The sequence below is a fragment of the Leucobacter sp. NPDC015123 genome (assembly GCF_043080205.1).
In the GTDB taxonomy this organism is placed as follows: Bacteria; Actinomycetota; Actinomycetes; order Actinomycetales; family Microbacteriaceae; genus Leucobacter; species Leucobacter aridicollis_A.
Map to the genome: position 1 here is coordinate 1 of NZ_JBIBVH010000003.1, position 115,093 is coordinate 115,093.

99 protein-coding genes and 1 pseudogene (1 of these 100 cut by a window edge) are annotated in these 115,093 nt (G+C 64.1%); 48 read left to right on the plus strand and 52 right to left on the minus strand.

Annotated elements, in window-relative coordinates; all coding sequences use genetic code 11:
* Nucleotides 1-359 precede the first annotated feature (359 nt).
* From ACF07D_RS06700 to ACF07D_RS06710, 3 genes are all read left to right on the plus strand, one after another.
* The gene (locus ACF07D_RS06700) at nt 360-845 is read left to right on the plus strand and encodes a hypothetical protein (RefSeq protein WP_391504368.1); all 486 of its coding nucleotides are present in this window, start codon (nt 360-362) and stop codon (nt 843-845) included.
* A 105-nt stretch (nt 846-950) separates the two neighbouring features.
* Nucleotides 951-2,630 (plus strand): ABC-F family ATP-binding cassette domain-containing protein, encoded by a 1,680-nt coding sequence (locus tag ACF07D_RS06705; protein ID WP_391504369.1) that lies wholly within the window; start codon nt 951-953, stop codon nt 2,628-2,630.
* Nucleotides 2,627-3,538, plus strand: a complete 912-nt coding sequence (locus tag ACF07D_RS06710) for a M23 family metallopeptidase (protein ID WP_391504370.1) — start codon at nt 2,627-2,629, stop codon at nt 3,536-3,538. The genes ACF07D_RS06705 and ACF07D_RS06710 overlap by 4 nt, the downstream gene beginning before the upstream one ends.
* Before the next feature lie 32 nt (nt 3,539-3,570).
* Here the strand turns inward: ACF07D_RS06710 and ACF07D_RS06715 are convergent, their stop codons facing one another.
* The 4 genes from ACF07D_RS06715 to ACF07D_RS06730 form a co-directional block, all read right to left on the minus strand.
* The gene (locus ACF07D_RS06715; RefSeq protein WP_391504371.1) at nt 3,571-4,338 is read right to left on the minus strand and encodes an SDR family NAD(P)-dependent oxidoreductase; all 768 of its coding nucleotides are present in this window, start codon (nt 4,336-4,338) and stop codon (nt 3,571-3,573) included.
* Between the two features lie 8 nt (nt 4,339-4,346).
* Nucleotides 4,347-5,306, minus strand: a complete 960-nt coding sequence (locus ACF07D_RS06720) for a M23 family metallopeptidase (RefSeq protein WP_391504372.1) — start codon at nt 5,304-5,306, stop codon at nt 4,347-4,349.
* 213 nt (nt 5,307-5,519) lie between these two features.
* On the minus strand, nt 5,520-7,325 hold the full coding sequence (locus ACF07D_RS06725) for an ABC-F family ATP-binding cassette domain-containing protein (RefSeq protein WP_391504373.1): 1,806 nt from the start codon (nt 7,323-7,325) through the stop codon (nt 5,520-5,522).
* Nucleotides 7,326-7,332: 7 nt separating this feature from the next.
* Nucleotides 7,333-8,289 carry a DMT family transporter gene (locus ACF07D_RS06730; protein ID WP_391504374.1) on the minus strand — a complete coding sequence of 319 codons (957 nt, stop codon included), beginning with the start codon at nt 8,287-8,289 and terminating at the stop codon, nt 7,333-7,335.
* A 100-nt stretch (nt 8,290-8,389) separates the two neighbouring features.
* On the opposite strand from ACF07D_RS06730, the gene ACF07D_RS06735 reads away from it, so the two are divergent.
* The 3 genes from ACF07D_RS06735 to mshC all read left to right on the plus strand — a co-directional run bounded on the left by ACF07D_RS06735 (nt 8,390) and on the right by mshC (nt 11,914).
* Entirely contained in the window at nt 8,390-9,700 is a 1,311-nt protein-coding gene (locus ACF07D_RS06735; RefSeq protein WP_391504375.1) for a M20/M25/M40 family metallo-hydrolase, read from the plus strand.
* Between the two features lie 73 nt (nt 9,701-9,773).
* On the plus strand, nt 9,774-10,643 hold the full coding sequence (locus tag ACF07D_RS06740) for an undecaprenyl-diphosphate phosphatase (protein WP_119279514.1): 870 nt from the start codon (nt 9,774-9,776) through the stop codon (nt 10,641-10,643).
* Nucleotides 10,640-11,914 carry a cysteine--1-D-myo-inosityl 2-amino-2-deoxy-alpha-D-glucopyranoside ligase gene (mshC, locus tag ACF07D_RS06745; RefSeq protein WP_391504376.1) on the plus strand — a complete coding sequence of 425 codons (1,275 nt, stop codon included), beginning with the start codon at nt 10,640-10,642 and terminating at the stop codon, nt 11,912-11,914. The genes ACF07D_RS06740 and mshC overlap by 4 nt, the downstream gene beginning before the upstream one ends.
* A gap of 27 nt (nt 11,915-11,941) precedes the next feature.
* Here mshC and ACF07D_RS06750 read toward each other — a convergent pair whose 3' ends face one another.
* Nucleotides 11,942-12,913 (minus strand): PAC2 family protein, encoded by a 972-nt coding sequence (locus ACF07D_RS06750; protein WP_391504377.1) that lies wholly within the window; start codon nt 12,911-12,913, stop codon nt 11,942-11,944.
* Nucleotides 12,914-13,009: 96 nt separating this feature from the next.
* Between ACF07D_RS06750 and ACF07D_RS06755 the strand changes: the two are divergent.
* The 8 genes and pseudogenes from ACF07D_RS06755 to lnt form a co-directional block, all read left to right on the plus strand.
* Nucleotides 13,010-13,567: pseudogene (locus ACF07D_RS06755) on the plus strand (HAD family hydrolase); the annotation flags it as partial.
* 219 nt (nt 13,568-13,786) lie between these two features.
* The gene (locus tag ACF07D_RS06760) at nt 13,787-14,848 is read left to right on the plus strand and encodes a tRNA (adenine-N1)-methyltransferase (RefSeq protein WP_391504680.1); all 1,062 of its coding nucleotides are present in this window, start codon (nt 13,787-13,789) and stop codon (nt 14,846-14,848) included.
* A 68-nt stretch (nt 14,849-14,916) separates the two neighbouring features.
* Complete coding sequence (locus ACF07D_RS06765; protein WP_391504378.1) at nt 14,917-15,855, plus strand: peptidylprolyl isomerase; 939 nt, start codon at nt 14,917-14,919, stop codon at nt 15,853-15,855.
* Nucleotides 15,856-15,868: 13 nt separating this feature from the next.
* Nucleotides 15,869-16,933 (plus strand): helix-turn-helix transcriptional regulator, encoded by a 1,065-nt coding sequence (locus ACF07D_RS06770; protein WP_391504379.1) that lies wholly within the window; start codon nt 15,869-15,871, stop codon nt 16,931-16,933.
* Nucleotides 16,933-17,955, plus strand: a complete 1,023-nt coding sequence (locus ACF07D_RS06775) for a helix-turn-helix transcriptional regulator (RefSeq protein WP_391504380.1) — start codon at nt 16,933-16,935, stop codon at nt 17,953-17,955. The genes ACF07D_RS06770 and ACF07D_RS06775 overlap by 1 nt, the downstream gene beginning before the upstream one ends.
* Before the next feature lie 38 nt (nt 17,956-17,993).
* Nucleotides 17,994-18,872, plus strand: coding sequence for a twin-arginine translocase subunit TatC (tatC, locus tag ACF07D_RS06780; RefSeq protein WP_391504381.1), 879 nt, complete (start codon nt 17,994-17,996; stop codon nt 18,870-18,872).
* A gap of 23 nt (nt 18,873-18,895) precedes the next feature.
* The gene (locus ACF07D_RS06785) at nt 18,896-21,175 is read left to right on the plus strand and encodes a DEAD/DEAH box helicase (protein WP_391504681.1); all 2,280 of its coding nucleotides are present in this window, start codon (nt 18,896-18,898) and stop codon (nt 21,173-21,175) included.
* Nucleotides 21,176-21,186: 11 nt separating this feature from the next.
* A complete protein-coding gene (gene lnt, locus ACF07D_RS06790) occupies nt 21,187-22,833 on the plus strand; it encodes an apolipoprotein N-acyltransferase (protein ID WP_391504382.1) in 1,647 nt (548 codons plus the stop codon).
* A 10-nt stretch (nt 22,834-22,843) separates the two neighbouring features.
* On the opposite strand, the gene ACF07D_RS06795 is transcribed toward lnt, so the two are convergent.
* Nucleotides 22,844-23,206: an RNA polymerase-binding protein RbpA gene (locus ACF07D_RS06795; protein ID WP_119279533.1), complete on the minus strand. Its 363-nt coding sequence runs from the start codon at nt 23,204-23,206 to the stop codon at nt 22,844-22,846.
* Between the two features lie 246 nt (nt 23,207-23,452).
* Here ACF07D_RS06795 and ACF07D_RS06800 point away from each other — a divergent pair, with 246 nt between their 5' ends.
* From ACF07D_RS06800 to ACF07D_RS06820, 5 genes are all read left to right on the plus strand, one after another.
* Nucleotides 23,453-24,229, plus strand: a complete 777-nt coding sequence (locus tag ACF07D_RS06800) for an SDR family oxidoreductase (protein WP_119279545.1) — start codon at nt 23,453-23,455, stop codon at nt 24,227-24,229.
* 383 nt (nt 24,230-24,612) lie between these two features.
* Nucleotides 24,613-29,232: a glutamate synthase large subunit gene (gltB, locus tag ACF07D_RS06805; RefSeq protein ID WP_391504383.1), complete on the plus strand. Its 4,620-nt coding sequence runs from the start codon at nt 24,613-24,615 to the stop codon at nt 29,230-29,232.
* Complete coding sequence (locus ACF07D_RS06810; RefSeq protein ID WP_391504384.1) at nt 29,225-30,688, plus strand: glutamate synthase subunit beta; 1,464 nt, start codon at nt 29,225-29,227, stop codon at nt 30,686-30,688. The genes gltB and ACF07D_RS06810 overlap by 8 nt, the downstream gene beginning before the upstream one ends.
* Before the next feature lie 86 nt (nt 30,689-30,774).
* Nucleotides 30,775-31,419, plus strand: coding sequence for an NAD(P)-dependent oxidoreductase (locus tag ACF07D_RS06815; RefSeq protein WP_119279550.1), 645 nt, complete (start codon nt 30,775-30,777; stop codon nt 31,417-31,419).
* A gap of 28 nt (nt 31,420-31,447) precedes the next feature.
* Nucleotides 31,448-33,040, plus strand: a complete 1,593-nt coding sequence (locus ACF07D_RS06820) for a methyltransferase (protein ID WP_391504385.1) — start codon at nt 31,448-31,450, stop codon at nt 33,038-33,040.
* Between the two features lie 13 nt (nt 33,041-33,053).
* Here ACF07D_RS06820 and ACF07D_RS06825 read toward each other — a convergent pair whose 3' ends face one another.
* Nucleotides 33,054-33,806, minus strand: a complete 753-nt coding sequence (locus ACF07D_RS06825) for a sulfite exporter TauE/SafE family protein (RefSeq protein WP_391504386.1) — start codon at nt 33,804-33,806, stop codon at nt 33,054-33,056.
* A gap of 189 nt (nt 33,807-33,995) precedes the next feature.
* On the opposite strand from ACF07D_RS06825, the gene hisD reads away from it, so the two are divergent.
* The 3 genes from hisD to ACF07D_RS06840 are packed head-to-tail and all read left to right on the plus strand — an operon-like array spanning nt 33,996 to nt 36,894.
* Nucleotides 33,996-35,309 carry a histidinol dehydrogenase gene (gene hisD / locus ACF07D_RS06830; protein ID WP_391504682.1) on the plus strand — a complete coding sequence of 438 codons (1,314 nt, stop codon included), beginning with the start codon at nt 33,996-33,998 and terminating at the stop codon, nt 35,307-35,309.
* Nucleotides 35,309-35,809 (plus strand): transcriptional regulator NrdR, encoded by a 501-nt coding sequence (gene nrdR / locus ACF07D_RS06835; RefSeq protein ID WP_119279558.1) that lies wholly within the window; start codon nt 35,309-35,311, stop codon nt 35,807-35,809. Before hisD ends, nrdR begins: the two co-directional genes overlap by 1 nt.
* Nucleotides 35,809-36,894, plus strand: coding sequence for a quinone-dependent dihydroorotate dehydrogenase (locus tag ACF07D_RS06840; protein ID WP_391504387.1), 1,086 nt, complete (start codon nt 35,809-35,811; stop codon nt 36,892-36,894). The genes nrdR and ACF07D_RS06840 overlap by 1 nt, the downstream gene beginning before the upstream one ends.
* Before the next feature lie 113 nt (nt 36,895-37,007).
* Here ACF07D_RS06840 and ACF07D_RS06845 read toward each other — a convergent pair whose 3' ends face one another.
* Nucleotides 37,008-37,583 carry a DUF3043 domain-containing protein gene (locus ACF07D_RS06845; protein WP_391504388.1) on the minus strand — a complete coding sequence of 192 codons (576 nt, stop codon included), beginning with the start codon at nt 37,581-37,583 and terminating at the stop codon, nt 37,008-37,010.
* 218 nt (nt 37,584-37,801) lie between these two features.
* On the opposite strand from ACF07D_RS06845, the gene ACF07D_RS06850 reads away from it, so the two are divergent.
* The 6 genes from ACF07D_RS06850 (at nt 37,802) to ACF07D_RS06875 (ending at nt 42,152) form a co-directional block, all read left to right on the plus strand.
* Complete coding sequence (locus tag ACF07D_RS06850; RefSeq protein WP_119279565.1) at nt 37,802-38,152, plus strand: iron-sulfur cluster assembly accessory protein; 351 nt, start codon at nt 37,802-37,804, stop codon at nt 38,150-38,152.
* 140 nt (nt 38,153-38,292) lie between these two features.
* Complete coding sequence (gene coxB, locus ACF07D_RS06855; protein WP_119279567.1) at nt 38,293-39,165, plus strand: cytochrome c oxidase subunit II; 873 nt, start codon at nt 38,293-38,295, stop codon at nt 39,163-39,165.
* Nucleotides 39,166-39,179: 14 nt separating this feature from the next.
* A complete protein-coding gene (gene ctaD, locus ACF07D_RS06860; protein ID WP_119279569.1) occupies nt 39,180-40,826 on the plus strand; it encodes a cytochrome c oxidase subunit I in 1,647 nt (548 codons plus the stop codon).
* Nucleotides 40,827-40,844: 18 nt separating this feature from the next.
* The gene (locus ACF07D_RS06865; protein ID WP_391504389.1) at nt 40,845-41,267 is read left to right on the plus strand and encodes a cytochrome c oxidase subunit 4; all 423 of its coding nucleotides are present in this window, start codon (nt 40,845-40,847) and stop codon (nt 41,265-41,267) included.
* A gap of 9 nt (nt 41,268-41,276) precedes the next feature.
* Entirely contained in the window at nt 41,277-41,720 is a 444-nt protein-coding gene (locus ACF07D_RS06870) for a GNAT family N-acetyltransferase (RefSeq protein WP_119279574.1), read from the plus strand.
* A 78-nt stretch (nt 41,721-41,798) separates the two neighbouring features.
* Nucleotides 41,799-42,152, plus strand: a complete 354-nt coding sequence (locus tag ACF07D_RS06875; RefSeq protein ID WP_391504390.1) for a helix-turn-helix domain-containing protein — start codon at nt 41,799-41,801, stop codon at nt 42,150-42,152.
* Nucleotides 42,153-42,176: 24 nt separating this feature from the next.
* On the opposite strand, the gene ACF07D_RS06880 is transcribed toward ACF07D_RS06875, so the two are convergent.
* The 7 genes from ACF07D_RS06880 to ACF07D_RS06910 all read right to left on the minus strand — a co-directional run bounded on the left by ACF07D_RS06880 (nt 42,177) and on the right by ACF07D_RS06910 (nt 52,153).
* The gene (locus ACF07D_RS06880; RefSeq protein ID WP_391504391.1) at nt 42,177-43,097 is read right to left on the minus strand and encodes a class C sortase; all 921 of its coding nucleotides are present in this window, start codon (nt 43,095-43,097) and stop codon (nt 42,177-42,179) included.
* 133 nt (nt 43,098-43,230) lie between these two features.
* Nucleotides 43,231-44,700, minus strand: a complete 1,470-nt coding sequence (locus ACF07D_RS06885) for a SpaH/EbpB family LPXTG-anchored major pilin (RefSeq protein ID WP_391504392.1) — start codon at nt 44,698-44,700, stop codon at nt 43,231-43,233.
* A 131-nt stretch (nt 44,701-44,831) separates the two neighbouring features.
* The gene (locus ACF07D_RS06890) at nt 44,832-47,678 is read right to left on the minus strand and encodes an Ig-like domain-containing protein (RefSeq protein ID WP_391504393.1); all 2,847 of its coding nucleotides are present in this window, start codon (nt 47,676-47,678) and stop codon (nt 44,832-44,834) included.
* A gap of 292 nt (nt 47,679-47,970) precedes the next feature.
* Nucleotides 47,971-49,584, minus strand: a complete 1,614-nt coding sequence (locus ACF07D_RS06895) for a ubiquinol-cytochrome c reductase cytochrome b subunit (protein ID WP_119279578.1) — start codon at nt 49,582-49,584, stop codon at nt 47,971-47,973.
* Nucleotides 49,581-50,669 (minus strand): ubiquinol-cytochrome c reductase iron-sulfur subunit, encoded by a 1,089-nt coding sequence (locus tag ACF07D_RS06900; RefSeq protein ID WP_119279581.1) that lies wholly within the window; start codon nt 50,667-50,669, stop codon nt 49,581-49,583. Before ACF07D_RS06900 ends, ACF07D_RS06895 begins: the two co-directional genes overlap by 4 nt.
* Nucleotides 50,670-50,714: 45 nt before the next feature.
* Nucleotides 50,715-51,518, minus strand: coding sequence for a c-type cytochrome (locus ACF07D_RS06905; protein ID WP_119279583.1), 804 nt, complete (start codon nt 51,516-51,518; stop codon nt 50,715-50,717).
* Between the two features lie 20 nt (nt 51,519-51,538).
* The gene (locus tag ACF07D_RS06910) at nt 51,539-52,153 is read right to left on the minus strand and encodes a heme-copper oxidase subunit III (RefSeq protein ID WP_119279585.1); all 615 of its coding nucleotides are present in this window, start codon (nt 52,151-52,153) and stop codon (nt 51,539-51,541) included.
* A gap of 167 nt (nt 52,154-52,320) precedes the next feature.
* On the opposite strand from ACF07D_RS06910, the gene trpD reads away from it, so the two are divergent.
* Complete coding sequence (trpD, locus tag ACF07D_RS06915; RefSeq protein ID WP_255809662.1) at nt 52,321-53,388, plus strand: anthranilate phosphoribosyltransferase; 1,068 nt, start codon at nt 52,321-52,323, stop codon at nt 53,386-53,388.
* Nucleotides 53,389-53,415: 27 nt separating this feature from the next.
* Here the strand turns inward: trpD and ACF07D_RS06920 are convergent, their stop codons facing one another.
* Together ACF07D_RS06920 and ACF07D_RS06925 are read right to left on the minus strand one after the other, a co-directional pair.
* Nucleotides 53,416-54,027, minus strand: coding sequence for a phosphoribosylanthranilate isomerase (locus tag ACF07D_RS06920; protein WP_391504394.1), 612 nt, complete (start codon nt 54,025-54,027; stop codon nt 53,416-53,418).
* Nucleotides 54,028-54,122: 95 nt separating this feature from the next.
* A complete protein-coding gene (locus ACF07D_RS06925) occupies nt 54,123-56,087 on the minus strand; it encodes a BCCT family transporter (RefSeq protein WP_391504395.1) in 1,965 nt (654 codons plus the stop codon).
* Between the two features lie 282 nt (nt 56,088-56,369).
* Here ACF07D_RS06925 and chrA point away from each other — a divergent pair, with 282 nt between their 5' ends.
* On the plus strand, nt 56,370-57,680 hold the full coding sequence (gene chrA, locus ACF07D_RS06930; protein ID WP_391504396.1) for a chromate efflux transporter: 1,311 nt from the start codon (nt 56,370-56,372) through the stop codon (nt 57,678-57,680).
* A 330-nt stretch (nt 57,681-58,010) separates the two neighbouring features.
* Here chrA and ACF07D_RS06935 read toward each other — a convergent pair whose 3' ends face one another.
* The 4 genes from ACF07D_RS06935 to ACF07D_RS06950 are packed head-to-tail and all read right to left on the minus strand — an operon-like array spanning nt 58,011 to nt 61,146.
* The gene (locus ACF07D_RS06935; RefSeq protein WP_391504397.1) at nt 58,011-58,544 is read right to left on the minus strand and encodes a GNAT family N-acetyltransferase; all 534 of its coding nucleotides are present in this window, start codon (nt 58,542-58,544) and stop codon (nt 58,011-58,013) included.
* A gap of 18 nt (nt 58,545-58,562) precedes the next feature.
* Nucleotides 58,563-59,381: a phosphatase PAP2 family protein gene (locus ACF07D_RS06940; RefSeq protein WP_391504398.1), complete on the minus strand. Its 819-nt coding sequence runs from the start codon at nt 59,379-59,381 to the stop codon at nt 58,563-58,565.
* On the minus strand, nt 59,378-60,262 hold the full coding sequence (locus tag ACF07D_RS06945; RefSeq protein ID WP_391504399.1) for a TrmH family RNA methyltransferase: 885 nt from the start codon (nt 60,260-60,262) through the stop codon (nt 59,378-59,380). Before ACF07D_RS06945 ends, ACF07D_RS06940 begins: the two co-directional genes overlap by 4 nt.
* Nucleotides 60,259-61,146 (minus strand): alpha/beta fold hydrolase, encoded by an 888-nt coding sequence (locus ACF07D_RS06950; RefSeq protein ID WP_391504400.1) that lies wholly within the window; start codon nt 61,144-61,146, stop codon nt 60,259-60,261. Before ACF07D_RS06950 ends, ACF07D_RS06945 begins: the two co-directional genes overlap by 4 nt.
* A gap of 148 nt (nt 61,147-61,294) precedes the next feature.
* Between ACF07D_RS06950 and ACF07D_RS06955 the strand changes: the two genes are divergently transcribed.
* Entirely contained in the window at nt 61,295-61,993 is a 699-nt protein-coding gene (locus ACF07D_RS06955) for an exonuclease domain-containing protein (RefSeq protein ID WP_391504401.1), read from the plus strand.
* A 100-nt stretch (nt 61,994-62,093) separates the two neighbouring features.
* Here the strand turns inward: ACF07D_RS06955 and ACF07D_RS06960 are convergent, their stop codons facing one another.
* A complete protein-coding gene (locus ACF07D_RS06960; RefSeq protein WP_121071938.1) occupies nt 62,094-62,342 on the minus strand; it encodes a type B 50S ribosomal protein L31 in 249 nt (82 codons plus the stop codon).
* A 158-nt stretch (nt 62,343-62,500) separates the two neighbouring features.
* The gene (locus ACF07D_RS06965) at nt 62,501-63,295 is read right to left on the minus strand and encodes an ABC transporter ATP-binding protein (RefSeq protein WP_119283757.1); all 795 of its coding nucleotides are present in this window, start codon (nt 63,293-63,295) and stop codon (nt 62,501-62,503) included.
* A 29-nt stretch (nt 63,296-63,324) separates the two neighbouring features.
* On the opposite strand from ACF07D_RS06965, the gene serB reads away from it, so the two are divergent.
* Nucleotides 63,325-63,963 carry a phosphoserine phosphatase SerB gene (gene serB / locus ACF07D_RS06970; protein WP_391504402.1) on the plus strand — a complete coding sequence of 213 codons (639 nt, stop codon included), beginning with the start codon at nt 63,325-63,327 and terminating at the stop codon, nt 63,961-63,963.
* A 17-nt stretch (nt 63,964-63,980) separates the two neighbouring features.
* Here serB and fabG read toward each other — a convergent pair whose 3' ends face one another.
* Nucleotides 63,981-64,700, minus strand: a complete 720-nt coding sequence (gene fabG / locus ACF07D_RS06975) for a 3-oxoacyl-ACP reductase FabG (protein ID WP_391504403.1) — start codon at nt 64,698-64,700, stop codon at nt 63,981-63,983.
* A gap of 112 nt (nt 64,701-64,812) precedes the next feature.
* On the opposite strand from fabG, the gene ACF07D_RS06980 reads away from it, so the two are divergent.
* Genes ACF07D_RS06980 through ACF07D_RS06995 form a run of 4 tightly spaced genes read left to right on the plus strand, consistent with a single transcriptional unit; the run spans nt 64,813 to nt 67,252 of the window.
* Nucleotides 64,813-65,223 carry a DUF3099 domain-containing protein gene (locus ACF07D_RS06980; protein WP_391504404.1) on the plus strand — a complete coding sequence of 137 codons (411 nt, stop codon included), beginning with the start codon at nt 64,813-64,815 and terminating at the stop codon, nt 65,221-65,223.
* The gene (locus ACF07D_RS06985) at nt 65,220-65,456 is read left to right on the plus strand and encodes a hypothetical protein (protein ID WP_255809671.1); all 237 of its coding nucleotides are present in this window, start codon (nt 65,220-65,222) and stop codon (nt 65,454-65,456) included. Before ACF07D_RS06980 ends, ACF07D_RS06985 begins: the two co-directional genes overlap by 4 nt.
* Entirely contained in the window at nt 65,449-66,306 is an 858-nt protein-coding gene (locus tag ACF07D_RS06990; RefSeq protein ID WP_391504405.1) for an SURF1 family protein, read from the plus strand. The genes ACF07D_RS06985 and ACF07D_RS06990 overlap by 8 nt, the downstream gene beginning before the upstream one ends.
* A complete protein-coding gene (locus tag ACF07D_RS06995; RefSeq protein WP_391504406.1) occupies nt 66,299-67,252 on the plus strand; it encodes a cutinase family protein in 954 nt (317 codons plus the stop codon). Before ACF07D_RS06990 ends, ACF07D_RS06995 begins: the two co-directional genes overlap by 8 nt.
* Here ACF07D_RS06995 and ACF07D_RS07000 read toward each other — a convergent pair.
* The 6 genes from ACF07D_RS07000 to sufB form a co-directional block, all read right to left on the minus strand.
* Nucleotides 67,249-68,847, minus strand: coding sequence for an ABC-F family ATP-binding cassette domain-containing protein (locus ACF07D_RS07000; protein ID WP_119283762.1), 1,599 nt, complete (start codon nt 68,845-68,847; stop codon nt 67,249-67,251). The two genes, ACF07D_RS06995 and ACF07D_RS07000, sit on opposite strands and share 4 nt — an antisense overlap.
* 241 nt (nt 68,848-69,088) lie before the next feature.
* A complete protein-coding gene (locus ACF07D_RS07005) occupies nt 69,089-69,475 on the minus strand; it encodes a metal-sulfur cluster assembly factor (RefSeq protein ID WP_255809673.1) in 387 nt (128 codons plus the stop codon).
* A 23-nt stretch (nt 69,476-69,498) separates the two neighbouring features.
* Entirely contained in the window at nt 69,499-70,257 is a 759-nt protein-coding gene (gene sufC / locus ACF07D_RS07010; protein ID WP_119283763.1) for a Fe-S cluster assembly ATPase SufC, read from the minus strand.
* On the minus strand, nt 70,254-70,586 hold the full coding sequence (locus ACF07D_RS07015; protein ID WP_119283764.1) for a non-heme iron oxygenase ferredoxin subunit: 333 nt from the start codon (nt 70,584-70,586) through the stop codon (nt 70,254-70,256). Before ACF07D_RS07015 ends, sufC begins: the two co-directional genes overlap by 4 nt.
* Nucleotides 70,586-71,764 carry a Fe-S cluster assembly protein SufD gene (sufD, locus tag ACF07D_RS07020; protein ID WP_391504407.1) on the minus strand — a complete coding sequence of 393 codons (1,179 nt, stop codon included), beginning with the start codon at nt 71,762-71,764 and terminating at the stop codon, nt 70,586-70,588. The genes ACF07D_RS07015 and sufD overlap by 1 nt, the downstream gene beginning before the upstream one ends.
* Before the next feature lie 2 nt (nt 71,765-71,766).
* Nucleotides 71,767-73,185, minus strand: a complete 1,419-nt coding sequence (gene sufB, locus ACF07D_RS07025) for a Fe-S cluster assembly protein SufB (RefSeq protein WP_119283766.1) — start codon at nt 73,183-73,185, stop codon at nt 71,767-71,769.
* A 231-nt stretch (nt 73,186-73,416) separates the two neighbouring features.
* On the opposite strand from sufB, the gene ACF07D_RS07030 reads away from it, so the two are divergent.
* Nucleotides 73,417-74,343 (plus strand): heme A synthase, encoded by a 927-nt coding sequence (locus tag ACF07D_RS07030; protein ID WP_255809675.1) that lies wholly within the window; start codon nt 73,417-73,419, stop codon nt 74,341-74,343.
* Nucleotides 74,344-74,503: 160 nt separating this feature from the next.
* Here ACF07D_RS07030 and ACF07D_RS07035 read toward each other — a convergent pair whose 3' ends face one another.
* Complete coding sequence (locus tag ACF07D_RS07035) at nt 74,504-75,436, minus strand: heme o synthase (protein ID WP_255809676.1); 933 nt, start codon at nt 75,434-75,436, stop codon at nt 74,504-74,506.
* A gap of 105 nt (nt 75,437-75,541) precedes the next feature.
* Between ACF07D_RS07035 and tkt the strand changes: the two genes are divergently transcribed.
* From tkt to ACF07D_RS07050, 3 genes are read left to right on the plus strand one after another with little or no spacing between them, the layout of a single operon-like run.
* Nucleotides 75,542-77,629 (plus strand): transketolase, encoded by a 2,088-nt coding sequence (gene tkt / locus ACF07D_RS07040; RefSeq protein ID WP_391504408.1) that lies wholly within the window; start codon nt 75,542-75,544, stop codon nt 77,627-77,629.
* 28 nt (nt 77,630-77,657) lie between these two features.
* Nucleotides 77,658-78,767 carry a transaldolase gene (tal, locus tag ACF07D_RS07045; protein ID WP_119283769.1) on the plus strand — a complete coding sequence of 370 codons (1,110 nt, stop codon included), beginning with the start codon at nt 77,658-77,660 and terminating at the stop codon, nt 78,765-78,767.
* Nucleotides 78,764-80,281 carry a glucose-6-phosphate isomerase gene (locus ACF07D_RS07050; RefSeq protein WP_391504409.1) on the plus strand — a complete coding sequence of 506 codons (1,518 nt, stop codon included), beginning with the start codon at nt 78,764-78,766 and terminating at the stop codon, nt 80,279-80,281. Before tal ends, ACF07D_RS07050 begins: the two co-directional genes overlap by 4 nt.
* A 66-nt stretch (nt 80,282-80,347) precedes the next feature.
* Here ACF07D_RS07050 and ACF07D_RS07055 read toward each other — a convergent pair whose 3' ends face one another.
* The 10 genes from ACF07D_RS07055 to uvrA form a co-directional block, all read right to left on the minus strand.
* A complete protein-coding gene (locus tag ACF07D_RS07055; RefSeq protein WP_391504410.1) occupies nt 80,348-82,306 on the minus strand; it encodes an acetoacetate--CoA ligase in 1,959 nt (652 codons plus the stop codon).
* Between the two features lie 134 nt (nt 82,307-82,440).
* On the minus strand, nt 82,441-82,806 hold the full coding sequence (locus ACF07D_RS07060; protein ID WP_119283772.1) for an RNA polymerase-binding protein RbpA: 366 nt from the start codon (nt 82,804-82,806) through the stop codon (nt 82,441-82,443).
* Between the two features lie 23 nt (nt 82,807-82,829).
* Nucleotides 82,830-83,078 (minus strand): preprotein translocase subunit SecG, encoded by a 249-nt coding sequence (gene secG / locus ACF07D_RS07065; RefSeq protein WP_119283773.1) that lies wholly within the window; start codon nt 83,076-83,078, stop codon nt 82,830-82,832.
* A gap of 100 nt (nt 83,079-83,178) precedes the next feature.
* Complete coding sequence (tpiA, locus tag ACF07D_RS07070; protein ID WP_391504411.1) at nt 83,179-84,009, minus strand: triose-phosphate isomerase; 831 nt, start codon at nt 84,007-84,009, stop codon at nt 83,179-83,181.
* On the minus strand, nt 84,006-85,223 hold the full coding sequence (locus ACF07D_RS07075) for a phosphoglycerate kinase (RefSeq protein ID WP_391504412.1): 1,218 nt from the start codon (nt 85,221-85,223) through the stop codon (nt 84,006-84,008). The genes tpiA and ACF07D_RS07075 overlap by 4 nt, the downstream gene beginning before the upstream one ends.
* A gap of 22 nt (nt 85,224-85,245) precedes the next feature.
* On the minus strand, nt 85,246-85,863 hold the full coding sequence (locus ACF07D_RS07080) for a superoxide dismutase (protein ID WP_119283776.1): 618 nt from the start codon (nt 85,861-85,863) through the stop codon (nt 85,246-85,248).
* A gap of 84 nt (nt 85,864-85,947) precedes the next feature.
* Nucleotides 85,948-86,922 carry a DNA-binding protein WhiA gene (whiA, locus tag ACF07D_RS07085; protein WP_119283777.1) on the minus strand — a complete coding sequence of 325 codons (975 nt, stop codon included), beginning with the start codon at nt 86,920-86,922 and terminating at the stop codon, nt 85,948-85,950.
* Between the two features lie 59 nt (nt 86,923-86,981).
* Entirely contained in the window at nt 86,982-87,860 is an 879-nt protein-coding gene (gene rapZ, locus ACF07D_RS07090) for an RNase adapter RapZ (protein WP_119283778.1), read from the minus strand.
* Nucleotides 87,853-89,826, minus strand: coding sequence for an excinuclease ABC subunit UvrC (gene uvrC, locus ACF07D_RS07095; RefSeq protein WP_391504413.1), 1,974 nt, complete (start codon nt 89,824-89,826; stop codon nt 87,853-87,855). Before uvrC ends, rapZ begins: the two co-directional genes overlap by 8 nt.
* A 10-nt stretch (nt 89,827-89,836) precedes the next feature.
* Nucleotides 89,837-92,878, minus strand: coding sequence for an excinuclease ABC subunit UvrA (gene uvrA, locus ACF07D_RS07100; protein WP_391504414.1), 3,042 nt, complete (start codon nt 92,876-92,878; stop codon nt 89,837-89,839).
* Between the two features lie 132 nt (nt 92,879-93,010).
* On the opposite strand from uvrA, the gene ACF07D_RS07105 reads away from it, so the two are divergent.
* Nucleotides 93,011-93,865, plus strand: a complete 855-nt coding sequence (locus ACF07D_RS07105) for a siderophore-interacting protein (RefSeq protein ID WP_391504415.1) — start codon at nt 93,011-93,013, stop codon at nt 93,863-93,865.
* A gap of 65 nt (nt 93,866-93,930) precedes the next feature.
* Here the strand turns inward: ACF07D_RS07105 and ACF07D_RS07110 are convergent, their stop codons facing one another.
* On the minus strand, nt 93,931-94,437 hold the full coding sequence (locus ACF07D_RS07110) for a hypothetical protein (protein WP_391504416.1): 507 nt from the start codon (nt 94,435-94,437) through the stop codon (nt 93,931-93,933).
* Between the two features lie 92 nt (nt 94,438-94,529).
* Here ACF07D_RS07110 and ACF07D_RS07115 point away from each other — a divergent pair, with 92 nt between their 5' ends.
* Nucleotides 94,530-94,928 (plus strand): VOC family protein, encoded by a 399-nt coding sequence (locus ACF07D_RS07115; protein ID WP_119283781.1) that lies wholly within the window; start codon nt 94,530-94,532, stop codon nt 94,926-94,928.
* Between the two features lie 44 nt (nt 94,929-94,972).
* Here ACF07D_RS07115 and uvrB read toward each other — a convergent pair whose 3' ends face one another.
* Nucleotides 94,973-97,060, minus strand: a complete 2,088-nt coding sequence (gene uvrB, locus ACF07D_RS07120; RefSeq protein WP_119283782.1) for an excinuclease ABC subunit UvrB — start codon at nt 97,058-97,060, stop codon at nt 94,973-94,975.
* Nucleotides 97,061-97,129: 69 nt separating this feature from the next.
* Nucleotides 97,130-98,170 (minus strand): alcohol dehydrogenase catalytic domain-containing protein, encoded by a 1,041-nt coding sequence (locus ACF07D_RS07125; protein ID WP_391504417.1) that lies wholly within the window; start codon nt 98,168-98,170, stop codon nt 97,130-97,132.
* Between the two features lie 218 nt (nt 98,171-98,388).
* Here ACF07D_RS07125 and ACF07D_RS07130 point away from each other — a divergent pair, with 218 nt between their 5' ends.
* The gene (locus tag ACF07D_RS07130) at nt 98,389-98,913 is read left to right on the plus strand and encodes a DIP1984 family protein (RefSeq protein WP_391504418.1); all 525 of its coding nucleotides are present in this window, start codon (nt 98,389-98,391) and stop codon (nt 98,911-98,913) included.
* Nucleotides 98,914-99,184: 271 nt separating this feature from the next.
* Here ACF07D_RS07130 and ACF07D_RS07135 read toward each other — a convergent pair whose 3' ends face one another.
* Both ACF07D_RS07135 and ACF07D_RS07140 read right to left on the minus strand, forming a co-directional pair.
* The gene (locus tag ACF07D_RS07135) at nt 99,185-100,384 is read right to left on the minus strand and encodes a winged helix-turn-helix domain-containing protein (RefSeq protein ID WP_391504419.1); all 1,200 of its coding nucleotides are present in this window, start codon (nt 100,382-100,384) and stop codon (nt 99,185-99,187) included.
* A gap of 9 nt (nt 100,385-100,393) precedes the next feature.
* The gene (locus tag ACF07D_RS07140; RefSeq protein ID WP_119283786.1) at nt 100,394-101,227 is read right to left on the minus strand and encodes a helix-turn-helix transcriptional regulator; all 834 of its coding nucleotides are present in this window, start codon (nt 101,225-101,227) and stop codon (nt 100,394-100,396) included.
* A gap of 73 nt (nt 101,228-101,300) precedes the next feature.
* Between ACF07D_RS07140 and ilvD the strand changes: the two genes are divergently transcribed.
* Nucleotides 101,301-103,160, plus strand: coding sequence for a dihydroxy-acid dehydratase (ilvD, locus tag ACF07D_RS07145; protein ID WP_119283787.1), 1,860 nt, complete (start codon nt 101,301-101,303; stop codon nt 103,158-103,160).
* Between the two features lie 145 nt (nt 103,161-103,305).
* On the opposite strand, the gene ndk is transcribed toward ilvD, so the two are convergent.
* From ndk to ileS, 4 genes are all read right to left on the minus strand, one after another.
* Nucleotides 103,306-103,722 carry a nucleoside-diphosphate kinase gene (gene ndk, locus ACF07D_RS07150; RefSeq protein ID WP_119283788.1) on the minus strand — a complete coding sequence of 139 codons (417 nt, stop codon included), beginning with the start codon at nt 103,720-103,722 and terminating at the stop codon, nt 103,306-103,308.
* Between the two features lie 71 nt (nt 103,723-103,793).
* The gene (locus ACF07D_RS07155; RefSeq protein ID WP_255809691.1) at nt 103,794-104,267 is read right to left on the minus strand and encodes a DUF4233 domain-containing protein; all 474 of its coding nucleotides are present in this window, start codon (nt 104,265-104,267) and stop codon (nt 103,794-103,796) included.
* A complete protein-coding gene (locus ACF07D_RS07160; protein WP_391504420.1) occupies nt 104,264-105,607 on the minus strand; it encodes a bifunctional folylpolyglutamate synthase/dihydrofolate synthase in 1,344 nt (447 codons plus the stop codon). The genes ACF07D_RS07155 and ACF07D_RS07160 overlap by 4 nt, the downstream gene beginning before the upstream one ends.
* Entirely contained in the window at nt 105,604-108,981 is a 3,378-nt protein-coding gene (gene ileS / locus ACF07D_RS07165; RefSeq protein WP_391504421.1) for an isoleucine--tRNA ligase, read from the minus strand. The genes ACF07D_RS07160 and ileS overlap by 4 nt, the downstream gene beginning before the upstream one ends.
* Before the next feature lie 494 nt (nt 108,982-109,475).
* Between ileS and ACF07D_RS07170 the strand changes: the two genes are divergently transcribed.
* Genes ACF07D_RS07170 through ACF07D_RS07180 form a run of 3 tightly spaced genes read left to right on the plus strand, consistent with a single transcriptional unit; the run spans nt 109,476 to nt 112,738 of the window.
* Nucleotides 109,476-110,831: a glycine betaine/L-proline ABC transporter ATP-binding protein gene (locus ACF07D_RS07170; protein ID WP_119283792.1), complete on the plus strand. Its 1,356-nt coding sequence runs from the start codon at nt 109,476-109,478 to the stop codon at nt 110,829-110,831.
* Complete coding sequence (locus ACF07D_RS07175) at nt 110,828-111,772, plus strand: ABC transporter permease (protein WP_391504422.1); 945 nt, start codon at nt 110,828-110,830, stop codon at nt 111,770-111,772. Before ACF07D_RS07170 ends, ACF07D_RS07175 begins: the two co-directional genes overlap by 4 nt.
* Nucleotides 111,773-111,826: 54 nt before the next feature.
* Nucleotides 111,827-112,738: a glycine betaine ABC transporter substrate-binding protein gene (locus ACF07D_RS07180; RefSeq protein WP_391504423.1), complete on the plus strand. Its 912-nt coding sequence runs from the start codon at nt 111,827-111,829 to the stop codon at nt 112,736-112,738.
* A 74-nt stretch (nt 112,739-112,812) separates the two neighbouring features.
* On the opposite strand, the gene ACF07D_RS07185 is transcribed toward ACF07D_RS07180, so the two are convergent.
* Nucleotides 112,813-113,799 carry a diaminopimelate dehydrogenase gene (locus tag ACF07D_RS07185; RefSeq protein WP_391504424.1) on the minus strand — a complete coding sequence of 329 codons (987 nt, stop codon included), beginning with the start codon at nt 113,797-113,799 and terminating at the stop codon, nt 112,813-112,815.
* A gap of 94 nt (nt 113,800-113,893) precedes the next feature.
* Nucleotides 113,894-114,367 (minus strand): MarR family winged helix-turn-helix transcriptional regulator, encoded by a 474-nt coding sequence (locus ACF07D_RS07190; RefSeq protein WP_119283795.1) that lies wholly within the window; start codon nt 114,365-114,367, stop codon nt 113,894-113,896.
* A 188-nt stretch (nt 114,368-114,555) separates the two neighbouring features.
* On the opposite strand from ACF07D_RS07190, the gene valS reads away from it, so the two are divergent.
* Nucleotides 114,556-115,093, plus strand: partial view of a valine--tRNA ligase gene (valS, locus tag ACF07D_RS07195; protein ID WP_391504425.1) — the beginning only. The gene runs 2,048 nt beyond the window's last position; the window shows 538 of its 2,586 coding nt (coding positions 1-538); the start codon lies at nt 114,556-114,558; its stop codon lies beyond the right edge, outside the window.

Below are 115,093 nucleotides of genomic sequence, written 5' to 3' on the forward strand. Positions count from 1 at the left end.
GAATGATCGTCCACGGGAAACGTTGGGGTGGGCGACGCCTCGTGAGAAACTGAACGAACTATTGGCTGGTGTTGCACTAACACCCTGAAACCGCCCGGTTTCTACGGGTTGATTTCGTGTGCACTCGCGAGAGGCGTGTACATCGGGAGGCGGCAGGTGGCAGGTGGCAGGTGGCAGGTGGCAGGTGGCAGGTGGCAGGTGGCAGGTGGCAGGTGGCAGGCGGCAGACGGTAGGCTGCAGGCGCGGCGCTGGCCCGGTCACGCTGTCGGCGAGGCCCGATGCTCCCACAGCGGCGCGGAGGCTGCCCCACGGTGGCTGGCGCAAGCCGAACCCTGTGGCGCTTCGGGCATACTTGAGGCATGACGGAAGCCTCTGGCGCGGCCAGCCAAGACCACAGTCTGGGGGCTCGGCGCCCCGCACTCGCTCTGCGCCTCTTCGGGCTCTATCTCGCTGGGGCGATCCTGCTCTCCGCGGCAACGCTGTGGCTCGGAGGTTGGCTGTTCCCGTCTGCTGGAGCCCGCTGGCTTATCGCTCCAGCCTCGGTTCTCACGCTTCTGGCTGTCGCTGTCGGCACGCGCCGAAGCCCCGAGCGACTGCGTGCGATCATGCTGTCTGCCCTCGCTGGAACACTGCTCTACGTAGTGAGTGTGGCCTCAGGCGTCATGCTCACCGCCGACGCCCACCAGGCGACCGCGGCCGAGCTGCTCGGCGGCTCGTTCTGGATGTCGTTCGCAATGCTGCTCGTCACCGGTCTCCCGCTAGCCGCCTTCATCGTCGCCGTCGTTGTTGGGGCCGTGCAGCGCCTGCTTGTGAGGAAGCCGCGCGCAGGCCAGCGCTACTTGTAGCCCGAGCCTCAGCGTCCGATCGGAGTGAAGGGCGCCTTGCCTGGCCGTGTGCCGTCTCGGCAAATGCACAACCGGAGCGCGCCCGCCGGATGCTACGTTCGTTGCATGGCTCATATTGATATCGCTGCCGTGAGCTATACGCTCTCAGACGGGCGCCCACTCCTTTCTGAGGTTTCCTTCTCGGTTGGAGAGGGGCAGCGCGTCGCGCTCATTGGGGCCAACGGTGCGGGCAAGAGCACGTTGCTGAAGATTGCCATGGGGGAGCTTCCTGCAGAGTCTGGTGCGGTTGCGACAACCGGGTCTGTCGGGGTGATGCGCCAGTTTATTACCGGTGGCACCGTGCACGAACTGCTGCTGTCAGTGTCTCCTCCGAAGCTCCGGGAAGCGGCGGAGCGCCTCACCCGAGCCGAGGCGAAGATGAATGAGAGCGGTTCGACACAGTCGCAGATGGCCTTCGCAAACGCGGTAACCGCGTGGGGCGACGTGGGCGGCTACGACGCTGAGGTGCTGTGGGATACGTGCACTGTCGCTGCTCTTGGGATCGCCTATGACGAGTGCCGCGACCGCCTGCTCGATTCTCTCTCTGGTGGTGAGCAAAAGCGACTCGCCCTGGAAGCGCTGCTCCGAGGACCAGACGAGCTACTCATTCTTGACGAGCCCGACAACTCGCTCGATGTGCCTGGCAAACGCTGGCTCGAAGAACAACTCAGGGCGACGCACAAAGGCGTACTGTTCGTGAGCCATGACCGGGAGCTGCTCGCGCGAACGGCGACGTCCATCGTCACGCTCGAACTCGGAGCTGCGGGAAGCACCGCCTGGTCACACTCGGGCAGCTTCACGACCTATCATGAGGCGCGCAAACGCCGATTCGAACGTCTCGAGGAGCTCTGCAAGCGCTGGGACGAGGAGCACGCGAAGCTTCGCGAGTTGATGCTCATGTACAAGCAGAAAGCCGCCTACAACTCGGACATGGCCTCCAGGTATCGAGCGGCGCAGACAAGACTCGCGCGCTTCGAGGAGGCTGGCCCACCCGAGGAACAGCCGCACGACCAGCACCTTGAGATGCGCCTCTCGGGAGGCCGCACTGGCAAACGGGTCATCGTCTGCCAGGAACTCGAACTCACTGGGCTGATGCTGCCCTTTGACTTCGAGGCCTGGTACGGGGACCGCATCGCGGTGCTCGGTTCGAACGGTTCTGGGAAGTCCCACTTCTTGCGCCTGCTCGCTGCGGGCGGGAGCGACCCGAATCCGGAGCACGAGCCCGTGAGTGACGTCGAGATCCCCGCGGTCGCTCATACTGGCAGTGCACGGCTCGGCGCGCGAGTACGCCCTGGCTGGTTCGCCCAGAATCAGGGCAGACCCGACCTCCGCGGACGTACGCTGCTTGAGATCCTGCATCGCGGCGACGAACACCGAGCGGGCATGCCGCGCGAGGAAGCCGCTCGTGCACTCGCCCGCTACGAGCTCGCACGCGCCTCCGAACAGCTGTTCGAGTCGCTGTCTGGCGGCCAGCAAGCCCGCTTTCAGATTCTGCTTCTCGAGCTCGGCGGCGCGACGCTTTTGTTGCTTGACGAGCCGACTGACAACCTCGATCTCGTGTCTGCGGAAGCGCTGCAGCATGCCCTCAGCATGTTTGAGGGGACCGTCATCGTAGTGACTCACGACCGCTGGTTCGCCCGCGACTTCGGCCGGTTCCTCGTCTTCGGTAGCGATGGCGACGTTCGCGAGTCGGCGACACCCGTCTGGACCGAGACGCGCGTCGAACGAACGCGTGGTGCGCGATGAGCGGCGTGTTCGGTGCCGCCTATCGCGTACGAGGGGTGGTGCTCGGCTGGGCGACGGCGCTCCTCATCGGCGGGGTGCTGCTTCGGTTGGTGCTGCCTGCGGGCCCCATCGCGAACGTCGCTGGAGTCGTCTCGCTCGTCGCGCTCATCGGGTACGTCGCCGCGGTCGCCGTCTCCTGGGCGGGCCGTTCGCGCGCCGCCGAGTACGAGGACACGCGCGGGGAGGTGTGGGTGCAGCCGCCCGTCCGGGGGCGCTGGCTCGCGCTCAATAGCCCCGCGACGCAGGTACCGAGTCACGGCGTTCGCGGCTACGGTCAGTCGCACGCCGTCGATCTCGTCTATGCCCCGGCAGGTGTCTCCCGCCCAGAGTTTGGCGCGGGGCCGAGCATGCTCCCGGCGACCGACTTTCCCGCTTTCGGGGAGCCGGTGCTCGCGATGCTCGACGGCGTCGTCGAACGCGCGAGCGACTGGCGGCGTGATCACCGCTCACGCTCGACGATGGCCGCGATGCTGTACATCGCGTTCGAAGGGACTGTGCGGTCCATCGGCGGCCCGGGCTTCGTCGTCGGCAATCACGTCGTAATCCGCGGCAGCGACGGGGTTTACGGGGTCGTTGCGCACCTGCGGCGCGGCTCGCTCCGGGTGCGGCCGGGGGAAAAGGTGGTGGCCGGACAGGTGATCGCCGAGTGCGGCAACTCGGGGAATTCGACGGAGCCGCACGTGCACGCTCAGCTCATGGATCGGCGCTCGTTTCTCGTGGCCCAGGGTGTGCCTATGGCGTTTACGGGAATCACGATCGAACCGGCCCCGCTGGCTGCCGCGTCAGACGCCGAGCGCGACGGTGACGCGGCGGCTGAGCCTGCGCCTCAGGCAGGTATGCCGAGGTCGGAAGACTTCATAGAGGCCTAGCTGGCGCGCCCGCGCTGGTGCTGCGCAATGGGTCAGCGACCGGCCCCGGTGCTCCCCAGCCGCTCGAGGAGCCGGTCGGGCAATACCGAGATGAGCGGCCGCGCAAGCCTGTAGCGCCAGTCTGAGACCCGCATGGGCTTTCCTGCGTACACGGCCCGCAGTCCGTCGCTCACGACGCGACCAGCGTCGGCCCAGGCGATTCGGGGAAGAGCTGGGAGGTGGTCCTCGCCCATGCGCTCGTGAAACTCTGTTGCGACGAGGCCGGGGCAGAGTGCTGTCACCCTGACTCCGCGTGCGCGATACCGCGCGTTGAGTGAGCGCGAGAGGGAGACGGCCGCGCTCTTTGCAGCGCCGTATGTGCCGCTTGGCATGAGCGCGGCCGCGCTTGCGACGTTCAGGATCCAGCCCTGGCCCCGCGTGAGCATCCCGGGCACGGCAGCGTGTGCGAGCCGCAGGGGAGCCCAGGAGAGGAGTTCGTGCAGGCGCCGCTCGTCGGTAAGGCTGCTTGTCTCGAAGCTTTCGTAGACGCCGAAGCCCGCGTTGTTGATGAGGATGTCAACTGGCCGTTCTGTGTCCGCGAGTCTGGCGGCGACAGCGTCAAGCGAGGCAGGCACAGTGAGGTCCGCTGCAATGACTTCGACGTCGACTCCGTAGCGGCCGCGGAGCACGTGTGCGAGCCGTTCGAGCCGTGTGATGTCGCGCGCGACGAGCACGAGGTCTACTTGGCGAGCCGCGAGTTGCCGCGCAAACTCGGTGCCGAGTCCGGCTGACGCGCCGGTGATGAGCGCACGGTAGGACATGTCGCGGATTAGTCGCGCTTCGCGGCGGCGCGCTTTGCGGCCTTGTCGACCTGTTCTTGAATGTAGGGGAGCGGGTCGATCGGCACGCCACTTCGCCTGAGGGCGAGGTGCAGATGATCGCCGAACGACATGCCTGTGTTGCCGACCCTGCCGATGAAGTCACCGATTTCGATCTTGTCGCCAACTTTATGGTCGTGGGAATCGACCTGCATGTGGCAGTAGCGGCTGGTGAGGGTCTCGCCGCTGACGTTGTGCTGCAGCTTGATCGAGAAGCCGCAACCGTCAGTGGCGTAGCCCGCCTCGATAACCTCGCCCGAGCCAATTGCGAGCACGGGGGTGCCGCCCGGGGCAGCGATGTCTTGCGCGTCGTGGAACTGTTCGACAGGCGCGGTGCGGTATGCGAAGCCGTCGGTGAGGGGGAACTCCCTGTCGAAGGCGAACCGAATATCTGTTGACTCGAGAGATGCTGGATCGACGAGGCCGGCCTCAGCCGTGATCTGCTTGTAGGATCCTGGGTCGACTCCGAGCTCGACCGAGCCGATGGCATCGAGCGCGTCTTGGGTTGCAGTGACCTCGGAACTCTGGAGCTGTTGGTCCGCCCGGGCTGCCGCAGCCTCAGGGGTGCCGAAGGCATGAGAGAACACGGGAAGCGTGGTTGTGACCGCAAGCGACCCTACGCAGGCAAGTGAGAACGTGGCCGCGACAACGCGCTTCGCACGCGGGCGGCGCTTCGATGTCGGCTCTGCGGCTGTCTGGCGCTCGCTCGAGGGCGCGCCGCCAAGTGCAAACTCGGGCAGCGGCGTGAGGAACAGGCCTTCGAGCTGCTGCGAAGGGGACGTTGGCTGGGCGGCTGTGGCGGTCGAGGCAGTCGGTGTTGCGCCGCTTGTCGCCTGCTCGTTCCGCTCGCGCGCCTCCCGGAGGGAGCGTCGACTTGGATAGGCCGTCGGCTCTTTCGGGGGAAAAGACATGTAGTAGTGCAGAGCGGTAACTTGTTGTCACGAGGGGCCCGACCGCTTCACCCGGTCCCTCGAAGCTGGAATTGTGTAACCATAGCAGAGCCTATCGCGCCCGGGTAGGGCTCCGCCTCCGCCGCGCGGATTGCGGCAAGGTCTGCCGACACCGGCAGTTGCGCAACGTTTGTGCAACGATTCGCAGAATTTTCGCCTCGATTCAGGCAATGTTCAGGCGATATTCATGTCAGCACCAGGCGTTTTTGTCCGTGCCTCGGGGGTGAGGCTGAGTTGCTGATCGTCCCATCGCGTGCGGAGCCATCGATCATGAGACGCGATGACTACGGTTCCTGTGAAGTTCGTGACAGCGAGTTCCAGCGCGTCAGCGAGCGCGGGCGAGAGATGATTTGTTGGCTCGTCGAGGAGAAGGAGGTCAGGCGGTGAAGCGATCAGGATCGCAAGCGCTAATCTGCGCCTCTGGCCAACGCTTAAGGCGGACAGTGGGACGCCCTCGTCGCGGGCGTTCAGCAGCCCGAACGTGCTGAGCGGTCTCTCTGCGGCGAGCCGCGCACCGACGCCATCCGCGTAGACGTCGGTGACTAGTCTGGAATCACCGAGGCCACGGGGATCCGCAAATGTTGCGTCCTGCTCCAAGAGCCCGATCCGCGTGCCGGGCGCGACTCTCAGGCTCCCGGTGCCTGGCTCGCCCGGCCTGGCGAGCAGCGAGAGCAGCGTCGACTTTCCAGCGCCATTGGGCCCCGTGACGAGAAGCTTCCCGCCGCGCCGCAGGATAAACGTGGTTGGGGCAAGCCTGCCGGCGACTGCGATCGATGTCGCGGCAATGACGGGGCCGTCGTCTACCGCAGCGGAGCTACTGTGCGTGTCGCTACCCAAGGAATCGGCTGGCTCGAGTCTTGGCGAGGTAGGCGCTTCGATCCCTGCAAACGCGAGCTCAAGCGGCGGCGCCGCAATCTGCTTCGCGGCGAGCGCGTCGAGGCGGGCTTTCGCGTCGTTGACTCTGCGGGCGACGACGCGTGCGTTGCGGTCTGCATAGAACTTCTGCGCCGCTCGGGTCTCAGTGCGCGGTTTCCACTCCCCGTGCCCAACGATCTGGCCAGCGCCGGCGGAAGCACGCAAGCGGCGAAGCTCGGCCTGTTCGGCAGCATACTGTTCCTCCCAGCGTGAGCGGATCCGCCTTCGCTCTTCGACGTACTGCGAGTAGCTTCCCGTGAACCGTGCCACGCCGATGCCACTGCCTGCGCCGTCCTGAACAAGTTGCGCGGCACGGGTGTGCGGCCGCGGCGTGGGATCGAGGTCGACGAGCGAGGTTGCAGCGTCGTCGAGGAACGCGCGGTCGTGACTCGCGAATAGGACGGGACCATGCCAGCGGGTGAGTGTGTGGATGACGTACGCCGTCGCCTGATCGTCGAGGTGGTTCGTGGGCTCGTCGAGGAGGAGAACATCGGGGGAGTTGAGAATCGTCCACGCGAGCGAGAGCCGTGCCCGTTGTCCGCCTGAGAGTTCCGAGGTTCGGCGATCGCGTGGGATTGACTCGATGCCAAGCCCGGCGAGCGTGCGTTCGACCCGGGTCTCGAGCTCCCATGCCCCGAGGCGCTCGGCGTCGTCGAGGGCCTCGGCGTATGCGGTTTCGCGGGCGCGCAGCTCCGCAGTGTCTCCGGGCGCAGCGAGGGCAGCCCCAGCCGCATCGAGCCTCGCGGCGGCTTCTAGGACCGGCCGTGTCGCTGCGGCGAGCGCGGTCAGGATCGTGTCAGCGCCGGCGAACGGAGGCTCCTGATGGAGTAGCCCGATCCTCGGGCTTCCTCCTCCGGGTGCCGTTGCTGACACGGTCCCTTTGGAAGGGACGAGCGTCCCGGCGGCGATGCGGAGCAGCGTCGACTTTCCGGAGCCGTTCTCGCCGATGAGTCCGACGCGGGCGCCCGATGGGACCGCGAACGTGATGTCGGTGAGCACGCGGCGACCACCGTACGTGTGAGAGACGTCGTCGAGGCGTAGGTGCGTCGAAGCGGGAGCGACCACGACTCAGCTACCTCCGGCTGGTTCGCGAGGCGGAGCCCGCTCGAGCCCGCCGCAATTCTCCGACTTTGACCGTCACAACCCCCGCGACAATGAGGGCGGCGCCGAGCCACTGCATCGGGGTCGGTATGACGGCGAGCAACACGATTGTCCACACGATCCCGAAAAGTGGTTCCGCATATCCAGTGAAACTCGCCACGGTCGCGCCTAACCGACGAGAGGCTGCCACGCCAAGCAGGTACGAGAGGACCGTCGAGATGAGTACCATGCCTGCGACGACGAGCCAGGGAGAGACAGTCGATCCTGCAATGTCGGCGGGCGCATTCGAGAGATGGAATGGCAGCAGGCCGAGCGCGCCGGCGACGATAAGCGGCACCGCACCGACGAGAAGTCCGAGCCCGACAAAGGGGAGCGTTGGGATGCCATGGCCGCCGGCCGCGCCTGTTGCGTAGTACGCGGCATTTCCGGCGGCAGCGATGAGCGCGAACGCGATGCCGAGCGGGTGGAGTGAGACGCCGGCGAGCACCCCTGAGATCGCGACAACGCCGAGCACTGCGACACCGGCGCCCGCAAGCGTAACGCCCGACGGAGCGACCCGGCTGCGCGCCCACATCCAGAAGACGAGCATCACCGGCCCAGTGAACTCGATGAGGAGTGCGAGGCTCGGCGGGATGAACTGGACGGCGAGGAAGAAGGCGAGCTGGCAGCCAGCGACCGCGAGCACGCCGAAGACGACAAGCTGCAGCCATGCGCGCCTAACGAGATCCCACTTTCCGCGCATGAGCAGGAGTGTCGGCCCGAGAAGCACGAGGGCGGACAGCGTAATGCGGGCCGTTGTTGCGGCGCCGGCCGACCATCCGGCGACCATCAGCGAACTCGCGAACACGCCCGAGAGCGCGAACGACGCTGCCGACCCCACCGCGAGCAGAAAGCCAGTCACCGCGGTGCTGGGGGCGGAAGATCGCATCGGTGCCTCTCAGATATTTCCGCCACACCGCGTTGACTGTGGCTGCGTAGCTGAGAGCGTATCGCGTTCCTTGTGCCGCCCGTCGAGATATGGTGGACGTATGGCAACAGAGCTCAACGTAGAACTGTCGGAAACCGCGCGAATCGCCCGCGACCTCATTCGGATCGATACGTCGAACCGTGGAGAGGGCGACGCGAACCCTGAACGTCCAGCAGCTGACTACGTCAGCGCGTACCTGCGCGAGCTGGGGCTCGACCCCGTCACCATCGAGTCTGCACCGGGCCGCGCAAGCGTTGTCGCTCGCGTCGCTGGTCGCGAGCCTGAGCTTCCCGCCCTGGTGCTCCACGGGCACCTTGACGTTGTTCCCGCAGATCCAGCGAACTGGACTGTCGACCCGTTCGCGGGCGTCGTGAAGGACGGCCTGCTCTGGGGGCGCGGTGCTGTCGATATGAAGGACATGGACGCGATGATCCTCACCGCGATCGCTGAGCTTTTGCGTGCTGGCGAGAAGCCGCGACGTGACGTTATTCTTGCGTTCTTCGCCGACGAGGAGAACGGCGGCGTATACGGCTCGCATCACCTCGTTGAGCACTACCCGGAACTCTTCGCCGGTGCGGGATCGGCGATCAGCGAGGTCGGTGGGTACTCCATCGAGATCGCTGGCCAGCGTGCCTACCTGGTGCAGACAGGCGAGAAGGCCCTCGACTGGATCAGGCTGCGCGCTCGCGGAACCGCCGCGCACGGGTCGCGTGTGTGGCACGACAACGCGGTCACGAAGCTCGCGACGGCGGTCGCCGCGCTCGGCAACCATGAGTGGCCGATCGCCCTGTGCGATACGACTCGCGAGCTCATCGACGCGATTGCCGCGATCGTTGGCGAGGATCCGAAACAGATCAACCCAGAAGAGATGGTGCTGAGCCTTGGCAAGGGCGCTGGCCTCATCCAAGCAAGCCTGCGGAACACTTCGAACCCGACAGTGCTCACCGCCGGGTATAAGCACAACGTCATCCCTGACACAGCTGAAGCGCTCGTCGATGTACGCACCCTGCCCGCGGAGCGCGACGATGTGCTCGCAAAGATCCGCGAGCTCGTTGGTCCCGAGATCGAGATCGAGACTGTGCATTCGGACATCGGGCTTGAGGTACCGTTCGCGGGTGAGCTCGTCGAAGCGATGAAGGCTGCGATCGAGGCGCACGATCCGGGCGCTCGCGTGCTGCCGTACCTACTGTCGGGCGGCACCGACAACAAGGCGCTCGCGCGACTCGGCATCACGGGGTACGGGTTCGCGCCGCTGAAGCTTCCGGCCGACCTTGACTTCCCCGGGATGTTCCACGGCGTCGACGAGCGTGTTCCCCTTGACGCGCTTGACTTCGGGCACGGCGTGCTCGCCGATCTGCTCCGCTCCTACTGATCGTTCAGCCCAGCTTGGGCTAGTCTGGACGACGGCCCGCAGCGCGTGCCACGAGACGGAAGGCCACCACCGAATGGGTATTTTCGAGGCGATCATCCTCGGCATCGTGCAGGGGCTCACAGAGTTTCTGCCGGTTTCATCGAGCGCTCACCTCCGGGTGACGAGTGAACTGCTCGGTATCGGAGATGCGGGTGCGGCATTCACCGCAATCACCCAGATCGGCACTGAGGCGGCGGTAATCGTGTTCTTCTGGCGCGACATCGTGCGCATCATCGGCAGGTGGTTCAAATCCCTGTCTGGCAAGACTGTGCCGCGCAACGACCCAGACGCGAAGATGGGCTGGTGGATCATTCTCGGCACCGTGCCGATCGTAGTGCTCGGGCTGCTGTTCCAGGACGCAATCGAAACGACACTTCGCTCGCTCTGGTTCACCGCGATCTCCCTCATCGTGTTCGGCCTCCTGCTCGGCGTTGCCGATAGGGTCGGCCAGAAGGTTCGTCCCATCGAGAAGCTCACCTGGAAGCACGGCCTGATCTACGGTTTTGCCCAGGCCGCCTCGCTCATTCCAGGTGTCTCGCGCTCAGGCGGTACGATCACCGCCGGCCTCTTCATGGGCTACAAACGTGAGGCCGCCGCGCGCTACTCGTTCCTGCTCGCGATCCCCGCTGTGCTCGGCTCTGGCTTTTACCAGGTCTTCAAGGTCATCAAGGCGCCCGAGGCGCAGACGCCGTGGAGCATGACGATCATCGCGACGGTCGTCGCCTTTGTGATCGCCCTCGTGGTTATTGGCTTCTTCATGCGTTACATCTCGAAACGGAGCTTTATGCCGTTCGTGATCTACCGCGTGCTCATCGGTGTCGTCATCATTGTGCTGCTCATCACCGGCGTGCTCACCCCCGGCGGCGAGGTTCCCGCGATCGCGTTCCAGGATGGTGTGCAGTGAGAACATGGACTCCGCCGATAGTTCCTGAGCTTCCCGGGGCTGGCGAAGCGCCCAAGCTCTTCAACACGGCAAAGGGACGGCTCGAGCACCCAGCGATCCAGGACGATCGCGCCACACTCTACGTTTGCGGACTCACACCGTACGACGCGACGCACATCGGGCACGCCTTCACGTACCTGACATTCGACATCATGCAGCGTGCCTGGCGCGACGCCGGCATCGAGACTGTCTACGCGCAGAACATTACCGACATCGACGACCCGCTTCTCGAGCGTGCGAACGCGACAAACGTCGACTGGCGGGCGCTTGCCGACGAACAAGTCGGGCTCTACCGCTCGGACATGCACCGGATCGGGATGATCCCTCCCACGCATTTTGTCGCAGTGACCGAGGCGATCGACGAGATCGCGGACGGCGTGAACCGACTCATGGAACTCGGATACGCCTATCGTGTGCCGACACCGGAGTCGGAGGCCGGCGACGACATCTACTTTGACGTCCGAGGCGCGCAGCAGCAGTCGCAGTGGCGGCTCGGCGACGTCGCGCCCTACGAGCGCGCGCTGCTCGAGACGCTGAGCGCCGAGCGCGGGGGTGACCCAGAGCGCGAGGGCAAGCGAGACGTCCTCGATCCGCTGCTGTGGCGCGCGGCGCGCGAGGGGGAGCCGAGCTGGGGCTCAGTCGTCGGCGAGGGCCGGCCAGGCTGGCACATCGAGTGCACGGTCATCGCCCAGCAGGCGCTCGGCGACCTGTTTACCGTGCAGGGCGGTGGCCACGACCTCGTCTTCCCGCACCACGAGTTCACGGCTGCACACGCGACGGCGCTCTCGGGTAAGCCGCTCGCGCACGCGTACTGCCACGCTGCGCTCGTATCGTACGACGGACACAAAATGTCGAAGTCGCGTGGCAACCTTGTCTTCGTGTCGAAGCTGCTCGATGGCACGCACGCAGGCCACGCTGTCGACCCATCGGCGATCCGGCTCGCACTGCTCGCAAACCACTACCGGAGCGAGTGGGAGTGGTTCGACAGCGACCTCGAGCGCGCCGAGCGTCGGCTCGCTGCCTGGCGAGAGGGGCTCGAACGCGAGAGCGCCGAGCCGGCCTCGTCCGCTGCGGTGCTCCAACAGCTTCGCGCCGCCCTCGCAAACGACCTCGACACGCCAGTCATGCTCGCGACGCTCGACGCAGCCCTCGACGCGGGTGTCGACGATCCCTGCCTCGTCGCGAACGCCGTCCAGGCACTGCTCGGCGTCAGGCTGCAGCCGGAGGAGTAGCGAGCCAACCAGGATGCTCGGGGCGGTTCAGCGCTCAGGCAGGGGCGCCTCGGGATCCTGATCCTGGTCCGATTGGTCACTAGGCTCGTCGGCATCGCCGCGCGCATCCTGCTCGAGGAACTTCTCGAACTCGGCGGCGAGAGCATCGCCAGTCGTCTCCGCAGCGAGCGCGTCGTCGCGCGCCTCCTCGAGGCTGCGAATGTAGCGCGTCATGTCGTCATCGTTTTCGGCGATGCGGTTGATGTTCGATTCCCAATCGGTCGCCTGCGCGAAGAGCTCGCCGCGGGGGATCACGATGTCGAGCAGCTCCTCGAGCTTGTCGAGGATCGCGAGCGTCGCCTTTGGTGATGGCGCCGAGTGCACGTAGTGGGGCACCTGCACCCAGAGAGCGAGGCTCGCAATAGTCGCGGTTTCAAGCGCCATCTCGATTGCAGTCACAATCCCGACGGGGCCTTCGTAGTCGCTTCGTTCTGCCCCGTAGCGCTCCCGCACCTCGGGGTCCTCTGCCGTCACAGTCGTGATGATGGGGCGTGAGTGCGGGGCGTCCGAGTACATCGAGCCGAGGAGCACGACAAGGTCGACACCCCACACTTCGGCGAGTTCGACGACCTCGTCGGCGAAGTTCTCCCAGTCCCTCCCAGGCTCGTACCCCGGGAGGAAGAAGAGGTCGAGCACAGGCGAGCCGTCGATCCGGGTGATCGCATCGGCGTCGCTCGTCTGAGACAGCTGTGCGTCCTGTCCCGGCCTGTGCACGGTCCCGTACAAGCGCGTGTCGGGCCAGTCGATCGTGCGCCGGCCACTCTCGTCGCGGTACATGCGCGGCCGCTGCAGCTGCAGATCGACGAAGCTCTCGCCGCCGATCACGTGCAACAGCTCCGCCTTCTGCAGCTTGATGAGATGCTGCACCGCCTCAGACGTAGCGTCACCAGCGTCGCTCCATCCCTGGAACGCAGCGATGAGCACGCGCGGTGCGAGGTCTGGGGCTGAAGAATCATTCACCTGACCAGACTATCCCCAGGCGTGTGGCGGCTGCGCGCGGCGACTGGTCTCAGCGGTCCAGAGCGATGGGGCGGCGCTGGCGATAGGATTGTGAGAATGACGACTGCGACGACACACGGCCTCCCTGCAGCCGCCCTCTGGGACATGGATGGCACGATCATCGACTCAGAACCGCTCTGGGTCAAGGCAGAGGTCGCGATGCTCGACCGCTACGGCCTCGCATTCCCGGCGGGAACCGAGACGCAGCTCGTCGGGCTTGGCCTCACCGCCGCAGCCGAGCGCTTCCAACAGATTGGCGTACCCCTGAGCGTCGATGAGATCATCGGCGAATGGTCGCGCGCGCTCGTAGCAGGGCTCGCCACGGAGGCGCCCAGGTGGATGCCGGGGGCACTCGAGCTGCTCGCAGAGTTCCGCGAGCTTGGAGTGCCGAACGTGCTCGTCACGATGTCAGTTCGCCCCATCGCAGATGCGGTCGTTGCGCTCCTGCCCGAGGGCACCTTTTCGGCAGTCATCGCAGGCGATGAGGTTGAGCACGAAAAGCCCCACCCCGACCCCTACCTGCGCGGCGCGGCGGCAGCCGGCGCGATCGCTCGAGACTGCATTGCGTTTGAGGACTCGCGCCCGGGCGTCACGTCTGCAGTCGCGTCGGGCGCTGTCGTGATCGCGACGCCAGGTCTGGTACCGCTCGAGTCGGGGCTCGCCCACGACACACGGACAACGCTTTCCGGGCTCGACGCTGCCGGGGCGAGCGCCCTATGGGCGCGGCACCGCACCCATCCAACCGAGGAGAAGACAGTGACCACTCACGAACACCACGCCGCCGAGGCGTCAGACGCCGCCGCACCGGCCGCCGCTGCCGCGGCAACCCCAGCGCTGCGTGGCCCGTTCCAGCTCGGCGATAGGGTGCAGCTCACGGGCCCCAAAGGGCGGATGAACACGATCACGCTGGAAACCGGCGGGGAGTTCCACAGTCACAAGGGCATGATCCGGCACGACGACATCGTCGGCGTACCGGACGCCTCGGTGATTTCCAACAGCAACGGTGAGGAGTACCTCGCGCTCAGGCCGCTGCTCTCCGACTTCGTGATGTCGATGCCCCGTGGGGCGGCGATCGTCTACCCCAAGGACGCGGCGCAGATCATCTCGCTCGCCGACATCTTCCCCGGAGCCCGCGTTGTCGAAGCCGGCGTCGGCTCGGGCGCGCTCTCGCTCCACCTGCTGCGCGCTGTCGGACCGGAGGGCGAAGTGCACTCGTTCGAGCGGCGCGAAGAGTTCGCAGACATCGCCCGCGCGAACGCACGCGCCTACGCAGGGGCGGATCCCGCGAACTGGACTGTGCGCGTCGGCGACCTGCAGGAGGCGCTGCCAAGCGCCCTTGAGCCCGGCTCGGTCGATCGTGTCGTGCTCGACATGCTCGCGCCGTGGGAGTGTGTGGGAGTGACCGCCGAGGCGCTCGCACCAGGCGGTGTCGTCATTTGCTACGTCGCGACGGTCACGCAGCTCTCGCGCACCGTCGAAGAGTTTCGTCGTTCTGGGCTATTCACGCACCCGCAGGCGTCAGAGACGATGGTCCGCGGCTGGCACGTCGAGGGCCTCGCGGTTCGGCCAGACCACCGAATGGTCGGGCACACGGGGTTCCTTGTCACCGCGCGCAAACTCGCCCCCGGCACGAACCTGCCGAGCTTGAAGCGCCGTGCATCAAAGAGTGACTTCACCGACGCCGACATGGCGAGTTGGCTGCCAGACATGGGGGAAGGCGGCGACTCCGAAGCTTGGAGCGAGGAGAACGTCGGCCAGCTCGTGAAGAGCGACAAGATTCTGCGAAAGAAAGCGCGTGAGGCGAAGCGGATTGCAGACCATCGAGTTGGCGCCACCGACCCAGCTGCTGACCAGGCTGAAACCGTCGGCACCGCGCCTGACGCCAACGAGAAGTAAGACCAGACCCCCAGCGCGTACCCGGTAGGATGGCCAGGTTCGCATTCGACGCACTCGAGAGGTGTTCCATGCTTCGTCGCATTGCCCCCGTGGTACTCACCGTTGCTGTTTCAGCAGCAGTTCTGACAGGCTGCAGCTCGGCTGACACAGCCGGCGTTGATCGCGCAGACTGCACCCCGACGCTCGGCGCGGGCGCGCTGAGCGACAGCGTCGTCGTGCTCGGTGGATTCGGCACGGTTCCCGAGGTCTCGATCCCAGCTGACACCACGGCGACTGTTTCGCAGCGCTCGATCGTCGACAGCGCATCCGCGAAGGCGGGCGCCCAGCCCGCGGGGAATAACACGATTGCCTCGGTAAACTTCGCGTTCTACGATCAGGGCACCGGCGAGAAGCTCTTCGAGAGCGCAGGTTTCGGCGGTCAGAACTCCACGAATGAGTTCTTCATGGTCTCGGACGAGTCGATGAACCCGCTCACCGCTGCCATCGAGTGCGCGGTTCCCGGCGAGCGCGTCGTGCTCGCGCTCAGCCCCGAGGACGCCCTGCCGCTGCGCCAGCAGATCGGCGGCACCCCAGAAGCCGCGCTCGTGGCTGTAATGGACGTCGAGGGCGTTTCAGACCTCCAGGCATCAGGCCGCACGAAGGGGCTACCGAACGGATTCCCCGCGGTCGTTACCGACGAGAATGGCGTCCCCGGCGTCGTGCTTCCCCCGCGCGATGCGCCAGTTGGGATCGAATCTGGCGTGCGAATCGCTGGATCGGGCGAAAAGGTTGAAGCCGAGGGGCGCCTGCTTGTTCAGATGCTCGCAGTGAGCTGGGACGGGTCAGTGCTCTCGAACACCTGGACAGCCGGTGGGCCGCAGCTGCTCCCCGGTGAAACAGAGTCAGCGGCGCAGGGCCTTGCCTTCCGTGAGGAGCTCACGGGTAAGAACGTCGGTTCGCAGGTCGTCGTCACTGAGGGCGGGGACAATGCCCGCGTCATGGTGATCGACATTCTCGCGGTGGGATAACACGGGGTCACGAGTGGCCCGGTCTAAGGTTCCGAGCGAAGAACGCGTATTCAGTCTTGTGCTCGCACTCGTTGCGAGCACAAGCGGTCTGACGAAGCACGAGCTGCTCTCTTCCGTCTACGGCTACTCAGACAGGTACCGAGAGGACGCGCAGCGGGCCTCGCTTGAGCGTCAGTTTGAGCGCGACAAAGAGCAGCTGCGTGAGCTCGGCATTCCAGTCGAGGCGGTTGACTCGCCGGGTGAACCGGGCAACAACCAGCTCACGCGCTATCGCATCTCAAAGGCAGCGCTACAGGTCCCGCCCGGGCTGAGCTTCACCGACCGAGAACTCATGATGCTCCGCATGGCGGTGCTCGCGTGGCGGGAGGGCAGCCTCACCGACGAAGCTCGGCGAGCTGCGATGAAACTCGAATCACTCGGCGGTGGGCGCGACGCGCCAAGCATCGGTGTGAACGCGGGTTTTGGCACAGCGGAACCTTCGGCGCCGGCGCTGCTCGCCGCCGTGGAGGCTGGGCAGCTCGTCGAGTTCGACTACCAACTGCCCGACCGCGACGCACCCCTGGCGCGTCGTGTCTATCCATTGCAGTTGCACCGGTTCGAAGGGCGGTGGCACCTGATCGCGTTCGACGCGCACCGGGTCGCGACGCGCGTGTTCCTCCTCGCGAGGATCTCGGGCACTGTGACTGTGTGCGAGCCAACGGCAACCGATCCTGCCCGGCCGGACGAACCTGCCGCGCTTATCCGGCTCGCGGTTGCCGAGATGCAAGCGTTGCAGCGCGAGACCCGCGCAACTGTGCGCGTGCGGACGCACTCGCGCGCCGACGCGCGGTTCTCCCGGGGCGCCGTGGTGTGTTCTGAGGACGCCGGCTCGCGGGTGCTCGAGTTCGGCACTGTTGACATGCACGAACTCGCCGCGATAGTCGCGAGCTACGGCTCGGATGCCGTTGCCCTCGAGCCACCCGAGCTACGTGCCAGAGTGATCGAACTCTTGCGCGCGGTGGATTCGAAGCACGGTGGGACGCCGCCTTGCTGGGGCGCGGATCAGTCGCCCGCCGAATCTGACGGGAGAGACCGCTGATGGCGCGACCACTGCTCGCAAGCGACAAGGTGCTGCTGCTCCTGTCGCTTGTGCCGTACCTCAGGGAACACGGCCCGACGCCAATTCCCGAGCTTGCGCGGACCTTCGAGGTTGAGCCACGGATGCTGCGGAGCCTCATCGCTTTTCTCGGCACCGCAGGCATCCCAGGGGAGACGCTGTCGTACCAGCACAATGACCTGTTTGACATTGACTGGGACGAGTTCGAGGAGCGTGATACTGTCTCGCTCACGCAGACTGTCGCAATTGACGACACGCCGAGGTTCACTGGCGTCGAGACCGCCGCGCTGCTCGCGGGACTCGCGGCGCTTCAGCCGCTTCTGGAGCCAGCCGACGCCCAGGTCGCGGCGGATCTCGGCGCTCGCCTCGGTGCGGCTATGGGATCGGCGCAGGTGCCGTCTGTGGCGGTCTCACAGACTGACCATGACGGCAACCTTTCGCTCATCGTTCGCGCGATCGAGCGGGGAGACCGCGTACGCTTCAGCTACCGCGACGCGGCTGGCGACGAGAGCTCTCGCACCGTTGTTCCCCAGTCGCTTACTGAACGGGAGGGCGTCTGGTACGTGCACGGCTACAACGTTGAACGCGCAGCCGAGAGGACGTTTAGCGTTGCGCAGCTCAGCCAGCTCACTGCTCTGGACAGCGACAGTGCGACTCCGGTTTCCGCCGATGCCGCGGAATCAGATACCTCCGGCAGATCACCGCAATTGCCCGGTGGCGACGCGGCCGATACCCGACCAACTCGCGCCGGAACCGAGATCCTCGCCGTCGTGCCCACGCGACTACTCGGCGCGATCCGCGGATTCGCGCCTGAGGTTGTGACGAAGCACGAACGCCCGCTACCCGAGGGTGCGTGCCTCGTGCGCATTGACGCCTGGCACCCCGGTGCGGCCGTGCGGCTCGCCCAGCACGGGCCGGGTGAGATTGAGATTGTTGCGCCGCATGCAGCACGTGTTGCTGTGAGCGAGTGGGCCGAGTCAGCCCTCTGGGCATACGGCGAGTAGCGCGGCTTTCAAGAGGCAGAAAACGATACACTGACGCCATGGCGAAAGAGGGACGCGGCCCGCGTAACCGAGAAGGACGAATGAGCCTTGGCGAGCATCTCGTCGAACTCAGAAAGCGCCTGATGTACGCCGCGCTCGGGCTCGTGGTTGGGCTCGTCGGTGGCTTACTCGCTGTCGACTGGGTGTGGGACATGCTGCGCGAACCGATCAACGCGCTCCAGCTACAGGGCCGCAACGCTACCCTCACGTACGGTGCAATCACGGAAGCGTTCGACCTGCGGATTCAGATCGCGCTCTTCATCGCCGTCGTCATCTCCGCTCCGATCTGGCTGTACCAGGTGTGGGCGTTTCTCGCCCCCGGTCTCAACCGCAAGGAGAAACTGTACGGTGTCGGGTTCCTCGCAGCCGCAGTTCCACTCTTTCTCGCTGGCGTCTACGCTGCCTGGTCGGTGCTGCCGAACATCGTGCGCCTCATGGCGACCTTTCAGCCCTCCGAAGACGCGTTTTTCTTGAGCGCCAGGCTCTACATTGACTTCTCAGTAAAGCTCATGCTCGCTGTCGGGGTCGGCTTCGTCATGCCAGTCGTGCTCGTCATGCTGAACTTCGTCGGCATTATTCGCGGAAAGACGATCCTCAAGGGGTGGCGAGTCGCGATCCTCATCATTGTGCTCTTCGCGGCCCTCACCACGCCCGCCGCCGACCTCTGGAGCATGTTCCTGCTCGCGGTGCCGATGGTGCTGCTCTACTTTATTGCCGTCGGTATTGCGATCTTGCACGACCGCCGCGTCGATAAGCGGCGCGCCGCGGAGTTTGCCGAGTACGGCATCGACATGAGTCACCCCGATCTCAGCGAACTCGACAACGACGCCCCAAATGCCCGGCCCGCCAAGCCCCGAGAGGCAAACACAGACACGTGAACGACACGCCAGCTCAGCCAGTAGTGCCGGTTGACCCGGCCGCAAACACCCCAACTGACTCCGCGCTCGCGCACTTCGAGTCGCGCCTCGAATATCCGCTCGACCCGTTCCAGCGAAACGCATGCGAGCGGCTGGAGGCAGGACGCAGCGTGCTGGTGGCGGCCCCCACGGGCTCGGGCAAGACAACCGTCGCCGAGTTTGCCGTCTATCTTGCGCGGCGTGAACGAGATGCGAAGATCTTCTACACAGCGCCGATCAAGGCGCTGTCGAACCAGAAGTTTCACGAGCTGTGCGCAGAGTACGGCGAAGACGAGGTGGGGCTCCTCACTGGCGACGTCAACATCCGCGGCAGCGCGCCGATCGTCGTGATGACGACGGAGGTGCTCCGCAACATGATCTACGCGGACTCAGACACACTTGACGACCTCGCGTTCGTCGTGCTCGATGAGGTGCATTATCTCGGCGACCGCTTCCGCGGGGCGGTGTGGGAGGAGATCATCCTGCATTTGCCAAAGCGTGTCAGGCTGGTATCGCTCTCGGCGACGGTCTCAAACGCTGAGGAGTTCGGTGACTGGATGCACGCCGTGCGGGGCGAGACCGACGTGGTGTTGTCGGAGGTGCGGCCTGTTCCCCTGTACCAGCACGTGCTCACGAGCAAGGAATTGCTGCCGCTCTTCGTTGACAAGCAGGGCGAACTCGCGCGCGGCGGCAAGGTCAACCCTGAACTGCGGATGCTTGGAAACCGCGGACGTGGGGGCCGTGGCGGCGACAGACGCAGGTCGCGTGGCGGCCCGCCGCAGCGTCGCACCCGCCGCGTCTCGCGCGCAGACATCGCGCGGGCGCTTGATGAGACGAAACTGCTTCCTGCGATCGTCTTTATCTTCAGCCGCAACGGCTGCGATCAGGCAGTCAGGCAGTGCCTATACGACGGCATCGCCCTGACGAATCGTGAGGAACGCGCCGAGATCAGGCGGGTCGCCCAGCAGCTCATCGATACGCTCAGCGATGAGGATCGCCGCGTGCTTGAGACGCGTGAGTGGCTTGCCGGGCTCGAGCGCGGCATCGCCGCGCACCACGCCGGGCTGCTGCCAGCCTTCAAAGCGGTCGTCGAACAGCTCTTTCAGCGCAGGCTCGTGAAGCTCGTGTTCGCGACGGAAACACTCGCGCTCGGAATCAACATGCCCGCCCGCGCTGTTGTTATCGAGCGCCTTGACAAGTTCAACGGGGAGCAGCGAGTGCCGCTCACCTCGGGTGAATTCACTCAGCTCACGGGGCGTGCTGGTCGACGCGGGATTGACGTGGAAGGCCACTCGGTTGTGGTGTGGAGCGATGCCGTCGATGTCGATGAGCTGAGTCAGCTCGCGGGCACGCGATCGTTCCCGGTCAAGTCAACGTTCCGGCCAACCGCAAACATGGCTGTCAACCTGCTGCAGCGCCTGAGCTACGTGCAGGCCCGCGACACGCTCGAACTCTCGTTCGCGCAGTTTCAGGCAGATCGCGCGGTTGTCGATCAGGCACGCGAGCTCCAGTCAGCACAGTCCTCGCTCAAGGGCTACGAAGCTGCGGCAGCACGCGCTCAGGGTTCTGACAAGAAGCGCTGGGAGGACAGAGCGCGCAAGCTCCGCAGGCAGCTCGAGCGAGGTAGACGGCAGGTCGCCAACCGCACCGGCACGATCGCGCGGACGTTTGAGCGTGTCGTCGAGGAACTCCTTGAGCTTGGCTACCTGGAGGGCGATACGCGCACTGGTGAACTCGAGGTTGCACCCTTTGGTGAGCTTCTGCGGCGAATCTACGGTGAACGCGATTTGCTCGTTGCCGAGTGCATCCGTGATGACCTGTGGCGTGGGCTCGACGCGAACGGGCTCGCTGCGATGTGCTGTGCACTGAGCTACGAGCCGCGCCGCGATGACGAGGGTGGCGAGCGGGGACCGGGCGGCAAGTTCGCGCAGTCCTTCGACCGTGTCATCAACCGGTGGGTGGAGCTCGACGATCTCGCCGACAGGTACAGGCTGCCGCGACCAGATATGCCCCACGCGGGACTCGCCGGCGCAATGTACGACTGGTCGAAGGGCGCGACGCTTGAGCGTGTACTCGAATCCAGTGGGGTTGGTGCTGGCGACTTTGTGCGGTGGGCGAAGCAGACGATTGACATGCTCGATCAGGTCGCCCAGGCGTGCGAGGTCGCCCTGACGCTCGAAGCCCTTGAACACGAGGCTGCACGGTTTGGGCTGCTCGCCGCGCTCGCCCGCGACGCGAAGCGCTCGATCCGCCGGGGCATCGTGGAGACCTCGAGTTCGTCGTGACAGACACATCCGTGAATCAGCAGCCCGGCCGGTTGCCCTGGTGGATCGCGCTGCCAGCCGCGGTCGTAGGTGGCCTACTATTTGACGTCGCGAACCCAGGGGCCGCGATCTGGCCCCTCGTGTTTCCAGCCGTCGCGCTCTTGCTCGCCTCGTGGTGGCAACAGCGAGCTGGCGTGGCAGCGCTCGCCGGGTTGGCAGCAGGCGCAGCGTTCTGGCTGACGCACCTCCATTGGCTGACGCTCTACCTCGGCCCGGTGCCGTGGCTTGGACTCGGGCTCGTGATGACCGCGTGGTTCGTGTTACAGGGAACGGTGACCGGAGCTGTGACCCGGGCGATCTGGAAGCTCTGGCCATGGCGAGGTGCGACGCAGGGGAAGCGGCGACTGGCCCCGCTCGGGCTGATTGCCGGGCAGGCGGTCGCCGCTGCGGGCATCTGGGTGCTCCGGGAGGGGATCCAGGGGACGTGGCCCTATGGCGGGTTCCCGTGGGGGCGGGTCGCGCACGTGTTTGCCGACGCTTCGTTCGGCGCCCTCGTGTCGTGGGTCGGCTTCGCAGGTCTCAGCGGCCTGATTGTGTTCGCCGTCGCGCTCGTCGTCGGCGGATGTTTCGGCGCCGGTCACGGTGCGAGACTGTTCGGCGCGAGCTTCTCTCATCGCGCCCGTTCCGTGGCGGCCAGTGGCGGGCTGCTAGCTGGCGGTGTCGTCCTCGTGCTTGGGATGCTCGCGCTTGTGCCGCCTGCGGCGCTCGAGCAGACTGGCAGCCTTCGTGTCGCTGCCGTGCAGGGCAACTCGAAGTCGGGCATCTTCGATGACCGCGAATCCGGTGACGTCTACGCTGACCACGTGCGCGGCACAGAGGAACTGCTTGACGAGCTCGAGGCGACGGATGACCGCGTCGACGTGATCCTCTGGCCAGAGAACTCCGCTGAGTTTGGCCTCACGGACAACCCGCTCCGGGGACGGGAAGTCGCGCTGCTATCGAAACGCGCAGGAGCGCCGATCGTTGTAGGTTCCGTGCTCGCGAACGAGGACGGAACCTACACCAACAGTTCAGTCGTGTGGGGGGCGGAGGGCCAGTCCGAGTCAGACGCTGGGACTCGCTACGACAAGCGGTTCCCCGTACCGTTCGCCGAGTACATGCCGAACCGCAGCTTCTTTCGGGCGCTCGCACCGGACCTCGTTGACCTTGTACAGCTCGAATACGAGGCGGGGGAGTTTGAGCCCGTGCACGGCTTTGAGGCACTCGGACGCGAGGTCGTCGCCGGCGTCGCGATCTGCTTCGACGTTATCTTTGACGACCAGGCTGAGCGCATGGTCTCCAACGGTGCCGAGGTCATCTTTGCACCCACGAACAACGCGGACTTCGGGCGCACGGACGAAAGTGTCCAGCAGCTGCAGATCGCGCGCCTGCGCGCAATCGAAACCGGCAGAGCGCTCGTGAACATTTCGACAGTTGGCACAAGCCGGATCATTGCCCCTGACGGGCACGACCTTGACGGTCTCGAGCCGTTCACGCGGGGTGCGATGGTCGCAACTGTACCGCTTGTGCAGGGTGAGACGCCGGCGCTCGCGTATGGCGCACTCATTGCGGCTGCCTGGATGACTGCGGGTCTCGCAGGTATGGGACTCTCGGTGTACTGCAGGTTGCGTCGGGGGTAACTCGGCGAAGCTACTGGTCGCTCGTGCCGCGGCGCGCTCGTAGGAGTTTCAGCCGCTCGGCGAGCAACTCCTCGAGCTCCTCGCGACTGCGCCGCTCAATGAGCATGTCCCAAGGCGTGCGCTGGGAGTTCTCCTTGGCCTCGAGCTCAGCGCGGGCGGTGCGCCCGGCCTCGTCGTCGAGAAACCCGATCTCGCCGCTGCGCTGGTCAACCCATTCTGGCGGTGGTTCGGCGTCGGCGTCGAAGACGACTGCGAAGACCACACCCTTGTCAGTGACGTACTCGACTTTGCGGCGCGGCGAGAGCTCAACGCCGGTTTCGCCCTGCAAGCTTGTCGAACCGATTCGTGAGCCTTTAAGTGTTCGATCGGCCATGAAGCCTCCCTCGCCATCGGCGGCGATGGGGGTGAGCCGCGGGGGTAGGGCTCTGCCGCCGAGTTCTTCGCAGCGTATCGCGATTTGAGCCCCGAGTACACCCCTTTTTCGCGGTCAGCGTCATCGCGCTCGGTGTGCGGCGTGCGGACAGGTCCGGCCGTGAGGCATACTCCAGCTCGCCCGGTTGTGGACTACGCTTGGACACGATCAAACGTCAACCTACTTGCACGCTGAGGAATTCATACTGTGACTGAGACCGTAGCCACCCCGCCGCTTGAAGCTAAGAGCCTGGAAGGCCGTCGGGCGCTCGTGACGGGCTCCTCTCGAGGGGTGGGCGCAGACACCGTCCGCTATTTCGCTGAGGCAGGCGCAGATGTCGTCGTGAACTTCCGCAACAAGGCGCCGCGTGCTGAGAAGCTCGGCACCCAGCTCCGCGAACTCGGCGTCCGGGCGCTCGTGCAGGGAGCTGACCTCACAGACGAGCAGTCTGTCACCGAGATGATGGAAGCCATTCGCGCCGAGTTTGGCGGCCTCGACATCCTTGTGCTGAACGCCTCTGGCGGCATGGAAGGCGGCATGGCCGAGGACTACGCCCTCCAGCTCAACCGCGACGCGCAGTTGCGAGTGCTCGACGCTGCGCTGCCGCTTATGGGGGAGGGATCGCGTGTCGTCTTCGTGACGAGCCACCAGGCGCACTTTATCCGTACGACTCCAACGATGCCCGAGTACGAGGCTGTCGCACTCTCGAAGCGTGCCGGTGAGGACGCGCTCCGCGAGCGGATCGCTGAGCTCGCTGAGCGCGGCATCGGGTTTGTCGTAGTGTCGGGCGACATGATTGAGGGCACGGTGACGGCGACGTTGCTCAACCGCATGAACCCTGGCGCAATCGAGGCGCGCCGCGAGCAGGCAGGCAAGCTGTACAACGTCGCCGAGTTCGCTGCTGAAGTCGCTCGCGCCGCGGTTGAAGAGGTTCCCGCTGACAACACCCGTCTCGTCGGTGACGTGTCGAGCTTCGGCGCCTAGCCCGACCGCAGCGGCCGCGTAGCTGGCGGCTTGAACTCCTGCGATCTGCCGTAGGTCTGTCCAAAGATCATATTTTGGCCAGAGACCTACGGCAGATCGCTTTTTTGTGCCTGCTGAGGACTCGCGGGCGGGGGCGTCGGCCGAGCTCGACGGTGTGATGTTCGACCAAGCGTCAAGATTCTCGAATAATCTGCGGCGCCATTGCGCTTTCGTCTGCGTAGAGCGCAGAAAGCGCACTTGTCGATTCGGTTTGCCGAATAAACGAGTGCTAGATTCATAGCCCCGCAGTTTCTGCGTCAGTGCTCGTGCTCTCAAGCTGAGCCCGTCGGCGCAGGTTCTGCTCCGACCGGGTCGCCGACGTCCCGCCGAGAGAGAGGACGTCGATGCGCACATCGATGGACCCCGCACGCATCACTAGCCATCAGCTTCCCCCTGCGATCGGACTCTACGATCCAGCGGAGGAGCATGACGCCTGCGGCCTCGCCTCGGTCATTTCGCTGACGGGCGGTCCATCTCACGAGATCGTCACGCTCGCGCTCTCGGCACTCGAGAACCTCGAGCATCGAGGCGCTGTCGGGTCGGATGCAGGAACAGGCGATGGCGCCGGCATCCTCAGCGAGCTTCCGCACAGGCTGATTCGGGAGCGCTGTGGCGCCGCCGGTGTCACCGAGCCAGAACCGGGGGAGTATGCGGCAGGGCTCGTGTTTCTGCCGAACTCCTCGACAGAGCGTCGCTCGGTGAAATACCGTATTGCGAGTATCGCTGCCGACGAGGGGCTCGGTGTAGTCGCCTGGCTTCCGGTCCCTGTGACTGCGGAGGTGCTGGGGCAGAGCGCGCTCGACGCGGCGCCCCAGATCGAACAGCTCGTGCTCGCCTCGTCAGACGGGCCCGCCGACACTCAGCTCCTCGAGCGCCGCGCGTTTCGAGCGCGCAAGCGCATTCAGCACGAGACCGGCTGCTACCTGCCGTCCTTGTCGGCCCGGACTATCGTCTACAAGGGAATGGTGACCACACTCCAGCTCCCCGGGTTCTACGACGATCTGAGTGACCCGCGGTTTGAGACCCGATTCGCTATCGTGCACTCGCGCTACTCGACGAACACATTTCCATCGTGGCACCTCGCGCAGCCGCTGCGCCTCGTCGCGCACAACGGCGAGATCAACACTGTGCGCGGCAACCGCAACTGGATGCGGGCGCGCGAAGCGCAGCTCGAGTCCGAGGCGCTCGGCAACCTTGGCCCACTCCTTCCTATCTGCACGCCCGGAGGGAGCGACTCTGCAAGCTTTGACGAGGTGCTCGAGCTGCTCGTGATGAGCGGCAGGTCGTTGCCGCACGCGCTTGCAATGATGGTGCCCGAGGCGTGGGAGTCCAACACGGCGCTCGACCCCCAGCTCGAGAACTTCCTCGAGTACCACTCGCTCGTCATGGAACCGTGGGACGGGCCTGCGGCGATGATCGCCACTGACGGCACCGAGATCGTTGCGCTGCTCGACCGCAACGGCCTCCGGCCAGGGAGATACCTCGTCACGAGTGACGGCCTGCTCGTGATCGCGAGCGAGGCAGGCGTGCTCGACATTGCGCCGGAGCGTGTTGCGCGTCGCGGCAGGCTCCGTCCTGGCCGGATGCTCGCGGTGAACGTGGAGACCGGCGAGGTGCGCGGCGACAGCGCGGTGAAGCGTGAACTTGCGGGGCTCGCACCCTGGGGCGACTGGCTCGACGCTGGGCGCATCAGACTCGCTGACGAGCCCGAGCGCGAGGCTCTCGTGCACCCGCCTGCCTCGATTGTGAGGCGCCAGCGGACGTTCGGGTATACGGAGGAAGAGCTCCGGCTGATCCTCACTCCGATGGCGCTCACCGGCGGCGAACCGCTCTCTGCTATGGGCTCCGACACGCCGATTGCGGTGCTTGCCGAGCGCCCGCGCCATGTGCACGACTACTTCGTGCAACAGTTCGCGCAAGTGACGAATCCTCCGCTCGACGCCCTGCGCGAGGAGCTTGTGACAAGCCTTCGCACGGGCATTGGTCCGCAGCAGAACCTGCTCGGCCAGTCCGCCGAGCACGCGCGCCAGGTGATCCTCGACTTCCCTGTCATTGACAATGACGCGCTCGCGCGGATTCAACATTTCGGCACTGACCCCGAGCGCGAGCGATCAGTCACGATTCGCGGACTCTACCCGGTCGACTATGGTGCGCGCGGGCTCGCCGACAGGCTCGACGCGATGTGCCGCGAGGCGAGCGCCGCCATCGCAGCAGGGGCAGAGTTTCTCATTCTGTCCGACCGCGACTCGAACAAGGACCTTGCCCCGGTGCCGAGCCTGCTTGCCGTATCGGCGGTGCATCACCATCTCATTCGTGAGGGGGAACGGATGCGTGTCGCCCTGATCGCCGAGGCTGGCGATGTTCGCGAGGTGCACCACGTGGCGACACTCGTGGGTTACGGGGCCGCGGCCGTGAACCCGTACCTCGCTATGGAGAGCGTGAGCCTCCTGGTGCGTGACGGCTCGATAACAGGGGTGACTGAAGAAGAAGCAACGTCGAAGCTTATCCTCGCGCTCGGAAAAGGGCTGCTGAAGGTCATGAGCAAGATGGGCATCTCGACGGTGTCTTCATACTGCGGCGCGCAGACGTTCGAAGCGATCGGGCTCGCCCCGGACCTCGTCGAGCGCTACTTCACCGGGACCACATCGAAGCTTGGAGGCGTCGGTCTCGACGTGCTCGCGGCAGAAGTCGCCGAGCGGCACCGTGCCGCATACCCCGACGATTCGGCCCCACTCGCGCACGAGCGGCTTGAGACTGGTGGCGAGTACCGCTGGCGCCGCGGCGAGGAACCACACCTGTTCGACCCCGAGACGATCTTCAAGCTGCAGCACGCGACACGCACTGGCAAGCGCGAGATCTTCGCCGAGTACACGTCGCGCGTGAACGAGCAGCAGGAGCGACTCATGACGCTTCGTGGGCTCTTCAAGTTCTCGCCGCAGCGCGAGCCGGTTCCGCTCGAGAGCGTTGAGCCAGTGTCAGAGATTGTGAAGCGCTTCGCGACGGGGGCGATGAGCTACGGTTCAATCTCGCCTGAGGCACATGAGACGCTCGCGATTGCGATGAACAGGCTTGGCGGACGTTCAAACACCGGCGAGGGCGGAGAAGCAGAGGAGCGCCTGCTCGACCCCGAGCGCCGCTCTGCGATCAAGCAGGTTGCGTCAGGGCGGTTTGGCGTGACGAGCATGTATCTGACGCACGCCGACGAGATCCAGATCAAGCTCGCTCAGGGCGCGAAGCCCGGTGAGGGCGGTCAGCTTCCGCCAGGGAAGATGTACCCGTGGATCGCGCGTACGCGGCACGCGACGCCGGGGGTCGGGCTCATCTCGCCGCCGCCGCACCACGATATCTATTCGATTGAGGATCTCAAGCAGCTCATCTTCGACCTCAAGCGTGCGAACCCGGTCGCGCGAATCTCAACCAAGCTTGTGGCCCAGAGCGGGATCGGGCCTGTCGCGGCTGGTGTGGCCAAGGCTCTCTCCGACGTCATCCTCGTGTCTGGCCACGACGGAGGTACTGGGGCGAGCCCAATGAACTCGCTCAAGCACGCTGGATCACCGTGGGAGCTTGGGCTCGCCGAGGTGCAGCAGACACTGATGTTGAACGGGCTGCGAGAGCGGGTCGTCGTGCAGGCTGACGGACAGTTGAAGACTGGGCGCGATGTCGTGATCGCTGCCCTCCTCGGCGCAGAGGAATTCGGCTTTGCGACGGCCCCGCTCGTCGTGTCGGGTTGCATCATGATGCGCGTATGCCACCTCGACACCTGCCCTGTCGGCGTGGCGACTCAAAACCCAGAGCTGCGAGAGCGGTTCACAGGCCAGGCAGAGCACATCGTGAACTTCTTCACGTTCATCGCGGAGGAGGTACGCGAGATACTCGCGAGCCTCGGCTACAGCTCGCTCGACGAGGCTGTCGGTGACACGGCGGCGCTCGACGTCGACGAGGCGGTGCAGCACTGGAAGGCCGAGGGTCTCGACCTGTCGGGCGTGCTTCGCGGCCCGGTATTCTCGGCGGCTGAGCCGCGGCGTAACGGCACGACACAAGATCACGAGCTTGGTGCGCACTTTGACGCGCGGCTCATCGAGTTGTCAGATGACGCGCTTGTGCGCAGTGAGCCCGTCGTCATCGACCTGCCAGTTGGCAACGGCGATCGCGCTGTCGGCACAATGCTTGGACACGAGGTGACGCGGCGGTTCGGTGCGCAGGGGCTTGCACCCGAGACGATCGACGTGACCCTCACGGGTTCGGCGGGTCAATCGCTCGGGGCGTTCTTGCCTGCAGGAATCACGCTGCGACTTGTTGGCGAAGCAAACGATTATGTTGGCAAGGGTCTTTCCGGTGGGGAGGTGACAATTCGCCCGCACCTCGCCGGCGCCCGAGCGGCACACACCGACGAGAGCGTGCTCGCCGGGAACGTCATCGGGTACGGGGCGACGAGCGGTTCGATCTGGATCGCCGGCTCCGTGGGAGAACGGTTCCTCGTTCGCGGCTCAGGTGCGACGGCGGTCGTCGAGGGCGTTGGCGACCACGCGCTCGAGTACTTTACCGGCGGCTTCGCCCTGATCCTCGGGGAGACCGGTCGGAACCTCGGAGCAGGAATGTCGGGTGGCGAGGCCGTCATACTCGACCTTGATCCGAGCACTGTGAACTCCGCCGAGCTCGCCGCTGGCGCCCTCCAGCTGCAGCGTTTCGGTGAGTCTGAGCTCGCCGGCGAGGCGGGCGCTGAGCTCGCCGACCGCATCCGAGCGCTCCTCGCTCGACACCTCGAGCAGACAGGGTCGCCCCTTGCAGCCTCGCTGCTCGAACAGTTCGAATCGGACAGCGACGCGACGCTCGCCCGCTTCACCAGGCTCATTCCACGCGGCTACTCCCGCGTTCTCGATATCCGATCCCGCGCCGCTGCGGCAGGCGTCGACCCCGACGGCGGCGCCGTCTGGACCGAAATTCTGGAGGCAACTCATGGCTGATTCACGCGGATTTCTGCAGGTTCGAGAACGCGAGCTTGCCGCAAAGCGCCCGGTCGCGCTCCGACTGCTCGACTGGAAAGAGGTTGTCGAGCTGGGCGACAAGAACGTCGTCGGCAGACAGGCGTCTCGCTGTATGGACTGCGGCGTCGCGTTCTGCCACCAGGGCTGCCCACTTGGCAACCTCATCCCCGAATGGAACGACCTCGTGCACCGCGATCGTGGGCGCGAGGCGATCGAGCGCCTTCACGCGACGAACAATTTCCCGGAGTTCACCGGCAGGGCATGCCCCGCGCCGTGCGAGTCGGCCTGCGTGCTCGGTATCAACCAACCTGCCGTCACGATCAAACAGATCGAAAACCACATCATCGACGAGGCGTTCGCAGCGGGGTGGGTGACACCTCAGCCGCCGGCGCGCCTCACCGGGAAGACCGTGGCAGTTGTCGGGTCAGGTCCTGCGGGTCTCGCGGCGGCCCAGCAACTCACCCGAGCCGGGCACACCGTCGCCGTATACGAGCGCGACGAAGAGCCTGGCGGACTGCTCAGATTCGGCATTCCGGACTTCAAACTCGAGAAGGCACTGGTGGCGCGCCGCGTCGAGCAGCTGAGAGCTGAGGGCACGAGGTTCAGGTGCGGCATTGAGATCGGAAAGGACATGTCGTGGAGCGAATTGCGCCGCCGTTTCGACGCGGTCGTCATCGCGACTGGGGCTACAGTGCCGCGTGAGCTCGTGTTGCCCGGAAGGCATCACGCGGGGATCCTGCCCGCGATGGAATACTTGGCCGCGGCAAACCGTGCGGTGTCGGCAACCGACGCGGCAGGGGCGCTCGACAGCATCGGCGAAACTGCAGCGGGAAAGCATGTGGTTGTCATCGGCGGCGGCGATACCGGGGCCGACTGCGTTGGCACCGCGCACAGGCAGGGCGCCCTCTCGGTAACGAGCCTCGCGATTGGCAAACGACCCGGCGCGCTCAGGCCGACGGGCCAGCCGTGGCCCATGCATCCGACGGTGTTTGAGGTATCGAGCTCCCACGAGGAGGGTGGCGAGCGGACCTACCTCGCATCGACAGTCGAGTTCCTCGGGGAAGACGGGCGGCTCACGGGATTGCGGGTCGCCGAGACCGGATTCTCGGAGAGTGGTCGAGGCCCAATCCCGGGAACCGAGCGAGATATTCCGGCGGACCTCGTTCTCATCGCTATGGGGTTCACTGGCCCAGAAGCGATCTCAGATCCTGGTCTCGAACTGGCGATGGACTCGAGCGGGGCGTTCTCACGTGCCGCCGACTTCTCGACGCCCCAGCCCGGGGTGTTTGTCGCTGGCGACGCGGGGCGCGGCCAGTCGCTTATCGTCTGGGCGATCGCAGAGGGCCGCGCGGCTGCAGCTGCGGTCGACAGCTACCTCACAGGATCGACGGTATTGCCGAGCCCTGTGACAGCCAAAAGCATGGCGTTTGCTTAGAGCGGAAGGTGAGGGCGTAGGGCCGCACGGGGCACGGGGATATCCTTGGGAACAGCAACGCTGTTTCGTGAGGAAGGGATCCGTAGATGACTTCGACCGTAGTGTTTGGTGGCTCTGGGTATGCGGGTTCGCACATTGTCGAGGCTGCCGCAGTGCGCGGGCTGCCCGTCACGAGCGTCACGCGAAGGGAATCGGCGACACAGATCGCGGGAGCGAGCTACAAGCTCGGCTCGCTGCTTGACCCGGCTGACCGGGCGGCAGCGCTCGCCGACGCAGACGTCGTTGTCGTCGCCGTCGCCCCGCGCGGCGACATGGCAGGCAAACTGCGCGCGGCGATCGCTGAGCTCGCGGCTGAGGCTGAGGCCGCAGGCGTTCGTCTTGGCGTCATCGGTGGCGCAGGTTCGTTGCAGCAGACCGCGGGTGGGCCGCGGCTTGCAGAATTGCCTGAGTTCGGGGACGAGTATCGCCCAGAGGCGCTCGAAATGGGCGGAGTGCTCGACGACCTTCTCGCGCGAGGCGGCGAGCTCGACTGGTTCTTTGTGAGCCCGCCCGGGGACTTCGGCCCGTGGGCCGCGGGGGAGTACCGCGGCGAGTACAGAGTCGGAGGCGACGTCGTCTTGACCGACGAGAACGGGGTCTCGGCTATCGGTGGAGCCGACTTTGGCGTAGCGATCGTTGACGAGATTGAAGATCCTGCGCACCGGCGAGAGCGGTTCACTGTCGCCTACTGAGCATGATGGGAGCCGGTACGCTGGGCAGGTGAATATTGCTCTCGTTGTCAAACTCCGCGAAGACCTCGCGGGCGCTCAGTACTCACTCACCGGCCTCACTGCCCTCTGGGGCGCCGCGGCAGAGGGCGCGCGCAGGCGCGGCGTATTCGCCCCTGCACGCAGGGTGCTTGCCGGGCGTGAACGGACTCCGTTAACGACACTCGGCCGACTCTTCCTGCTCGGCGAAGAGGTGAGCGCTGAGGAGCTGGACGCCGCTCTTCCGACCCTCGGATCGGCGGGAGCAGCGGAGCTTGGGCTCGTGGCCCACGGAGCCAACTCGGTGTTTTATGCTGCGTTGTCTGTGAACCCCGTCCCCCTCGTCGGCAAGGCCGGGGAACAGACCCTTCAGCGTGGAGGTGCCACCGAGTGGTGGATCATCTCCGACCTCGACGATGAACTACGCGGGGGTCCAGCGGGGCCGGACCATGTGATGGGTGTCGGGGGCGCAACGCGGACGCTCATCTCACAGCTGCCACCGGTCACCGGCGGCGCGGCGCTCGACCTCGGCACAGGGTGTGGCATCGTCGCGATGCACCTCGCCGAGCTCGGGGCGGAACGCGTTGTCGCGACTGACATTTCGGAACGCGCTCTGAAGCTCGCCGCCGCAAACGCGGAGCTGAACGGGTTTGCCGGGCGGATCGAGTTTCGGCTCGGCAGCCTCTTCGAGCCAGTCGCTGGCGAAGACTTCTCGCTCATCGTCTCGAACCCTCCGTTCGTCATCACCCCTCGCTCGGCGAGCGAGGGTGCCCGCTACGAGTACCGAGACGGAGGTATGACTGGGGACGAGCTCGCCGCAACCGTGGTTCGCGAGGCTCCCGGCTTTCTGGCGCCAGCGGGCGCATTTGTGTGCCTCGCGAACTGGGAGACCGAATGGGGCGGCAGGGGGCTCGAGCGAGTTCGCGGCTGGATTCTCGACGCCGCCGAACGCAACGGATCTGCCCTTGATGCATGGGTGATTGAGCGCGACAGGGTCGACACCGTGCAGTACGCAGAGACCTGGGCGCGCGATGGTGGGGCCCGGCCAGGCCAGCCCGAATTTGACACGTTACTCGAGGCATGGCTCGAAGATTTCGGCGCTCGTCATGTGGTCACTATCGGGCTCGGCGCGATCCACATTCGGCGCGCAGCGGTCGCGGGCACTCAGGATGGCCGGTCGGCCTCCGTGATCCACGTCGACCAGGCAACGGGCGGGCTCGCTGCGACCGAGCTCGGTGCTGCGCTCAACGCGACGTTCACGGCTGGCGTCGCGGCCGAGCGTGCGTCAGACGCCGAGGTACTCGCTACCAGATGGGTGCGTGCGCGCGATGTTCGCGAGGAACGAATCCACACTCCCGGCGAGGAGTCGCCGAACGCAATTGCACTCATCACTGACCGTCCAATTGAGCGCCGCGTTGCGGCAGACACACTCCTTGCAGCCGCGCTTGGCGCCTGCGATGGGGACCTCACGCTGCAGCAAATAGCTGATGCGCTCGCAACGCTACTCGAGGTCGATGCAACGGCAGCGAGAGAGGCCCTCGTCGCGGGAGTTCGCGAACTCGCGTGGCTCGGAATGGTTGCGGCCGAGGGCGCCGGACAGCTCTAGCCGGTATCCGAGCCTAGGTGAGCAGGCCGACGAGTCCACGGACAAGTGTTGCGATCGCTCCGGCGCAGGCGAGCGCGATCACGACTCGCCGGACTTGATTGGGAGTCACGAGACGCAGCAATCGCTCCCCGATGAAAATGCCGATAAGGATCGCGGCGAGTACGATCAGCCAGAACCACCACATGGTTTCAGGGAAACCACTCGGGTCCAGCGCGAGCTTCGCGAATGCAGACGCGAGGCCGGTGACTGCAAAATAGGGCTGAAGCGTCGCAGCGAATGAGGTTTGTGGCCAGCGGGTGAGCACCGCGTAGGCGCTCACCGCGGGGCCACCAACACCAGCGAGCGCGTTCGTGAGGCCGGAGATGAACCCGGCGACAGCGCGCGGTGAACGAGGCTCGGTCGAGAAACGCTCACTCGTGAGGAGCATTGAGAGCACGAGTGCCAGCAGCACGATTGCGCCGACTGCGACGCCCATGACATCGGGGGAGAGCTCGCCAGCGAGCACGGCTCCGAGACCCGCGCCGATGATCGCGAATGCTGCGAGCCAGCGAAACATAGACCAATCGATCCTGCGCCACACTCGGGGCAGAATCAGCACACTGGAGATCACCCCGAGGATATTCACGAGCAGCACCCCTGCGTGACCGCCGAGGAGAAGCGTCATGATCGGAGAAACCAGGAGCGCGAATCCGAGGCCAGCCATTCGCTGGGCGACAGCTCCGACGGTCGTGACAAGAACGACGAGCAGACCGAGGGTCAGTGTCATTGGACGCGCCCGGCAGTCGCAAGGAGACGCTTCGCTGAAGCGGTCTCCGTTCGGATTCGACAGGGCACCAACATGTTCACCATTCTCACAGAGTGTCGGTGCCGGGAGACGGCCCCGCGCCGGCTTTGGGCTGGCCCGCTGGCTGGGCCGTGCGGCCGCCGCCGACGGGCTCGGTAGGATAGTGGGGTGATGCGTACCACTGATCTCCGCGGCCGTGAGCTCTCCCGTGGCGAACTGCTTACTCTCGTTCCGCGCGCAGCGCTCGGCGCCGACGTCGCTGTCGAGCGGGTAAGACCGCTCGTCGACGCTGTTGCTCGGAGAGGCGAGGCTGCTCTCCGTGAGCAAGCCCTCGAATTTGACCGCGTCGAAGGCCATGCGCTGCGAGTCCCTACTGAGGCAGTCGCAGCGTCGCTCGACAACTGCCCGGCCGATGTGCGCGCAGCGCTCACCGAGCTCATCTCGCGCCTTCGGCTCGGATCGGCGGCTCAGGTGCCTCCAAACACAGTGACCCAGATGGGCGAGGGAGCCCGCATCACGCAGCGCTGGCAGCCCGTCTCTCGGGTCGGCCTCTACGCTCCGGGCGGGAAAGCAGCGTACCCCTCGTCAGTCATCATGAACGCAGTCGCTGCTCAGACGGCGGGCGTTCCAAGCCTCGCGCTCGCCTCGCCTGCGCAGCAGGACAACGCTGGGCTTCCGCACCAGGCGGTGCTGTGGGCGGCAGCGCTCTGCGGTATCGATGAGGTCTACGCGATTGGGGGAGCCGGCGCAATCGCCGCCTTCGCACATGGAGTCCCAACGATCGGTCTTGAGCCCGTCGACGTCGTCACCGGGCCCGGCAACGTGTTCGTCGCCGCGGCAAAGCGGGTCGTGAGCGGCACAGTCGGGATCGACTCTGAGGCTGGAACGACTGAGATTCTCGTCATCGCTGACGCGTCCGCGGATCCGCGCTTCGTCGCAGCAGACCTCATTAGTCAGGCAGAGCACGACGAAGCTGCGGCATCGGTGCTCGTCACTGACTCTGTCGAGTTCGCCGGGCGAGTGAACGAGGAGATCTCCACACGTGTGTCGCTGACGATGCACGCCGACCGAGTGCGCACGGCGCTCCAGGGGCCGCAGTCCGCGGTGATCCTCGTCGACGACCTGGAAACCGCAGTGCGAGTCTCGAACGCGTACGGCCCCGAGCACCTTGAGATTCAGACACGCGATGACGACGCCGTCCTGGCAGGAATCACCGACGCAGGCGCGATCTTTGTCGGGAGCTACACCCCTGTGAGCCTTGGAGACTACCTCGCAGGCTCAAACCACGTGCTTCCGACTGGTGGCACAGCGCGGTTCGCCGCGGGCCTCGGGGCCCACACATTCCTCAGGCCCCAGCAGATCATCCACTATGGGCGCGACGCGCTCGCGGCGACCGAGGAGCCGCTCCTCGCTCTCGCCGCCGCCGAGGGCTTGCCAGCTCACGGTGAGGCCGTCAGCGCACGCTTCGAACAGGAAGGCATCTGATGCACTGCCCCTTCTGCCGTCACTCAGACAGCCGCGTTATTGACTCGCGCACCGCAGATGACGGCATGTCGATCCGACGCCGCCGACAGTGCCCTGAATGCGGCAAGCGGTTCACGACGACTGAGACCGCGAGCCTGACGGTGATCAAGCGTTCGGGAGTCGTCGAGCCGTTCAGCCGCGAGAAGGTCATGGTCGGTGTGAGGAAAGCGTGCCAGGGCCGTCCGGTAACAGAGGCGGATCTCGCGCTTCTCGCGCAACGAGTAGAGGAGTCCCTCAGGCTCACTGGTGTCGCGCAGTTCGAAACAAACGATATCGGCGTCGCGATCCTGCCCCACCTGCGCGAGCTCGATGAGGTCGCCTACCTGCGCTTCGCAAGTGTCTACCAGTCCTTTGACTCCCTCGATGACTTTGAGAACGCCGTGCGCGACCTTCGTCTCAAGCAGGGCCAAACCGCTGCGTCGCGCGAGGCCGCTAGTCCGAGCGTCGCAGCGGGAGAGTGATGACCACATTGACAGAGAACCAGAATCCGCGAACGCTCACCCCGTACAAGTTGCTGTTCGCAACAGTGCTGAAGCGAATGGATCCTGAACAGGCGCACCACCTCGCCTTCAACGTGATCCGCGCGCTGCCGTTCCTCGGTGGCATTGCGCACCGGTTCTGCAAGCCGCACCCCTCGCTCCGTGTGCGGACACTCGGGCTTTCGTTCCCGAGCCCGTTCGGACTCGCAGCAGGTTTCGACAAGAATGCAGCTGGGATCGCGGGTCTCGGCGAGCTCGGTTACGGCCACGTTGAGGTCGGCACGGTCACACGCCACGCCCAAGACGGCAACCCCAAGCCGCGCATGTTTAGGCTTGTCGAGGATCGCGGACTCATCAACCGAATGGGGTTCAACAACGGCGGTTCTGCCGCGGCGGTGCCACGCATCGAACGAGCCCGACTCCGGAAAAACCGGCCAATCATCGGGGCGAATATTGGCAAGAGCCGAGTGACTGCCGTTGAAGACGCGACGGCGGACTACGTCTGGAGCGCCGAGCGGCTCGCGCCCATCTCTGACTATCTCGCGGTGAACGTCAGCTCACCGAACACCCCCGGCCTTCGCGGCCTACAGGAACTCGAGCTACTCGAGCCCCTGCTCGCAGCAGTCAAGACAGCAGCCGGCACGACACCGCTCCTCGTCAAGATTGCGCCAGATATGGGCGACGAGCAGATCGACGGTATTGTCGAGCTCGCGGTTCGGCTCGGTCTCGACGGAATTATCGCGACCAACACTACGGTGTCACGAACAGGGCTCACGGCGTCCGACGAGCGCGTCGAAGAGATGGGTGCCGGCGGACTGTCGGGCGCCCCTCTGAAGGATCGTTCGCTTGCGGTGCTGAAGCGCATCAGGCAAACTGCGCCCGCAGAGTTTTGCGTGATCTCTGTCGGGGGCGTGACGACAGCGGCAGACGTATTGGAGCGGCTTCGGGCGGGAGCGACCCTCGTGCAGGGGTTTACGGCATTCATCTACGAGGGCCCGCTTTGGGCGCGCGATATTAATCGGGGGCTTCGGCAAGCCGGTTGGCGTCAGGATCTCGCCGAACGGTAGCTCTTCAGAATCGCGTGATCGCGTGGTCGGTAACGATAAAGCTGGGGCCCGGACAGATGTCCGGGCCCCAGCTTTATGTCTGCAGTTGTGTGCAGGTCAGACGATCCTGAGTGCTACTTCGGGAATTCGCGGCGCTTGACCTGCGGCTTTGGCATCCGGAGCATGCGGAACTGCATAGCGCGCATTGCGCCGTACCACTTGAAGCCCGGCTGCACGTTGCCCTCGCCAAACTTCTCGGTGAGCTTCTTCTTCAGAATGAAGGTCAGTGCAAATGCGTCGACAATCGCGAAGAGCAGGAACGCCCAGACGAAGAAGACACCATAGACCTGCACCCATCCGGGGAACATAGCGACGACCAGGAAGATCACCATGACCGGGATGAGAAGTTCGCCTGCGCTCCAGCGCGCGTCAACATAGTCGCGAACGAAGCGGCGCTGCGGCCCGCGATCGCGCTGCGTGAGGTAGCGCTCGTCGCCGGCCATCATTCCGGCACGGGCACGCTCGCGAGCCTCGTTCTGTTGCTGGCGCTGCTGCTTGCGCAGCTCTTTGTCCTGCGAGCCCACAATCGGGCGGGCGTTCGCGGCCTGGGCGGCCTTACGCGAGGGCGTAGGGCGGCCTTTGCCCTGCAGCCCCTCTGCCGCTTCCCCGTGGCTCGAACCTGCGGAATCGTCTCGCTTGGCAGCGCTCATGATCGCTTGTGTGTTCCTCTCGTCTGACGGTCGAAAGTTGCCGTCTGTCTCTCACCCAAGCGTAGCGCCTCAAACGGGCGTAGACTGATGGCGTCCGGTCTCGTCACCGCTATTTGTTTTGCCTACCGCCAGTTAAGCGGCGGGAAGCAGGCAGTCTTCGGGGCGGCCGGTGGCCCAAGGAGTATCCGGAGAGTGGCCGAGAAAGCGGAGGAGAACGCATGAGTAACGACACTGCAGTACGCGAACACGGGGTCGCGCTGAGCTCAGCAGCACAGGAGAAGGTTCGAAGCCTGCTGAACCAGGAGGGGCGCGACGACCTGCGGCTCCGCATCGCCGTGCAGCCAGGCGGCTGCTCTGGCCTGATTTATCAGCTCTATTTCGACGAGCGCTCGCTCGAGAACGATGCCGTTGTCGACTTTGATGGCGTCGCGGTCGTTGTCGACCAGATGAGCATCCCGTATTTGTCTGGCGCGACCATCGACTTCGAAGACACGATCCAAAAGCAGGGGTTCACGATCGACAACCCCAACGCGCAGGGCTCCTGCGCGTGCGGCGACAGCTTCGCCTAAGTCCAGAATGTTCTGCCCACTTGGTCGCGACACCCCCGTTTGCGTTCGGGGAACGCTCAGGTTCGCGCTAAGCTAACAGGTAGTCATCAGTTTCGCCTGCCTGCGTGGGCAATGACCGGTAAGAATTCGAAAGGTATGCGGTGCGTTCCAATCGTGTAAACAAATGGGTTGCGGCCCCTGTCGCCATCGGCGCGGCTCTTCTGCTCGCTGGCTGCACTCCTGAGCAGCAGCGCGGCTTCCTCCCCGAGGGATCCACTCACGCCACGAATCACACTGAGGGCATCACCGCGCTCTGGGTGAACTCGTGGATCGTGCTGCTGGGTGTGGGTGTCATCACCTGGGGCCTCATTATCTGGGCAACCATCGCGTACCGTCGCCGTAAGGGCCAGACCGGCCTTCCCGTGCAGCTGCGCTACAACATGCCCATTGAGACGTTCTTCACGGTTGTCCCCGTGATCCTCGTGCTCGGCTTCTTCGCGTTCACCGCGCAGGAGCAGGCAAAGATCGAGGCTCGCTACGACAACCCCGAGAACGTCGTCGAGGTGTTCGGCAAGCGCTGGGCGTGGGACTTCAACTACATCAGTGACGACGTCTACTTCCAGGGCGTTCAGGTGAAGACCGACGAGAAGGGTTCAGCTCTTCCCGAGACGATGCCCGTGCTCATGCTGCCCGTGGACAAGACGACGGAGATTCGCCTGGAGACGCGTGACGTCATCCACTCCTTCTGGGTCGTTGAGTACCTGTACAAGAAGGACATGATCCCCGGCCAGACCAACTACATGAGCTTCACGCCGACTGAAACCGGCACGTTCATGGGTAAGTGTGCTGAGCTCTGTGGCCAGGATCACTCGATGATGCTCTTCGAGCTCAAGGTCGTCGAGCAGGACGAGTACGACGCATACGTCGACTCGCTCCGCGCAGAGGGCAACACTGGCCGCGTCGGTGAGGAAGCGAACGCCAATATCGAGTCGTTCCACGGTGACGAGGCTCAGGCCCAGAACGAGAAGAAGTAACGAGGGATAGAGAGATGAAGAAGGGTAACATCATCGTTTCGTGGATGACATCCACGGATCACAAGGTGATTGGGTACATGTACCTGATCAGCTCCTTCGTGTGGTTCCTGGTCGGGGGCCTTATGGCCCTGCTGATCCGCGCGCAGCTGTTCGCACCCGGGCTCGAGGTCATTGCGACCAAGGAACAGTACAACCAGCTGTTCACGATGCACGGCACCATCATGCTGCTCATGTTCGCAACGCCGCTGTTTGCTGGCTTCGCAAACGTCATGATGCCGCTGCAGATCGGCGCACCCGACGTAGCGTTCCCGAGGCTCAACGCGTTCGCGTTCTGGCTCTACACGTTTGGCTCGCTCATCGCGGTCGGTGGCTTCCTCACCCCTCAGGGCGCAGCCTCCTTCGGTTGGTTCGCGTACGCACCGCTCTCTGACGTCACGTACTCGCCCGGCGTAGGCGGAAACCTCTGGGTTCTTGGCCTCGGTATTGCCGGCTTCGGCACCATCATGGGCGGCGTTAACTTCATCACGACGATCATCACGATGCGCGCACCCGGCATGACCATGTGGCGTATGTCGGTGTTCACCTGGAACACGCTCGTCACGTCGCTGCTCGTAATCCTGGTCTTCCCGGTGCTCGCGGCCGCGTTCTTCGGGCTTGCTGCAGACCGTATCTTCGGTGCCCAGATCTACAGCGGTGAGGGCGGAGCAATTCTCTGGCAGCACCTCTTCTGGTTCTTTGGTCACCCCGAGGTGTACATCATCGCGCTGCCGTTCTTCGGCATCGTCTCCGAGATCTTCCCGGTATTCAGCCGCAAGCCGATCTTCGGGTACAAGACGCTGATCTACGCGACAATCGCCATCGCCGCGCTCTCGATGACCGTGTGGGCACACCACATGTACGTCACCGGCTCGGTCCTCCTACCGTTCTTCGCACTCATGACGATGCTGATCGCGGTTCCCACTGGCGTGAAGATCTTCAACTGGCTTGGTACGATGTGGCGTGGCTCGATCACCTTCGAGACCCCGATGCTCTGGTCACTCGGCTTCCTCGTGACCTTCGTGTTCGGCGGCCTCACAGGCGTCATCCTCGCGTCGCCCGCACTCGACTTCCACCTCTCGGACACCTACTTCGTCGTGGCGCACTTCCACTACGTCGTGTTCGGCACTGTCGTCTTCGCGATGTTCGCAGGGTTCTACTTCTGGTGGCCCAAATGGACAGGCAAGATGCTCAACGAACGGCTCGGCAAGATCCACTTCTGGGTGCTGTTCATCGGGTTCCACACGACCTTCCTCGTGCAGCACTGGCTCGGCGTTATGGCGATGCCTCGCCGGTACTACACCTACCTGCCCGAGGACGGCATCACCTGGGGCAACCAGCTGTCGACCATTGGCGCAGTAATTCTCGGCGCCTCGATGATCCCCTTCCTGCTCAACGTGTACATCACGTCACGTCGCGCACCGAAGGTGACTGTCAACGACCCGTGGGGCTATGGCCGTTCGCTCGAGTGGGCCACGTCGTGCCCGCCGCCGCGCCACAACTTCACCTCGATTCCGCGTATTCGCACCGAGTCGCCGGCGTTCGATCTCAATCACCCTGAGGTGAGCGGTATCGAGCAACCGAAGCCCGCCTCGGTTCCCGAGTTCGTCGAGCCGACGAAGTAACCTGAGGAGTCATTCGCTATGAAATCGAACATCGTTATCCTCTGGATCCTCACTGCCTACTTTGCGGTGCTCGGTGTGGTGTACACGATCTGGAACCTGATTGAGCACGGCTACGTAGAGTGGTCAGGCAGCGCTACGATCATCGGCGCGGCTTTCCTCGGCGGGTTCATCGCTGTGTACCTCATGCTGACCCAGCGAAAGCAGGGTGGCGTGCTCATTGAGGACCGTGAGGACTCGGACATTGACGACGGGGACCCAGAGCTCGGCGAGTTCAGCCCCTGGAGCTGGTGGCCGTTCTTCCTCTCACTCGCGATCTCGCTCGTTGTGCTCGGACTATGCCTGGGATTCAACTTCTGGATCTCGTTCCTGTCGCTGCCGCTCGTGATCGTCGGCATCGTCGGCTGGGTGTACGAGTACTACCGTGGACACTTCGCGAGGTAACTAGACATCGTGGCAATTTCAATTCGCCGGGGCCAGGCCGAGGACGCGGAAGCGCTCCTCGGCCTGGCCCGTCAGTTCACGACTGGCCGCGAGCCGATTGGGCGTGACGACTTCCAGGTCGCCTACGACAATGTGCTTCGTCGCCGTGACCAAGAGACGAACGTGCTCTTCGTAGCCGAGTCCGATGGCGTCATCGCCGGCTACTCACTGATGACCGTCTCGCGGCTGCTTCATGCTCCGGGACTCACCGCTCACCTGCAAGAGATCGTCGTCGATGCGGCCTCACGAGGCCTTGGTATTGGCGACAGGCTGATGTCGGCAAACGAGCACTACTGCATGGGGCGAGGCGTGCGTCAGCTGTCTGCCTCGACAGCACGCATCGGCTCGTTCTACAACCACCGCGGCTTCGAAGCCGTAGGTGAGCACTACCGCAAGCTTCTCGAGCTGGAATAAGCGTTGAGTGGCGCCTCGCTTCGAGCTGCCACCGGAGCGCGCCGACCCCGTCGGCGTCCGGGGGAGAACCGAGCAGGCTTGATTATCGCCGGAACCATCGAGTTCGGGCTGCACGGGTACGCCGGCGCGCAAACCTCCGCAATCGCGGAGCGCGCCGGCGTTTCTCAACCCAACGTCTACGCGAACTTCAGGTCCAAGCGCGAGCTGTTCCTTGCGTGTGTGGGCGAGCTCTGCACGCAGTCTGCTCATCTCGCCGAACACGAATCGCTCGACGATCGACAGGCGCTGTTACTCTTCCAGGCATTCGCTGCCGCCCGCGAGCCTGCGCTCGGGCCTGAGCTCCGCGGCACTGTCAGAGCAATGCGGGAAGAGCTTGGGGATGACCGCATCGGGCTGGCGCTCGCGCATGCCGCGTCGATCCTGGCCGCCTAGACACGTCGGTTCCGCCACGACCCGTCAGCTGCGCTGTGCTCCGGTCGGTTCCGTCTCCCTCGGCTCTGCTAAAGTTTGTGACTTCGATGTCAGGCCAGATCGCCAGGTCCAGACCCCTATCAGCGAGATTCCGAGTCCGTAGCCAACGAGCCACCAAGGGAAGCCCGGTACCTCGGGGCGCTTGCCGGCTCCGTCAAGGTCGGCTGCTGGCGTCGGTGTCACCCGTTCGCCTGTGACGAGGATGCGGTGAGTGTTGACGCCAAGCGGCGTGCACGTGATGAGGGTCATGAGATCCTTGCCGGGAACCGCCCGGATCTCCTCAGTGTCGTTCGGACTTACGACCTTGTAGTCGAACACGCGGTATGTCAACACCTCGCCCAACACTTCTACGCTGAAAGTGTTGCCCACCTCGACCCTGTCGAGGTGGGTAAACATTGTTGCGTTTGCAAGTCCCCGATGGCCGGTGAGCACCGATCGCGTTCCTTCGCCACCGACCGGTAGTGAAGTCCCTTGGAGATGGCCCACGCCTTTCAGCAGCGTCGCATCGCTTGTGCCGTGGTACACGGGAAGGTCGAGATCAATCGCCGGAATTTGCAGTCTTGCCATTGTGCCAGTGGGATCGGCGCTCAGCAGATCCCAGTATCTCTCCGCGGGAACAGTACCTGGGTACGCGGCGCCAGTACCCTCTGCGACATTTGCACCTGCCTGCAGCAGGGCGCCCGACTCGAGGGCCTCGTTGTATTCGCTTGCGCTGCTGATTGCATCCGCGATCTCTTCTCGCGCCAACTTGGAGTTCGCCTCGGTTTGGTCGAACACGATGTTCGACTGGTTGCGCTGAGAGACCCAGGAGGCGGCCGTCGGATACAGCAATAGCGTTAGGCCCGCGAGCATCAGCGTCGAAATCGCGAGGTTGAGCCAGCCAAACCGCCACCGTCGCCGCGCCACGCCATCACGCTTGCGAACAACCACCCTGCCTGCCCTCTTCCGTCGTTTGGCCTGTCACACGGGTGCGGTCGCCAAGATAGACTCGGCGACCGCACTCACGTCCACAACCGGTGAGTGTCACCAGTTCTGCGCGCTATTGGCGCTGTTGCTGCCGCCGTCGTGCGGCAACAAGCGTTCCTGCGATGAGGAGGAGGGCCGCACCGCCAGCAACAAGCATAACGTTCCCAAGGGCGCCAGTGATTGGCAGCTCGGGGAGGTCACCCTCGTCAGCGCCGACTTGGGTGTTCACTACGGTGACGGATGCGTTCTCGCCTGTCACGTCGAGCAGCATGCCCCCCTGAAGCGGCTTGTAGCCGGCAGGCGCGCTGGTCTCATAAACGCAGTACTTTCCCGCAGCGAGCACCTGGTTAGGAGTGTTGCCGTCGGCTGCGGACTCTGCACCGTCGACGACCTTTGCTGCTGTCGGGTCGGGGGTGGCGGGGCAGTCTGTCGCGCCAGCCGCAGCCGTATATACGTCGAACGTCGCGCCGGCGAGCGGTACATTCGTGCTCGCTCCCTTGTTCTTGGCTTCCTTCACGATGTGAGCTCCGGTGAAAAACTCTTCCGGGTCAACGACGGATGGCCCGGTGCCCGGGTCAGTGCTCGTGCCGTTGATAGTGATCTGCGCCTCGTTGGCCGTGCTGCCGCTTCCGGTCGCAGTTGCGTCGATCCTCAGGTGCAGCTTTCCGCCGGTATTGGCATCAAGCTTCGCGAGGCCTGAAGGGAGGAAGTTGAGCACAACCTCGTCACCCCCGCTTCCGCTCGGGGCTGTCAGGGTGTAATCGGTGCCAGCCGTGAGTGTGACCGGATTCCCGTCGGCATCCTCCAAAGTCACGGTGCCCGCGGTGTACTGTAGGAAGCTCTCGAGCTGATCGTTGATTCGAAGTTCTTGGTACGTTTCGCCCGCGCCGAGTGGTGGGATCGGAACCATAATGTCGAACGACACCTGATCGCCAATGATCTCGCCGTCCTTTGTCGCGCCACCGCCGGCAAGAGTGTTCTTCGGGTAGATATGCGGTTCGTAGTTCCAAGCGGGCTGACCGGGCTCGCCGTTGCCTGGGAATGGGATGGTGATAAGGGAAGGGGCGGCGGCCGGGATGGCGTTCGCTGCGACTGTGCTCTCGTAGACCACGTACGCCTTGTCTGCAGGCAACGTGAACTGGGTCGTGCCGTCAGCCTCGGCGGTCATTTGCTCCGTTCCGCATGTGAGTGCGAGCGGCGTGCCGTCCTCTGTGGCGACGGGCTCGCCTGCGCCGTCGAGGGTGAGCACGATGTCTCGCAAGCGTTCCCAGTCGGCTGCAATTGTGAGATCAATGTCATCGATTGTGCAGGCCGTGAACCCAGCGACGAGTGGTTTCGCCGTGCCTACCTCGATCTCGGAGCCGTCGTTAGGGCCGAGAGGCCCGTCGGGCTGCTCAAGTTTGTGAATTGTCAGCGTTCCTTCGCCGCCCTCCCCGGGGGCGGCGAATGCCGGCCCGGACAGGAACGCGGAGGAGCCGATGGCTATCGCCGCGGCGCCCAGCAGTGCCGGGAGCGCCAACCGACGTGAAGTGTTCTTCCTCACGGTGATGCCTTTCGTTAGATTGTAGCTGCGGCGTGTCGGCCGCGGCTGTGGTGTTTTGAGCGAGCGGTGTTGCAAAGCTGAGTACATGTCAGTGTGTGATCAGCCATACCGCTGACGCGGAGTGGTATGCCTCACTCGTCCCTCCCGTCGCTGCGTGGTTGTTCACGGGCCTCGCGAGCGAGAGGCGCGATCCGTTGGTGTGAGAGTAGGTACCGTCGCCGCCAGTAGGCGATCGCGGCGAGGGCGACCGCCAAGGCACCACCGGCGAAGAAAGACCACGAGTCGAGCCCGCCGGTAACTGGCAGAGCGGGAAGTTCCGCGGGCGTCGCAGCTACCATCCTGAAGACTGTGTGCTTACCCTGGGCGATGATCGCCTCGGGATGGTCTGCTCCGTCGATGGTGATCCAGCAATCCTGCGGAGCGGCGGCAGGAGCGGTTGCAGCGGCAGCGCACTCAGAGCGATCGAGATCGAGCGATTGGACCGCGATGAGGGCGAGACTGTCGGGGAGCCCAGGCACGAGTTCCGCCGGACCCGGCTTGGCCACGTCGTGCGGCGTCGCATCGGTCAGCGTCGACTCGAGCCCTGGCTCGCCGCGCTGTAGCTCGAGGCTCCATCCGGCACTTGGCGATGTCGTCTGCCCACCGAGTCTTTGGGTCACGAGGCTGACGTGCGCCGCCTGGTTGGTGATCGTGCACGATATCGGCTCAGCGAGATCGAGATCGGAGCTCACCGTCAGTGTTCCCGCATCGGGATCCATGGCCTCTGGGGGCAGCGCGATCCCTTCGGCGTCAACGCATGAGAGGCCTCCAAGCTGGGTGTATCGAGCGGCGATGGGATCCGGCGTCGGTTCAGAGCGGAGGCGCTCGCCTATTGTGTACTCGGTGTCGCGCTTGAGGGGTGTCGTCGTTTGGTCGTCAATCACAACTGTCTCGGAGGCGTCGGTGAGTGTGATCTCCCAATTTGCCGCCGCTGCCGAAGGCAGATCAGGATCGCCATACTCGACTGGTTGTACAACTTTTGAACCTGTCGCGGGTACTGCCGTAGCGACTCGGATCTCGCAGGCGGGGTCGCTCACAGCTGACTCGTTGCCTGCCCGGTCGACCTGTGTGACCGTAAAGGAATAGGTCCCGTTCCCAAGCGGCGGGTCGACAGTATAGGTCCAAGTACTGCCAGTGACTGTCGCTTCTCCAACTCGTTCGCCGTCAATCGCAACGAACACCCGCGCGCCGGCTTCGGCCCCTGACCCGCTAATCGTGGGCGCGGTCTCCGTTGTGGGACTCGCAGGGCATACTGGCGTGACTGCTGCGGGCGCAACCGTGTCAATAGTGAACTGTACTCCCCACGCGCTCGGCGGGTCTGCGGAGTTGGGGTTTGACATCGCGCTCGTCATTGCAAACTGGCCCACCGCCGGATTCGTCTGTACTGCAACCACGCTGTACTCGCCGTCTGCCAGGGGAGTGGGCGGGATATACGTGAACGTCCAGTTCCCATTCCCGTCGACAACAACGTCACCGTCCAGAATGCCTTCGTGCTGGCCATCGATGAGTGTGTCGAGTGCCGGGTCGTCAAAGTCAAAGATCGGGCTGCCCGGTTTGAACTTCAGCGTTATCGTGTGACCGGGCGTGCCGGTTCCAGAGAAGGTGACTGTGGAATTCACGTTCGAGTGCGAGTCTGCGGGTGGAACCGTAATCACGGGTGCATCTGGGATCGGAAGCTCGTACTTGTAGTAGACGGTGGCGGTGGTCCACTCCGCGGCGCTGGCGGCTGGTGTCAGCATTCCGCCCGCGTCGAAGAGATCATCAGCGGAGTAAGAGAGTAGTGGTGCACCGTTGTCGCCGCTCTGATTCACCGGGTTTCGCGACTCAGGCCAAGCCATCAGTCTGTAGTAGCCAGTGCCGCCGGCGGTGGTAAAGTCAATGCTCCCGTCGAGCCCGACATTCGTGGTGAGACCCTGATCGGCCTGCTCCTGAGTCCACCCGAGCACCGGGCGTCCCGGCCAGTCAGCCTGCGCAACGTTCTTCGGGATCTGATTCGCGTTCGTTATCCAAGCGCCGCTCGGAGTCACGCCCGTCACTCTGATGGGGGCGGTATTGATCGCTTCAACAAGCGACCCGTCTTCGTGAACCCAGGCGTACCAGAAGCTGTCGGATACGGTGCCACCGTATCCAGACTCGGCGTTGCTCCGTGTCGCGTTGTTCACGAGGTCGAGCCCTACTGAGTTGGGAGGGAGTATTCCTTCGGCGTATCCGTTGAGACCGAAGTCAAGGACTGCGCCCCAGTTCGCCTGGCCGGCGCTCCAGAGCGTCTGAGTGTTGTCCCACGGGATTCGAAACTGCGGTCCGGTAATCGCTGTGTCATTGCGGGTGCCGTAGTACCAGTAGAACGCGGCAGGCTCAGTTGTGAGAGCCGAGGACACCCAGGTCGACGAGGTGCCGGGCGCCCCGGCCGCATAGCTGAAGTAAAAGTTCAAATTCGACAGCAGGCCTCCGGGAATGTTCGTTGCAGCGGGGGCATTCGTGATGTCTATGTCGCCCTCGATCGAAATCACCACGAAGTCATATTTCCCGGACGGGATCACCTTATGGATCGTGAAGTACTGATCGCGGTTCTTTGCCCACTGCTCAGCGCCAGTGGCACCGCCAGAGATCGTGTTGATATACCGATGGCTTTGACGGGTCGAACCAGTGTTGTAGTCGTGGCCCACGCGAAGCTGCTGGCCGTCCACAGAGAGCAGGTTGCCGGTGACTGGATCCACATACCCGCGGGGGAGCCTAAGAACGACATCGGCACGAATCTCGTCCACATCGCCGTCGATCTTGTTCCAGAAGCCCTGAAACTTGTACACCTCGGGCGATTCAGGCTCAGCGGCGTGCGCAGCAGTTGAGGTGAGTGGGCCCAGGTGCGGCGCGGCGAGAGAAGCGAAGATGATCCCGGCTGTCAGTGCAAGGAGTCCGAGTGCGCGTATGGCACCGCGCACACGTGTGGAACCTAGCCGACTCCTTTGCGTACGCCTTACGGCCATCAAGCTACCCCCTTGCTTTTTCACAGCCTAAGCACAGGGGAGAGGCAATGTCTAGAAGAGTTCATCAAAATTCACACAATTTGAGTGCAAATCATCAATGCCAGCCACGACACCCGAGCTCTGCTCATGTTGGGAAGGAGGAGCATGCGGGACCACACTCCGAAGGTAACAACAACATGGGTGACCGAAAAGAACTGAGCCCCTCCGAGCAAAAGCTCGAAGGGGCTCAGTTCTGGTGAGATCAGCCCTAGTGGCCGTGGTCCTTGCTGGACTCGATCTCGCCCTGCGTCGGCGGCACGATCCGGTCCTCGAAGAACCAGCGAGTGAAGCCTGCGCGGAGGCGCTTACCGAAGGGGATGCGTCCGTCGTCGTTCGGACGGAGCATGACCGGCGCGTAATCGTGGTAGCTGACAAGCTCCCAGCGCTCGTAGTCGCTGACGGGCTTGTGAACCTCGACGAACTCGCCGCCGGGGAGGCGCACGATGCGACCCGACTCGTACCCGTGAAGGGCGATCGAGCGGTCCTTCTTCTGCAGTGCGAGGCAGATGCGCTTCGTCACGATGTAGGCGACGATCGGGCCGAGGATGAGCAGAGCCTGCAGCGCGTGGATGACACCCTCGATGGAGAGCTGGAAGTGCGTCGCCATGAGGTCGGAGCTTGCAGCCGCCCACATGACCGCGTAGAACGTGACACCTGCTGCACCGATTGCGGTACGGGTAGGTGCGTTGCGCGGACGGTCAAGGATGTGGTGCTCACGCTTGTCGCCGGTGACCCACGCCTCAACGAAGGGGTAGATCGCAACGACAACGATGAAGCCGCCCATGATGATCACAGGGATGAGCATGTTCCACGACCAGGTGTAGCCGAACCACTCGGTCTCGAGCCCCGGTGGGATCAGTCGGAGCATGCCGTCAGCGAAGCCGATGTACCAGTCAGGCTGGGTGCCCGCCGAGACAGGGGAGGGGTCGTAGGGGCCATACATCCACACGGCATTGATGCTGAAGAAGGTGGCAATGAGAACGATGACACCGAACACGATGAAGAAGAAGCCGCCTGCCTTCGCCGCGTATGCGGGGAGGACCGGGTATCCGACGACGTTGCCCTGGGTCTTGCCCGGGCCGGGGTACTGCGTGTGCTTGTGGATGACCACGAACATGAGGTGCAGCGCGACGAAGAGGATGACCAATGCCGGGAGCACCATGATGTGGAGCATGTACAGGCGGCCAACAATGTCGACACCAGGGAACTCGCCACCGAAGAACAGGAACGAGAGCCACGTGCCCACGACGGGGAAGGACTTCAGGAGGCCGTCGATGATGCGGAGGCCGTTGCCCGAGAGAACATCGTCGGGGAGCGAGTAACCGGTGAAGCCCTCAGCCATCGCGAGGATGAAGAGAACGAAGCCGATAACCCAGTTGAGCTCGCGCGGCTTGCGGAATGCGCCCGTGAAGAAGATGCGAAGCATGTGCAGGCCGATCGAGGCGACGAACAGCAGTGCTGCCCAGTGGTGCACCTGACGCATCAGGAGGCCGCCGCGAACCGAGAACGACAGGTCGACAGTCGACGCCATTGCGGCCGACATCTCGAGACCCTTCATCGGGACGAAAGGCCCGTCGTACACAACCTCAGCCATAGTGGCCTGGAAGAACAGCGTCAGGAACGTGCCCGAGAGCAGAATCACAACGAAGCTGTACAGTGCGACCTCGCCAAGGAGGAATGACCAGTGATCTGGGAAGATCTTTCGGCCGAATTCCTTGACCGCGACGCCAACCTTGGTGCGCTCGTCAATGTAGTTCGCCGCCTTAGCGGTGAAGGTGCTTGAGCCGCTCTGCTGCGTCGGCTTTTCAGTTACGGTGCTCACTTGAGGCGCTCCCAGTAGCTCGGACCAACAGGTTCAGTGAAGTCGCTGCGCGCGATGAGGTAGCCATCAGCGTCGACAGTGATGGGCAGCTGGGGAAGCGGGCGCTTTGCTGGGCCGAAGATGACCTTGGCCTCATCAGCGACGTCGAACTGCGACTGGTGGCAGGGGCACAGTAGGTGGTGCGTGTGCTGCTCGTTCAGAGCAACAGGGCAACCGACGTGGGTGCAGACCTTCGAGTACGCGACGATGCCGTTGTACGACCAATCCTTGCGCTCTGGACGCTCCTTGAGGTCCTTCTCGTCGAGACGGATGAGCAGGACAATTGCCTTGGCCTTCTCGTTGAGCACGTCCTTCGCAGTGCCGAGGTTCTCGGGCACGACGTGGAACACTGAACCGACAGTGACGTCTGCTGCGCGAATTGCCTCGCCAACCTTGTGGCCGCCGTTGTCGCGGGCAAGGCGAATTCCCTTGTCCCACATCGTGTGCTTGAGCACCTCAACGGGGTCGATGTCCTGCGGAGCCAGGCTGCGCAGGAGCGTGATACCCGGAAGCGGGAACGCGATGAGCGCGCCGAGGAGGCTGTTGCGCACGAGGGTGCGGCGTGAGAAGCCAGACTCTTCGTCAGCGACAGCGAAGATTTCAGCTGCGGCTTCGCGGGTCTCTTCATCGCTCGGCGCAGGGTGGCGGTGGTCGATGCCCTCAACGTCCGACATGAGCGACTTGCCCCAGTGGACGGCGCCGATTCCGAGCGCGAGGAGCGCCAGGGCCATGCCCGAGCCGACGAAGATCGTGTGCAGGCGGATAGCCGCCGGGTCACCAGTCTCGATCGGGAAGAACATGTAGGCGAGCACCGAACCGAGGCTGCCAACGATTGAGAGATAGAAGAGGGAGTAGACGGCGCGTTCTGCGCTCTTCTCCTTCTTAGGATCCAGCTCCGTCACACGCTTGCGGTGCGGGGGAAGGCCCGGGTTCTGCACGGCGTCAGTCGAAATGACCGCGGCACCAGCCGAAGACAAATCCGCGCCGAGGCTCTGGGCGGCAACAACGGCGTTATCGCCGCCGCTGCTCTTCGCTTCCTCTGCCATTATGCTCCTTGATTCCTGAAAAATTGAGATGCTGTGCGATGCCGACTAGTTCGACTTCGCGGTGACCCAAACGGTGAGGGCGACGATCGAACCGAGTCCGATAATCCAGATGAACAGACCCTCAGCAACCGGGCCGATCGAACCGAGCGAGAAACCGCCGATCGAAGGCTTGTCCTCAATGTACTTGAGGTAGGTGATGATGTCGGCCTTCTGCTCAGGCGTAATATTCGCGTCACTGAAGACGGGCATGTTCTGCGGGCCAGTCACCATCGCGTTGTAGATGTGAGTCGGCTCGACACCGGTGAGCGGGGGAGCCCACTTGCCCTGGGTGAGTGCTCCACCCGCGCCGGCCACGTTGTGGCACATCGCGCAGTTGATGCGGAACAGCTCTCCGCCGCGTGCTGCGTCGCTGTCGGCAGTGAGGAACTTCGCATCGGGAAGCTCGGGTCCCGGAGCCAGCGAAGCGACGTAGGCAGCCATCTGGAGCGTCTGCTCCTCGGTGAACTGCTTGGGCTTCACCATGCCCTGCGGGCCCTGGAAAGCGAGCGGCATGCGGCCGGTGCCAACCTGGAAGTGAACTGAAGCCGCACCCACGCCGATGAGCGAGGGGCCATCTTCGCCTGAGCCCTGTGCGCCCATGCCGTGGCAGGTTGCACAGTTCGCTGCGAAGAGCTTCTCACCCTCCTTGATGACGGCGGGCGATGAAAGATCTACCTCAGCAGTAGCAGACGTGGTGCTGATGCCAGCGTATGCAGCACCTGTGACAACCAGGCCGACTGCGAGCAGTGCGGCGGTCGCGAGTGGGTGACGACGACCCGACTTTGCTGGGTTCTTCTTGGCGCGAGCCATGATGTCAATTGCTCCTGACTCTACTTGATGACGTAGATGATGTAGAAGAGGATGATCCAGACGATGTCGACGAAGTGCCAGTAGTACGACACGACGACGGCCGTCGTCTCCTCCTTGTGCGTGAAGTTCTTGACTGCGTAGATGCGGCCGATCACGAGGAGGAAGGCGAAGAGACCCAGGGCAACGTGGATGCCGTGGAAGCCCGTTGCCAGGTAGAACGCCGAGCCGTAGGGATCGCTCGCGAGCGTCACGCCCTCGGAAACGAAGACTGCGTACTCGTACGACTGTCCGGCGACGAAGGTGGCGCCCATGAAGAACGTGAGGTAGAACCACTCAACGGTTCCCCACTTGGCCGGGCTCCAACCCGTGCGTCGCGGCTGCATCCGCTCAGCGGCGAACACGCCTGCCTGAGCGGTGAAGGACGAGAGCACCAGGATGGACGTGTTGATAAGCGCAAAGGTGAAGTTGTGCTTCGAGGTCTGTTCCGCCCACAACTCGGGGTTCATTGCCCGGAGTGTGAAGTAAATCGCGAACAGGCCAGCGAAGAACATGACCTCGCTGCCGAGCCACACGATCGTGCCTACGGCGACGCCGTTCGGTCGCTTCACCGCGGGCACGGCTGACTTGGTATTCATAGTGGTCGTTGTCACCCTTCCATTATGGCTGAAAGTTTGGTGTGGATTTTCACTGATCCTCGGCGCGCCGAATAATCTGTGGCAAATACCGTTACAGCCTACCCCGCTTGCTCACGTTGATGGACCACTTCGCCCGAGGTGCGGCGTGTCGTCACTAGGATTGTCTCATGACTGATGATCGGACCTGGCCTGCAATCCTGTCGACCCTTCTCGCTGGAGAAGACCTCAGCGTCTCTCAAGCGGAGTGGGCGATGGCCCGGTTCATGCGGGGAGAAGCGACCGATGCGCAGGTCGGCGGTTTCCTTGTCGCACTGCAGTCAAAGGGTGCCACCGTCGAGGAGGTCATCGGATTCCGAGACGCGATTCTCGATGAAGCGCTCCCGATAAATCTGCCCATTATGTCCCTTGACATTGTGGGAACCGGGGGAGACCGCTTCGGCACGGTCAATATTTCTTCAATGGCTTCGATCGTCGCGGCTGCCGCCGGCACCCCAGTCGTGAAGCACGGCAACAAGGCCTCGAGCAGCCTGTCGGGCTCGTCCGATGTTTTCACTTCGCTCGGGGTCAACCTACAGCTCGACCCCGACCAGCTCACTCGTGCGTTCAATGATTCAGGCATTGCCTTTGTGCACGCGGCTCGTTTTCTGCAGGGGTTTAAGCACGTCGCAGCGCCTCGAGCCGAGCTCGGCATCCCCACGGTGTTTAATTTCCTGGGGCCGCTGTGCAACCCTGTGCGCCCCGAGGCCTCAGCGCTTGGCGTCGCCGACCTTGATCGCGTGCCGACGTTTGTCGGTGTGTTCCGTCTTCGCGGGGCTTCGGCGCTTGTATTCCGCGGCGATGATGGACTCGATGAGCTCACGACGACAGGGCATTCACGCATCTGGGAAGTCAGCCGCGGTGGTCTGACTGAGCACGATCTCGAACCGCGCGATCTTGGAATCCCGCGTGCCGAGATTTCTTCGCTCATCGGCGGCACTCCCGAAGAAAATGCGGATGTGGTTCGCCGTGTCCTTGGGGGAGAGAAGGGACCAGTGCGCGATATTGTGCTGCTCAACGCCGCTGCAGGGCTCGTTGCGTTCGACATTGCTTCTCAGCCCGAGTCGATTGAAGTTCCGCTGCTGAAGCGGCTTCGCGAAAAGTTCGAGCTCGCGGAATCTGTCATCGATTCAGGAGCGGCCGAGGCAAAACTTGGTGCTTGGGTCACTGCGACCCAGAAGGCTGCCGCAACAGCGTAGCCACCTGTTGGATCGCCGTCGCCGTGCCTATACAGACCGCGCGGCGGCGATGAAACGTTCGATCAGCTCTGGGCTCTTCTCGCCCGGAGCAATCTCTATCCCGCTTGACACATCGACCCCGCCCGGCCGAGCTGAGCGGATCGCGTCGGCCACGTTGTCGGGATTGAGGCCCCCGGCGAGGAGCCACGACAGGCCGAGCTCAGCCCCATTGATGAGATTCAGGTCCCAGCTTTCGCCCGAGCCAGCGACTGCGCTGTCTACGAGCAGTCGCTCCTCGCCGTAGGTGCCTGCGCGAAGCCCCGGGGTCGTCGCGAGGCTTGCCGCACGCCAAATACGTGGGTGGAGCGCTCTGGCCTTCGCGAACTCGGCGGCAGAATAGCCGCCATGGAGCTGCAACACATCAAACCCGAGGTTGTTCGCCATCGCGGCTGCGTCTACGGCGGCCATTTCGCGGACCACGAGTACCGTGTCGATGGCCGGGTTCTCGGTCCGGGCGGCAGCGATGACCGCCGACGCTTCCTCGGGGGTCGCGTGCCGTGGGCTGGGTTCGCTCATGACAACGCCGATAGCGTCGGCGCCGTGTGAGGCGGCGAGCATCGCATGCTCGGGGGAGCGCAGGCCGCAGATCTTCACGTACATTCGGCAATTCTAGCTGCTGGCCGTGCGCGTGTGCGGGCGGGTCGCAGGGCACCCCGAGGGGAACCCCGCTCGCTCGCGCGAACTTGTGTGCGCCCCTAGTCTGCATCTCGAGGGTGTGGCTCGTCAGGCTCAGGCGGTTCCGGCTGCTTCTCGCCAACAACAAGGGATGCATCGCCCGAAGCAGTGTGTGCTGGCCTCTCGGGACCTTTCGCCTGAATGCGGCCCGGCTCGAGGGTGCGCTGCACGTCCTCAGGAGTCACGCGTTCAATCGGACCTGTGGTCGCATCGACATACCAGTCGGTGAGTGCTGGGTCACTACTATCGAAGCCGGCTCCGGCGCCCTCATCGGCGGGAACCTCGCTCGTGCCGAACACGAAATCGTCTCCATATTCGTCGATCCCGCGGCGCACGCCCTGAGCGATCGCTGCCCGAGCGTACTTGCGGCGAATGATGTACGGATCCGTCTTGAGGTCGCGTGCCCAGGCGACCATGATCCCCATCACGATGAAAGCGAATGGGAGCGCCGACACCACCATGAGCGATTGCAGCCCGGAGAGCGCGTTGCGGCCGCCCGCCAAGAGCAGCGAGATAGCGATCAGGCTGAGCAGCAGGCCCCACAGGATCGTCACCCACTTGGACGGCTCCGGCCGCCCTCCTTGCGACATTGACGCCATGACGATTGATGCCGAGTCTGCCGCCGTGACAAAGAACACGACAACCGCGACCATGGCGATCACGGAGGTGACCATGGCGAAGGGGAGCCGTTCGAGCACCCTGAACAACACCTCCTCGCCTGAGCCGCCGGTCTGCAAATCCTCGCCAGCGAGCGTCATTGAGATTGCAGTGCCGCCGTAAACGACGAACCAGGCGACGACGATCGCTGAAGGCACGAGCACCACCGTCGTCACAAACTCCCTGAGCGTGCGACCGCGCGAAATCTTCGCGATGAACATCCCAACGAACGGAGTCCACGAGACCCACCATGCCCAATAGTAGGTGGTCCAGCTCGCGAGAAACTCTGCTGTCTCCGGGCCCTGGTTCGGGTTGCGTGAGAGCATCGTGGGAAGTTGGCCGAGGAACTCGACGAGCGAGGCGGGAAGAAAATTCAGGATGAAGATTGTCGGGCCGGCGACGAGCACGAACAGCCCGAGCGTGCCGGTGAGGATCATGTTGAGGTTCGAGAGTCGCCGAATGCCCTTCTTCACGCCCGACACCGCCGACGCGATGAAGAGTGAGGTGAGGATCGCGATAGCGCCGACGAGGAAAGCGTTCCCCATCGGGCCGAGCCCAGTGACCATACGGAAACCGCTCTCAATTTGCAGCGCGCCGATACCGAGCGAGACAGCAGTTCCAAATAAGGTCACAATGATCGCGAACACGTCGATCACGCGGCCCAGCGCCCGGTGGCTGCTCCCCGGAAACACGGGCTCGAAGAGGGCTGAGATGAGTGGCGCGCGTCCGCGGCGATACGCCGAGTAGGCAATAGCGCCGCCGACCAGTGCATAGAACGCCCAAGCAATCGGTCCCCAGTGAAGCACGGTCTGGGCTAGTGCGGGAAGCGCCGCGTCGGCCGAACCTGGGGGCGCGTCGATGCCCGGCGCGGGCGTGAGAAAATAGGTGAGTGGCTCGAGGGGACCGTAGAAGAGCAGGCCGATTCCCAGACCAGCTGCGAACAGCATCGACACCCAAGATGCCGTGGAGAACTCCGGCTCTTCATCGTCTGCACCGAGCCGAATCCCGCCGGTGCGCCCGTAGCCAACGACGAGCATGAAGAGTGCGACGGCGACGGCGAGAGCCCCAAACATCCAGCTGAAATGTTCGGTGACCCACGCGAGTGATGCAGCCCCAACATCAGCGAGGGTCTCCGGGGCTACGAACGCCCAGGCGATCACCGCGACCGTGAGTGTGAATGTCGTGCCGAGGACAACTTTGTTCGTCGGGAACCCAAGGCCAGTCTGTTCGACGCCGATGCCTGGGAGCAGGCCTGGGTGGGGAAGTGGTGGTGGCGTGGGTTCCACAATCTTGCGCGAGCGGGAGCCTGGGTGTTGCGAGTCTGGCATGCTCTGAGTGTCTCCTTTGCTCCGCCGATGTGGCGGCCGTGGGGTTACATCCCTAAAGCTACTGTTCACCGGCCTCGTTGGATAGGGGCAATCAGTGGATCGCTACCTGGGTCACATGTGCTGCAGGGCAGGGGTGAATGTGAACAGCAGATGGCTCGTGCGCGTCGGGGCCAGTGCGCCGCGGCGCCCATGCGAAACTGTGTGCACGTTGGGTGCAATGGCCTGGAGGCCTGTACAGGCGCTTCGCGTGTTCCCGGGTAGAAAACGGATGGGGGCTGAGCCATGGCTAAAGCGAGCCGAGCGGTTATCGGCGGACGCCTTCTGCCGTCGGCAGAGGTATTCGCGGTATTCCTTCGGCTCGGCCTCGTCTCGTTTGGTGGCCCCACCGCACACATCGGCTACTTTCACGCGGAGTTCGTCGAGCGGAGAAGGTGGCTCTCAGCTCACGCGTTTGGCGAGCTCGTCGCGTTGTGTCAAGCGCTGCCTGGCCCGGCCTCGAGTCAGCTCGGCTTCGCGATCGGACTTCGCAGAGCTGGCGGTGTGGGTGCGTTGGCCGCGTTCGCGGGATTCACGCTGCCCTCGGCTGCGGTGATGATTGTCTTCGCGTATGGTGTGCAAGTTCTGCAAGGGACGATCTCACGCGGCGTCGTCTCTGGGCTCATGGCTGTTTCCGTCGCCGTCGTTGCACATGCAGTTATGGGTATGGGGCGGAGTTTGATCGTTGGGTGGTCGGCCGCGGGACTCGCCAGTGTGGTCGCGCTCGTCGCGCTTCTGTGTGGCGGCCTGCTCAGCGAAGGCGGTGCGCTGATTCAGCCTGCCCTCATTGCCCTAGGCGCGATCGCCGGGACGTTGCTCTTTCGAGAGGTTACGGGGCGGGAAATCACTGTGTCTGCTGCCGCAGCAGGGCCCGACGAGTATGTGTCGACGCGTCAAAGACTGGGTTCGAGGCGTCGGCCTATTCGCGGTGTGGTTTCAGTGGGGGCGGGGATTACCACGCTCATGCTGCTGCTGGTGTTGCTCCTCGCGGCGCCGGCACTCCATGGAACCCAGGGGAGCGGGGCGGCGGCCCTCGTCGACACGTTCTCGCGCGCGGGCGCGTTCGTCTTCGGTGGTGGACACGCCGTACTTCCGCTCCTCGAGGCGGGGACCGTCCAGTCGGGCTGGCTCTCGCCCGAGGATTTCCTCGCAGGCTACAGCTTGGCGCAAGCGGTTCCCGGGCCGATGTTTAGCGTTGCAGCGTACCTGGGGGTACTCGCGGAGGCTGGGCCGGGGGGAGTGGCCGGCGGAGTCATTGCCATTCTTGCAATTTTCACGCCAGGCTTCCTGCTGCTTGTTGGCGTACTGCCGTTCTGGGAAGCGCTTCAGCGCCGCCAGCACTTCAGCGCCGCGGTGCGGGGCGCGAGTGTCGCTGTGGTCGGGATCCTTGCGGCGGCACTCGTACATCCAGTCGCGACGGGAGGGCTCACGAATACCTGGACAGTTCTCCTGGCGGTGTTGGCATTTGTGATGCTGTGTGCCAAGGCTCCGCCATGGAGCGTCGTGCTGCTTGGAGCTGCGGTGGGGCTTGCGACTGCGCTTGGCAGCTTGGCGTGACGGGCGTCAGTTGTGAATGCGCGGGCGTTCGCCCACTGGCACGTTGGAGCGTGGAGATCGAAGGAGAGGGCACCCCTCGAATGAGTGAACTGACATAATATAGATTATCGCGGAACGTGTAGAGTGGCGCAGGCGCAGCGCCTGAAGAACCACGTTGTGAATGCCGGATCTGCGTCCTCCAGTGATTGATATTGCAGATCTCAGGGCGTGGGCTCGTAGTTTCGGATCCTCGCTGCACTCAGTCCGCGTACACGGAGTCTCGCGCGTTCACTGTGCCCTGGCTTGCGCGGGTGTGCGTTCGAGCTCACCCATGAGCGCTGTGCGCACACCTCATGCAGGATCTTGAGCCTGCTCTGCATGCCTGTCCAGCCGCGCGGTCCACGAAGCTACGGGTTCACCGGCCCGGCCAGGAATCGCGCCGATCGCCTCGCCCGTCAGCGTGAAGCCGCTCCGCTCTATTGTGCGAAGCGAGCCAAAGTTTCCGACCCTCGCCTCCCACAGCACCGCTTCCACGTCGGTTCTCGCAAAGGTGGCGGCTACGACGAGATCCACACAAGCTGACATAATCCCGCGCCCGCGGTGTGGTTCCCCCAGCCAGTAGCCAAGCATGCCACTTGGCAGTCGGATCCCTATGACGCCCAAAACCTGGCCCTCAGGCGTCGTGCGAATCGCCCACGTCCATTCCGAATTGCTCTCCCAGGCCGCTGGCGCGTACTCGGTGATGAACGACTCGGCATCGGCGAGCGTGTACGGCCACGGTGTGGCCATGAACTCTTCAAAGATGGGATCTGCGCAGTACCGCGCGACGTCAGGCGCATCGGCTGGTCTCAGCTCGTTCAGGGTGAGTCCACTCCCCTGCAACACGAAAGGCTCCACGGGTGGCTATCCCCCTTTCGGTGAGTGTGCGAGCACCGCGAGCCGCAGCAGCGAGTGAGCGGCAAGCAGCGACAGGCCAATGCACCCGGACTGGCCGGCGTTGAGCATCATGTCTGTACTGCCAGACTGCCAGGCGAGCAGCGTGAGCACAATGGCGACACCCGCGGCAAGCCAGCCGGCGAGGGCGAGCCCAACAGACGCGGTGCGAAGCAGCCACACCCCCGGTGGGCGTTGCAGCGGAGTGAGCAAGGTGACAGCTGCGAAGCCTGCCCCGGCAAGGGCGAGTGCACCGAGCACGTCGCTTGGGCGGTGCCAGCCGAATGCAAGCAGCTGCCAGCTCACAACGCTGAGTAGCACCGCTCCCCCGACGGCTGCAATCGCCTGGATACGCCGAGGCAGTGCGAAGACCGCCGCCCCAACTACCGTTGCAAACACTGTCATGTGCCCACTTGGGAATGTGTTTTCAGCTGCCAGCGTGAGGAAGTCGGGCCTGCCGAGTACCTCTGATTTCAGGAGCTGCGAGGCAACGATCGCGACTGCCGGCACCAGTGTGACCGTGAGGGCACGCGCGATGCCATGGACCCACAGCGCGACAAGCCCAAGGGCCACGAGCGCGACGCCGATCGAGAACGGTGACACGAGGCTCAGGGGTGCCGGCGGATGGGTGTTGAACTCAGAACCGGCGAGCACGTGATCCTCGACCGCTTGACCCGTCGAACTCAGCACGCCGAAGATGTAGGCAGCGGCTCCGACGGTGAGCCAGAACAGCAGGACCCACACGACCCGGAGCCGCCTATGGGCGTTCGACGCAATCGGGATGCTCACGCGGTGGCTCCGTGATGGAGCCTCGCAGGAGTGGCGACCTCGGCCCCTGCGGCCGGCCTGCGTCGGGCACGCTGGTCCCCCGTGCGTACCGCCCACATAGCTAGCGCAGCGGCGGTCGCGACGTTCAGCGAATCGACTCCGTGTTCCATGGGAATGAGAACAGTTCGTGCGGACGACGCGAGCGCACGTCGTGAAAGCCCTGGGCCCTCGGTGCCGAACATGATTGCGAGGCGGTCAGGGAGATCCTCAACGAACTCAGCGAGATCCTCGGCGTCGTCCCGCAGGGCGAATGCAGTCAGGTCGTAGCCGAGCTCGCGAAACAGTGGGCCCGCCTCGCGCCAGTCTGGGAGACGCGCCCACGGAACCTGCAGCACGGCCCCCATGCTCACGCGAACGGCGCGCCTGTAGAGCGGGTCGGCACATCCGGGCGTGAGCAAGACCGCATCTGCGCCGAGTGCAGCTGCCGACCTGAAGACAGCACCAACGTTCGTGTGATCGGCGAGGTCTTCGAGCACGACGACCCGGGACGAAGCGCGCAGTAGCTCGGCCGGGTCGAGCGGCGCTGGGCGATGCATTGATGCAATTGCCCCACGGTGCATATTGAAGCCTGTGAGCTGTTCGAGCTGTTCGGGTTTGCCGACGTAGACGGGCACGTCAGGGTAGGCCTCGAGCAGCGGTCCAACCCGCTCGAGCCACTCGGCGACCATGAGAAGCGCGCGGGGTCGATGCCCGACCCGCAACGCTCGCTCGATTACTTTCGGCGACTCGGCAAGGTAGAGGCCCTCAGCAGGTTCGCGGACGCGCCGGAGCGCGACGTCAGTGAGCTGAGTGAAATCGGCGAGCTCGGGGGCAGCAATGTCGTCGATATGAACGATTCTCACGCGGTAGTCTCCGGGGCTGTAGCAGGGGCGGCCTGCAGGAACTGTGCGATTCGCGCGACTGTGTCGGCGACTGCCTCGTAGTGCACGAGATGGCCAGTGCCCGGCAAGATGAGGAGCTCGGCGCCAGGAATCATCCTCTGGAGGTCGAGCTGTTTTGAAAGTGGGGTGATGTCGTCCTTCTCCCCTGCAATGATGAGTGTCGGCATCGCGTACGCTTCGGCGTGTTCAGACACCGTGTGCGAGACGGAGGCGCGGAACGCCTCGAGAAGCGTGCGCGAGTCTGAGAACGACGAGAAGTACATGTCATGCTGGTTGTGAATCCAGGCGCGTAGCTCACGGTCGCGAGTCTTCGCCATGACCTCGCTCATCCCGCGAACGATCAGTTTGTTGCCGAGCAGACTCTTCGCCGCGCGCTCGGGCAGCGCGCTAGCGGCGCGGTAATACGCGATCGCGAGCTGGGTCAGGGCGGCCTGAGGCCCCTCAAGCGCCGGTGATGAGATCGGATTGATCAGGATCGTGCGGGCTGAGTCAGCGCCCCGAGCGAGCGCTGAACTCACCACGAGCGAACCGAAAGAGTGTCCGAGAATGATCGCGCCTGCCGGTGCGACTTCTTGACTGAACGCGACGAGCCAATCGCCAAACGTGGCCAGGTCGTGTGTGCGACCCGGGAGCGCCGGTGTCTCGCCGAAGCCGGGCAGGTCTGGAACATGGAAGGCGAACTGCGGAGCCAAGGCGGCAAGTCCCTCAGCGATGCCTTGGAGGCCGTGGTGGTCACCGCGAAACCCATGTACGAGGATGACTGGTTGTCCTGCGGGGTCGCCAAATATCCAGTCTCGGGTATCGACGCCGAGAGTAGGTATGAGATGGGGCGGGTGTTCTGGCACAGAGTCGATGCTACCGGGCGCCGGCTGGCACTCTTCTGCACACGCCGAATGATCGCGCGCAGTGTCACCCGCCTCTCCCGGGGGCGCGTGCGGCTGTCGCGCACGGGGCAAGCCTCGCTACTATCGGTACACAGGCGAAAGGATCACAGTGAACGACTCACTCCCCCTCTGGGCGGCGCAGCTTGCGGTCTTCGATACCGAGACGACGGGTGTCGAGACCGACACTTCACGTATCGTCAGCGCGACGCTCGCGATCCTCGGCGAGAACGGCGAGATTTCGGAGCGCTATGACTGGCTTTTGAACCCGGGCGTCGAGATTCCGGACTCCGCGGTGCGCGTGCACGGCATCACCACCGACGTTGCGCGATCGAGTGGAATCGATGCAGGTGTTGGGATCGCCCAGATCACTGAGCGCATCGCGCAGTTCATCGAGCGCGGCCTCCCTCTCGTCGTCTACAACGCGCCATACGACCTGTCGTTGCTCGCTGCCGAGCAGCGGCGCTACGGCGTGCCTGGAGCAGTGGTTTCACCCGTGCTCGATCCACTCATCATTGATAAGCAGCTCGACCGCTTTCGTAAGGGTAAGCGCACGCTCGTTGCCGTGGCTGAGCACTACGGCGTCGAGCTCGGTAACGCCCACGACGCTGGCGAAGACGCGATCGCGTCGGGGAAAGTCATGCAGCAGCTCGCTCGCAAGTACGCGACGACGCTTCCTGATGACCTCGAGGCGCTCCATGCCGCCCAGGCAGCCTGGGCACGGGCGCAGGCTGAGAACTTTCAGGAGTACATGCGCCGCGTTCGCGATCCGAACTTCGTTGCCGACGGGGCGTGGCCGGTTCGGGGGTAGCCGCTGAGGCGGCGCTGACAGTGTCAACGCCTCCTCACGCATAGCGAAAGGGCGGGCGATCCATAAGAGGATCGCCCGCCCTTTCGCGGATTCTGGCTGCTTACGCGCCGAACGCCTTGAAGCGCTGGTTGAACTTCTCGACACGGCCGGCCGAGTCCATGATGCGCTGCTTGCCCGTGTAGAACGGGTGCGAGGCGCTCGAGATTTCAACGTCGAGCACCGGGTAGGTAGCGCCGTCGAGCTCGATGGTCTTGTCGCTCGTGAGGGTCGAACGCGTGAGGAAGGTCTCCCCCGACGCAAGGTCGCGGAACACGATGGCGTTGTACTCGGGGTGAATCTCGGTCTTCATGACTGTCCTTCGATAATGTTGCGTCTCGCTGTTTCGGCGGAATGGCCGAACGCTGAAGTCTTGCGGCGTCACCGCACCAAGGATCAATATTAGCAGATCGAACTGGCTGGTGCCGACCTCGGAGGGTGTTCGTTCCCGCGTGTCGGGAGAAAAAGTGGCTAGCTACCTGCGGCGCGAGCCTTGGCTGAGTACCGGCCTGCGGACTCTGTGAGCTCAAACTCCATGCCAAACGTGGCTTCGAGGTTCGCTGCGGTCAGGGTCTCGCCGATCGGACCGGCTGCCTGCACCTTTCCGTCGTTCACGAGCATGACGTGGGTGAACCCGGGCGGGATCTCCTCGACGTGATGCGTCACCATTACCATTGCCGGCGAGTACGGCGACTGCGCGAAGCCAGAAAGCATCTGCAGCAGGCGCTCGCGGGCGCCGAGGTCGAGGCTCGCGCTCGGCTCGTCGAGCAGCAGCAGTTCAGGATCGGTCATCACGGCGCGCGCAATAAGGGTACGCTTCCGCTCACCATCAGAGAGCGTCCCGAACGGCTGATCGGCGAGTTCAAGCAGATCCCACTCCGCGAGCACGCGATCCGCCTGGCGCACGTCGATCGCGTCGTACTCTTCGTTCCAGCGCCCCTCGACCGAGTACGCGGCAGTGAGTACGACGTCGCGCACAATCTCGTTCGGGGGGATGCGCCTCGCGGTCGCGCTCGACACGAATCCCAGGCGGGCGCGCAACTCGAAGATGTCGACCTTGCCGAGGCGATGCCCGAGCACGTCGACGGTGCCTGTCGTCGGGAAATCGTTCGCGGTGACGAGCTTCAAGATCGTCGTCTTGCCTGCGCCGTTCGGGCCAAGGATGACCCACCGCTCACTGTCGTCGACCTGCCAGTTCACACTGTCAAGAATCGGTCGGCGATTGCGGATGTAGCTCGCGTCGGTGAGGCTCAGCACGGTCGTCATGACCCCAAGCCTATCTCTAGACTGGTGCCATGAGCGTTACCCCACTCGTCGTTCTCGACTGCGATTCCACGACCATTCAAGACGAGGTCATTGAGCTCCTCGCCGACGCGGCAGGCACACGCGAACTCGTCGCAGAGGTGACTGAGCGCGCGATGCGCGGCGAGCTTGACTTCGCCGAGAGCCTCGCTGAGCGCGTGGCGACACTGAGCGGAACGCCTGAGACAGTGTTTGCTCAGGCGTACGCGCGGGTGCGCCTCTCCCCTGGGATCCGGGAGCTCATCACGGCGGTGCACGAGCGTGGCGGCAAGGTTGGCGTGGTGTCTGGCGGTTTCCACGAGGTGCTCGACCCGCTTGCTGAGGATCTCGGTCTCGACTTCTGGCGGGCAAACCGGCTTGAGGTCGCAGACGGTAAGCTCACCGGTCGAACTGTTGGGCCCGTCATCGATGCGGAGGCAAAGGCAGTTGCGCTTGCGGAATGGGCGGAGGCGAGCGGGATCCCGCTCTCGGCAACAGTCGCGATCGGCGACGGCGCGAATGATTTGCGGATGATGGCTGTCGCCGAGATCGGTGTCGGCTACAACGCGAAGCCGATTGTTTCGCAGCAGGCGGATGTCTCGATTCAGGGCGACCTGAGTCAGGCGATCCAACTGCTGGACCGCCTGATGTAGGCAACGCGAGCCCGGGGCTAGTGGCCCATTCCGAGGCCGCCGTCGACTGGGATGACCGCACCCGAAATATAGGCAGCGTCATCGCCGGCGAGGAACGAGGCTGCCCCAGCGATCTCGGCGACCTGGCCGAACCGCGCAGCCGGAATCGACGCGAGGTACTGCTGCTGCTGGGCCTCGGGAAGCACAGCAGTCATGTCGGTGTCAATGAAACCGGGTGCGATGACGTTCGCGGTGATGCCGCGACCACCGAGCTCACGGGTCAGCGAGCGGGCGAAGCCGACGAGCGCTGCCTTCGACGAGGAGTAATTGATCTGGCCGGCGGAGCCGTAGAGGCCGACGACAGAGGAGATCAGGATCACGCGGCCGAAACGCTGCTTGAGAAGGCCCTTCGAGGCGCGCTTCACCACGCGGAAGGTTCCGGTGAGGTTTGTGTCGATGACGTCGGTGAAGTCCTCCTCAGACATGCGCAGGAGCAGCGTGTCACGGGTGATGCCAGCGTTCGCGACGACGACCTCGACGGCACCAAGCTTCTCCTCGACCTCGGTGAATGCCTTGTCGATCGAGGCCGAGTCCGTCATCTCTGCGCGCACGGTGAGCGCGCCCTCCGGGCCCTCCCCTGAGCGAGAGGTGACTGCCACGCGATGGCCGTCTGCGATCATGCGCTCAGCGATAGCGAAGCCAATGCCTCGGTTGCCACCGGTGATGAGGACGGTACGTGGAGTGATGCTTGCGTTCATGAGGATCAGCCTAGCGAATTGTGCATTCTCCGCGGCCTCGAGACTCCGGCGATCCTCAGGCAGCACACGCGCCGACGACGTAAACTGAACGATGTCGTGAATGAGGGAGTCGATGCCAAGAAAGAGCGGCGAAACGCCGAGCTACAGGGTGACCTCGGCCGGGGTGAACCCGACCGAGGATCGAGCTCACCGCATGAAGATGTACTTTATTGCGATGACGCTCAGGCTTGCGTGCGTGCTCTCGCTCTTCTGGGTAACGGGCTGGTGGCTCGTCTTTCCTGTCGTCGGTGCGATAGTGCTCCCCTGGTTCGCGGTGATGGTTGGCAACGCGGTCGCGCATGGCGGGGAAGAAACTGTCGCCGCGCCAGACCCGCTCCCACTGCCCTCGCTCAATGTCGAAGAAACCCCAGAAGCGCCGACGCAGGCGGCAAGCGAACTCTTGATCGTTGACGTCGACCCCGTTCGGCGGTCGTCACCTCGCCCGGCCACCGCCCAACACCTCTCCGAGGAGGAGACAGCGTGACACTCTCTGGCCTGAGCCTCGGGGCGCCCCTCGAGCACAAACACACGTGCTCTCGGGCGGGTTGCCGCGACGAGGCGACGTGGGCACTCATCTGGCGCAACCCGAAGATTCACACCCAGGATCGCCGGAAGACTTGGCTCGCGTGCGACGAACACCGAGAGGTCCTTGCCGCATTTCTCACTGACCGGAGCTTCCCGCTGCAGGTCTTGACCGTAGGAGAGCTCGATGACTGAGGCCCGCGTTGGCTGGTCCTTCCTGCATTCGAAGCGTTGGATCGGGTACTTTGCGCTGCTCGTTGTCTTCGCCATCGCGTGCGTGTACCTCGGCAACTGGCAGTTTGATCGCCGGGCGCAGGCCCGCGACGAGATCTCGCGGATCGACCGCAACTACGGCGCCGATCCCGTCCCGATCGCCGAAGCCCTGCCCAACCCGTCAGATTTCGACATCGACGAGCACAAGTGGCTGACCGTCATGCTCGAAGGCAGCTACGAGGACTCGGCGGTGCTTTCACGTAACCGTCCGGGCCCCGAGGGCGTTGGGGCCGACATCATCGTTCCGTTCCGCACGACCGACGGGAAGGTCTTCTTCGTCGATCGCGGCTGGGTCCCCGCAAGCGGTACCGACATCGACGACGCGTTCGCGACGCTGCCGCAGCCCCCGGCTGGCACCGTCGAGGTCGTGACCCGGCTCCGCGCGAGCGAACCCGAAGTTGACGGCCGCAGCTCGGCCGGCCGGACGGTCGCAAGCATCAACGTCCCGGAGATCGCCGAGGTGACCGAAGTGCAGGGTGAGGTGTACACAGGCGCGTACGGCATGCTCGTGTCCGAGACGCCCGCCGCTGAGCACGGCGTCCTCCCGCCGAAGCCGGAACGCGACGAGGGCCCGCATCTGTCATACGCGCTCCAGTGGTATGTGTTCATCATCATCGCCGCCATCGGTGTCGCCTATGCCGCCCGGCAGGAGTACAAGGGACTCAACGCGGGCAGCGACGAGGTGCGCGAGATGGAAGAGAAGTCGCACGCACGCAAGCGGCGGCGCGGCCCGAGCGACGCGGACGTGGAGGATGCGCTGCTCGATGCCTAGCGAGCACAGGTCTCCGAGCAGTGGCGTCGCCCGTTCGCGTCGTCGCAGAGTTGGCGCCGGCGTCGCCGCAGGCGTCGCGCTCGCCTCCCTCACCCTGCTTGTCGGTTGCGCGCCCGAGCCCGATCCGGCAGCAACGCGCGACGCCCTCACCGAGGTCACTTCGGAGCCCGTCGCCCCCGACGTCGTCGACGAGTACAGCGCGAGCGAACACCCAGACCCGATTGTCGAGCCCCTCGACTGCTCGCCTTACCTCATCGTCACGGCCCGCGGCACGGGCGAGCCAAGCCGCAAGCAACTCCTCGGTCCCGTGGCGCGGGCCATTGAGGAGGCGCGCCCCGACGAGACGCTGCGGCTCGATCTCGACTATCCCGCGGATACCGAGATCAACGCCGGGGCGACGCTCGGCGCCCGGAGGCTCATTGATACCCTCAATGTGCAGGCGAAGGCGTGTCCGGAGCAGCGAACGATCCTGCTCGGCTACTCGCAGGGAGCGCTCGTGATTGGGGACGCACTCGCGGCCCCCGACGCACGGCTCGTCGGCGCAACCGTGGGCGAGGTGACCGAAGCCGCCGCCGACCGTGTGCTCGCAATTGTGCTTTACGGAAATCCTCGGTTTGTCGGCGCCGACCCAGCGGGTTACGGCAGTTTCTCCCCCGACGTGAACGGGCTGCTCCCGCGCCCGCCCGGCAGTTTTTCGCAGTATGAGGGGCGCATGCGTGACTACTGTGTCGACGACGACTTCATCTGTCAGTCGACGCTGTCGGTCGAGGAAGCCGGCCACGTCGCCTACTATGACAACGGCATGCAGGCCGACGGGGCAGCGTACGTTATCACCCGACTCGGGCCGATCCCGAAGGCCGACGCCGAGAAGCGGGGCGATGAGGAGAACCGGGGCGATGCGCCCGGCGAGCCGCGAGAGCGCGCGGCCTCCGACGGCGAAGCTTAAGCGAGCTCGATGAGCTCGAGGTACTCCTTCGACCAGTGATCTTCGGTGCCCTCGGGCATGATGAGCACGCGCTCAGGATTGAGGGCCTCGACAGCGCCAGGGTCGTGCGAGACGAGTACGACCGCGCCGGTGAAGTGCGCGAGCGCGTCGAGGATCTCGAGGCGGCTGGCGGGGTCGAGGTTGTTCGTCGGCTCGTCGAGCAGCAGCACGTTCGCGCTCGACACGACGAGCTTCGCGAGCGCGAGGCGGGTCTTCTCGCCACCTGAGAGAACTCCAGCAGGCTTCAGCACATCATCGCCTGTGAACAGGAACGAACCGAGCACCTTGCGGGCCTCCGTCTCGGTGAGATGCTGCGACACGGACACCATGTTCTGCAGTACGCTCGCCTTCACGTCGAGCGTCTCGTGCTCCTGCGCGTAGTACCCGACTTTGAGGCCGTGACCCGCGACGATCGTGCCAGTATCAGGCTCATCGACCTGCGCGAGGATGCGCAACAGCGTCGTCTTGCCCGCGCCGTTGAGGCCGAGGATGACGACCTTCGATCCCCTGTCGATCGCGAGGTCGACGCCTGCGAAGATCTCGAGCGAGCCGAACGACTTCGAGAGTCCCTCAGCCATGATCGGCGTCTTGCCGCACGGCGCGGGGTCCGGGAAGCGGAGCTTCGCGACCCGATCAACCTGGCGCTCCTCCTCGAGGCCCGCGAGCATCTTGTCTGCGCGCGCGACCATCTGGTGCGCGGCCGCGGCCTTAGATGCCTTCGCGCCGAAGCGCGCGGCCTGATCCTTCAGGGCGGACGCCTTCTTCTCGACGTTCGCGCGCTCCTTGCGGCGGCGCTCCTCGTCTGCTGCGCGCTGCCGCTGGTACAGCTTCCAGCCCATGTTGTAGACGTCGATGACCTGCCGGTTCGCGTCGAGGTAGAAGACGCGGTTGACGGTCTCCCCCACGAGGTCGATATCGTGCGAGATGATGATGACGCCGCCCTTGTAGTTCTTCAGGAACTCGCGGAGCCACACGATCGAGTCGGCGTCGAGGTGGTTCGTCGGCTCGTCAAGAATCATGGTGTCGGCGTCCGAGAACAGGATCCGCGCGAGCTCGATTCGGCGGCGCTGACCGCCCGAGAGCGTCTTCAGGGGCTGGTCGAGGATCCGGTCGGGCAGGCCGAGGTTGTGGGAGATCGACGCGGCCTCAGCCTCGGCGGCGTAGCCGCCAAGTGCCTGGAACCTATCAGTGAGGTTGCCAAAGCGCTTCATCGCCTTCTCGGCGATCTTGGGGTCGGCTGACCCCATCTCCTCAGAGGCCTTCGCAATGTTCTTGTTCAGCGTGCCGAGGCCGCGAGCATCAAGGATCCGGTGACGCGCGAGCTGCTCGGGATCGCCGGTGCGCGGATCCTGCGGGAGGAATCCGAGCTCCCCCGTGATCTTCACTGAGCCCTCAGCGGGCTGTAGCTCCCCCGACAGCGTTCGCGTCAGCGTCGTCTTGCCAGCGCCGTTGCGCCCGACGAGGCCGATCTTGTCGCCCGGGTGTACGCGGAATGAGACCTCGCCCATAAGGCGGCGCGCGCCAACGTCGATGGCGAGGTCTTCTACAACAATCACGGGGTACGCTCCTGAACTGAGTCAGCCCGGCGTTCGCAGGGCAACCTATCCAGTCTACCCGAGTCAGTAACGCCGCATCTCTGCGGGCGAAACCCGTGCCGGAGCAGCGCCCCGATATGACGAAAGCGGGTGCCGCCAGAACCGCGAAGGTCTAGCAGCACCCGCTTCACGCACGGAGCATCAGATGTTGAATCCGCGCCGCCTCTCGGCGGGGCGCTCGGAACAACGCCCCACTGGGGCGTTATATGTTGAATCCGAGCGCCCGCATCATCTCACGGCCGTCATCCGTGATACGCGCCGGCGTCCACGGCGGCATCCACACCCAGTTGATGCGGAACGCAGCAACGAGGCCGTCAAGCGACTCGGCGATATCGTTCTCAATCACGTCGGTGAGAGGGCAGCCCGCGCTCGTGAGGGTCATCGAAATGACGAGCGCGTCGTTCTCCTCGTCGTACGCAAGATCGTAGATGAGGCCGAGGTCGACGATGTTGACACCGAGCTCAGGGTCGGAGACGTTCTTCAACGCCTCGACAGCCTGCTCCCGGAAATCAGGATCGATCGATACGGGAGCCGAGGCGACGGCAGTCGCCGCCTCCGTACCCGCGTCTGTAGTGGTCTCTTCACTCATACGAGTAGCCTACGCCCTTTGACTTAGGCGTCAACGAGGAAGCGGTCGTAACCCTCTGCCTCAAGACGGTCTGCGAGCTCGGGGCCACCCTGCTCTGCAACGCGGCCATTGACGAACACGTGAACGAAGTCGGGCTTGATGTAACGAAGGATGCGCGTGTAGTGCGTGATGAGCATGACACCGAGACCGGTGGCATCCTTGGCGCGGTTCACGCCCTCCGAGACGATCTTCAGTGCGTCAACATCGAGACCCGAGTCGGTCTCGTCGAGCACTGCGAACTTCGGCTTCAGGAGCTCGAGCTGCAGGATCTCGTTGCGCTTCTTCTCGCCGCCCGAGAAGCCCTCGTTGACGTTACGCGCCGCGAATGACTCGTCCATGCGCAGGTTCTTCATAGCGTCGCGGACCTCACCCATCCAGCTGCGGATGGCCGGCGCCTCGCCGTCGATCGCGGTCTTCGCTGTGCGGAGGAAGTTCGCGTTGGTCACGCCGGGGATCTCGACGGGGTACTGCATCGCGAGGAACAGACCTGCCTGCGCGCGCTCGTCGACCTCCATCTCGGTGACCTCGACGCCGTCGAGCAGGATCGAGCCGCTGGTGACCTCGTAGCGCGGGTGGCCGGCAATCGCGTAGGCGAGGGTTGACTTGCCCGAGCCGTTGGGGCCCATGATTGCGTGGGTCTCGCCCTGCTTCAGGGTGAGGTTCACACCCTTGAGGATTTCCTTAGCGCCCTGGTCAGTCTCAACGCTGACGTGCAGGTCCTTGATCTCGAGAACGGAGCTCATAGTTCAATCTCTTTCGTAACAGTGGGGTCAATAAAGATGTCGCCGTCTTCAATCTCGACGACGTAAACGGGAACCGGCTCGTACGCCGGAAGGTTCAGTGGCTTGCCTGTGCACAGCGAGAACGCTGAGCCATGCGCCCAGCATTCGAGGGTGTCACCGTCGACGAAGCCCTCGGAGAGGCTGATCTCTCCGTGGGTGCAGGTGTCGCCAATTGCGTGCACCTTGCCTTCGCCGTCGAGCACGACCGCCATCGGCACCCCGTCAAGGACGACCCTGGTGGCCTGATCCTGGACGAGGTCCGAGAGCGCAATCGCCTTCTGTCGCGCCATTACGCAAGCACGCTCTGCTCGAGCTCGGACTCGATCGCCGCCTGGAGGCGCTCTTCGATCTGCTCGTTGCCGATGCGCTGGATGACGTCGATAAGGAACCCGCGCACGACAAGCTTGCGAGCCTCGTCCTCGGAGATGCCGCGGCTCTGGAGGTAGAAGATGTGCTCCTCGTCGAATCGGCCGGTCGTCGACGCGTGGCCGGCGCCCTCGATATCGCCGGTCTCGATCTCGAGGTTCGGGATCGAGTCCGCGCGCGTGCCCTCGGTGAGGGTCAGGTTGCGGTTCTCCTCGTAGCTGTCGGTGCCCGTCGCGACGCGGCGGATCAGCACGTCGCCGATCCAGACTGCGCGCGCGCCCTCGCCCTGCAGCGCACCCTTGTAGGCGACGCGGCTGCGAGTGTGCGGGGCGTTGTGGTCGATGTACACCTGATGCTCGAGGTGCTGGCCCGAGTCGGCGAAGTACGCGCCGTAGGCCTCGCCGTTCGCGCCCTGGCCGTCGAGGTGAATCGACGGGTTCACGCGAACGATCTTTCCGCCGAGCGAGACAACGATGTGCTGGAGGTTGCCGTCGCGCCCGACTGTCGCGTTATGCGTCGCGACGTGGATCGCGTCGTCGTTCCACTCCTGGATCGAGACGACCTTCAGGGTCGCGCCGTCACCGACGACGATCTCGACGGTTTCCGTGAGGTTTGCGTCGCCCGAGTTCTCGAGGATCACCACGGTGTCGGACTGCGGGGCAGCTTCGATGATGGTGTGCGCGGCGGCAGGCTCACTCGTGAGCGCGCTGCGCTTCACGGTGACGGTCTGGTGCTCCTGGCTCGTGAGCAGGATGCGCTGCGCGGTGCCAACCTGACCCCAGGCGTTGGCGGCGGCCTGGTCCTCGGGGAGGCCGGCGCGGCCGACGAACTCCGAGTCCATCGCTACGCTCGTGACCTCCACGCCGTCCGCCTCGGAAACCTCGAGCTTCGAGTTTGAGTTCGCGAGATCGCCACCGGTAAGCGCCGCGATCTCGGCGACAGGGGTGAACTTCCAGTTGACCTCGCGGCCGGTGATCGCCGGGAAATCGGCAAGGTTTGCGGACTTCAGGCGGTCCGAACGGGTCTGCACAGGCGCGCGGTTGTCCCAGTCACCATCGCTGTGTGCTTTCGCACCGTGCTGTTCAGTTTGCAGCGTAGTCATCGTTAACCGACGGATCCTTCCATGCTCATCTCGATGAGTTTGTTCAGTTCGAGCGCGTACTCCATCGGGAGCTCGCGAGCGATGGGCTCAATGAAGCCGCGGACGATCATCGCCATCGACTCCTCCTCTGACAGGCCACGGCTCATGAGGTAGAACAGCTGTTCTTCGCTCACGCGGGTGACCGTCGCCTCGTGGGCAAGGGTCGCGTCGTCGGTGCGGATGTCGATCGCCGGGTACGTGTCCGAGCGAGAGATCGTGTCGACGAGCAGTGCGTCACACACAACCGAGTTCGCGGCGTGATGTGCATTCGCCTCGATGCGGACCTCGCCGCGGTATCCCGAACGGCCGCCGCCGCGAGCGATCGACTTCGCAAGGATCGATGACTTCGTGTGCGGCGCGAGGTGAATCATCTTCGCGCCGGTGTCCTGGTGCTGGCCGGGGCCAGCGAACGCGACAGACAGCGTCTCGCCCTTTGCGTGCTCGCCCGTGAGGAAGATCGACGGGTACTTCATTGTGTACTTCGAGCCGATGTTGCCGTCGACCCATTCCATCGTCGCGCCCGCCTCAGCGATTGCTCGCTTCGTGACGAGGTTGTATACGTTGCTCGACCAGTTCTGGATCGTCGTGTAGCGAACGCGGGCGTTCTTCTTCACGATGATCTCGACAACGGCCGAGTGCAGCGAGTCCGACTTGTAGATCGGGGCGGTGCAACCCTCGATGTAGTGGACGTAGCTGTCTTCGTCAGCGATGATGAGCGTGCGCTCGAACTGGCCCATGTTCTCCGTGTTGATACGGAAGTAGGCCTGGAGCGGGATCTCGACGTGCACGCCCTTCGGGACGTAGACGAACGACCCGCCCGACCATACGGCGGTGTTCAGCGCGGCGAACTTGTTGTCGCCCGACGGGATGACGGTGCCGAAGTACTCCTTGAAGATCTCCGGGTGCTCCTTGAGCGCGGTGTCCGTGTCAAGGAAGAGCACGCCCTGCTCCTCGAGATCCTCACGGATCTGGTGGTAGACGACCTCCGACTCGTACTGCGCTGCGACGCCCGCGACGAGGCGCTGACGCTCAGCCTCGGGGATGCCGAGACGTTCGTAGGTCTCCTTGATTTCGTCGGGCAGCTCTTCCCAGGTTGTCGCCTGCTTCTCGGTCGAGCGGACGAAGTACTTGATGTTGTCGAAGTCGATCTCAGTGAGGTCTGCACCCCATGTGGGCATCGGCTTGCGATCAAAGATTTGCAGCGCTTTCAGACGGCGTTCGAGCATCCACTCGGGCTCGTTTTTCAGCGCCGAGATGTTGCGAACCACCTCTTCACTCAGTCCACGCTTCGCCGTTTCGCCGGCCTCGTCGCTGTCGTGCCAGCCGAACTCGTATTGGCCAAGGCCTTCGAGCTCGGGGCGGTCGATCAGTACCTCAGGCATGATCTCTCCCTCTCTCATTTCGCGCTACCGAGAACCAAGTCCCCAAGTGCTCTCGGATGGTTCCCTGCGATGGTGCAGTAGTCTGGGCGTCGGACAAACGAGACGAGCTGACGAATCGTCAGACGTTTCACATAGCCGCACTAAACCACAGCTTCTAAGTCTACAGGCTTTCGCATGAAAACGGGCGAGACTGGCGTGTTTCACTGGGAGCTTAAAAGTTAAGGAGACCCCGTGTCAGGCGCAACCAGCGTGACCGTCACCCGTCCCGCTCGCACCCAGCTGCCACGATTCCTGCCCTTCGCTGCTTGGGCTTCATTTGTGCTCAACGTGCTCATCATTGGAACTGGCGGAGCCGTTCGGCTCACCGGCTCCGGTCTGGGCTGTAGCGAGTGGCCCCTCTGCACCCCCGGTTCGCTCGTTCCCACGGAGGAGCTGACCTACCACGCGCTCATTGAGTTCGGGAACCGGACTATCAGCGGCCCCCTCTTGCTTGCGGGGCTTGCCGTCGTGATTCTCACTTGGCGTATCCGCGCGGAACGCAAGGACCTGTTCGTGCTGTCGTGGCTCGTCCTAAGCCTTGTGATCGTGCAGGCTGTGGTTGGCGGCTTCATCGTGTGGGAGGAGCTCGCTGCGGTTCTCGTTGGCTTCCACTACACGGTGTCACTGATCATCGTGTGCATCGCTGCCGCATACCTTGCACGCATGTATGAAGTGGGCGGAACCCGCGAGCGCGCGGTTCCCGCGGGCTTCGCGATCCTCACGCACGTCACCACCCTCGCGATGGCTGTCGTGATCATCATGGGGGTCATCACTACCGCGAATGGCCCGCACTCGGGCGACGAGAACGTGGTGCGAAACGGCTTTGACGCGACATTCCTGAGCCACCTGCACTCGGTGCCTGGCTATGTGACACTGGCGCTCGTGGTCGCGCTTGTCGCCTGGGCGTACTCGAAGAAGCTCCGTCCGCTCAGCTGGACGCTCACGCTGCTTGCAGCGCTTGTCGTGCAGATCCTGGTTGGGGTCTACCAGGCTCGCACTGGGCTTCCGCCAGTCTTCGTTGGGATCCACATGGTGCTCGCGGCGCTCACCGCTGCCACCATGACCGTGACGGTGCTGCGCCTCAAGCGCCCCGTTGCCGAAGGGGCTGTCGCAGAGTAGGCGCCAACCCCGGCACTCTTGCGGTTCCCCGCACGGCAGGCGCCGGCAACAACACATCAACCTCTCGAGCACACATCTTGAAACGTTCACCCAAGATGTGGCCGCGAGAGGTTGATGTGTTCTCGGCCCGCGGGAGCGGGACCAGAGGGGAAACGCGCGGCTAGAACGGGAGCAGCGGGTCGACAGCGATAAGGATCGACAGCACTGACAAGTAGGCGATCGACCCGTGGAACACGCGCATCGGCTTGCCCTCCAGGCCGCGAATTGCGCTTGAGTACAGGCTGTGCGCCTCAACAATGAAGTACCCGCCAACGATAAGCGCTCCAATCGAGTACGTCCACCCCATCTCGGCCGCCGGAATGAGGAGCAGGCTGGACACGACTGTCGCCCAGGCATACAAGATCACCTGCAGGCCGACGGTGGTGCGCCCCCGAACCACCCCAAGCATCGGCACCCCTGCCTCCGCGTAGTCGTCGCGGTAGCGCATTGACAGTGGCCAGTAATGCGCTGGGGTCCAAAGGAAAATGACGAGGAAGAAGATCCACGCCGGCCAGTCGAGCGAGCCAGTCACTGCGGCCCAGCCGATGAGCACCGGGAAACACCCCGCGATGCCGCCCCAGATGATGTTCTGCTCGCTGTGCCGCTTGAGCACCAGCGTGTAGATCACGACGTAGAAGAAGATCGCCGCGACCGAGAGCGCTGCAGCAAGCCAGTTCGTCGTGAGATAGAGCCACCCGACAGACAACACGCCGAGCACCCACGCGAACACGAGCGCCCCACGGTCTGAGATCTCGCCGGTCACGAGGGGTCGCCCCTGGGTGCGTTTCATCTTGCGATCCATGTCGCGGTCGATGTAGCAGTTAAAGGCCCCGGCTGAGCCTGCGCTCATCGCACCACCCACGAGCGTCGCGATGACGAGCCACAGATTGGGAAGGCCGCGCTCGGCGAGGATCATCGCCGGAACTGTCACGACGAGCAGGAGTTCCATCACACGCGGCTTTGTCAGCGACACGTACGCCTTCACCGTGCGAGAGAACGAGCGCCCCTGGCGCTGGTCCGAAGCCTGAGCAGGAGGAGAAATCTTCGTAGACATCGGGGCCATAGTACCTGGGCTATCGGTAGGATTGATGAGAGTGCGCGCTTGGCGCATGTGCGGCGCCACGAGGCGCACAGGATTGGTTGCGGGAAAGGCAGGCCATTGGCTAACGGACTTGAGTGGACAGAGCTCGACGATCGCGCAGTAGACACCGCGCGGGTGCTCGCGGCGGACGCCGTTGAGAAGGTTGGGAACGGCCACCCGGGGACGGCGATCAGCCTCGCCCCCGTCGCGTACCTCCTGCACCAGAAGGTCATGCGGCACGACCCGAGCGACGCGAAGTGGATCGGTCGCGATCGGTTCATCCTCTCGGTCGGACACTCGTCGCTCACTCAGTACGTGCAGCTCTACCTCGGTGGCTACGGACTCGAGCTTGACGACCTCAAGGCACTCCGCACGTGGGGCTCAAAGACTCCCGGCCACCCCGAGTACGGGCACACCGACGGCGTCGAGATCACCACCGGTCCCCTCGGGCAGGGCCTCGCGTCTGCCGTCGGCTTTGCGTACGCAGCGCGCTACGAGCGGGGCCTGTTCGACCCCGAGGCCGCGCCCGGGACGAGCCCGTTCGACCACAACATCTACGTCATCGCCGGCGACGGTGATCTCCAGGAGGGCGTCACCGCCGAAGCCTCCTCGCTCGCGGGCCACCAGGAGCTCGGCAATCTCATTGCGATCTATGACTCGAACCAGATCTCGATCGAGGACGACACCGACATCTCCTTCTCCGAGGACGTCGCGATGCGCTACGAGTCCTACGGCTGGCAGGTCATCGAGGTCGACTGGAAGAAGACAGGCAACTACGTCGAGGACGTCGCTGAACTGAACGATGCTCTCGAGGCCGCGAAGGCAGAGACGACGAAGCCGTCGCTCATCATCCTGAAAACCATCATTGGCTGGCCCTCCCCCGGTAAGCAGAACACCGGTGGCATCCACGGCGCCAAGCTTGGGGCGGAGGAACTCGCCGGTTTGAAGACCGCGCTCGGCTTCGATCCTGCGGAGCACTTCGCCGTCGCGCCCGAGGTCATCGAGCATTCTCGGAAGGCAGTCGAGCGCGGCGCCGCCAGACGCAACACCTGGCAGGAGTCGTTCGACGCCTGGGCCGCGAAAAACCCTGAGCGCAAGGCGCTGTTCGACCGCATTGAGGCTCAGGAGCTGCCCGAGGGCGCGCTCGAGGCCCTCCCGACGTTCGAGCCCGGCGAGTCCGTCGCGACCCGCTCGGCGAGCGGCAAGGTTCTCGCGGCCCTCGGCCCGATTATGCCCGAGCTGTGGGGCGGTTCGGCAGACCTCGCTGGTTCGAACAACACGACGATCCCGGGTGTGCCGTCCTTCGTCCCCGCGAGCCACTCGACGAGCACCTGGTCCGGTGACAAGTACGGGCGCGTCCTGCACTTCGGTATCCGTGAGCACGCGATGGGCTCGATCCTCAACGGCATCCAGCTGCACGGCAAGACCCGCAGCTACGGCGGCACCTTCCTCATCTTCAGCGACTACATGCGCCCGGCCGTTCGCCTAGCGGCGCTGATGAACGTGCCGAGCATCTTCGTCTGGACGCACGACTCGATCGCCCTTGGCGAGGACGGTCCCACGCACCAGCCGATCGAGCAGCTCGCGACGCTCCGCGCGATCCCGAACCTCACGATGGTTCGCCCTGCGGATGCGAATGAGGTCTCGATCGCGTGGCACGAGATCCTCACCCGCCATGCGGGCCCGACGGGCATCGCTCTCACTCGGCAGAACGTCCCCGTGCTCCCCCGCGGCGGCGAGTTCGCGTCGCACGAGGATGCGGCGGCAGGAGTTCGCCGCGGCGCGTACGTGCTTGCTGACAGCGCGACGGGATCGCTCGACGTGATCCTCATCGCGACTGGCTCCGAGGTGCAGCTCGCCGTCGAGGCGCGCGAGCAGCTTGCGGCCGAAGGTATCGGCGCGCGCGTCGTCTCCGCGCCGTCGCTGGAGTGGTTCGCCGAGCAGACCGACGAGTACCGCGAGAGCGTGCTGCCCGCAGCAGTGACCGCCAGGGTGAGTGTCGAGGCAGGGCTCTCGCTCGGCTGGGAGCGCTACGTCGGCGACCGCGGCCGCTCGGTCTCGATCGAGCACTTTGGCGCTTCGGCGGACTACGTCACGCTGTTCGAGAAGTTCGGAATCACGACGGATGCAGTCGTGGCAGCCGCGCGCGAGTCACTCGCGAACTAGCCCCACAGACAGCATCGAAGGAGCACCCATGAGCAACGAGCGCACTCAGGCACTCAGCAACGTCGGCGTGAGCATTTGGCTCGACGACCTGTCCCGCACACGCATCGAGAGCGGCCAGCTGGCCGAACTCGCCGAGACAGTAAACGTAGTCGGCGTAACAACGAACCCGACGATCTTTCAGAACGCGATTGGTTCGGGCGTCGGCTACGCCGACCGCATTTCTGAGAGCGCGAAGAGTGGACTCGACGCCGCCGCAACGATCACCGAGCTGACGACCGCCGACGTTCGCGACGCCTGCGACATCTTCGCTGGCGTGTTCGCAGCGACTGGCGGCCGGGATGGGCGCGTGTCGATCGAGGTTGAGCCCGGTCTTGCCCGAGACACCGCAGGCACGGTCGCGCAGGCCAAAGAACTGTGGGCGAAGGTCGACCGCGAGAACGCGATGATCAAGATCCCCGCGACCGTCGAGGGACTCGAAGCGATCTCCGAGGTCATCGGAATGGGCATCAGCGTCAACGTGACGCTCATCTTCAGCCTCGAGCGCTACCGCCAGGTTATCAACGCGTACCTCGTCGGCCTCGAGCGTGCGCGCGCTGCAGGCATCGATATCTCGAAGATCCACTCGGTCGCATCGTTCTTCGTTTCTCGAGTCGACTCAGAGGTTGACGCGCGTCTCGAGGCCGTCGGCACCGATGAAGCTCGCGCGCTCAAGGGCCAGGCTGGCGTTGCGAACGCTCGCCTCGCGTACGAAGTGTTCGAGCAGTCGTTTGCGAGCGATCGCGCGAAAATGCTCCTCGAGCTCGGCGCGAACGCGCAGCGTCCGCTGTGGGCATCGACGGGTGTGAAGGATCCGAACCTCCCCGACACGCTCTACGTCACCGAGCTTGCAGCGCCGAATACGGTGAACACGATGCCCGAGGCGACGCTGAACGCCCTCGCAGACCACGGCGAGGTGCAGGGTGACCGCGTGAGCGGCACCTATGGCGAAGCCAACCAGGTGCTGAACCTCATCGACGGCCAGGGCGTCGACTATGTCGATGTCACTGACAAGCTCGAGGTCGAGGGCCTCTCGAAGTTTGACGCCTCTTGGGATGATCTTGTCGAGACAGTGACGGGCGCTCTGAGGGCGGCTCAGTGACACTTTCGCTCACCGGAGTGAGTCGGGACGACGCATTTTCGCGAAGCCTCGACTCGCTCCTCGACGCACGCTTCGCCACTCGTCTCTTCGCGCAGGACGCGACGCTCTGGGGTGACGCCGCCGCCGCGGAGGCCGCGACGAGGCTTGGCTGGACGGACTTTGAAGCGAACGCCGCCCAAGTGATCGAACAGACACAGGAGATCGCCGGGCAGTTTGCTGCAGAAGGCGTCGATACCTTCCTGTTGTGCGGCATGGGCGGGTCGAGCCTAGCCCCGCTCATGATCGCCCCCGATCTCGCCGTGCTCGATTCGACGCACCCAGATGCGGTCAGGCGCGCGCTCGAGAGTGACCTTTCGCGCACGGCGGTGATCGTGAGCTCGAAGTCAGGCGGAACAGTTGAGACTGTCAGCCAGATGCACGCCTTTGAAGCCGCGTTCGCGGGAGCGGGGATCGACCCGAACGACAGGATCGTGATCGTCACCGATCCTGGTTCTACGCTTGCTACTGACGCCGCCGAAACAGGCAAGCGCATTGTGTTCGCCGACCCAAACGTCGGCGGTCGATTCTCGGTGTTTACCGCGTTCGGCATTGTGCCCTCGATGCTTGCCGGCGCTGATATGGCAGAGCTCGTCGCCGCAGGCGCCCACTCGCGCGACGTGCTCAGTGCTGACAGTTCGGGAAACCCCGCCCTCGTGCTTGCTGCGGCGCTCGCCTCGGGCGTGCCACAACGCTTTGTTGCTGAGTTGCAGTCTGACGACTCACTCCCTGCCGAGTTCGGATTGTGGATCGAGCAGCTTGTCGCGGAGTCGACAGGTAAACAGGGCACGGGGGTCTTCCCCATCGCACTGCCGGCAGGCGCGACAGCGAGCGGCGCAGCAACTGCAACACTCGTGCGACTGTCAGCGATTCAGGGAGCCGAAACTCCTGGAATCGGCATCCAAGGCTCGCTTGGCGAGCAGCTGCTGCTCTGGCAGGTCGCGACTGCCGCGATGGGTTTCCTGCTTGGCGTCGACCCATTTAATCAGCCTGACGTCGAAGCCGCGAAGATTGCGACGCGGGAGTCGCTTGGTGAGCCTCCCGAACCAGTCGCTGAAGAGCCCTCTCCAGCCGAGACTCACGCTCGGCTGCGTTCGCTCGTTCGTCGTGACGGCTACGTTGGCCTCCAGGCGTACGTCGACCCGAGCGATTCGGCGGTTGCTGAACTTCTCGTGACTCTTCGCCAGGCGCTTGTCGGCGAATTGGGTGTGCCAGTCGCGCTTGGGTACGGGCCTCGCTACCTACACTCCACTGGTCAGTTCCACAAGGGTGGTCCAGGCTGCGGCGTGTTCTTGCAGATCATTCAGACTGGAGCCCGAGAGGTCGCGATCCCCGGCGAAGATTCGGGGTTCGGTGCGCTGTTTGGCGCGCAAGCCCGTGGAGACGCCTCGGTGCTTCGGGCCCGTGGTCGCGGCGTGCTCTCCGTCGAGACGAGCGACCCGGCAGGGTTCCTCCGCGATTTCATCGCGTCGATCTAGTAACTCGGCTCTGCGCAGTGTGAGGTTGTGGTCGGCCGGTCTCGGCGGCCACAACCTCACACTGCGTTATGTATCGAGGGTTCGTTCGGCCGCGTAGGCCTGGAACCAGCGAAGCGCCTCCGGCTGGTCGGTTGAATCAATCGATCCGATCGCTGCTGGGTCTGCGCCGAGCAGAATCCGTTTGATCGGCACCTCCATCTTCTTCCCCGTCCGTGTGCGTGGCACCGTCGGGGTGAGAATGACCTCATCTGGGACGTGCTGCTTCGACGCGCGGCTTGCGACGGCGTCTCTGATTCGCTGCTGCGAGACACCGTCCTGCCACGACTCAGACGGGACGACGAAGATCGGCATCCAGTACCCGCCGTCCGCTGTATCGATACCGATGACGAGTGAGTCCAACACGTCTGGAAGCTCTTCAACGGCCGCGTAGATCTCGGCGCTTCCCAACCTGATCCCTCGCCGGTTGAGCGTTGCGTCGGACCTGCCGTGCATAACGACCGTGCCGCGCGACGTGACTGTTGCCCAGTCCCCCTGCCTCCACACTCCAGGGTACGTTGAGAAGTAGGCGTCGTGGTACCTGCTGCCGTCTGGGTCACCCCAGAATCGCAATGGCATTGAAGGGAGCGGGCGCGTGATGACCATTTCACCCTCCTCATCAATGAGCGGACTGCCTGCGTCGTCCCACACCTCCAGGGCGACTCCGAGCGTGCGAGCGGAGATCTCGCCGTCCCAGACGGGGGTGATTGGGGACCCTCCAACAAACCCCCCGACAATGTCGGTGCCGCCGCTCACGGAGTTCACCGGCACGCGGTCTCCGAACACGCTGCGAACCCACTGGTTCGCGGCAGCTGGAAGCGGCGAGCCCGTGCTCGAGATGAGGCGAAGTTCAGCGCACTCGGGAACATCGATGCCCGCAGCCGCCGACGCGAGAATCTGGCCGGGGCTCGTGCCGAAGACGTTCACGCCGTGCCTGTCGACGACCTGCCAGAGCTTCTCAGGGCCGGGGTAGATCGGGTCGCCAACGTAGAGTACCGCCGTCGCCCCGAAGAGCAGACTGCTCACCTGGATGTTCCACATCATCCAATTCGGCGTCGTGTACCAGAAGAATGTCTCGCCTGCTGTGAGGTCTGACTGGAGCGCGAGCGACTTGAGCTGCTCAAGGAGTACTCCCCCGTGCCCGTGCACGATGCCCTTGGGCTTGCCCGTTGTGCCCGAGGTGAACAGCACCCAGAGCGGGTGTGCGAACGGGACGGGGTCAGGCGAGAATTCCGGCTGGCCGCCCGCGGCGATCGCGTCGGCCCATGTCGTTGCGCCATCGACCCCTGCCGCACCCGAGAGGGTCGGCACTGAGACCGTATGCTCAACAGAGGGCATGAGGCGCAGCAGTCCGGTCGCCTCAGCCGAGCGGTCGAACTCTGCGCCGCGAAACACGTAACCGGTGCCACTCACGAGCACCTTCGCGTCGAGCTGCCCGAGGCGATCCGCCGCCGCAGGCGCGTTGTAGTCAATACCAGTCTGTGACCAGATCGCTCCGATGCTCGCGGTCGCGTAGAAGGCGACGACGCCCTCATAGCAGTTCGGGAGATAGCCGACGACGCGGTCTTCGCGGCCGACCCCAACACTCCGAAGATATGCAGCAAATGCGGCAACGTCGCCTCGGAGGGCTTCGTACGTATGCGACTCAATCCGGCCGTCCTCGTACTCGACGATGATGGCCGGCTGGGATGGCTCGCCAATCCGCAGACGATCCGCGAAGTTCAGGGTCGCTCCCGGAAACCACACCGCGTCGCGGATCCCAGTCCCGGCGAGGACAGCGCGCGGCTGGTCGACGAAGCCGGCGCCGAGGAACTCGGCGACCCCGCCCCAGAACGCTGCTGGCTCTGCAACTGACCAGGCCTGAAGCATGCCGTAGTCACCCACAGCCGCGGGATCCAAGCCCCGGTTCTCGACGAACCATCTCGTGATCTCAGTGATTGTTGCAGTTTCGATTGCTTCGGCGGTTGGGCTCCATTGGGGGTGCGTCATTGCTACCTTTTCATTCGCGAACTACTGTGTCCCCTCATCCTAGGACACGTTCGGTGATGAGGCTCCGAACGCGAAAACGAGTGACCCCCGATCCATGTGGATCAGGGGTCACGCGTCACAGTATGCTGCGGAGGCTAGGCGGTGAGCTTCGCAGTACCGCGGCGCTGGCGGAGCTTCAGCAGGGCGGCCTCAAGCAACTCCTCTGCTTCCTCAGGCGTCCGGCGCTCCTTCACGTATGCGAGGTGCGTCTTGTATGGCTCGTTCTTTGCGAGCTCAGGTGGGTTGCTCTGATCCTGTCCAGCGGGGAGCCCCGTTGACGGCGAGTCAATCTGCTCAGGAATGTCCTCGTCGGACACGTCTGCCGCGAAGTAGCGGACAGTCTCGTTGCCGAGCGCGTCCCAATACGAGACCTTCTTACGTTCTGCGCGCACGCCGTGATCCATCTCGCCCATTGGGCCGGATCCGACGCGCGCACCGCGAATGGCGTTACTGCCTGCCACGGGTGACCTGCTTTCGAAAAATGCTAGATAAGCGTGAACCGATCGACGAGGCCGAGCCCGACGATCGAGAAAAACCACACGAGTGACACGATCACTGTGAGGCGGTTGAGGTTGCGCTCTGCGACACCCGACGACCCAAGACTTGAAGTCACGCCGCCACCGAACATGTCGGAGAGCCCGCCGCCGCGCCCCTTATGGAGCAGCACGAACAGGATGAGCAGCAGGCTCGTGAGGACGAGCAGCGAGATCAGAGCGATCTTCAGTACGAGCAAAATAGGTGCCTTTCGCAGCGAGGCGCAATAAGTCAGCCTCCAGTATACCCCGCGCCCGAGAAATGGGCGGAAGCGGGAAGGAAGTGTCTGTCGTGCGGTGTTAGACGGTGACGTGCTTCGTGAACTGCGCGATCCGGCTGAACTCGTCAACCTTCAGGCTCGCGCCTCCAACAAGTGCACCGTCAAGGTTTGGCTGCTTGAGGTACGAGGCCACGTTCTGACTTGCGACAGACCCACCGTAGAGCACGCGTGTGGAGTCAGCCACTGCATCCCCACGCTCGGCGCGCAGAACATCGCGGAGGGCCTTGCCAACCTCTTCAGCCTGTGCGGGAGTCGCCGGGTCACCGCTGCCGATGGCCCAAACGGGCTCGTACGCGACAACGATCTCTGCGCCTGAGGGAAGCTGGGCGAGCGCCGCCTGGAGCTGCTGCACGGGGATCGCCGCGGCGCCGTGCGCCTCGAGATCCTCCGCAGTCTCACCGACGCAAATGACTGGAACCATTCCCGCTTCAACGGCGGCGCGGGCCTTCAAACCGACTGTCTCGTCGGACTCGCCGTGGCCACCGCGACGCTCGGAGTGTCCGACGATGATGTAGCGCACGTCGAGCTTTGAGAGCATTGCAGCGGAGACGTCACCCGTGTAAGCACCGGCTGCGTGGGGCGAGACATCTTGCGCGCCGAGCGCAACCGCAAGCTTGTCGGCCGTCAGGAGCGTCTGCACAGATCGGAGGTCGGTGAACGGCGGGAACACAGCGACCTCAACCTCTCCGTAGTTGTGCTGCGCATCCTTCAGGCTCCACGCGAGCTTCTGAACGAACGCGATCGCCTGCAGGTGATCAAAGTTCATCTTCCAGTTGCCGGCGATAAGCGGCGTGCGCTTCACGGGCGGCGCAGGCTGCACGGGCGCGTCTGTCGCGGGTGCGTCGTTCATGCGAGGACCTCCAGTCCGGGCAAAGCTTTGCCCTCGAGAAATTCGAGGCTCGCACCGCCACCAGTCGAAATGTGACCGAAGGCATCGTCGGCGAAGCCGAGCGCGCGAACCGCGGCGGCGGAATCGCCACCGCCAACTACAGTAAAGCCAGAGGTTTCAGTGAGCGCACGCGCAACCGTCCGGGTACCTTCGGCGAATGCTTCCATCTCGAAGACGCCCATAGGCCCATTCCAGAACACAGTTGCCGACGCCTCGATAACCTCAGCGAACGCTGCAGCGGACTCCGGGCCGATGTCGAGTCCGAGGCCGGAAGCACCGAACGAACTCGATTCGATCGCGTCTGCGGGAACCACTTCGTGAGCCGCGTCAGCGGCGAACCGCTCCGCGACAACGATGTCAGTGGGAAGCACGATCTTGACGCCCCGTGCGGCTGCCTGGTCAAGGTATCCGCGGACGGTGTCGAGTTGATCCTCCTCAAGCAGGCTCGCGCCAACGGGGTGCCCCTGCGCAGCGAGGAACGTGAAGACCATCCCGCCGCCGATGAGGAGCGTATCGACACGTTCGATGAGGTGTGCGATCACGCCAAGCTTGTCGGACACCTTCGAACCGCCGAGCACGACGGCGTAAGGTCGCTCTGCCTTGCCCGTGAGACGCTCAAGCACCTCGAGTTCGGCCGCCACGAGGCGGCCAGCGGCGCTCGGCAGAAGCTTCGCGAGGTCGTAGACGCTCGCCTGCTTGCGGTGCACAACACCGAAGCCGTCTGACACGAAGGCATCACCGAGTTCCGCGAGCTGGGCCGCGAATGCTCCGCGGGCCTCGTCGTCCTTGCTCGTCTCCCCCGGATTGAAGCGGAGGTTTTCGAGGAGCACAACGTCGCCGTCGGAGAGCGCGGCGACGGCGGCGCTGGCGGCTTCGCCGACGGTCTCGTCGACGAAGCCGACCTCTGTGCCGAGCAATTCAGCCATGCGCTCGGCCACCGGCCGCAGCGAGTAGCGCTCATCGGGAGCGCCCTCGGGGCGGCCAAGGTGGCTAATCAGCACGATTCGCGCTCCGGCCTCTCGCAGTTCACGAATCGTGCTAAGCGAGGCGCGGATCCGCCCGTCGTCGGTGATGCTCTTCGCGCCGTGCTCGTCAGTGGCGAGCGGCACGTTGAGGTCACAGCGGACAATTACTGTTTTCGAGCCCAACGGGCCGAGCGAATCGAGGGTGCGCATGGTTCCTTCGTGGTGAGCTGAACTAGATCAGGCCGGGCGTCTGGCTGCGCGCGGTCTCAAAGCGCTTCGCGACGTCCTGCCAGTTTGCGATGTTCCAGAACGCCTTCACGTAGTCAGCGCGGACGTTCAGGTAATCAAGGTAGTACGCGTGCTCCCAGCAGTCGAGCATCAAGAGCGGCACCGTGCCGGCGGGCAGGTTACCCTGCTGGTCGAACATCTGCACAATGTTCGCGCGCTGGCCGAGGGTATCCCAGGCGAGCACTGCCCAGCCCGAGCCCTGCACGCCCATGGCTGTCGCGGTGAAGTGTGCCTGGAACTTCTCGAAGTCACCGAAGAACTCGTCGATCGCCGACGCGAGTTCGCCCTCGGGACGGCCGCCGCCCTCGGGCGACATGTTGTTCCAGAAGATCGTGTGGTTCACGTGGCCGCCCACGTTGAATGCGAGATCCTTCTCGAGCTTGTTCACCGGCGCGAGATTTCCAGACTCGCGGGCCTCGGCCAGCTGCTCGAGCGCCGTATTTGCGCCGGTGACGTACGCCTGGTGGTGCTTGTCGTGGTGCAACTGCATGATCTTGCCGCTGATGTGCGGCTCGAGGGCAGCGTAATCGTAAGGAAGTTCAGGGAGTGAGTATGCGGTCATGGCAGCTCCTTTTCTGTTGAGTGCTTCTGATAGGCAGTCTATTGCGGGAACACACGTCGAAACGAGTGTTCGCTGCGAGCTAGATCAGACGAGTTCCTCAGGAACGCTCGCCTCGGTCCCCGGGATTCCCTGGTCCTCGGCAGCCTTGTCGGCCATCGCGAGCAGGCGCCGGATCCGACCAGCAATAGCGTCTTTTGTGAGGGGCGGATCGGCACGGGCCCCGAGCTCATCGAGGCTCGCTTCGCGGTGAGTGAGGCGCAGCTGACCCGCGTACCCGAGATGATCGGGAACATCGGAGCCAAGGATCTCAAGCGCACGCTCAACGCGAGCGCACGCAGCGACGGACGCCTCAGCAGAGCGGCGCAGGTTTGCATCGTCGAAGTTCACGAGCCGGTTGGCTGTCGCACGGGTCTCACGAGCTTTTCGGAGGTTGTCCCATGCCTCACGGCACTGCTCGGCTCCCATCACTCCGAGGAGTGTGCCGATCGCTTCTCCGTCCCTGACAAGCAGCTTCGATACGCCGCGGATGTCGCGACTCTTCGCGTCCACACCGATCCTGCTCGCGGCACCAACGAGCGCCATGGCTGTCTCGCTGCTCGGGCACACAACCTCAAGGCTGACTGTGCGGCCGGGAGGGGTGATCTTTCCGCGAGCAAGGAAGGCTCCGCGTAGGGCAGCGGCGAGTTCTTTCGAGTCGCCGGTTGTCACGCGGTTCGGGAGGCCGCGGATCGGCCTGCGTCGCTGATCGAGCAGTCCCAGCTGGCGGGCGAGGGTCTCGCCGTCGATAACGCGGACAAGGAACTGCGGTGCGCCTGGGCGCACACTTGTGGGGGGCAACTGTCGGGCTTCGGCGCGCACGCCGTAGAGCTCCGCAAGGTCTTTTCGCACGCGCTGAACTGTCTGCGGAGTGTGCAGCTCAGCTTCAAGGGCAATACGCCCGTTGATCGTGTGTAGGCCGCCAGACAAGCGCAGGATCGTGGCGAGTTCCGCCATTCTCTCCCCAGTCCGTTGCACGGGGAGCTTCACCAGCTCGCTCATGACATCGGCGGTACTCGGCACAGATATTCCTTTCGAAACAGGTGAATAGCAAACTAAATGACGGCGAAGCGCGCCGGCATTTACTCGCGACCGAGGTCGCGGTGGCGGAGCTGAACGCTCACGCCGGGCAGGCCGGCAAGCCGGTCTGCGAGCTCGCGGGCGACAGCCACGGAGCGGTGTTTACCGCCAGTGCACCCAATGGCGAGCGATGCGTGTCGCTTGTTTTCGCGCTGAAAGCCGGCAAAAACCGGGGTCAGCGCTGCGACGTATGCATCAATGAACTCGGTGGCACCCTCACGGCTCAGGACGTAGTCCTTCACAGCCGGATCAACACCGGTGAGTGAGCGAAGATCGGTCTCCCAGAACGGGTTCGGAATGAACCGCATGTCTGCCATGAGGTCGACGTCAGTCGGGGCCCCATACTTGAAGCCGAAGCTCATCACGGTGAGCTGCAGGCCCGCGACGTCCTCTGACGAGAACATTTCACGAGTCGCAGTGGTGAGCTGGTGCACGTTGTATCCGGAGGTATCGACAACGACGTCACTCGTCGCACGAAGCTCCTGGGAACGTTCGCGCTCAAGGCGAATGCCCTCAAGCAACCCCCCTGCCTCAACCTGGAGCGGGTGCGGCCGCCTGACGCTCTCGTAACGGCGCACGAGAATATCGTCGGCAGCATCGAGGAAGACGACGCGAACTGTCGCTGTGTGGCGCAGCTCGTTCACCGTCTCTTGGATATCGGCGAAGAGATCCCGACCGCGAACATCGACAACAGCCGCGATGCGCGGAAGCGCCCCGCCTGACTTGTCGGCCATGTCTGCGAGGGTCTTGACCATCGAGAGCGGCAGGTTGTCAACGACATACCAGCCGAGGTCCTCGAGGGTGTTCGCGACGGTGCTTCGGCCAGCACCGGACATGCCGGTGACGATCAGGATCTCCTGACCTGTTGAGACCTCATTCATCCGCACCCTCCTCAAGCTCCGTGTCTGTCTGCGCATCGTCAATCTTAGCGTCAGGCGCGCTCTTGCGGAGTCGGGTAAGGTGGCTGAGAATCTGTTCGGCCGTGCGTTCCCCAATGCCAGGCACTGCCGCGAGCTCCGCGACCGAGGCGGCCCTCAGGCGGGTCGCAGAACCGAAGTGCCGAAGGAGCTGTTGCACACGCTTCGGCCCGAGTCCAGGTACGTCCGCGAGCTGCGAGGCAATGGCCTCGCTGCGACGTTGTCGTTGGAATGTGATCGCAAACCTGTGTGCCTCATCGCGGGCGCGTTGTACGAGAAATAGGGCTTCGCTCGTGCGCGGAAGCACCACAGGAAAGGGATCCTCTGGCAACCACAGCTCTTCAAGCCGCTTTGCGATGCCGCACAGCGCGACGTCGGTGATGCCTGCCTCCATCAACGCCCGGTGCGCGGCCTTCACCTGCGGTTCGCCGCCATCGACGATGAGGAGCTGCGGGCGGGCGCGATACGCGCCGGATGGAAGCTCACCTGACTCACGAGCAAGGTTCAACTGAGCCGCCCTGCGTGACACGACCTGGTAGATCGAATCAGTATCGTCAGTCGTCTCTTCGATCCTGTATTTTCGGTACTCGCTCTTTGCGGGAAGCCCGTCTTCGAACACCACGAGTGAGGCGACAACGCCGGTCCCCTGCAAATGGGAGACGTCGATGCACTCGATTCTGAGTGGAGCCTCGCTGAGGCCCAAGGCCTGCTGCAGTTCGGCAAGTGCGTCGGTGCGTGACGTGATGTCAGCGGCACGCTTGAGCTTGTAACGCATGAGATTCTCGCCAGCATTCAACGTCGCCCGGTCCATGAGCTGGGCTTTGTCGCCGCGCTCGGGAGTGCGAATGTGCACCTTTCCCTTGCGCGGGCGGAGCTTGGCGAGGGTCTCTTCGAGCGAGGCGAGCCCGTCTGGCAGCTGCGGTACGAGGATCTCCGGGGGTGGCTCATGCCCGCCCTCGTACGCAGTCTGCAGCACTTGCTCGAGCAGCCGCCCGGGCGAGTCGTCGAGCTCCACGTCAACAATCCAGCTGCGCTCGCCACGCACGCGACCACCCCGGATGATGAACTGGTGAAGCGCGGCAGAGAGGTCATCGGTGCAGAGACCGAACGCGTCGACATCTACCTCGTGACCGAGCACAATGGCGTTCTTCTCCATCACGTGCTCGACCGCCGCGACCTGATCGCGAAGCCTCGCCGCGTCTTCGTAACGTTGCTCGGCGGCCGCGTCTTTCATGCCGCGCTGCAGCTTTCTGAACTGCGACTGATAATTGCCTCCGAGGAACGACACCAGCGCGCCCACGCGCTCGCGATGCTCGTCAACTGTCACAGTGAAGGAGCACGGACCCGCGCACCGCCCGATCTGGCCCGCGAGGCACGGCTTGCCGCTCGCCATCGCACGCTTGTAATCGGCGTCGTTGCACGTACGAATTGGAAAGGCCTGCTGCAACAGAGCAGCGGTCTCCCTGATTGCCCACACCTTCGGGTAGGGCCCGAAATATCTCGCACCCTTGATGCGTTCGTTTCGGGTAATAATCAGCCGTGGGGCTTCCTCCCCCAGCGTCACAGCAAGGTAGGGGTACGTTTTGTCGTCCTTGAACTGCACGTTGAACGGAGGCTTGTACTCAGTGATCCAGGTGTGCTCGAGGACGAGCGACTCGGTGTCACTTGCAACGACAGTCCAGTCGACATTTGCGGCCAGCGACAGCATGCGGCGGGTGCGCGGCATGAGCGAATGCATCGGCTGAAAGTAGTTCGCAAGCCGAGCCCTGAGGTTCTTCGCCTTGCCGATGTACAGTACGCGGCCCTGGCGGTCTGAAAAGCGGTACACCCCAGGGCTCGTAGGGATCTCTCCCGACGCGGGCTTGAACGCGTCGCGGGGGTCAGCAGGTTCACCTGCTAAATTGCCCCCGCGACGCGGGTCAGTTGTCACGCCGCCGCCCTCACGAGACGACCGTAGCCGCGGCGGCCTTCTGTACTGAAGACTTCTTTGCTGAAGACTTCTTTGCTGAGGGCTTCTTTGCTGAGGCCTTTTTGGTAGCTACGGGTGCCGCAGGCGCCACCGCGAGCGCCTTCCGTGCCGTTCGCGCGACGGGAGCCTTCTCAAGCGCCTCGGCAAGGAACACGCCCGTGTGGCTCTCTGAGTGCTGCGCGACCTGCTCCGGGGTGCCTGTGGTGAGGATCGTTCCACCGCCGGATCCGCCCTCTGGGCCGAGGTCAATCACCCAGTCCGCACTGCGGATCACATCGAGATTGTGCTCAATCGTGATGACGGTGTTGCCCTTGTCGACAAGCCCGTTCAGTACGAGCAGGAGCTTACGCACGTCTTCGAAGTGCAGACCAGTTGTTGGCTCATCGAGCACGTAAATGCTGCGGCCGTTCGAGCGCTTCTGTAGCTCGGTTGCGAGCTTTACGCGCTGCGCCTCACCACCCGAAAGCGTTGTGGCGCTTTGGCCGAGTCGAACGTAGCCGAGGCCGACGTCGACGAGGGTCTTCATAAACCTGTGGATCGACGAGATCGGCTCAAAGAACTGTTCCGCCTCTGCGATTGGCATCTCGAGGACCTCGGCGATGTTCTTGCCCTTGTAACGAACCTGCAGCGTCTCTCGGTTGTATCGGTTGCCGCCGCACACCTCACAGGCGACGTAGACATCGGGGAGGAAGTTCATCTCGATCTTCAGCGTTCCATCGCCCGAGCATGCCTCGCACCGGCCGCCCTTGACGTTGAAGCTGAAGCGGCCGGGCAGGTAGCCGCGAGTCTTCGCTTCGGGGGTGTCTGCAAACAGGTTACGGATCTTGTCAAAGACGCCAGTGTACGTCGCGGGGTTCGAGCGCGGCGTGCGACCGATCGGTGCCTGGTCGACATGAACCACTTTGTCGAGGTGCTCAAGACCAGTGACACGAGTGTGCTTGCCCGGGACCATGCGGGCGCCGTTCAGCTGATTTGCGAGCACTCGGTAGAGGACGTCGTTCACAAGCGTCGACTTACCGCTGCCTGAGACGCCGGTGACCGCCGTCATGACGCCAAGCGGGAATGTTGCGTCGACATTCTGGAGGTTGTTCGAACGGGCGCCGACGACCTTGAGCTCGCGATTCTTGTCGAGTGGCCTGCGTGTCAGTGGCGTCTCTATGGCGCGGCGGCCAGCGAGATAGTCGCCCGTGACTGAGTTGGTGTTCGCGCGCAACTCGGGAAGCAGCCCCGAGTGGACCACGGTGCCACCCTCGACGCCGGCGCCGGGGCCAATGTCGACAAGCCAATCCGCTGCCTCAATCGTCTCCTCATCGTGCTCAACGACGATGAGCGTGTTGCCAAGGTCACGGAGCTTCACGAGCGTTTCGATAAGGCGCCTGTTGTCGCGCTGGTGCAGGCCGATTGACGGCTCATCAAGCACGTACAGCACTCCCGTAAGTCCCGAGCCAATCTGGGTCGCGAGCCGGATGCGCTGGGCCTCGCCGCCTGACAGGGTGCCTGCGGCGCGAGCGAGCGTCAAGTACCCAAGCCCAACCTCGATGAGGAAGTCGAAGCGGAGCCTGATCTCGCGAAGCACCTGAGCGGCGATCTTCGCGTCTCGTTCGCTGAGGTCGACGCTGTCAAAGAAGTGCTTGGCGTCGAGCAGACTGAACTCGCCAACACTCGCGATCGACTCGTCATCGACGGTCACCGCGAGCACTTCAGGCTTCAGTCGCTGGCCGTTGCAGACGTGGCAGGGAACTTCACGCAGAAACTCGGACCATCGCTCGCGGCGGTTGTCGCTTTCGGCCTCAGCGTACTGCCGCTCGATGAACGGGATGACACCCTCAAACCCGCTTGTGTACTTTACCTCTCTGCCGAACCGGTTCTTCCAGCGCACGTTGACCTTGAAGTCGTTGCCTCGAAGTACAGCCTCCTGCACGTCTTCGTCGAGCTCGCCCCAGGGGGTCTTCAGTGAGAAGTCGAGGTCTTTTGAGAGGCCAACGAGAAGCTTCTCGTAGTACTGGTAGAGGCTCTTGCCCTGACTCGTCCACGGAATGATCACGCCCTCGCTGATTGACAGCTCAGGGTCGCCAAGCACAAGGTCTTCGTCGACAGACATGCTGGTACCGAGCCCGGAGCACGTTGGGCACGCGCCGAAGGGGGCGTTGAACGAGAATGTCCGTGGCTCAATCTCCGTGAGTTGAACTGGGTGCTGATTCGGGCATGAGAGTTGCTCCGAGAACAGCTGCATGCGGTCATCTGCGTCTTGGTCGCGGTCAACATAGTCGATCTGCACCGTGCCGTCTGCGAGCCGAAGTGCGGTCTCCAGCGAGTCGGTGAGCCTGCCCAGCCCATCCGGAGAGGCGACGAGTCTGTCGATAACGACCGAGATATCGTGCTTGATCTGCTTCTTCAGTTTCGGTGGGTCGCTGAGCTGGATGAGCTCGCCGTCCACTATCGCGCGGGAGTATCCAGTCGCCGCGAGCTCCTGGAACAGGTCGACGAACTCGCCCTTCTTCTTTGAGACGACGGGTGCAAGCACCTGAAAGCGGGTGCGCTCCTCGAGCTGCATGAGGCGGTCGGCAATCTGCTGCACGGTCTGAGACTCGATGCGTTCGCCGCATACCGCACAGTGCGGGATACCGACCCTGGCCCAGAGCAGACGCATGTAGTCATAGATCTCAGTAATCGTGCCCACTGTCGAGCGCGGGTTGCGGTTCGTTGATTTCTGGTCAATCGACACGGCGGGGCTCAGCCCCTCGATAAAGTCGACGTCGGGCCTGTCGACCTGGCCAAGAAACTGCCTGGCGTAGGCGCTCAATGACTCGACGTAGCGACGTTGCCCTTCCGCGAAGATCGTGTCGAACGCGAGGCTCGACTTACCGCTGCCCGATAGGCCAGTAAAGACAACGAGCGAGTCCCGCGGAATCGAAAGGTCAACGTTCTTGAGGTTGTGCACCCGAGCGCCCTGGACACTGATGTGCGCGTGCGCTGCCGAGGAACGAATAGGTGTTTTGCTCTGAGAAGTCACTCCCCTAGCTTAGCGTCTCCCCGTCCCTGATTCGAACATGTGTTCTAAAAAACTTCCGTGTTCGCCGCTGGCGTCAGCCTAGAGAACAAGCTCGGAGTATGCCAGTCTTGACAGTCGAGACAAGATCATCTGATGAATGAGGTAGTGATCATGGCAGCTTCCGCATCTGGAGCACCCCCGCGCCCGGCGCGACCCCAGATAGTGCTTTCCGTCAAGGAGCGTGTGCAGCTCAGCCCGCACCTCGTGCGTATCGTCGCGCACGGGCCTGACATGGCGCAAATCGATGCGGGACCGTATACAGACGCCTACAGCAAGATGCTCTTCAGGCAGCCAGGCAGCGGCATTGAGCCGCCCTACGACCTCGACGCGCTGCGCGACGAGTTGCCACCCGAGGAGATGCCATCGACCCGCACCTATACGGTGAGGCGCGTGGATCACGGGGCAGGCGAGCTCTGGATCGACTTCGTCGTGCACGGCACCGAAGGCATCGCGGGGCCGTGGGCGGCTGCGGCCGAGCCAGGCGATCCCGTGGTGCTTCGGGGAATTGGAGGTGGGTACGCCCCCGATCCGAGCGCCGACTGGCACCTACTTGCGGGCGACGAGTCTGCGATTCCCGCGATCGCCTCGGCGCTCGAGGCGATGCCCGAAGACGCGGTAGGCGTCTGCTTCATCGAGGTCGCGGGCGAGGCCGACGTGCTCCAGCTCCGTAGCCCAGCTGGCATCACGGTGAACTGGCTGTTCCGTGGCACTGCTGCGGCGGGGACGTCGACTGTGCTTGTCGACGCCGTGCGCGAAGCCGAGTGGCTGCCCGGCCGCGTGCATGTCTTCGTGCACGGCGAACGCGGCGCGATGAAGGCGCTGCGTCCATACTTCACGGACGAGCGTGGAATTGATCGCGCAAGCCTGTCGCTCTCTCCCTATTGGGCGTATGGCCGCCGTGAGGATCGCTTCCAAGCAGAAAAGCGCGAGGCGATCGGGCAAATCTAGCGAGCTGCGGGCCGTGAGCACGCAGTACTGGTGAGTGAGCTGCATTGCCCGCTCCAGGTGCGACGTCACGAAGCAGCGCGCTCCGGGGCTGAATCAGCGTGTCGAAACGCCCATCGCATGTGGTCGCTTGTCAGGAAGTCGCCTATTCCGATCATGAGCAGGCTAAAAACGATCTGCTCGGTGATCATCCAACCTGGGTACAGCCCTGGGATTGCGGCAATCACGAGTGTCACGACTGGGAATATCTGGGCGAAGAGTCTGAGTCGCTTATAGGCCCACCGCCAGCCGAGTGATGCCCGCCAAGCGAAATAGCCGAGCGTGAGCGTCATGCCAAGCACGACTACCGTTCGCATCCACACGGCAACTGGCACTGATGAGCCGGAGCCCACGAGGATGGCAGCAGTAGCGACCGCTCCAACACCGAGCAGCAGTTCGGCGCCAAGCAGCCACCAAATCCAGCTGAACGCTCTGCGCGTCTTCGCGTGGGCGAGTTCTGCCGCAGCGATTCGTTCCCCGGCCCCGCGGCCACCGGCCAGCCTATCGATCTTCCGTAGGAGGGATTCCCAAGTCATGGCCTCAGGCTACGCGCGTTTCCCCGGGCGTCGGGTCGCAGCTAGTGAAAATCATTCAAAGGGATGACGGGGGTGCGAGCTATGCTGCGTCCATGACACTTGCATTCAACTTCATTGGTATCGTCACTAACGACCTCTCGGCGTCACTCGCGTTCTACCGCACTCTCGGCCTCGATATTCCGGAGGGGGCCGAAACGGAGGCGCATGTCGAGGTCCTGCTTGACGGAGGGATGCGTATCGGCTGGGACACACTGGAGACAATTCGAGGCTTCGACCCAGCCTACGAGCTGCCGTCAGGCAGTCACCGCGTCGCATTTGCCTTTGAGGCTGCGTCACCGGCAGAAGTCGACGAGGTGTTTGCCAAGCTCGTGGCGGGCGGGGCTCGTTCCCGAGTTGAGCCGTGGGATGCGTTTTGGGGCCAGCGCTACGCGACAGTCATGGATCCTGACGGGAACGCGATCGACCTCTATGCGCCGCTTTCAGTGAGCTAGCGGGGTTGGCGGCGTATGCACGCGCCGCCAACCCCGGCGGCTGCCTAGATGTGACCTGCAGCGTCCATGCTGCGCAACTCGCGCTTCATCTCGGAGACCTCGTCGCGAAGCCGCGCCGCGAGCTCAAACTTGAGCTCCTCTGCGGCGAGCAACATCTGCGAGGTGAGGTCGGCGATGATCTCCTCGAGCTTGTCTGCGCCCTCCGCACCGATCGCTCCCGCCCGCGACGCGGCCTTGCCCTTCGTTCGCTGCGGTGAGCCCTTCTGCGCGTGCCTGGACGTTCGGTTCGCGAGCACCTCGTCCGTATCTGCGGCCTCCCGGTTGAGTACCTCCGTGATGTCGCCGATCTTCTTGCGCAGCGGCTTCGGATCGATCCCATGCTTGGTGTTGTACTCGATCTGGATCTCGCGGCGCCGGTTCGTTTCCTCGATAGCAAGCTGCATCGACGGCGTGATTCGGTCGGCGTACATGTGTACCTCGCCCGAGACATTTCGCGCCGCGCGGCCGATCGTCTGGATGAGTGAGGTCGATGACCGGAGGAACCCCTCCTTGTCGGCATCGAGGATGGCGACAAGCGACACCTCAGGAAGGTCGAGACCCTCACGCAGCAGGTTGATGCCAACGAGCACGTCGAACACGCCGGCGCGCAACTCCGTGAGCAGCTCTACCCGTCGAAGTGTGTCGACGTCGGAGTGCAGGTAGCGCACCTGGACGCCGGCCTCTTCCATGAAGGTGGTGAGCTGCTCAGCCATTTTCTTTGTGAGCGTCGTGACGAGCACACGCTCGTCGCGCTCGACCCTGCGGCGTACCTCCTCGAGGAGATCGTCGATCTGCCCCTCCGAGGGCTTCACGACGATTTCTGGATCGACGAGCCCAGTCGGTCGGATGATCTGCTCGACCACGCCGTCGGCGAGTTCCATCTCGTACTTCCCTGGGGTCGCCGAGAGGTAAACGGTCTGGCCGACGCGTTCCTTGAACTCGCCAAACTTCAGCGGGCGGTTATCCAGCGCACTCGGGAGTCGGAACCCGTGGTCGACAAGCGTGCGCTTTCGCGACGAGTCGCCCTCATACATCGCACCAATCTGCGGCACCGTCACGTGCGACTCGTCAATGACGACAAGAAAGTCGTCAGGGAAGTAGTCAAGCAGACAGTGCGGGGCCTCCCCAGGGACGCGCCCATCCATGTGCATTGAGTAGTTCTCAATGCCAGAGCAGAAGCCGATTTGCTCCATCATCTCGAGGTCAAACGTCGTCCGCATGCGCAGACGTTGCTCCTCGACAAGCTTGTTCTGCGATTTCAGCTCGGCTGAGCGCGCTTCGAGCTCGGTCGAGATGTCAGCCATCGCACGGTTCATGACCTCGCGGCTCGCGACGTAGTGTGACCCGGGGAAGACTGACACGCTCTCGACCTGTTTCACCACGTCGCCTGTGAGTGGATGCAAATAGTACAGCGCCTCGATCTCGTCGCCGAAGAACTCGATCCTGATGGCGAGTTCCTCGTACATCGGAATGATCTCGACAGTGTCGCCCCGCACCCTGAAATTTCCGCGAACGAACTCGATATCGTTGCGCTGGTACTGCATTTGGACGAAGCGCCTGAGCAGCACATCGCGGTCGAGGCGATCCCCAACCTGCAGCGGCACCATTGCCTCGTAATACTCCTCGGGCTTGCCGAGGCCGTAGATGCACGACACTGTCGAGATGACGACGACGTCGCGACGGCTCAGCAATGAGTTTGTTGTCGAGTGGCGAAGACGTTCCACCTCGGCGTTCACCGAGGAGTCTTTCTCAATGAACGTGTCTGTTTGCGGGACGTACGCCTCGGGCTGGTAGTAGTCGTAGTAAGAAACGAAGTATTCAACAGCGTTGTTGGGCATGAGCTCACGAAACTCGTTCGCGAGCTGGGCGGCAAGTGTCTTGTTGTGGGCAAGAATGAGCGTGGGCCGTTGCACCTGTTCAATGAGCCACGCGGTGGTCGCAGACTTCCCTGTTCCGGTCGCGCCGAGGAGCACAATGTCGGTCTCACCGGCATTGATGCGGCTTGCGAGCTGCTCGATTGCTTGCGGCTGATCTCCGCTCGGCTCGTACTCACTGACGACCTCGAACGGGCGAACGCTGCGGGTTGTTTCCATGCAATCAAGCATAATCCTCAGATCGCCCTATTCGAAACTTTGTTCGCATAGGGCGATCTGAGAGTGTTGCTACGGGACGAGGACTGCGCGACCGGCGATGCGTCCGTGGTGGAGGTCGTCGAAGGCCTCGCGCGCGTTGTCGAGTGAGTACGGCACGACCTCTACCGCGATCTTGCCCGCGGCGGCGAGGGCAATGACCTCGCGCATGTCGCTTCGGGTGCCGCCGTAGGCACGCTCGATGTTCACGCCCCACGGCAGCCCGGCACCAGCTCCGGCGCGGTACTCGAATGCGCCCCCGCCGAGGCCGACGAAGCGGATTGCGCCGCCACCGCGGACGACTGACACCGCGAGGTTCACCGTGGGCTGCACCCCGACGAAGTCGAAGACGACGTCGGCGCCTACTCCCCCGGTCTCCGCAAGGATTCGAGTTGCGGCCTCGCCATCGCTCGGAATCGCAAGGTCAGCTCCATGCTGTTCAGCGAAGGCGAGCTTTTCTGTATCGGTGTCGAGCGCAATGACCCTGGCGCCCGTCGTGGCGGCGAGAATCTGCAGTGCCATATGGCCAAGGCCGCCGAGACCGATGAGAACGACTGTCGAGTCACCTGTCATGCGGTCGCGAACCGTGTTGATTGCGTGCATAGGGGTGAGTGCGGCGTCGGCGAGCGGGGCAGCTGCCACTGGATCCAGATCACCGAGAGGATCGAGGTGGCGGGCTTTCACCGCAATGAAATCGGCCATGCCGCCTGGGCTGCCGATACCGGGTGACAGCGGCGCGAGGCTGCCTCGGGGTGCGACGACCTCGCACTGGTTGTCTCGCCCTGCGAGACACTCGCGGCACCGGCCGCAAGACAGGATCAGCGAGACAATCGCCCGATCCCCGACCGTCCAGCCAGAGACGTCGGCCCCCAACTGCTCGACGATGCCCGCCACTTCGTGGCCGAGGGTACTGCCAATGAGTGGGCTCTCATCACCCCCAGCGATAATGCTGATGTCAGAGTGGCAGACGCCCGCGCCGCCGACGCGCAGGAGTACCTCATCTGGCGCGATCTCGGGGGTTGGCTTCTCTTGTACCTCGACTGTGTTGTTCCGAACGAAGGTGACAGCGCGCATGAAACGGTTCCTCTCCTCAACTGACGACCGGCTCGGTTCAGGGCGTTCGGTGCGTGGTCCAACGGCCCCTCCCCTCACTCCGGCTATTCGTTCCCTTAGGCTACGCCTGTGGCCTCTTCTCTGCTGCACGATCGTTCATAGTCATCAAGTTTCACCAGCATTGGGCGTGATAATCTAGGCCCTCCTAGCCGGAGCATCGACAGAGAGTGGGACTACTTGTGAAACTCGCAGAGGCGCTTGCGCTCCGCGGCGACACGCAGAAACGAATCGCCCAGCTGCGCGCGCGCATCGTTGCGAACGCTCACTATCAAGAGGGCGATACTCCGGTCGAAGATGCAGCTGCACTGCTTGCGGAGGTTGAGCTCGCGGTTGGTGAACTCGAGGTGCTCGTGCGGAGCATTAACGCAACAAACTCGGCGATCCAGCTTGAAATCGCGCCGAAGTCACCGAGCGGTGGCCGCCGCCGCCAACAGAGCGGCGCTGCGACAGCGTCCGAGGTCACGATGACCGACGCGTTAGCGCGTCGCGATAGTCTTCGACTGCGTCACTCGATTCTTGTCGAAGCGGCTGACGCCGCACAGGACCAGGGCATGTTCCGCCAGATGCGATCAGAGCTTCGCCAAATCTCTGCCCTGCAGGTCCCTGACCTGCGCGCCCAGGCCGATACACTCGCCCGAGAACTGCGCGAGCTCGACGCTCAGATTCAGCAGGCGAACTGGCTGAACGACCTCGTCGAGGGCTAGCGATCCAGTAGTAAACCACAACTTCATATGCGCGAGTCGGTACCGATTCGACCAGCGGGCACACCCCGAGCCAGACGGGAAACTCTGGCTTCTAGGAGGGTGGCGGGCAACCCACACACTGACAGTGCAGCCCAGCACTTGGCACATGTGACTGCTTACCCAGCACACTGCACTACCGCGTGCCGGGGTCGAGTCGGGAGGGTGGGGTCGGGGACATTTCGCGCACGTTCGAATCAGCGGTGACCGCAGCGTGGGGTGTTGCCTCCAAGAACTAGTTCCTAAGCCTCAGGTCCAGATTGCCCACGCCTGTGCTTCGAATGTCACTCAGCCCCTGCCAGTCAGCCGCGGCACGCAGTAGCTCTGCCACAACATCGCTTGTATGCTGAGGCGCCCCAGGCTCCTGCCAGGCCGCCTGCACAAGCAGCGTGCCCCCCGGCCTGTCGGCTTTGAGGTCGATACGCCCTGCGAGCCGCCCTCCCACGAGAAGGGGAAGGCAGTAGTAACCGAACTGTCGTTTCTCTTTCGGAGTGTAGATCTCGATGCGGTAGTGGAAGTCGTGGATTCGCTCGGCGCGCGGGCGGAACCATACGATCGGATCGAACGGAGTCAGCAGTGCGTTCGGCGCGAGTCGCGATGGGATGGCCGCGTCACGGTGCAGCCACGCGATCTCCGGCGTGCCGTTCTTGCCGAGCCAACCCTCGACCTCAACTTGGGTAAGCTCGCCCGACTCGACGAGATCTGCAACCGCGGCCTTCGCCTCCGGGGTCTTCAGCCTGTGGTAGTCGGCGATGTCGGCGAGCGTTCCGACGCCAAGCGAGCGGGCGGCTCGCGCCACAAGCTCGCGCTGCGCGGTCGCGCGGTCGACAGTGCGAAGGTGCGGTTCGGCAATGACCTGGTCCGCAAGCGCGTAGCGACGCTGAAAAGACTCGCGCCCGGCAGACACGACCTCGCCTGCAGCAAACAGCACTTCGACGGCGTGTTTCGTGTCGCTCCAGTCCCACCACGGGCCGCGCTTCTGTCGGGGGCCGTCTTCAAGCTCTCGCACGAGCTGTGGGCCGTCGCTGCGTAACCGCTCCCTGACAGCCTCGATGCTGGGAGCGAGTCGCTCCCAGCGGCCGTCGCGCGTGTGGCGTGCGCGAAAGTCATCCATACGCCACCCGAAGAGAGGCCTGTCCGAGACGGGAATGAACGCGGCCTCGTGGGCCCAGTACTCGGTGAACTCGCCGCTTCTCCAGAGGTGGTCGTCGAGATTGTCTTGCGCGTAGCAGCCGTGACGAGAGAAGACAGGCATGTAGTGACTGCGGGAAAACACGTTCACCGAATCGATCTGCAGCACATGCAGTTTAGAGAGCGCCTTGTCGAACGGGCGGCGCTTCGCAATCTTCGGAGAGTTCGCGAAGCCTTGCGCCGCAAGCGAAACACGGCGCGCCTCGGCGGCGCTCAGTGTGGCGGTGGATCCTGCTGGGGTCATGATGCCACGCTACAGTGTGCCACCGACAGCGGCGCGGGCTGCTCCGTGCAGGCCCGGTGGTGCTGGGGCATAGATCACGACGTGCATGTCGGCAGCGTCTGAGGGGACGAGCCTGTGGTGCTCGAACACGAGCTCGCCATCGGTCGGATGCGTGAAGGTTCGAAGCCGCGAGGTGAACCGGCTCACAGTTTGCTCAGCCCACTGTTCGCGAAACTCCGGACTGAGTTCCGTGAGCGACTCGATGAGCGCGCGGTGGCGCTCTGAGCTCAACCTGACGCCAGACTCTGCTCTGAATTCCGCGAGGAAGCTCCTGCTGTCGCGCTCCCAGTTCGGAAGGAGCTCGCGGTTGCGCGGATCTGTGTAGATGATGCGCAGCAGGTTTCGCTCCGCTGCAGGCGTATCTACGATCGGTCCGTAGAGCCACTCGTAGCCAGCGTTCCAGCCGACGATTGTCCAATCGCTCGTAAGAATGAACGCTGGAAATTCGAAGGCTCTGATGAGGTTCAAGAGATGTGCCGGCGCCTCGTCGGGTGGAGCCGGCTGCTGCGCACGGCCAGGCGTGGCTAGGGCGTGCACGTACTCGGCCTCAGGCTCAGTGAGTTGAAGTACTCGCGCCACCGCATGTAACACCTGGTCGGATGCGTTGATGTCTCGCCCCTGCTCGAGCCAGGTGTACCAACTCACACTGATGCCTGACAGTGTGGCTACTTCCTCGCGGCTCAGTCCTGTCTCGCTGCGGCGGTTTCCCGGTGGCAGGCCGAGCGCAGCGCGTGATTGCGCGCGCCGTTTGCTGGCGAGGAACTCCCCGAGCTGTTGGCCGCGGGCGGTGCGAGGACGAATCATCAGATCATAGTACTCATAGTACTAGTACTTCTGCTCACTTCCCGTGCACACAGCCTCGTGGCCTACTGGAACAATGCCCACGTATCGCTCATTCACAGTCACCCATGGCCGCAACATGGCCGGCGCTCGCGCGTTGCTGCGTGCAGCCGGAGTCAACGGCGCCGATCTTGGCCGCAAGCCGATCATCGCCGTCGCGAACTCCTTCACAGAGTTCGTGCCGGGCCACACGCATCTTGCCCCGGTCGGGCGCATCGTCTCCGACGCGATCATTGAGGCTGGCGGTATCCCGCGCGAGTTCAACACGATTGCGGTCGACGACGGGATCGCGATGGGTCACGGAGGCATGCTGTACTCGCTGCCGTCCCGAGACCTCATCGCAGACTCGGTCGAGTACATGGTTGAGGCGCACTGCGCCGATGCGCTCATCTGCATCTCAAACTGCGACAAGATCACCCCGGGAATGCTGCTCGCAGCCTTGCGCCTCAACATTCCGACAGTGTTCGTGTCGGGTGGGCCGATGGAGTCCGGCCGGGCCGTGCTCGCGAACGGAATGGTGCGCACGCTTGACCTCGTCGACGCGATCTCAGACGCGGTCAACGACAGCATCTCGGACGAGGACATGCTGAAGATCGAGGAGTCCGCCTGCCCGACATGTGGATCATGCTCGGGCATGTTCACTGCGAACTCGATGAACTGTCTCACCGAGGCGATCGGGTTGTCGCTGCCTGGCAACGGTTCGACGCTCGCGACTCACACAGCGCGCAAGGCACTCTATGAGAATGCAGGCAGAACGATCGTGGACATCACGAGGCGCCACTACGATGACGACGACTACAGTGTGCTCCCCCGTAGCATCGCGACGCCCGAGGCGTTCGGCAATGCGATGGCCCTCGACATTGCGATGGGCGGCTCGACGAACACGATCCTCCACCTCCTTGCTGCGGCCCACGAGGCCGGGGTGGACTTCGGGCTCGACGAGATCGACGCCGTGTCGCGTCGGGTGCCCTGCCTCGCGAAGGTCGCGCCCAATGTTGCAAACGGGAAGACGTATTACATGGAGGACGTGCATCGGGCAGGCGGCATTCCGGCGCTCCTCGGCGAGCTGCGCCGCGGCGGTCTACTCGACGACACAGTGCACACAGTGCACTCGAAGAACCTTGGAGACTGGCTCGACGAGTGGGACGTACGCGGCGGAAAGGCGTCAGACGAGGCGTTTGAGCTGTGGCACGCCGCCCCTGGCGGGGTGCGCTCGTCGACAGCTTTCTCGCAGTCCGAGCGGTGGCGCGACCTCGACCTCGACCAGGAGAACGGCTGCATTCACTCTGTCGAACACGCGTACTCCAAGGACGGGGGCCTCGCCGTCCTCCGCGGCAACATCGCCGTGGACGGTGCGGTTGTGAAGACCGCGGGCGTCGACGAGTCGATCTGGACGTTCTCGGGCCCCGCGGTGGTCTGCGAGTCTCAGGACGAGGCTGTCGAGAAGATCCTCAACAAGCAGGTGAACGAGGGCGACGTCGTTGTGATCCGGTACGAGGGGCCGAAGGGCGGACCCGGCATGCAGGAGATGCTCTACCCGACATCGTTCCTGAAGGGTCGTGGACTCGGTAAGAAGTGCGCGCTGATCACTGACGGCCGCTTCTCGGGTGGCACGTCAGGTCTCTCGATTGGGCACATCTCCCCCGAGGCGGCGAGTGGTGGCATCATCGCCCTCGTTGAGGACGGCGATACGATCTCGATTGACATCCCGACGCGGGCGCTCACGCTTGACGTCCCGGAGGCCGAGCTTGAGCGCCGCCGAGCTGCACTCGAAGCAAGTGGCGGCTATCGTCCTAAGAATCGGGTCCGCCACGTCTCGGACGCGCTGCGAGCGTACGCAGCGTTCGCGCAGTCGGCCGACAAGGGCGCCGTGCGGGTCATCCCCGAGGCGTTCTAGGCGCGGCCGCCGGCACCCAAAACGCATTATCCCTCCGAGACCACGCCCTAACAACGGTTAGGAACGGGCGGTCTCGGAGGGATAATGCGTTTTCGAGGCAGGCTGCTCCCAAGGCTGGCTGGCAGGCTCGGGAGCAGCGGCGTGCTTAGGCGAACCAGAGGCCGAGCTCGCGCTCAGCCGAGAGAGTCGAATCCGAGCCGTGCACGAGATTCTGCTGAACTGCGAGGCCCCAGTCGCGACCGAGATCGCCGCGGATGGTGCCCGGGGCGGCGACGGTGGGGTCCGTCGCGCCAGCGATCGAGCGGAACCCCTCAATGACGCGCTCGCCCTCTGCGCGCACCGCAACGACGGGCCCGGAGCTCATGAACTCGATAAGCGGCTCGTAGAACGGCTTGCCCTCGTGCTCTTCGTAGTGTGCAGCAAGCAGCTCGCGGCTCGGTGTTAGCATACGCAGGCCACTGATGGTGTAGCCCTTCGCCTCGATGCGGCGCAGGATCTCGCCTGTCAGCCCGCGGGCGACTCCGTCAGGCTTGACGAGGATGAGTGTTTGCTCGGTGGACATGAAGCTCCTGTTCGAGTTGTGTGTTCTGCGATATTCAGTCTAGTGAGAGGTGAGCTGACGGGTCGCCCCGGTTACTCCCCCTGCTCAGCGCGTAGCGCCGCGTTTTGCGCGTCGATCTTCCCGCCGCGCACGATGCAGTAGACCCACAGCGCGGTGAAGATGCCCCCGACGAAGAGTGCAGCCGGCAGGATCACCGCCGTGGCGAGCATAAGGGCGTGCGTGACCCAGCCCAGACGGATGCCAACCTCTCCGAACCGGATCGTCGCAAGCGAGACGATACACAGGAGCGCGAGCACGCCCCCGATCACGAGGCCGAGCCACCGAGGATCAGTGATTCCGAGCCCGAAGATCGTCAACCCAATCAGCACAACGATGATGAGCTCGAACCCGAGCACGATCGAGGCAAGCGCCTTGCGCGTGGACCGTTCGCCGGTTGTTGCGCCGGAGATGCGCATCGCCGAATTATGGGCTGCTGCTTCTGACGGTGAGAGGACGAGCTCGTCGTCGTCGGATCCAGCGGCGGGTGTGTCGGGCGCGGAAGTCATGCGGTTCCCCATTTCTCTGTGCGTGAGTGGGTGAGAGCCTCGCCCGCCAGCAGCACGGAGCCGACGACGAGCACAGCGCGGGTGTTGGACTCCCCCGCCCAGCTGCGCGCGCGCTCGAGCGCGAGTGGGAGCGATGCGAGCTCCTCGACAGGAGTGTCTGGGATCGCCGACTCCGCGATCGAGGCGAGCTCGTCAACGGGGAGAGACCTCGGCGAGTCGACAGCGGTCACAAACACTTGGCTCGCGATCGGCGCGAGCGCTTGCAGCAGCCCATGCGCGTCCTTCTCCTCAAGCACACCCGTGACGATCGCGAGTTCGTCGAATGAGAATGACTCGGTGACGGCGCGCACGAGTGCCTCTGCGCCATGAGGATTGTGGGCTGCGTCGATGTAGACGATCGGATCAGTGCCGATAAGCTGCAGCCTGCCGGGCGATGTGAGCTGCCCGAAACCCTCGTCGAGGACCTCTTCAGGGATCGGCCGCTCGCCGCCGAAGAACGCCTCCACGGCCGCAATTGCCAGTGTGGCGTTCTCGGCTTGGTGCTGACCGTAGAGTGGGACGAATGCTGGGTCGTAGGCATGCCCAGTGATCCCGACGACGTCGACCTGACGACCCCCGACTGCAAGGCGATCCTCGACGAGCCTGAAATCCCGGCCCTGCGCATAGAGCCGAATGCCGAGGTTCGCTGCTGTGTCGGCGAGCTCGCCGAGCGCGTCGACGTCCTGCTCGGCAGACACCGCGGTGCTGCCCGGCTTCATGATGAGCGACTTTGTGTGCGCAATCGCCTGCGTGTCCGGCCCGAGGTGCTCGGTGTGGTCGAGACCGATCGGAGTGAAAACAGCGACCTGCGCGTCGGCGATGTTCGTCGCATCCCACTCGCCACCCATGCCGACCTCGATCACGGCAACTTCGACAGGCGCGTCTGCAAACGCGACAAATGCGAGCACCGCAAGTGCCTCGAAGAACGTAATACGCCCATGGCCCGCTTCGGCGAGCTCCGCATCGACGAGTTCGAGCGGCAGTCGAAGCTCGTCCCAGGCATCGGCGAGCGCAGCCTCGGCAATCGGCTGGCCATCGACCTGGAAACGCTCACTGAAGTCGACTAGGTGGGGGCTTGTGAATAGCCCGGTCCGGAGCCCGTGAGCTCGCAGCAGTGACTCGATCGCTCGGCTCGTTGACGTCTTGCCGTTCGTACCGGCGATCTGAATCACCGGATAGGAGAGCTGTGGCGAGCCAGCGAGCTCTGCGAGCCTGCGCACGGGCTCAATGCGTGGGCGGGGGTTCGCTTCGCCCACGCGCGTGAGTAGCTCTTCGTATACCCGAGCTGAAGTGCCGCTCATCGTGCGTTCTCCTCCCCTGGTGCGTCGAGCCCGGTGACGTCAATCGTGATTATGACCGGGGCTTTCTCGACGCCAAGTGCCTTCGCGCCCGTGACGAACACGCCACCGCCGGGAGACTGGATGTCGTCGACGATCGCGTCGATCCCGATCGCTTCCTGCACCGCGATGCCCTCGGCGAGCGTTTCCGCCGCGATGAGCGCCGCATGCGTCTGCAGCGCGGCCGCGTGCGCGGGTTCGGCGTTCAGCGCAAGCACGATGCGGTCGCTCACGTCGAGCCCAGCGGCCTTGCGCGCCTCCTGGATCGCTCGGATCGCGTCGCGCGCGATGCCCTCGGCCTCGAGCTCCGGCGTGGTCGTCGTCTCGAGGATCGCGAACCCGCCGCCCTGAATGAGCGTGATGGCCGGGCCGCCGTCATCGGCGCCCGAGCCCGCCTGCAGCGTGAGCTCGTACTCGTGCGGTTCGAGGGCGATGCCGCCGGCGACGACGACGCCGTTCTCCTCGCTCCAGTCACCCGCCTTCGCGCCCTTGATCGCGACCTGTACCTGCTTGCCGAGGCGGGGGCCCGCGGCGCGCGCGTTGACGGCAAGGGTCTGCACGATGCCGTTCTCGGCCACGCTCGACTCGGTCTCTTGCACAAGCCGCACCTGCTTGACGTTGAGCTCATCGCGAAGGATGTCGGCGAAGGGCTCGAGCGCGGCCGGTCGCGAGGTCACGACGGTGAGCTCTGCGAGCGGCAGACGGACGCGGAGCTTGTGCGCCTTGCGGAGGGCGAGTGCCTGCGACGTGATCTGGCGAACCTCGTCCATCGCCGCGACGAGCTCGTCGTCGACCGGGAACTCGGAGGCGTCGGGCCAGTCGGTGAGGTGCACCGAGCGCCCGCCGGTGAGGCCGCGCCAAACTTCTTCGGTGACGAGGGGGGCCATCGGCGCGGAGACGCGCGCGAGCGTCTCGAGCACGGTGAAGAGCGTGTCGAACGCCTGCATGTTTGCGGGCTTGCCGTTCGCGCCGGTAGTGCCCTCCCAGAACCTGTCGCGCGAGCGGCGCACGTACCAGTTGGTCAAGACCTCTGCGAACGCGCGGAGTGTCTCTGCCGCGGAGGTCGTGTCGAGCCCATCGAGATGCGCCTGCACCTCGCGGATGAGCGTGCCAGTCTTCGCGAGGATGTACCGGTCAAGCGGGTCGGTCGAGTCGACGCGGCGCTCTGCCTCGACGCCATCAGCGTTCGCGTACAGGCTGAAGAAGTACCAGCTGTTCCAGAGAGGCAGGATAAACTGGCGCACGCCCTCGCGGATGCCCTCCTCAGTCACGATGAGGTTGCCGCCGCGCACGACCGGCGAGGCCATGAGGAACCAGCGCATCGCGTCGGAGCCGTCGCGATCGAAGACCTCGTTCACGTCCGGGTAGTTCTGCAGGCTCTTCGACATCTTGTTGCCGTCAGAGCCGAGCACGATGCCGTGGCTGATGACGCTCTTGAACGCCGGGCGGTCGAAGAGGGCCGTCGCGAGCACGTGCTGGACGTAGAACCAGCCGCGGGTCTGACCGATGTACTCGACGATGAAGTCGGCGGGCTGGCTCTTCTCGAACCACTCAACGTTCTCGAACGGGTAGTGCGCCTGCGCGAACGGCATCGAGCCCGAATCGAACCAGACGTCGAGCACGTCCTCGATGCGGCGCATCGTCGACTTGCCGCTCGGGTCGTCCGGGTTCGGCCGGGTGAGCGAATCGATGTACGGGCGGTGCAGGTCGATCTCGCCTGCCTCGTTGCGCGGGAGCTCGCCGAAGTCGGCCTCGAGCTCTGCCACAGACCCGTAGACGTCTTCGCGCGGAAACTCGGGGTTGTCGCTCTTCCATACGGGGATCGGGCTGCCCCAGTACCGGTTGCGGCTGATCGACCAGTCGCGCGCGCCCTCAAGCCACTTGCCGAACTGGCCGTGCTTGACGTTCGCGGGGACCCACTCGATCTCCTCGTTCACCTCGAGCATGCGGTCCTTGATGTCCGTGACGCGCACGAACCAGCTCGAGACCGCGCGGTAGATCAGCGGGTTGCGGCAGCGCCAGCAGTGCGGGTACGAGTGCAGGTAGCTCTGCTCGCGCAGCAGGCGCCCCGAGGCCTTCAGCATGCGGATAAGCGGGCGGTTCGCGTCCATCCAGAGCTCGCCGGCAACGTCGGTGACAGCGCCGATGAATCGGCCGCCCTCGTCAAGGCTCACGATTGTCGGCATACCCGCGGCGGTAGTGAGGCGGTGGTCATCCTCGCCGTACGCTGGCGACTGGTGGACGATACCGGTACCGTCAGTGACTGTGACGTAGCCGTCAACGAGCACCCGCCAGTACTTTTCGGTGCCCCAGATCTCGGTGTCGGCGAAGTAGTCGAAGAGCGGTGCATACTCCACGTTGAGCAGATCGACACCCTGCAGCGTGCGCGTGACGGCGTCGCGAACCTCATCGGCCGACTCGTAGCCGAGGTCCGACGCGTAGTTCCCAGCGAGATCCTGCGCGACGAGGTAGCTCGCCTCGCCTGCGGCCGCGCCGTCCGAGCCACCGGCGGGACCGGCGGGCACGACGACGTAGGCGATGTCGGGGCCGACAGCGAGCGCGGCGTTCGTCGGCAGCGTCCACGGCGTCGTCGTCCAAGCGAGGGCGCGCACTCCCGTGAGGCCGAGCTCGGCAGCGCGGTCGCCACGGAACGGGAAGGTGACAGTCACCGAGGGATCCTGACGCTCCTGGTACACGTCGTCGTCCATCCGCAGCTCATGGTTCGAGAGCGGCGTCTCGTCGCGCCAGCAGTACGGCAGAATGCGCTGGCCTTCGTAGGCGAGGCCCTTGTCGTACAGCTGCTTGAACGCCCAGATGACGCTCTCCATGAAAGAGACGTTCAGCGTCTTGTAGTCGTTTTCGAAGTCGACCCAGCGCGCCTGGCGGGTGACGTACTCCTCCCACTCCTTGGTGTACTGGAGGACGGACTCGCGGGCCTTCGCGTTGAAGGCGGCGACGCCCATCTCCTCGATCTCGCTCTTCTCGGTGATGCCGAGCTGCTTCATCGCCTCAAGCTCGGCCGGCAGTCCGTGAGTGTCCCAGCCGAAGCGCCGCTCGACCTTCTTGCCGCGCATCGTCTGGAAGCGCGGGAAGACGTCCTTCGCGTAGCCCGTCAGGAGGTGCCCGTAGTGGGGCAGGCCGTTGGCGAACGGGGGGCCGTCGTTGAAGACCCACTCGTCGCAGCCTTCGCGCTGGGCAATCGAGGCGCGGAAGGTATCGTCCGCGTCCCAGTAGGAAAGCACGCGCTGCTCAACCTCGGGAAGTCGCGGAGATGGATTCACGCCGAACGAGGCGCCTGCGGCTGCGGTCTCGCCGGTCGTTTGCTTGGGATAGCTCATGGGTGGGTACCTTCTCGTCACGCGATTCTCACGCTGGGGCGAGTGTACGAATCGATTCGTATCCCGCGGTACCACCCGGCTTGCGCTCGTGGAGCGCCACTTCATTGAGCTGTAACGGGCCACCCGTCTGGTTCTACTGGGCCGCCCGTGGGTGGCTGTTCTTCCAGAGACTCCCCGGTGATTGCCGGTTCGCAGTCGATGCCTCCACTCTACCCGAGAATCCCCGCCTCTCGCGGCCTGGATATTGCCATGTGCGCGGACAGCGGAACAGTATGAACCTGATTTCCCCGCCTTTGGGTAACGAATGGGTAACAACCGTAAATTGAAGTTATGCCTGATCCCAGCAGTATTCGAGGAGTTATCTGTGAATCAGGTGTTAACGCTCGATGGTCGAACCGGGATAGCGTCGAAGGAGGGTTCTCGGTTCAACCGCCGCTTCACCGAAGCGGCATTTGGAGCGCCGAAAATCCGCGGAATCACCGCACAGGAGGAAAATGTCTCACCAAAATGTTGACGCGAAAGTCAACTCGGAGGTCGACGAAATCGCCATTTCGGTTGACCACGCATACAAAGTCTTTGGCCGGCGAGCAAAGGAGGCCGCAAAGCGGCTCCGTGCCGGCGCGAGCCGCGAGGACGTGAAGCCGTTTGGCACCGCGGCAGTAATTGACGCAAGCTTTGACGTTCGCGTCGGCGAGATCTTCGTCGTTATGGGGCTCTCGGGCTCCGGGAAATCGACACTCATTCGCCTGCTTAATGGGCTTGGCGACACAACAGACGGCTCGATCAGCGTTTTCGGTAGCGAGATCGTTGGCATGGGGGCCGCAGACCTGCGCAAGGTGCGGCGCGAGCAGATGTCGATGGTGTTCCAACACTTCGCGCTTTTCCCACACCGCACGGTGCTTGAGAACGCCGCCTACGGCCTCGAGATTCAGGGAGTGCCGGTTGACGAGCGCAGCGAGCGAGCGCGCGAGTGGCTCAGCCGCGTCGGACTTGACGGCTGGGCTGACGCGCTGCCGTCCGAGCTCTCAGGTGGCATGCAGCAGCGCGTTGGGCTCGCCCGCGCGTTCGCTGCTGGCACCCGGATCCTGCTCATGGACGAGGCGTTCTCTGCGCTGGACCCGCTCATTCGGCGGGAGATGCAGGAACTGCTCGTCGAGCTTCAGCAGGAACTTGGCATGACGATCGTGTTCATCACCCACGACCTCAATGAGGCGATGTTCCTTGGCGACAGGATCGCGGTGATGCGCGACGGGCGCATCGTGCAGCTTGGCACGCCCAACGACATCCTGACCGACCCCGCAAACGACTACGTGGCCCAGTTCGTTCAGGACGTCGACCGCGCGCGGGTTCTGACGGCCGGCGACGTCATGGAGCCGCCGCGCGCGGTGGTCCCGGCGTCGGCCGGGCCGCGCGCGGCCCTGAAGGCCATGCGCGACCTGCAGACGTCTGCTTGCTTCGTGACGTCTGCGGGCCGCAAACTCATCGGCGTTGTCCGCGACAAGGACATGCTCCGCCTCGTCCGAGACGGCGGCACCAACATCGGCGACGCGCTGAAGCCGACGCCGTCGATCGTCTCCCCCGACCAACTGATCGCCGAGCTCTTCGAGCTTGCAGTGGAGAGCCCGCTGCCAGTGGCTGTCGTCGACGATCAGGATCGCCTCATCGGCGTCGTCCCGCGTGTGACACTGCTCGCGTCACTCACGAGCCTGCCGACGATGACGACTGAGATTCCAGTCATCGAGCCCACCCCGGACGTGCCGCGGGCGATCATCACAGCGACACTCGAGGCGACTGACGAAGGTACGACAGCGCCCGAAGAGCTCGCCTCTGCCGAAGGGAGCGCACTGTGAACGACTTCTTCCGTATTCCGATCGGTAGTTGGGTCGCGGCCGCGTTTGACTGGATCAAGTCGAGCTTTGATGGCGCGCTCGACCTCATCTCCCTCGTGGTGAAGACGCTCGTGCAGGGCGTCGCAGACGGCCTTCTCGCTGTCCCCGCCCCCGCGCTCATCATCCTGCTCGCGCTGCTGGGGTGGATCATCCGCTCCTGGCAGTTCGGAGCCGGAACGCTCGTCACGCTCACACTGATCATCGGCATGTCGCAGTGGGAGAACGCGATGTTCACGCTCGCCCTGGTGGTGATCGCGACGCTCATTGCGGTGATCATCGGCGTGCCACTCGGTATCCTCGCCGCGAAATCCGACGGCTTTAGCGCGGTCATCCGGCCGATTCTCGACTTCATGCAGACCATGCCGTCGCTTGTATACCTCATCCCAGCCGTGACGTTCTTCGCGGTCGGGTTCGTCCCCGGTGTATTCGCGACCGTGCTGTTCGCGCTTCCGCCCGGGGTGAGATTCACCGAGCTTGGCATTCGTGGCGTCGATGCTGAGACAGTCGAAGCCGGCCATGCGTTCGGCTCAACGCCAGGCAAAATTCTGCGCGGTATTCAGCTGCCGCTCGCAATGCCGACGATCCTCGCCGGTATCAACCAGGTGATTATGCTTGCGCTCTCGATGGCCGTCATCGCCGGCATGGCAGGTGCGAATGGGCTTGGCAAGGAGGTCGTCTCGGCGCTCGCAACCCTGAACATCGCGAAGGGAGTCGAGGCGGGACTCGCTGTCGTGATCCTCGCCGTCTTCCTCGACAGGCTCACGGCTGCCCTCGGGACCCCGGGCGAGTACACCCGGTCCCTCCGCAGCTCCCTCACTCGCAGACGAAGCCTCAAGCACAGTGCGACGCGCACGGCGCAACGTGAGGCGGCTCCAGCCGCCTCACGAGTCGCCGCTCACTAAGACCTCACTGACCCACACCCCAACCCCGCACGTGTGTGCGGACGAAAGGAAACTATGAAGAAGCGTCACCTACTGACAACCATTGCACTCGCTGCAGCAGGGAGCATCGCGCTCGCCAGCTGCTCGAACGGCGCGGGAGATACCGAAGGTGGCACGGGGGATGGTGGCTCGAAGGGCACGATCACCCTGAGCTTCATGCCGGGTTGGACTGACGGCATGAGCACTGCTTACCTTCTTGAGGACCAGCTTGGCAAGCTCGGCTACACCGTGGAGATGGAAGAGCTCACCGACGCCGCGGTCATCTACGCAGGGCTTGCGAACGGCGACTTCGACATGTACCCGTCCGCTTGGTCGGAGGCGACCCACTCGCAGTACATGGATACCTACGGCGACAAGATTGAGGATCTCGGCTCCTACTACGAGGGAGCCTCTCTCACGATCGCCGTTCCTGAGTACATGGACGACATCAACTCGATCGAAGATCTCAAGGGCAAGGCCGACAGGTTCGGCGGTGAGATTATTGGCATCGAGCCGGGCGCCGGCCTCACCGCGCAGACACAGGACGTCATGATGCCCGAGTATGGGCTCGACAGCGAGTACGAACTTGTCACGTCCTCGACGGGCGCGATGCTTGCGACGCTCCAGTCAAAGATCGACGCCGAGGAAGATGTTGTCGTGACCCTCTGGCGCCCATTCTGGGCGAACGCGGCGTTCCCCGTGAAGGATCTCGCCGACCCTAAGGGCGCGATGGGGGGTACCGAGGGACTGCACTTCCTCGGCAAGCTCGGCTTTGCCGAGGAGTTCCCGGAAGCGGCCGACTATATCGAAGGCATCAAGCTCGACGACGACGCGTACGGCGCGCTCGAGAGTCTGATCACCGGTGACGAGTTCAAGGGCGACCCCGAGGGCGCCGTCCAGGAGTGGCTGAAGGACAACGCTGACGCCTACCCAGGCATCATCGCTTAGCGCGAGGCGTCGCATGACGGCGGGCTGCGTCAAACCGAAAGGTTCGACGCAGCCCGCCGTCATGCTTATTCGAGCTAGAGCAGCTCGGCGCGGAGCTGCGCAGGCGACTTCGGTGAGAGGAGGCCAGGCGCGATATCAAATGGTGTGAACGCGCCGGTCGCCCCGGTCGCGGCGAGTCGAGCGGCCGCACGGGCATATGCAACGAGCACGCTCGACGTGAACTCGGGGTTTGAATCGAGCGCGAGGCGGTACTCGACCGTCTGGTTGACGCCCTGCGACGTCTCCCCAGAGCGGATCACGAATCCGCCGTGAGGCATGCCGGCGTGGTCTCGGGCGAGCTCATCGGCGGTGATGAAGTGCACCGTCGTATCGTAGGGCTCAAAGTAGTCGGGCATCGTGACGATCGTCTCTCGGATCGACTCTGCGTCTGCGCCGTCCTCCAGCACAACGAAGCATTCGCGGTCGTGCTGCTCGCGCGTTGTCAGCTCGGGGTTCTCCCCCGCCCTCACCCGCTCGATCGCGCTCTCAGATGGCAGCGTGTACTGCACGGCTCCCGCAACACCTGGAATGCGGCGGAGCGCATCAGAGTGCCCTTGGCTGAGGCCGCGGCCCCAGAACGTGTACGTCTTGCCCTGGGGCAGGATCGCCTCTCCGAACAGGCGGTTGAGCGAGAACAAGCCCGGATCCCAGCCCGTGGAGATCACCGCGACTGTGCCGGCGTTCGAAGCTGCGGCATCCACTGCCGCGAAGTGCTCGGGCACCTTCGCGTGCGTGTCGAAGCTGTCGACGACGGTGAACGACGAAGCGAGCTCAGGGGTCTGCTCAGGGAGATCGCTCTTTGAGCCACCGCAGAGGATGAGCACGTCGATCTTGTCTGCGAAGTCCGCGAGTGAATCGATCGCGAATACCTGGGTGCTTGCGCCAACTGTTTTCACTGTGACGGGATCGCGACGGCTGAAGACTCCGACAAGATCAAGGTCGGGGTTCAGGCCGATTGAGGTCTCTACGCCGCGGCCAAGGTTGCCGTAGCCAACAATGCCGACGCGAATGCGCTCTGTCATAGTCTCTTCCTCCTGCCGCGGGAGATGGATACCGCGACCTCATTATCGTAGAGGGCTGCAGCCGCTCTCTGGAGCAGTGTTACAACGATGACGACTATCGCGCTACAGGCGGAAGGACTATCGGGGCTGGCCCACCAAGGCCCTGAACGAACCTTTCGAGAAAGCCGCCGACTATGCGCAGCTCCTCACCAGTCATGTCGACCTTCGCATCGTGAATCAGGCGAACACCCACGTCAACGAGCCGTTCATACGCGTCTCGCCCCTGGTCCGTCAGCGTGATGTACACCGATCGGCGATCTTGCTCGGTTACCGTACTCTCGATGAGTTGCGCGTTTCGCAGTCGCGTCAACGACTTTGACAGGGTCGGGCGTGTGACGCCGAGCATCTCCGCGACGTCTGCAGGGCGCAACTCGGTTGTACGGGCGCCAAGAATGTAAATCACCCGAATTTCACTATCTTCTATGTCCAGGCCGACACGCTCGGCTACCTGGCCGTCTGAGGGCACTGCGCCCCACTGGCGGGCAACCGTCGCGAGTGCGCCCAGCATCTGCCGTTCGATCTCTCGCATGCACACAGTCTATATAGGTTGCGCACAACACAACTACTTTCTTGTGCAGGACGACGATAGACTTGGGCGAAACCCCTTCAGGCACCAGAGTCGATCAGAGATCAGCTCGCTTACGCGGTGCCGTCCACATCGAACCCGACACGCGCGCTTACGTCGCGCGATCTGTCGAGAAAACGGAGCCCAGGTACATGAGCGCGATCCCTGACAAGCCGGCACTCGAGGGACTCGAAGCAAAGTGGGGGGCGATTTGGGAAGAATCCGGCACCTACGCTTTCGATCGCGAAGGCGCTGCCCGCGGTGATGTCTACAGCATCGACACTCCCCCGCCGACCGCGTCGGGCTCGCTGCACGTCGGGCACGTGTTCTCGTACACACACACTGACACGGTCGCGCGCTACAAGCGCATGAATGGCAAGCGCGTCTTCTACCCGATGGGCTGGGACGACAACGGCCTGCCCACCGAGCGTCGCGTGCAGAACTACTACGGCGTGCGCTGCGATCCCTCGCTGCCCTATGTCGAGGACTTCGTGCCGCCGCATGATGGCGGCGACGGCAAGAGCATCAAGGCTGCCGATCAGCAGCCGATCTCACGCCGTAACTTCATCGAGCTCTGCGAGCGACTCACGATCGAGGATGAAAAGCAGTTCGAGGCGCTGTGGCGCACTCTTGGCCTGTCAGTCGATTGGAAGCAGACCTATCGCACGATTGGCGCCGACTCGCTCCGCG

What these genes read in the sequence shown, in the direction of transcription:
- ACF07D_RS06700 (WP_391504368.1), top strand. Translation starts at nt 360, where the DNA reads ATGACGGAAGCCTCTGGCGCGGCCAGCCAAGACCACAGTCTGGGGGCT.
- ACF07D_RS06705 (WP_391504369.1), top strand. Translation starts at nt 951, where the DNA reads ATGGCTCATATTGATATCGCTGCCGTGAGCTATACGCTCTCAGACGGG.
- ACF07D_RS06710 (WP_391504370.1), top strand. Translation starts at nt 2,627, where the DNA reads ATGAGCGGCGTGTTCGGTGCCGCCTATCGCGTACGAGGGGTGGTGCTC.
- ACF07D_RS06715 (WP_391504371.1), bottom strand. Translation starts at nt 4,338, where the DNA reads ATGTCCTACCGTGCGCTCATCACCGGCGCGTCAGCCGGACTCGGCACC.
- ACF07D_RS06720 (WP_391504372.1), bottom strand. Translation starts at nt 5,306, where the DNA reads ATGTCTTTTCCCCCGAAAGAGCCGACGGCCTATCCAAGTCGACGCTCC.
- ACF07D_RS06730 (WP_391504374.1), bottom strand. Translation starts at nt 8,289, where the DNA reads ATGCGATCTTCCGCCCCCAGCACCGCGGTGACTGGCTTTCTGCTCGCG.
- ACF07D_RS06735 (WP_391504375.1), top strand. Translation starts at nt 8,390, where the DNA reads ATGGCAACAGAGCTCAACGTAGAACTGTCGGAAACCGCGCGAATCGCC.
- ACF07D_RS06740 (WP_119279514.1), top strand. Translation starts at nt 9,774, where the DNA reads ATGGGTATTTTCGAGGCGATCATCCTCGGCATCGTGCAGGGGCTCACA.
- ACF07D_RS06765 (WP_391504378.1), top strand. Translation starts at nt 14,917, where the DNA reads ATGCTTCGTCGCATTGCCCCCGTGGTACTCACCGTTGCTGTTTCAGCA.
- ACF07D_RS06775 (WP_391504380.1), top strand. Translation starts at nt 16,933, where the DNA reads ATGGCGCGACCACTGCTCGCAAGCGACAAGGTGCTGCTGCTCCTGTCG.
- tatC (WP_391504381.1), top strand. Translation starts at nt 17,994, where the DNA reads ATGGCGAAAGAGGGACGCGGCCCGCGTAACCGAGAAGGACGAATGAGC.
- ACF07D_RS06795 (WP_119279533.1), bottom strand. Translation starts at nt 23,206, where the DNA reads ATGGCCGATCGAACACTTAAAGGCTCACGAATCGGTTCGACAAGCTTG.
- gltB (WP_391504383.1), top strand. Translation starts at nt 24,613, where the DNA reads ATGCGCACATCGATGGACCCCGCACGCATCACTAGCCATCAGCTTCCC.
- ACF07D_RS06810 (WP_391504384.1), top strand. Translation starts at nt 29,225, where the DNA reads ATGGCTGATTCACGCGGATTTCTGCAGGTTCGAGAACGCGAGCTTGCC.
- ACF07D_RS06815 (WP_119279550.1), top strand. Translation starts at nt 30,775, where the DNA reads ATGACTTCGACCGTAGTGTTTGGTGGCTCTGGGTATGCGGGTTCGCAC.
- ACF07D_RS06825 (WP_391504386.1), bottom strand. Translation starts at nt 33,806, where the DNA reads ATGACACTGACCCTCGGTCTGCTCGTCGTTCTTGTCACGACCGTCGGA.
- hisD (WP_391504682.1), top strand. Translation starts at nt 33,996, where the DNA reads ATGCGTACCACTGATCTCCGCGGCCGTGAGCTCTCCCGTGGCGAACTG.
- nrdR (WP_119279558.1), top strand. Translation starts at nt 35,309, where the DNA reads ATGCACTGCCCCTTCTGCCGTCACTCAGACAGCCGCGTTATTGACTCG.
- ACF07D_RS06840 (WP_391504387.1), top strand. Translation starts at nt 35,809, where the DNA reads ATGACCACATTGACAGAGAACCAGAATCCGCGAACGCTCACCCCGTAC.
- ACF07D_RS06845 (WP_391504388.1), bottom strand. Translation starts at nt 37,583, where the DNA reads ATGAGCGCTGCCAAGCGAGACGATTCCGCAGGTTCGAGCCACGGGGAA.
- ACF07D_RS06850 (WP_119279565.1), top strand. Translation starts at nt 37,802, where the DNA reads ATGAGTAACGACACTGCAGTACGCGAACACGGGGTCGCGCTGAGCTCA.
- ctaD (WP_119279569.1), top strand. Translation starts at nt 39,180, where the DNA reads ATGAAGAAGGGTAACATCATCGTTTCGTGGATGACATCCACGGATCAC.
- ACF07D_RS06865 (WP_391504389.1), top strand. Translation starts at nt 40,845, where the DNA reads ATGAAATCGAACATCGTTATCCTCTGGATCCTCACTGCCTACTTTGCG.
- ACF07D_RS06900 (WP_119279581.1), bottom strand. Translation starts at nt 50,669, where the DNA reads ATGGCAGAGGAAGCGAAGAGCAGCGGCGGCGATAACGCCGTTGTTGCC.
- ACF07D_RS06905 (WP_119279583.1), bottom strand. Translation starts at nt 51,518, where the DNA reads ATGGCTCGCGCCAAGAAGAACCCAGCAAAGTCGGGTCGTCGTCACCCA.
- ACF07D_RS06910 (WP_119279585.1), bottom strand. Translation starts at nt 52,153, where the DNA reads ATGAATACCAAGTCAGCCGTGCCCGCGGTGAAGCGACCGAACGGCGTC.
- trpD (WP_255809662.1), top strand. Translation starts at nt 52,321, where the DNA reads ATGACTGATGATCGGACCTGGCCTGCAATCCTGTCGACCCTTCTCGCT.
- ACF07D_RS06920 (WP_391504394.1), bottom strand. Translation starts at nt 54,027, where the DNA reads ATGTACGTGAAGATCTGCGGCCTGCGCTCCCCCGAGCATGCGATGCTC.
- ACF07D_RS06925 (WP_391504395.1), bottom strand. Translation starts at nt 56,087, where the DNA reads ATGCCAGACTCGCAACACCCAGGCTCCCGCTCGCGCAAGATTGTGGAA.
- chrA (WP_391504396.1), top strand. Translation starts at nt 56,370, where the DNA reads ATGGCTAAAGCGAGCCGAGCGGTTATCGGCGGACGCCTTCTGCCGTCG.
- ACF07D_RS06960 (WP_121071938.1), bottom strand. Translation starts at nt 62,342, where the DNA reads ATGAAGACCGAGATTCACCCCGAGTACAACGCCATCGTGTTCCGCGAC.
- ACF07D_RS06965 (WP_119283757.1), bottom strand. Translation starts at nt 63,295, where the DNA reads ATGACGACCGTGCTGAGCCTCACCGACGCGAGCTACATCCGCAATCGC.
- serB (WP_391504402.1), top strand. Translation starts at nt 63,325, where the DNA reads ATGAGCGTTACCCCACTCGTCGTTCTCGACTGCGATTCCACGACCATT.
- fabG (WP_391504403.1), bottom strand. Translation starts at nt 64,700, where the DNA reads ATGAACGCAAGCATCACTCCACGTACCGTCCTCATCACCGGTGGCAAC.
- ACF07D_RS06980 (WP_391504404.1), top strand. Translation starts at nt 64,813, where the DNA reads ATGCCAAGAAAGAGCGGCGAAACGCCGAGCTACAGGGTGACCTCGGCC.
- ACF07D_RS06990 (WP_391504405.1), top strand. Translation starts at nt 65,449, where the DNA reads ATGACTGAGGCCCGCGTTGGCTGGTCCTTCCTGCATTCGAAGCGTTGG.
- ACF07D_RS06995 (WP_391504406.1), top strand. Translation starts at nt 66,299, where the DNA reads ATGCCTAGCGAGCACAGGTCTCCGAGCAGTGGCGTCGCCCGTTCGCGT.
- ACF07D_RS07005 (WP_255809673.1), bottom strand. Translation starts at nt 69,475, where the DNA reads ATGAGTGAAGAGACCACTACAGACGCGGGTACGGAGGCGGCGACTGCC.
- sufC (WP_119283763.1), bottom strand. Translation starts at nt 70,257, where the DNA reads ATGAGCTCCGTTCTCGAGATCAAGGACCTGCACGTCAGCGTTGAGACT.
- ACF07D_RS07015 (WP_119283764.1), bottom strand. Translation starts at nt 70,586, where the DNA reads ATGGCGCGACAGAAGGCGATTGCGCTCTCGGACCTCGTCCAGGATCAG.
- sufD (WP_391504407.1), bottom strand. Translation starts at nt 71,764, where the DNA reads ATGACTACGCTGCAAACTGAACAGCACGGTGCGAAAGCACACAGCGAT.
- sufB (WP_119283766.1), bottom strand. Translation starts at nt 73,185, where the DNA reads ATGCCTGAGGTACTGATCGACCGCCCCGAGCTCGAAGGCCTTGGCCAA.
- ACF07D_RS07035 (WP_255809676.1), bottom strand. Translation starts at nt 75,436, where the DNA reads ATGTCTACGAAGATTTCTCCTCCTGCTCAGGCTTCGGACCAGCGCCAG.
- tal (WP_119283769.1), top strand. Translation starts at nt 77,658, where the DNA reads ATGAGCAACGAGCGCACTCAGGCACTCAGCAACGTCGGCGTGAGCATT.
- ACF07D_RS07055 (WP_391504410.1), bottom strand. Translation starts at nt 82,306, where the DNA reads ATGACGCACCCCCAATGGAGCCCAACCGCCGAAGCAATCGAAACTGCA.
- tpiA (WP_391504411.1), bottom strand. Translation starts at nt 84,009, where the DNA reads ATGAACGACGCACCCGCGACAGACGCGCCCGTGCAGCCTGCGCCGCCC.
- ACF07D_RS07075 (WP_391504412.1), bottom strand. Translation starts at nt 85,223, where the DNA reads ATGCGCACCCTCGATTCGCTCGGCCCGTTGGGCTCGAAAACAGTAATT.
- ACF07D_RS07080 (WP_119283776.1), bottom strand. Translation starts at nt 85,863, where the DNA reads ATGACCGCATACTCACTCCCTGAACTTCCTTACGATTACGCTGCCCTC.
- rapZ (WP_119283778.1), bottom strand. Translation starts at nt 87,860, where the DNA reads ATGAATGAGGTCTCAACAGGTCAGGAGATCCTGATCGTCACCGGCATG.
- ACF07D_RS07105 (WP_391504415.1), top strand. Translation starts at nt 93,011, where the DNA reads ATGAATGAGGTAGTGATCATGGCAGCTTCCGCATCTGGAGCACCCCCG.
- ACF07D_RS07110 (WP_391504416.1), bottom strand. Translation starts at nt 94,437, where the DNA reads ATGACTTGGGAATCCCTCCTACGGAAGATCGATAGGCTGGCCGGTGGC.
- ACF07D_RS07115 (WP_119283781.1), top strand. Translation starts at nt 94,530, where the DNA reads ATGACACTTGCATTCAACTTCATTGGTATCGTCACTAACGACCTCTCG.
- uvrB (WP_119283782.1), bottom strand. Translation starts at nt 97,060, where the DNA reads ATGGAAACAACCCGCAGCGTTCGCCCGTTCGAGGTCGTCAGTGAGTAC.
- ACF07D_RS07125 (WP_391504417.1), bottom strand. Translation starts at nt 98,170, where the DNA reads ATGCGCGCTGTCACCTTCGTTCGGAACAACACAGTCGAGGTACAAGAG.
- ACF07D_RS07135 (WP_391504419.1), bottom strand. Translation starts at nt 100,384, where the DNA reads ATGACCCCAGCAGGATCCACCGCCACACTGAGCGCCGCCGAGGCGCGC.
- ACF07D_RS07140 (WP_119283786.1), bottom strand. Translation starts at nt 101,227, where the DNA reads ATGATTCGTCCTCGCACCGCCCGCGGCCAACAGCTCGGGGAGTTCCTC.
- ilvD (WP_119283787.1), top strand. Translation starts at nt 101,301, where the DNA reads ATGCCCACGTATCGCTCATTCACAGTCACCCATGGCCGCAACATGGCC.
- ndk (WP_119283788.1), bottom strand. Translation starts at nt 103,722, where the DNA reads ATGTCCACCGAGCAAACACTCATCCTCGTCAAGCCTGACGGAGTCGCC.
- ACF07D_RS07155 (WP_255809691.1), bottom strand. Translation starts at nt 104,267, where the DNA reads ATGACTTCCGCGCCCGACACACCCGCCGCTGGATCCGACGACGACGAG.
- ACF07D_RS07160 (WP_391504420.1), bottom strand. Translation starts at nt 105,607, where the DNA reads ATGAGCGGCACTTCAGCTCGGGTATACGAAGAGCTACTCACGCGCGTG.
- ileS (WP_391504421.1), bottom strand. Translation starts at nt 108,981, where the DNA reads ATGAGCTATCCCAAGCAAACGACCGGCGAGACCGCAGCCGCAGGCGCC.
- ACF07D_RS07170 (WP_119283792.1), top strand. Translation starts at nt 109,476, where the DNA reads ATGTCTCACCAAAATGTTGACGCGAAAGTCAACTCGGAGGTCGACGAA.
- ACF07D_RS07180 (WP_391504423.1), top strand. Translation starts at nt 111,827, where the DNA reads ATGAAGAAGCGTCACCTACTGACAACCATTGCACTCGCTGCAGCAGGG.
- ACF07D_RS07185 (WP_391504424.1), bottom strand. Translation starts at nt 113,799, where the DNA reads ATGACAGAGCGCATTCGCGTCGGCATTGTTGGCTACGGCAACCTTGGC.
- ACF07D_RS07190 (WP_119283795.1), bottom strand. Translation starts at nt 114,367, where the DNA reads ATGCGAGAGATCGAACGGCAGATGCTGGGCGCACTCGCGACGGTTGCC.